Raw genomic sequence first — 115,343 nt, forward strand, 5'->3', positions numbered from 1 at the left:
ATTCTGCAACTCTAACTCACGAACGCGAGCTTCGAGTGCCAGTACCTCAGGAGATTTCTCCTCTTTCTTTTTACGTGCCATATCTTCAAGCGGTTTGGTATCCGCCTGCAAAGATACAACATTTTTTGATTTTCTGTACCGGCTTACCCAACATCTTATCGTACTTGGTTCAACATTGTAGTACTTTCCCAACTCTTCATAACTGTTGGTACCATTCAAATAAGCAGAAATAATCTCCGCTTTCTTCTCTTCTGGAATCCTTGGATTTAAAATTCTCATAAGTCTAACACATTTATTAAGTTTCTAAATGTGTCAACCTATATCAGTATAAGACACCGTTCTTGGCTACAGACCCATACACGAGGTGGCGCCCAGGGCAGTTACTATCGCCGTTGCGATACTGGCTATCATCTGTACGATGAATTTCAGCGTTTCCTTCTTACTCATAACTCACCTCCTTTCCTAGTTCATATCTGAGCCACCACTGCCAGGATTGCTGGGTTGGGTGTTGCCACCAGTGTTACCACCCTGGTTGGTGCTGCCGCTGTTGCCGCTGTCGGTGTTACCACTCTCGGGATCCTCAATGTCGCCGCTGTCGCCACTGGTTACGCGCTTCAGTACGGTGCCGTCCTCGTCAAGGCAGGTAATCTGGATGCTGGTGTTCTTCAGCTCGTCCTTCACATCCACCGAAGGGGTGAACACAATGCGACGGGTGGTAATCAGTCCGGTCTTCACCTCGTCAAGGTTCTCAACGGCCTTGGCGCGCACACCGAATCGCATGGTTCCCAGTCCGGGCACGGGCACTGAGTGGCCCTCGGTGGCCCAGGTGCGGATAACGGCGCCTGCAGCCTCCCATGCAGCCTTGATAACACCTGCGCTAATGCCCGAGTGGGTGGCTGCCTCGGTAAACACCTTCTTCTCGGCGATGGCGCTGTACAGGTCGGGGCGCATTACGAAACGCTTGGCCCCAGGGTTCTTGCCGATCTTAAGCTCTCGGCGCTGTGCAATAACTTTAATACTCATAGCTTTAGTAAAATTAAAAAATTAAAGAATTAAAAAATGTAATAATTATAGGTTTGTAAATAATTTTTAAATTTTATCATTTTACATTTTTACATTGTTCTGAGTTCGGGTTCGGGCGGGTATTAATCCTGCAGGGTGCTACGATTAAAGGTAACAATTGTTACTATTAATCTTCGCAAATCTGGGGATTAATGTCGCCCTCAAGCCTCCCTCATTTTAACGTTACAAAGGTACAGCTTTTTCATTGCGGTTCACGAATAGCTAACCTACTTTTTGGCAAAAAATCACTGCGCGCGGCGCCACCATCCGCTGTCCGCTACGCGCTACAGCGCTACAGTAGTTTTCCATCCCATCGCACACCATTATTTACTTCTATATTTATATATAAATATAGGCACTACCATTACCATCCCCCACCCCCGCACATCTAACTGTAGCACTGCAACGCGTAGCACACGTTTTTTTTCCAAAATATTTGGAAAATTGGAAATTAGTACGTATATTTGCACCATACAAAGCAATTAGTTATGAACAATAGCAAAGTTATCGACAGTATTAAGCAGGTGGCCGAAAGGGTCTTACCCAAGGGTAGTCTGTTGTATCTCTATGGGTCGCGTGCACGTGGAGACTGGCACGACGGTTCTGATTGGGATCTTCTGCTGATACTTGATAAGCCACGTCTTGAGCATGAGGATTTTAATAAGTATTCCTATCCGTTTGTTGAAATGGGATGGGATATAGGCGAGGATATTCGTCCCCATGCATATACTAAGCAAGAGTGGTTTGATGGTCCACATGCTATGTTCTATTATAATGTAGAAGAAGACAAACAAGTATTGTATGGAACTAAGTGATAACGAGAGATCAACCATCGTACGCATGGAAATGGAGAAGGCACGCAAAACTTTTGCCGATATGGAATTTTGTGCCAAAGAGCAGAAATGGGAGGCTGCTGCCAATCGCCTGTACTATGCTTTGTTTCATGCGGTATCAGCCTTACTTATCAGTGGCGGTCAGAATGTAAAAAGTCATCGTGGCATCATGTCTCTTTTCGGACAGCATTATGTTCGTACAGGACTATTTACGAGCGAAGATGGTTCACTCCTCTCTGACCTTGTGATTATGCGCGATAACGCAGACTATAACCTATTCTTTGAGGCGAACGAGGAGAAAATCACTCCCTATATTGAGCCCACAAGACTGCTGATTGATAAGATAGCAGAATTTGTTATTCCTAAAAACTCTTAATTATTGCTGCAGGTTTTGGTGGGTGCTGAGGTTTTTATTATCTTTGCAGCCGTTTGGTGACCCGTGGAACGGCGCCATAGAATGAAAATAAACTTTTTAATTATTAAAACGACATGAGAAATTTTAGTAGCATCGGTCAGTGGCCGATGGGATTGGTGTGCGACACACCCGTGCCCTACTACGAGGTAGGAGTAAGTTGCGGTTTGCCTAACGAGATGGGCCAACTGCCACCCGAGATGATTCTTTTGCCCAGCGAGATTACGCGCGGGCGCAGTGTGTTTATCGTAGATGCCGATGGCGACTCGATGACCGGCGTGGGTATTTACAGCGGCGACCAGATACTGATTGAGAGCACGCAACGGATAAACAGCGGCGAGGTGATAATGGCGAGCATCGACGGCGAGGAGCTGTTGAAAGTGTATTACGTTGACGACTGCGGGCGCTACTGGCTGTTGCCCGCCAACGATAAGTACCAGCCATGCGAACTAACGGCCGACATGAATGTGCGCATCTGCGGGCGCATGGTGTGCAACCTGAGTGCGCCGCACGTATCGGTGAAGCACTGTGGCGAGGTGGTACGCCAGTTTAAGGCCAAGCAAAAGCAGCACCAGCCCGACATATACGAGCGCCTGACCGAAGCCGTTACCCAGTGCAGCCATCTGTTCTGGGCAGCATCGGCCTGGGCAGTGGTGTATTGCGTGATGCGCGATAAATACAGTTATGACAAGCCTGTTGCCGAGTTTGAGCGTATGGCCCAGACCTTAAAGCTACCCGCTACGTTTAGGTTTGTATGTGGCGAAGGCAGTGTGCAGCGCACCATCAGTAATCATGAGTACATGCGAAAGAGTATCGACAAGTGGGAGGAGCAGGGTGCTGCCGACCGCGAACTGAAGCTGATGACGGTTTTAATTAAAGAATTAGCTTAGTTTTACCGAACCTGTTACCGAACTTCGGTAAGTATTAGTACTAAAGTTACCGAAACCTACAACACTTACCGAAAACTGTTACCGAATGCGTTCCAAGAAATTGGAGCGCATTATTTTTTGCCATACTTTTGCCACCGCAAACAAGTTGCGATGGCGAGCGTGATTCAGTTCACGAGTGATCTTTGACTTACTGACACACCAACCCGACTCGGAACGGCCGAGCGGCACACACAAACATTAATTATTAACAATTTAAATACACACACAATTATGGAAACAATGATTATTAAAACAGTAAACGACAACCAACACATGATGACTTCGCTGGAAATAGCTGAAGTAACTGGTAAGAACCACAAAGATGTACTCAAGGCCATCCGAAAAATGGAACAAGCTTGGGTGGATGTATGTGGGCGCAAATTTGCGCTGACATCGAGAACCGTGGTTCAGCCCAACGGCGGAACGCGCGAGGTACCTTGCTACCTGCTTACCAAAACCGAGTGCCTCTACATCGCCACCAAGTTTAACGACGAGGCCCGTGCCCGTCTCGTCCTCCGCTGGGAGGAACTGGAACGCGAGCGGATTATTTTTGGCACGGATGACACGGCCTTTTTAAAAAAGGACACGGCTGTTATCAATGAAAAAGAGCAGTGTCTCTCTAAAAGAGAGCCGTGTAATCCGTGCCTAAAAAGATTACCCGCATTGCAGGTTCAGAAACAGATACTGGCGATGGCGGATGAGATTGTGGGTACGGGACTGCGCATGCTGAACGAGCCCGCCGAGGATACACTCACCGCCACGCAGGTGGCCAAGACGTTTAACATGAACACCCGCGACTTTAACGCCGTGCTGGAAGACTTGAAGATACAGTACCGCGCCAACGGTCGCTGGAACCTGGCCGAACACCTGCAAGGCCGCGGCTACACCGCCGAACGTACACACGTCGACTACTCGCTGAAAGGCAAGCGCAAAGTTAAGGTGTACATGACGTGGACCATGGCCGGACTGAAGTACCTTAACAGCCAACTTGGATACCCTAACCTTTGATTAATTGAACATTGACCATTTTACTATGCAGATTACAGACACACTTTTACAGAAACTGATGGAGATGGAGGGATGCCGACTGAGCGCTTATCGCGATGAGGGCGGCGTGCCCACCATCGGCTACGGACACACACGCGGCGTGCGCATGGGCGACCGCATCAGCCCCCAACAGGCTCGCGACTGGCTGCTACAGGATGCCACCGAGGTAATGCGACAGGTGCGACGCCTGCACGTGGCGCGCACCGAGGCACAGCTCGAGGCACTCACATCGTTTGCCTTTAACGTGGGCATCGGTCGGTTGCAGCAATCATCGCTGCTACGAGCCATCCGCCAAGGCGCCAGCAAGGCAGCTATCCAGCGCCAGTTTAAACGCTGGGTGTATGCCGGCGGCCGCAAGCAAAAGGGACTGGAAGTCCGCCGCCAATGGGAGGCCGAACGTTTCTTCGCCCCCAGCTACCCCACGGATGACGAGATAATAGATAGAGTATAACTATGAGCACACACATTATTTATTTAAAGGACGGGGTGAAAATGATGCGCCCCGTAACCACCCGCGCAGAGTATATGGCCCTGCGCGGCAGTAACGAACAGCAGCAACTGATGGCCGCCATCCGCAGCGGCAACGAGACGTTGAAGCACCGGCTGGTGCAGATGAACTACAGTTGCCTGCCCAATGCCGACGGCACACTGCGCGGCAGCACCCGTATGAGCAATACCGTGGGCATGGATATCGACCACCTTAAGGTCGAAGAGATGCCCGCCGTTCGCGATCGCATCCTGGCCAAGAAGGATGAGCTGGGACTAGGGATGCTTGAGGAGAGTGCCCGCGGCTGCGGCTACCACCTGGTGTTTACCCGACGGCCACACATGTCGCAGGTAGAGAATCTGCAGTGGGCCGCCCAGCTGCTAGGCGTGGACTACGATGCCCAGGCCAAGGACATCACCCGCGTGTTCTTTACCACCGGCACCCAGCAGCTGATTTATCTGGATGATAGCATCTTCTCCTCGGAAGAGGTTTTAGGCACGGATGACACGGCCTTTTTAAAAAAGGACACGGCTGTTATCAATGAAAAAGAGCAGTGTCTCTCTAAAAGAGAGCCGTGTCGCTCGGCTTTGCCGCTTGGCTCGTCCAAGAATCCGTGCCAAGAAAAAAACTACAACGGCATGGCTTACAGCGATATCATTGCCAAGTACTGGGAGCTGTTTAATGGTGGCAAGCTGCCGGTGGTGGGCGACAGGAACGCACTCACCTTCGAGCTGGCCGTAACCCTGCGCTGCATCTGCGGCTACAGTCTGGAGGGCCTGCAAGCCATCGTGCCCAACTACTGGGCTGCACCCGATGGCACCTGCACCGATGCCGACCGCAGCGAATACCTGCACACCCTGGAAAACGCACTCAAGGAGCCCCGTCGCGGCATGCCCCTGCGCCTAAAGCAGGTGTTGCAAGCACTCAAGGAGCAGCAAGGTGTAAAGGCCTGTGGGGGTACCGTAAGCACGCCCCCACCCCTGCCCAAGCGTTTGCCGCCGCTGATAAAACTGCTAACCCGCAACGTGCCGTGGTACTACAAGCCCGCCGTGGCCAGCGCCGTGTTTCCCGCACTGGGCGCCCACCTGCACGGCGTGCAGTTCCGCTACTGGGACAACGTAGATCACGAGGCCACGTTTATGAACCTGCTGGTAGGCCGACAGAGCGTGGGCAAGGGCTCGATCAAAAAGCCCATCGAGTTTATTATGGAGGACATACGCCAACGCGACCTGTACAGCCGCCAGCGCGAGGCCGAGTGGAAACAGAAGAACCCCACGGGCAAGCAGAAGAAGGACCCGCGCCCCGCCGACATCTGCATTCAGATGCTGATAGACAACCTGACCGATGCCGTGTTTAACCAGCGCGTGGTTGATGCCCACAACAACGGCAAGCGCTTTATCTACACCATTGTAGATGAGGTAGAGGCACTGAAGAAGGTAACATCGAGCCACAAGGCCGACGAGGTGGGATTGCTGATACGCAAGGCTTTCGACAACTCGATGGCCGGTCAGGAGCGCGTAGGTGCCGACAGCGTATCGGGCATAGCGCCGCTGCGCTGGAACTTCAACGCCAGCACCACCCCGCCCAACGCGCGCAAGTTCTTTTATAAGATGGTGAACGATGGCACGGTGAGCCGACTGGACGTGGCCACCATCATCCGCCCTACCGACGATGACGACGAGGCACCCGTCTTAGGGATTTACGACGACCAGTTTGCCGCCGAACTGAAGCCCTACATCGACCGTCTGGATGCTGCCAACGGACTCATCGAATGCCCACAGGCCCGACGGCTGGCCCTTGACCTGAAGCAGGAGAATGCCGACACCGCCCGCTTGTACGAGAGCGAGGCCTACCGCGTGCTCTCGTATCGCGCCAACGTGATAGCCTGGCTTAAGGGTATGGTGCTGTATGTGGCCCATGGCTACCGGTGGGACAAGACCATAGCCGACTTTGTGCGCTGGAGCGAGCAGTACAACCTGTGGTGCAAGATGCTGTACTTTGGAACCCAGCTTGAGAAGGAGCTGAGCGATGAGCAGGAAATGCAGCGCCACTCCGGTCCGCAGAACCTGCTGGAGCTGCTGCCCGATGAGTTTACTCGCGAGCAGTATCTGCAGATGCGCCAGCAAGCCGGCCGCCCCGGCCCCGGCGACAGCACCCTACGCACCTGGCAAACCCGCGGCCACATCGCGTTAGACGAAACCAGCGGGCGATACGTTAAAATTAACAAGCAATAATTATGGAACACATTGATAACACACAAGAAACCTTTGTGGCACTGTGGCGCCTGCTGCGCCGCACACGCCGTTACTGCCGATTGCACTGCAAGCGCTTTTGCATTCGGCGCGTATTGCAACTATGGTTTGGTGGCGAGGCCACCCCCGAGTTTATCTGGCAAGTATGCCACCTTTGCAGTCAGGCAGGATGGGACCAGCTCCCACCGCCTGGCCTCTACCCGCGCCCCCATCGCGAGCTGCTGCGAGCCATCGTGGCCGTACGCACAGGCATCAGCTACTACCAGATAGACCTGCGCGCCCTCGACACCGCCTACACCATCGCCTACCCCAAAAGCACACCCCTGAATGTGAACAAAAAGAAGAAATCTTAACAAAGTGCATATTTTGTGCATAACAATTTAACATCAAAATCAACCATCCGCATTACAAAGTGTAAGTTAACCACTTATTTGTGCTTTCACATTGATTTGAGTCAAGTAACACTCGTTAACAGTTAAAATATGTTATAGAATACCCCCTTTTTAATAAAATTATTTGTTTATTTAGAGATTATACACTATTTTTGCAACCCGTAAGTGGCAAAAAAGTGCGAAATTAATAGTTTTTGCATAAAAAACCAACTGCAGTGTAAGTAGAGAGAGATAGAATTTAAAGTTATAAACATTATTAATTAACAAAAAAGAGAGAATTTATGAAACAAAGACTAACGTTGTTTTTCGTCAGCTTGTTCCTGTTTGTAGGCACAGCGCTGGCACAGACAAAAGTTACTGGTACAGTACTCTCACAGGAAGACGGACAGCCCATCATCGGTGCTGCCGTTAAAGTGGTTGGTACCAGCACTGGTATGTTGACCGACGTGAATGGTCGATTCACCGTAGCCCTGCCTGCAGGCAAGGATCAGCTGGAGATCAGCTACCTGGGCTTCGAAAGCAAGACCGTTAAGGCTAAGCCTGGTATGCGCGTATTCCTGAAGACCGACGCTCAGGTGGTTGACGAGGTTGTAGTTGTAGCTTATGGTACATCTAAGAAATCTTCGTTCACTGGTTCGGCTCAGAACGTAAATAGCGAGAAGCTGGAGCTTCGTCCTATTACAAACGTAACTAAGGGTCTTGAGGGTAACGTATCAGGTGTACAGATGACATCTGCATCTGGTCAGCCTGGTTCTGATCCCAGCATCCGCATCCGTGGTTTCGGTTCAATCAACGCCAGCTCAAGCCCTCTCTACGTAGTAGATGGTATTCCTTACGATGGTGCACTGAGCTCGCTGAACCCCGCCGATATCGAGAGCATGACCGTACTGAAGGATGCATCTGCCGGTGCTCTGTATGGTGCTCGTGGTGCCAACGGTGTTATCATGATTACTACCAAGAAGGGTAAGGAAGGTAAGGCACAGGTAACATGGCGTTCAACCGCTGGTTGGTCGAGCCGTGCGCTGCCACGCTACAGCCTGGTAAACCAGAAGGACTTTGTACAGCTCACTTACGAGGGACTGCGTAACGAGGCCATCTTCAGCAACGGTATGAGCTGGGATGAAGGTGAGGCTTATGCTCGCAGCCAGATGAGCGCTAACCTTGGTGGTGAGGCTTACAACCCATTCAAGAACTACACATGGGATCAGATCATCGATCCTTCTACAGGTCAGGTTCGTACCGACGCTCAGGCTGCTTGGAACGAGGACTGGCTCGACGCTGTAAAGCGTAACAGCGCTTTCCGTCATGAGCACCAGTTCAACGTTAACGGTGGTACCGAGAAGACCAAGTACATGATGTCGCTCGGTTACCTGAACGAGGAAGGTCTGCTGAAGACTACTGCCTTCCAGCGTTACAACGCTCGTGTAAATGTTGACTCTAAGATTACAGATTGGTTCTCAGCTAACTTGAACACCAGCCTGACTCACTCTATTTCGAACTTCAGCGACTACGATGGTACATCTACTTCTAACGTATGGTACTCAGCTCAGTTCGTATCTCCTCTGTTCCCAATGTATGTTAAGGACCTGAACGGTAACAACGTACTGGATGAGAACGGTAACCCACAGCTCGACTACGGTGACAACGCTACCAAGCGTCCCGGTTCATACAACGACTTCAACCCACTGGGTGGACTTGTTGACGATAAGGCCGAGAACAAGCGCGACGCTGCCGGTGTACGTGCAGGTATCGTTCTGGGTACTGATGATGCTAAGGCCGGTTGGCTGCAGGGCTTGAAGCTCGCTGTTAACTTCGGTCTCGACTACAACAGCCGCTACCGCATGCGCTACATGAACATGCACCACGGTAACCAGGCTACTGCCGGCGGTTTGCTGCAGAAGTACAACTACCGCACTCAGAGCTACACATTCAACCAGCTGCTTACCTGGAACCGCTCGTTCGGCAAGCACAATGTTGACTTGATGGCTGGTCACGAGTTCTACGCTTACAAGATGGAGTACCTCACAGCTGGTAAGACCAACCTGGTTGAGGGTATCTACGAGCTGGCTCCTGCTGCTAACATGTACGAGGCCGACTCTTACACTGACAACTACCGCATTAACTCATTCCTGAGCCGTGCTAACTATAACTACGACGATAAGTACTACTTCTCAGCTTCACTGCGTGCTGATGCTTCATCACGTTTCTTCAAGGAGAACTGGACTGGTACATTCTGGTCGTTAGGTGCTAACTGGCGCGTATCTAAGGAGCAGTTCATGAAGGATATCACATGGGTTGACAACCTCTCATTCAAGGTATCTTACGGTGAGCAGGGTAACGACGATATCCTGAACTCAAGCGGTAGCTCAAACTACTACCTGTGGCAGGCTCTGTACGCTCTGGGATGGAACAACGGTAACAACATCGGTGCTGTAGTTTCTACTCTGGAGACCAAGGACCTCTCTTGGGAGAAGAACAAGAACTTCAACATCGGTTTGGAGGGTGCTCTGTTCGGTAACCTGGTTCGCTTCAGCGTTGAGTACTATAACAAGAAGACCACCGACATGCTGCTGGAGTACCCAATGGCTCTGTCAACCGGTTTCTCTGGTTACAATGCTAACGTAGGTGACATGCGCAACACCGGTCTCGAGGCCGAGTTGACCGTTTCTCCTTTCCGTCGTGGCGACTTCCGTTGGGACATCACTCTGATGGGTTCTACCGTCAGCAACAAGATCCTGAAGCTTACCGAGGAGAGCCCCGAGATTGTTAGCGGTGCACGCGTTTACAAGGAGGGTCTGCCCATCCGTACCTACTACGTATCAAAGAGCGCCGGTGTTGATCCTGCTACAGGTGCACAGCTGTACTGGGCATACGAGAAGGACGAGGAAGGCAACATGAAGCCTGGTACCGAGTACATCACTTCTGACTACAGCGTTGCTAACGCTTGTAAGTACTACCTGGGCAGCCGCATCCCCGATCTGTATGGTAGCCTTTCTACCAACCTGAGCTATAAGGGTATCGACCTGTCAGTTCTTACAACCTACTCTATCGGTGGTAAGATTTACGAGAACCTGTACAGCGGAGCCATGAACATTGCTTACGCTACCGACACATGGCACACCAACTCACTGCGCCGCTGGCAGAAGCCCGGCGACATTACCGACGTTCCTCGTATCGAGATCAACGGTAAGCGTGCTTCTTATCTGGATCGCTACCTTGTTGATGCTTCTTACTTCGCTATCAAGAATATCACACTGGGTTACACTCTGCCAAAGGCTTGGATGACAAAGGCTGGTTTGAGCAACGTTCGCGTATTCGCATCGGTTGACAACCTCGCACTCTTCACACACCTGGAGGGTATGGATCCTCAGTACAACTTCTCTGGTAGTACCGACTATTCTTACGTACCTAACAAGACTTGGACAGTAGGTTTCGAAGTTAAATTCTAATCAAACATCGATTACGAACAAATATATAAATGATTGAAGATATGAAAAAGATATTCAAATATACATTCGCTGGACTGCTGGCTGGAAGCATGGTCTTGACGACCTCTTGTTCAGAAGAGCGCATCGAGACATCACCCACACAGTCTATGTCGGGTCAGGGCCTGCTGGCTAACGGTAACGCAGCTCTCGTGGCCCTGAACGGTATCTACCGTGAGATGTACACTGCCGGTTGGTCAACCAGCGGTAACACTCACCAGTGCTTTGGTATCACAGCCTACAACCTGGGTGCCGAGGTAATGGGTGAAGACCACATCATGGGTGCTTCGGGTTCAGGTTGGTTCTGGTACGACGCACTTTACAACGTAAAACAGCGTTATGCATCAAGCTCATGGCGTAGCTACGACCTGTGGTACGCTTACTACAACTGGATTGCAAACGCCAACTATATCATCGCTGCCGAGGAGACCATGGGCGGTACATCTGCCGAGGTTAACTACGCTATCGGTCAGGCTTATGCCATCCGTGCTTACAGCTACTTCATGCTGTCGCAGTGGTTCGCTCGCACCCTGAAGGGTCACGAGAGCGAGAAGTGTGTACCTATCTACACTGAGCCAACAACTCCTGAGACAACTGGTCAGCCACGTGCTACCAACGCCGAGGTTTACGCTCAGATCGACAGCGATATCAAGAAGGCTGTTGAGTTGCTGAAGGGCACCGAGCAGCAGAATAAATCTCACATCGGCTATGCTGTTGCTCTGGGTATCCAGGCACGTATCGCCTTGGTTGAGAACGACTGGCAGACAGCTTACACCGCTGCCGAGGCTGCTATTTCAGCCAGCGGTTGCAAAATTCTGGATGCTAAGAGCGCTGCTGGTATGAACGATGCAGGTGCAGCCGACGTTATGTGGGGTGCAGGCATCATCGCCGACCAGGTTGGTATGTACGCCAGCTTCTTCTCACACATGGACTTCGAGGCTGGTAAGTACGGTCAGTCTGCTCCTAAGTGCATTAACAAGGAGCTCTATGCTAAGATGAATCCTACCGACGGCCGCCGCGACTGGTGGGTAAGCGGTAAGACCAGCGCCGGACTGCTGCAGGAGAAGTTCAAGTTCACCGATGTTGCAACATGGATGGGCGACTATATCTTCATGCGTGTTGAGGAGATGTATCTGACTGCTGCCGAGGCTGCTTGCCGTTTGGGTCAGGAAGATCAGGCACGTACTATCCTTAAAACCTTCATGTCATACCGCGATACCGACTACACTTGCGATAAGACCGGTACTGCTCTGGGTGCTACATCAGCTACTGCCGACGAGACAGGTTCACTGCTCGAGGAGATCCTGATTCAGCGTCGTATCGAGCTTTGGGGTGAGGATGGCCGTATGTTCACTCTGAAGCGCCTGAAGCAGGGCTTCCGCCGTACTGCTGCTCAGGGCTGGCCTTCAGCAGCTCTGCTCTCTACTCGTCCTACCGACGATCCTGAGGCATTCATGAACGTGCTCACTATCCCACAGGCCGAGTTCGATGGAAATGTAAACATGACTCTCGAGGCCGATCAGAACCCAGAAGACGACTATAAGAAGTAAGTAACCCTCTAAAAAGTAATAATTATGAGAATTAGCAAGAAAATATTCGGAATGGCAATTGTAGCCGCCGCCCTGTTCACTTCTTGTAACAAGGACGTAGAGGGTGCTATCTACAACGGTCAGAATAACGCAGGCGTATCATTCACTGCTGCTACACTCGCAGCTGTTGAGGTGCCTGCATCAAATCCCGTATTTGAAGTAGAAATCGTACGTGGCAATACAGCTGCCGCTGCCACTGGTAGCGTAACAGCCAGTCTGAAGGCAGGTAGCACCGTTATTGGTGGTGTAACCGTATCAGACTTCAACTTTGCCGCTGGTGAGAACGCAACTACCGTTAAGGTTAACATCGATCCTCTGGAGGTTGGTGTTCAGGGTACTCTCACACTGGCACTTAGCGATGCCGACGCATCAATCGGTGCTGTAAAGACCGCTACAATCAAGGTTTCAAAGGCTTACGAGTGGGTATCACTCGGTAAGGCAACATTTGTTGACGCCTTTGTTGGGGCAACAGGTAATCCAGAGGTATTAAAAGCCGATGGCTTTGAGCGTTATCGCGTAATGGCTCCTTACGAGGAGTGGCGTGTAAGCCCAGAGGCTCAGGCCGACTCATGGACTGCCGCTTCGTCAGCTCCATTCATCGAGTTGTGGGTTGAGGACGGCCTCGTTTACTTCGATACCTTCTTCGTAGGTCTGAACTACGATGGCGATAAGAGCCAGCCTATCTTGGCTCACCATGCATCTGACTTCATGGATGGCGTAAGTAACTTCAAGTTCAGCAAGTTCCTGGATGCAAAGACCATTCAGTTGGCTCCTTACTACTACATCGATGGACTGGGCGGTTGGAACTACACTCAGAAGAACGGAATCATTACTATCACGCTGCCCTAACAGCATGAAATAATATCAAGATGCCGGACACGGGTAATCCTTGCCCGGCATCTTTTTTTATTGCCAATATTAATCAAGTAATGAAGCACTTATACCTATCTTTATTTCTGCTGATGCAGGTGGTTACTGCCAGCAGTATCCCTGCCCGTCCCGGCCAGTGGAAAATACTCACCCTTACTGATGGTACACAAGTAAAAGCCGAACTGAAAGGCGACGAATACGTGCACTATTGGATGAGCGAAAACGGTGATTGCTATAGCGAGACTACTAAGGCTGGCATCTACCAACTCACCAATCAGAGCATTCTGCTCAACAGCGCACAACAGAAACGTGCCATGCACGGAGCTAACAAAAGTCGAACCAGAGCAGTCATCGGCGGTAAGCATGAGCCCTACATCGGAAAGAAGAAAGGACTCATTATCTTAGTAGACTTCCAGAACAAGAAATTCAAAGAAGAGCATACCCCTGAGCTCTACAACGATATCCTGAACAAAGTAGGCTTCACCAGCGAGCTGGGATTCAAAGGAAGCGTAAAAGACTACTTTCTGTCACAGAGCTACGGACAGTTCGAACTCGACTTTGATGTGATCGGTCCGCTTACCATGCCTAAGACCTACGGTTACTATGGCGCTAACACCCAAGGTAACGACACCAATCCAGGACTGATGGTAGCAACAGCCTGTGAGATGGCCGATGAATTTGTTAACTATCAGGACTATGACTGGGATGGTGACGGCGAAGTAGACCAAGTATTCGTAATATTCGCAGGACTCGGTGAGGCTGCTGGCGGCGATGCCAACACCATCTGGCCACACGAGTGGCACCTGCAGTACAGCGATTATAAGAAAACGCTCACACTCGACAACATCGTTATCGACACGTATGCCTGCGGCCCCGAACTTATCCAGCGAGGCTACAACGAAAGCTCTATCGGCATAGAGGGTATCGGCACAATCTGCCATGAGTTCACACACTGCTTGGGATTACCCGACATGTACGATACCAGTGGCAGCAACTTTGGCATGTACACATGGGACCTGATGAGTAGCGGCAGTTACAACGGCAATAGTTTCTCGCCTGCTGGCTATACCAGCTACGAGCGCATGTACTGCGGTTGGAAACAGCCCATCGAACTGAAGAACGACACCGTGCTAACCGACATGAAAGCCATCGGCGATGGCGGCGACTTCTACATCATCTACAACGATGCGCACCCCGACGAGTACTACCTGCTGGAAAACCGACAGAAGACTGGCTGGGACGAGGCACTGCCCGGTAGCGGATTGCTGGTGCTGCACGTCGACTATGATGAGGAGTTATGGCACTACAATCTGGTTAACAACACCACAGCGTACGATGGTTACAACACCCACCAGCGCTGCACCATCATCCCTGCCGACAACAGTTTGATAAGCAGCGTTGAGGATGCCGCCAACGACCCGTTCCCCTACGCCGGCAACGACAGCTTAACCAACAAATCGCTGCCCCGCGCCGAGCTTTACAATCTTAATCCCGATGGTATCCACTACACCAGCAAGCCCGTAACCAACATCAAGCTTACCGACGGCGTGATATCATTCAAGTTCCAGAATCTGGTAGGCAGCGGAACCTTGGGCATCCAGTCGGTCATCAAGCCAGCTGCCACCGAACCCACCACCATCTACACCCTGGATGGTCGCAACATGGGCACCAACCCATCGGCCCTGCCCAAAGGCATCTACATCATAGGTGGCCGCAAGGTTATCAGGTAAAAACTTTCGCCAATAACAACCACTTCGCGGGGTTTGCCATCCAAAGCAACCCCGCATTTTTTGTGCCCGCCTGCTACGCGCTACAGTGCTACAGTTGAAAATGGGGCGGGATGTTACATATTGCAAAGTTTGCGCAATATGAGGCAATGGGCGTTTGAGAGGAAATGGGTACCTTTGCAGCCGATAATTAAAAAACTTAAGAATAGTAATGAGAAAACAGATAATGGCACTGGTGCTCTTGGCTGCTGGCTGGGGGCTGACAGCACAGGCACAGGAATCGCTGAGAGTTGACAACTACGTACGACAGTACAAAACCTACGTACCAAAAGAGCTGGGCAGTAAACGCCCGCTGCTGATATCGTGCCACGGCATGAACCAGGATGCAGCCTACCAGATGAATATGCTCGATATAGCATCGGTGGCCGACACAGCCAAGTTTGTGACGGTGTTTCCCGAAGGCATAGCCAAAAGCTGGGACATATCAGGCGACCGCGACATACGTTTTGTGCTGGAACTGATTAAGGAGATGCAGAAGAAATACGATATCGACAGTACCCGCGTGTATCTGTCGGGCTTCTCGATGGGCGGCATGTTTACCTACCACGCTATGAACAAGATAGCCGACCGCATTGCGGCCTTTGCTCCCATCAGCGGCTATCCCATGAACGGTGCCACGGCGCTTGAGAGCGTGCGCCCCATACCCATCATCCACACTCACGGCACCAGCGACGATGTGGTACCCTACTCCAACGTAAAGAAAAACCTTGAGGTGTGGATAACGCACAACGGCTGTAAGCAGCCCGACAAGGTTACCCGCAACTATCGCGGCACCGGACATATAACCCACCACCTGTGGAGCGAGGGCAACGATGGTGTTGAGGTGGTGCTGCTGGAGATGGCACGCAAGGGTCACTGGATATCAAACGATGTAGTAAAGACGGGCGATGAGATATGGCGATTCTGCAGTCGCTACTCGCTACCCAAGAGCAGCAACCCCACAGCAAACATCCACACCCCATCAACCACCACCAAGCCCAAACACAATGGCGTCATCTACACCCTCGATGGTCGCAACCTGGGCACCAACCCATCGGCCCTGCCCAAAGGCATCTATATCATAGGTGGCCGCAAGGTTATCAAGTAATAATGGCATCACAGTATTAACAATAATTATCTATTTATTTGCGTAACATTTTGGATTTCTGCATACTTAATATGTAGAAAATATTTAAATTTGCAGTCGAAACAAAACTGATAAAATTAACAACATGAATTTTGAATCATTAGTAGGACATATCAATCATGTGCAGGACGCGCTTCAGGCACAAGCCGCACATGCCGTAAACCTATCGCTTACTGCCCGCAACTGGCTGGTGGGGTATTATATTGTAGAATACGAGCAGCATGGTGAAGATCGTGCTAAGTATGGTGAGAAACTGCTAAAAAACCTTGCCCAGCGTCTTAACAGAAGAGGATTGGGAGAACGCCGTTTATATGAGTACAGACTCACATATCAGGTATACCCTCAACTTGGCGGTGTAGTTGCAGAATATGTAGTCAAAAACGGGCAGGATGAAATTTTGCGGTTGACGACCGCCAAATCTGAAGATAGTACGGTACTCATTGAAAAATTGCGGTCGTCAACCGCAATATCTGCAGTGCCACAAGAGGCTTGGCAAACTCCAGCAAAGTCTTTGTTTTATAAGTTATCGGCTACCCACCTCATCTATCTTTCGAATTTTAACGATGAACTAAAGCGTGCCTTTTACGAACAAGAAACAATTCGCGGTTGCTGGACAGTAACAGAGCTCGACCGCCAGGTGTCGTCGCAATACTACGAGCGCATGGGGTTATCTAAGGACAAGAAAGCACTGCAGAAACTTGCCATGAAGAACGCTCAGCAATTGGCCCCGCGTGACATTCTGCACAATCCCGTAACACTCGAATTTTTAGGCTTGGAGTCGCAGGAAGTCTATACCGAAACCAAATTGGAGTCGTACATCCTGAATCACCTACAGGCATTCCTGTTGGAGATGGGCCGAGGTTTCTGCTTCGAGGCTCGACAAAAACGCATCCTCGTTGATCAGGACTACTTTAAGGCCGACCTTATTTTCTATCATCGTATTTTGAAGTGTCACGTTATCATCGACTTAAAGATTGACCGTTTCCGACACGAGTATGCCTCGCAGCTAAACCTCTACATGAACTACTACAAGCACGAGGTTATGCAGGAAGGCGACAACCCGCCCATCGGTTTGCTACTGTGCACCGATTATGGCGAGACCACCGTACAGTATGCCACCGAGGGCCTTTCGCAGAATCTCTTCGTAAGTAAATACCGACTGCAGTTGCCATCGGAAGATGAAATACGAAAATATCTATTAGAAAGCATCTCGGAGAAGGAGTTCATGGAACTAAAGAATGCAGAATAGCCTGCTACGCGCTACAGTGCTACAGTTGAAAATAATCCCTTCGCTAACCGGTGAGGGGATTTGTTATTATTGCATATTTTGTGCATAACAATTTAATATCAAAATTCGCGTTTAACGATACAAAATGTAAGTTAAGCGCGAATTTTGGCTTTCATATTGATTTTTTGAATACCATTTGTATTAAAATGGTTAAAATATGTTAGAAAATAGCCCTCTTTTGATAAAATTATTTGCCTATTATAATAATATACAGTAATTTTGCAGGCCCGAAATGGGACCTTACGTCCAACAAAAAGGAAGAGATTGAGACTACAGGTATAACATATAATTATTAAAAAAGAGAGATTTTTATGAAACAACGACTAACGATGTTCATCGTCAGTCTGTTCCTTTTTGTGGGAGCAGCGCTGGCACAGACAAAAGTTACAGGTACAGTACTCTCACAGGAAGACGGTGAGCCCATCATCGGTGCTACCATCAAAATTGTGGGTGCAGGTACCGGTGCCATCACTGATTATGACGGACAGTTTACTGTAACCATGCCCGAAGGCAAGGACATGATTGAGATTACCTACCTGGGCTGCAAGACCGAGACCTTGAAGGCCGTTAACGGTATGCGCGTAATGATGAAGCCCGACAGCGAAACTCTTGAAGAGGTGGTAGTTGTGGCTTACGGTACTGCCAAGAAGCAGAGTATTACCGGTTCGGTATCAACCGTTGACGAGAAGGCTATCGAGAAGCGTATCGCCTCGAACGTTACCAGCGCACTCGAGGGTGCTGCCCCTGGTGTACAGGTTAACAACACCTATGGTGAACCTGGTGCCGAGCCTACCATCCGCATTCGTGGTATCGGTTCGCTCAATGGTTCTAACACCCCACTCTACGTAGTAGATGGTATTATCTACAACGGTAACATTGCCGACCTGAACCCCGAGGATATCAAGAGCATGTCGGTACTGAAGGATGCTGCATCGGCAGCCCTGTACGGTAACCGTGCATCGGCCGGTGTGGTTATCATCACCACCAAGAGCGGTGTTTCGCACGAGGGTAACTCATCAATCGACCTGAAGATTAACCATGGTTACTACAACCGTGGTATCAAGGAGTACGACCGCCTGGGTGTTAACGACTACATGGAGACATCGTGGAAGGCCATGAAGAACTGGGCTATGACCGGTTCGATGGGCTTGAGCGAGGACGAGGCTAAGGCCTACGCCAGCGCACATCTGGCTACCGACGTGATGCACCAGAACATCTGGGACCGCGCCAGCGACCAGCTGTTCGACGCTAACGGAAAGATCGTGGCCAACGTACTGGACGGCTACACCGACCTTGACTGGGAGGACAACATTGAGCGTACTGGTCAGCGTCAGGAGTACATCCTGAGCGGCAACTTCACCAACGATAAGACCAACGTTTACGCATCGCTGGGTTACCTGAACGAGAAGGGTTACATTATCAGCAGCGACTACGAGCGCTACACAGCCCGCGTAAACTCTACCTTTACACCTAACAAGTATTTTACTGCTGGTGTAAACCTGAACGGTACTATCTCAACACGCCACTTTAACGACAACGCTTCGGGAAGCGCTTACAGCAACCCATTCAGCACAGCCCGTTACATGGCGCCCATCTATCCTATCTACAGCCACAACGCCGACGGCAGCATTGCTACCGACGAGAATGGCGAGTATGTATATGATACAAAATCTGACTATCTCGACAACCGTAACATTGCTTACGAGCTGCGCAAGGATACCGACTCACGTAAGCGTAACGTACTGAACGGTACTGCTTACCTGACTCTGAACCTGCCATACGACTTCTCGGTAACCGTTAAGGGTAACCTGTCGCACCGTTCATCTACACGTCAGCGTTACAACAACCCTGAGATTGGTGATGGTGCTGCAAACGGTGGACGACTGACTAACTACAGCAACGAGTACGAGGACTACACCATGCAGGAGCTGCTGAACTGGGCTCACGAGTACGGCAACAACCACATCGATGCCATGGTAGGTCACGAGAACACTCACTATCAGACCGAGAACTTCATGGGTATGAACACCAACATGGCTGTTGACGGTATCTACGTACTGAACAACTTCCTGACCAACTCATACCTGAATGGTTACAACGACGAGTATGCTACCGAGTCGTACCTGGCTCGCGTACGTTACAACTACGATCAGCGCTACTTTGTAGATGCATCGCTGCGCCGCGATGGTTCGTCGCGTTTTGCCAGCTCAAACCGTTGGGGTAACTTCTTCTCGTTCGGTGCTACCTGGAATGCCAAGAAAGAGGAGTTCCTGCGCACTGTAAAGTGGGTTAACCAGTTGCGTGTTCGTGCCTCGTACGGTGAGGTAGGTAACGACGCTGGTGTAAACTACTATGGCTACCAGGCTCTTTACTATATCGAGAAGAACGGTGGTAACAGTGCCCTGATGAAGCAGAGCCTGAGCGCCGAGGATATCAAGTGGGAGACTGCCCAGACTGTAGATGCTGCCATCGAGGGTCGTCTGTTCGGCCGCATGAACTTCAGCATCGGCTACTTCGACAAGCGTAACAAGGACCTGCTCTTTGCTGTACGCCTGCCCCTGTCGGCCGGTTCGTTCTCGTACGGCGACTACTTCAACATGACCGTTAACAAGAACATCGGTACCATCGCCAACCGCGGTATCGAGCTTTCGATCGATGCCGACGTGCTGCAGAAGAAGGATTGGACTGTTAACGTAGGTCTCGACGCTACATTCATCAAGAACAAGATTATCAAGCTGCCTAACGGCGACAACATCCTCTCGGGTGTACACAACTACACCGAGGGCCGTTCGCTGTACGACTTCTATACATACCACTTCGAGGGTGTTGACCAGATGACCGGTCGTTCACTCTACACACTCGATCCCGAGAAGAAGGAAACTGCCGCCAAGCAGGGCGAGCTGGTTACCATCAACGGTGTTGACTACACTACCGATACAGCTTACGGCTTGCGCGACTTCCACGGCACTGCTGCTCCTACCGTTTATGGTTCGGTTCACGGCAACGTAGCTTGGAAAGACCTCTCGCTGAACGTGTTGGCTACCTACAGCCTGGGTGGTAAGACTATCGACTACACTTATCAGACACTCATGAGCACAAACGCCATGTCGAGCGGTTCAGCCCTGCACAAGGATGCCCTGAAGGCTTGGAACGGCGTGCCCGAGGGTATGACCGAGACATCGGCCAACCGCATTGATCCAAACGGCGTGCCTGCCATGGACTACAATCTGAGTTCGAAGAACAACGCTACCTGCGACCGCTGGCTCACAAGCGCCTCGTACCTGGTAATGAAGAACATCAGTCTGTCGTACAACCTGCCTAAGAAGTGGATGACCGCCATGAACGCAGGTATCAACGGCATGACACTTACCGCTGGTGTTGAGAACCTCTTTACACTGACTGCTCGCAAGGGTATGAACCCACAGTACAGCTTTACTGGTGGCTCGGACGATACCTACGTAACAGCTCGCGTTTGGAACTTCTCGCTCAATGTTAATTTCTAATTTTTAAAGGAATATCGAAGTATGAAAAAATATATTAGCAACATCATGGCAGGCTTGGTACTGGTTAGCGCTACCGCACTCACTTCGTGTGGCGCCGACTATCTGAACACCAATCCTACCGAGTCGATCTCGGCCGACGACGCTGTAGCCACAACCGAGAACGCCTACAAGGCACTGAATGGTATTGCCAAGAGCATGAGCACCCAGCAGTACGCCTGGGATCAGGGTTGTGCTGGCGAGAACCGCATCATTGCTCTTTACGAGAACTATGCCAGCCAGGACTACTTCTACAACTATTACGCACAGGGTTGGGCACCTATCATGAACCTGGCTTACTCGCTGCGTAACAACACATCGTACGATGCATACCCCTGGTACTACTACTATACACTGGTAGGACAGGCTAACACCATCATTACACGTATCGACGACGCTACTGGCGAAGAGTCGATGAAGAAGTTCGAGAAGGCTTCGGCACTCACATTCCGTGCTTACAGCTTCGAGAAGCTGCTGCACTACTATGCCCCACGCTGGCAGGACAGCAACAACGGTACTGCCAAGGGTATCTGCCTGCGACTGGATGAGTCAACAGGCGAGCTGCCACAGTCAACCATGGCTGAGTGCTATGCGCAGATCTACAAGGATCTCGACGAGGCTATCACACTGTTCCAGCAGAGCGGCATGAACCGTGGTACAAGCGAAATCTGGATTGCTAACGAGAACGTAGCACACGCTGTTTACGCACGTGCAGCCCTGGCTAAGCAGGACTATCAGACTGCACTTACCCACGCTCCTCTGGCTCGCAAGGGCTACGCCCTGATGAGCAATGCCGACTACTATGCCGGTTTCTGCAAGCCAACCAGCGAGTGGATTTTCGGTAGCTACGGCGACGCTCAGGAGAACATGTGGTACTGGAGCTACGGTACACAGTACTCTTGTAACGGTTACTACGCTAACAACACTGCCTGCGGTGCAGGTTCAATCGATATCGAGCTGACCAATCAGATCCCAGACAACGACGCTCGTAAGGGCCTGTTCCTCACACCTGACAAGTTCAAGAACTTCGACCTGAGCGATCAAACCGTTACAGATAACTACTATCTGAGCTATGGTATCATGGGATTCAGCAACGATGCCCTGTGGGACGAGGTTGACGCTTATGTTGCAAACCGTCACAACTCATCGGCTGCCAGCAATATGGAGCGCCCTTACCAGCCTGGTTACTACTACGTAGGTGGTCAGACCAAGTTCTACGTATTCGACACTCCAGGTGTAGGCTATCTGCCATTCATCCGCTCATCTGAGATGGTACTCATCGAGGCCGAGGCTAACTACTTCCTGGGTAACGAGGCTGCCGCACAGGCTGCTCTCGTAGAGCTGAATGCTTCTACAGGTCGTGATGCTAACTACACCTGCGAGAAGACAGGCGAGGATCTCTTCGACGAGATTGTAAACTACCGCCGTCTGGAGCTCTGGGGTGAGGGTTTTGGATACAGCGACTACAAGCGTTGGAACAAGGCCATCTCGCGTAAGAGCCTGGCTCAGGGTGGTAGCGCCGCAACCGCCATCGCTGTTACCGTTAACCCCGACAACGATAACTGGACATGGGCTATCCCACAGTGGGAGAGCGACTACAACGACGCTTTCAGAGATCCAACAAAGGATGCTGAGTAATACTTAGTATCTGCACCATAAAAATAAAGCGCGGGTTTGCCATCTAAGCAAACTCGCGTTTTTCTTTGCTCGCGCTACAGCGCTACAGTGCTACAGTTAGAATTCTAGCGCTTGGCCTTGAAGAAGTTCTGCATCAGCGCACGGCAGTCGTCCTCCAGCACGCCCTGAGTTACCTGGGCCTTAGGATGGAAGGCGTTGGGCGCCAGCAGGTGGTAGCCACGCTTATCGTCGGGAGCACCATACACAATACGGGGTATCTGCGCCCAGCCAATGGCACCGGCACACATGGTGCAAGGCTCTACGGTAACATACAGCGTACAATCGGTAAGATACTTGCCACCCAGCGTGTTGGCAGCGGCAGTAATGGCCTGCATCTCGGCATGGGCGGTAACATCGCACAGCGTTTCGGTAAGGTTGTGCGCACGCGACACTACCCTATCCTTACACACCACCACGGCACCAATGGGTATCTCGCCCGCCTCAAGGGCCAAATGAGCCTCGTCTAACGCCATCTGCATGTAGCGTTCGTCTTTTTTTTGTTGTTCTTCGTTAATCATGTTACAAAGGTAAATAAAATAAGGCACGAATTACGCGAATTAACACGAAATAATAAAAAAATTCGTGAAATTCGTGAAATTCGTGCCTAAAAATAACTAACTTTGCACTCAGAATATGATGGAATTTAAGATAGTGCACGTAGATGAGACCGATTCTACCAACCGTTGGATGAAGGAAAACGGCGAGGGTGTGATGGTGGTTGTGGCTGATTTTCAGACTGCTGGAAAGGGTTGCGGCTCCAACACATGGGAGAGCGAGCGGGGCCAGAACCTGCTATTTTCGGTACTTATCCACCCCCAGAAGGTATCGGCACGCACACAGTTCATCATTACCCAGATGGTATCGGTAGCACTCTGCAACACGCTACAGCGCTACATACCGCAAACACCCGAAATAAAATGGCCTAACGACATTTACGTAGGCGACAAGAAGATATGCGGCGTACTGATTGAGAACCGCCTGGAGGGGCACCGCATCAAGGACTGCGTGATAGGCATCGGACTGGACGTGAACCAAACGGAGTTTAAGAGCGATGCACCCAATCCCGTATCAATCAAACAGCTGACGGGTCGCGACACCGATCGCGACGAGCTGTTGGCAACTTTCCTCGACGAACTGCAACGCGCCATCGACAACAAGGGCATACACCAGGCGTACATGAACCGACTGTACCGCCGCGAGGGATTGCACCCGTTCGAGGCTGCCGGCAAACGCTTTATGGCCACCGTGGTTGGCACTACCGACGACGGGCGCCTGATGCTGCAGGATGCCAACGGCATAGCACACCTGTACCGGTTTAAAGAAGTAACTTTTATAATTGAAAACGATAATTGACAATTTATAATTATGGCAAGATTTAAGAGAATTCTGTTAAAGCTTTCGGGCGAGAGCCTGATGGGCAAGCAGGGCTACGGTATCGACCCTGAACGATTGAGCGACTATGCCAATCAGATTAAGGAAATAGCAGGCATGGGCGTGCAGATTGGTATCGTAATTGGTGGTGGTAACATCTTCCGTGGACTTTCGGGTTCGCAGAAGGGTTTCGACCGCGTAAAAGGCGACCAGATGGGTATGTGCGCCACAGTGATTAACTCGCTGGCACTGAGCTCGGCTCTCGGCGCTGTAGGCGTTAAGAACAAGGTACTTACCGCTATCCGCATGGAGCCTATCGGCGAGTTCTACACCAAGTGGAAGGCCATCGAGGCTATGGAGGCTGGCTATGTATGCATCTTCTCGGCTGGTACAGGTTCGCCCTACTTCACCACCGACACCGGCAGCAGCTTGCGCGGTATCGAGATTGAGGCCGACGTGATGTTGAAGGGAACCCGCGTGGACGGTATCTACACTGCCGACCCCGAGAAGGATCCTACAGCCACCAAGTTCGAGGATATCACCTACAAAGAGGTGCTGGCACGCGGACTGAAGGTGATGGACCTTACAGCTATCTGCATGTGTCAGGATAATAACCTGCCCATCTACGTATTCAACATGGACGTAGTTGGCAATCTTAAAAAGGTAATGGATGGTGAACAGATTGGTACCTTAGTGCACAACTAAGGTACTATTTAACCTCCTCGAATTCTACGTATTCGTCGTCGCCCTTCTCAAAAATCTTCTTTTCATCGGGGCGCTCGTCTACAATAGTTACACCACCACTCGTAGTTGTTGTTCTGCGGGTGGTGTTATTATTTTGCTGGCCCGAAGCACCTGCACGACCAGCACTCTGCGAGCCTGGCTTGCGACTGCTCTTGAAATAATCTTCACCAAAGGGGTTACGATCCTTCTGCTCGTTTCGGCGACCGCGACGGTACACAAAATCCTCTACATCCTCGCGCATACGTTTCATGTTGCGATACAACACGTTAATAACGATGATAGCGATAATAGCCACGGCAATAAAGCCGAACACGATAAAGGCCACAAAAGTCTTCATTAAGACCATTCTTTTTTACTTTTTAGTTAAAACTGCAATCTTAGACAGCACGATGTACCACACAATGATAAATGCAATGCCGCTAAAAACTCCAAACAGGAGCAACAGAGGAATACATGATATTACGAATATATACTTAATCTCGTTACCTTTCCATCCCCAGTGCTTGAACTTGAGGGCAAACATAGGTATCTCGGAAATCAGCAAGTAGCTGGCATAGAATACCGTCAAAAGGATAACCCACCATAGGTTGGCAGCCACGAAAGCCCCACTCTCCACAAGTCCGCAAACCAGCGATCCCCAAAACAGGGCGTTGGCAGGTGTGGGCAGGCCAATGAAGCCTAAGGCCTGACGCTCATCGAGATTGAACTTAGCCAAGCGCAAAGCTGAGAAAGCAGCCATTACAAAGGCCAAGTAAGGTATGTAGGGATGAGGAATATCGAAGGTGGTGAGATAGCTGAACACGATGGCTGATGGAGCGAAACCAAAGGTGATATCGTCGGCCAGCGAATCGAGTTCCTTACCGATGGGCGATGAAACACCCAGCAAGCGGGCACTCATGCCATCAAAGAAATCGAATACGGCTCCGATGACGATGAACAGCAGCGCCATCTGGAATTCGCTCTGAAAAGCGAAATAGGTTGCGATGCAACCCGAAATAAGGTTGCAGCAGGTTATCGTGTTAGGAATATGCTTTTTAATCATTGAACATTGAACATTGAACATTCAACATTACGCCAACTTGGCGATAACAGTCTGATCGCCGGTGGTTGGCTGGTTCATTGTAACAGTAGCCTTGGCAGTAAGTGGCAGGTACACATCTACGCGCGAACCTAACTTAATAAAGCCCAGGTGCTCGTCGATGTAGCACTCCTCGCCATCCTTGGCGTAGGTAACGATACGGCGAGCCATTGCACCAGCAATCTGGCGCACCAGAATATCCTGACCGTCGGCAGTGGTAATCATAATGTCGGCATGCTCGTTCTCCTCGCTGGCCTTGGGCAGCCAAGCCTTGTGGTAGTTGCCGTTAAAGTGCTTCACAAACTTTACCTTACCATCAACCGGATACCAGTTGGCATGCACGTTAAGCGGACTCATAAAAATAGAAATCATCAGTCGCTTATCGTGAAAATAGGTATTCTCTTCAGCCTCCTCAACTACTACGATCTTTCCGTCGGCAGGAGCCACAACCATCTTATCGGTATCGCCATTAAAATAGCGGATAGGGCAACGATAAAAGTTAAGTGCGATAAACCATGCAGTAACAAACACTGCCACAAAAATCCAGAACGGAATGGTTGTTTCCAGTCCGTACCACAGTAATGAGCCTATGCCGACAATAGCCAAGGCACTGAGCGTCAACTCGTTAGTACCCTCGCGATGTATTCTAATCTTCTTGAGTTTCTTGATTCTTTCTCCCATCAGTTACTTTCGATTGTTTCAATTCTGGGTGCAAAGGTACATCTTTTATGCGAGAATTACAAACTTTTCACGTTTTTCTTTTGGTAATCTCGAAAAATCGGCGTAACTTTGGGCCACAAAAATAAGCATTTCAAGAGAAAACGATGGAAGATTTCGTACATCTGCACGTACATACATATTACTCGATACTCGACGGACAGTCGAGCATCAAAAAGCTTGTAGACAAAGCGATCGGCGATGGCATGAAGGGTATGGCTATTACCGACCACGGCGACATGTTCGGTATTAAGGAATTTCACGACATATGCAACGGTGTAAACAAACAGCGCAAAAAAGACGGACTTGAACCATTTAAGCCCATTTTTGGTTGCGAGATGTATGTGGCACGCCGAGGCGACATGATGCTGAAAGAAGGCAAGGAAGACCTGGGTGGATACCACCTGATTGTACTGGCCAAGAACGAGCACGGCTACAAGAACCTGATTAAGCTGGTAAGTAACTCGTGGGTGGATGGTTTCTACAACCGTCCGCGTACCGACCACAAGCAGCTGGAGAAGTATCACGAGGACCTGATTGTGTGCTCGGCCTGTATCGCCGGCGAAGTGCCTGCCAAAATCCTGAAAGGCGACATCGAGGGTGCCCGCAAGGCTATAGAATGGCACAAAAACCTATGGGGCGACGACTACTATCTGGAGCTGCAGCGCCACGAGGTGACCGACCCAACGATACGTGCCAACCGCGAAACCTTCCCCCTGCAGCAGCAGGCCAACAAGGTGCTGATTGAGCTGGCCAAGGAGTACGGCGTAAAACTGGTGTGCACCAACGATAGCCACTTTGTGGACAAGGAGAACGCCGAGGCCCACGACCACCTGCTGTGTCTGGCCACGGGTAAGGACTTGGACGACCCCACCCGTATGCTGTACTCGAAGCAGGAGTGGTTCAAGACCCAGCAGGAGATGAACGACATCTTCAGCGATGTGCCCGAGGCACTGGCCAACACCGTTGAGATATTAAATAAGGTGGAGACCTACAGCTTGGATGCCGACCCGATTATGCCCTTCTTCCCTATCCCAGAGAGTTTCGGTACCGAGGAGGAATGGCGACAGAAGTTTACCGAGCAGCAGTTGTTTGAGGAGTTTACCACCGACGAGAACGGAGAGAACCCGCTCGACCCAGAAGCTGCCGAGAAGAAAATCAAGAAACTGGGCGGCTACGACAAGATATACCGTATTAAGTTCGAGGCCGACTACCTAGCCAAACTGGCCTACGAAGGAGCCGAGAAACGCTACGGCAACCCCATACCAAAGGATGTTGAGGAGCGCGTAAAATTCGAGCTGCACATTATGAAAACGATGGGTTTCCCTGGCTACTTCCTCATTGTGCAGGACTTTATTAACTCGGCCCGCGACGAGCTGGGCGTAATGGTAGGTCCCGGTCGTGGATCGGCTGCCGGTAGTGTGGTGGCCTACTGCTTGGGTATCACCAAGATCGACCCACTGAAGTACGATCTGCTGTTTGAGCGTTTCCTGAACCCCGATCGTATCTCGCTGCCTGATATCGATACCGACTTCGATGATGACGGTCGAGGCAAGGTGCTGAAATGGGTAATGGATAAGTACGGCCACGAGAACTGTGCGCACATCATCACCTACGCATCAATGGCTACCAAGAACTCTATCAAGGACGTAGCCCGTGTAGAGAATGTGCCGTTGTCCATATCAAACGCCCTATGTAAGGCCATCCCCGACCGACTACCCGAAGTAGATGGCAAAACGCCAAAGATGAACCTGACGAATGCCATCAAGGCTGTGCCCGAGCTGCAGGAGGCTGAAGCATCTACCGACCCGCACATTGCCAACACCATGAAGTATGCCAAGATGCTGGAAGGCACCGTGCGCGGTACTGGTATCCATGCCTGCGGATTCATCATCTGTCGCGACCCGATTTCAGACCACGTACCCGTATCAACGGCTGATGACCCCGATTTTAAGGGCACCAAGACCAACTGCACCCAGTACGACGGACACGTGATTGAATCGACGGGACTGATCAAGATGGACTTCCTTGGCCTGAAAACCCTGTCGGAGTTGAAGGAGGCCTGCGCTAACATCAAGCGAACACGCGGCATCGAGGTGGATCTCGACACCATCCCCATCGACGACCCCAAGACATACGAACTTTATCAGCAAGGTCGCACCATCGGTACGTTCCAGTTCGAGTCGCAAGGTATGCAGAAATACCTGCGCGAGCTGCACCCCACGGTGTTCGAAGACCTGATTGCCATGAACGCCCTGTACCGCCCAGGACCTATGGACTACATCCCCTCGTTCATCGCCCGTAAGAACGGACGCGAGGAAATCAAGTACGATATCGACTGCATGGAGAAGTACCTGAAGGATACCTATGGTATTACGGTGTATCAGGAGCAGGTGATGCTGCTGAGCCGACAGCTGGCCGACTTTACCCGAGGCGAGAGCGATGCTCTGCGTAAGGCCATGGGTAAGAAGAAAAAGGACATCGTTGACGCCATGAAGCCTAAGTTTATCGATGGCGGAAAGCGCAACGGACACGACCCGAAGATTCTGGAGAAGATCTGGGCCGACTGGGAGAAGTTCGCATCGTATGCGTTCAACAAATCGCACGCTGCCTGCTACTCGTGGGTAGCCTACCAGACGGCATACCTGAAGGCCAACTACCCTGCCGAATACATGGCTGCCATCATGAGCCGCCGCCGCGACCAGATTACCGAAATTACCAAGCTGATGGACGAGTGCAAGCAGATGGGTATAGCCACGCTGGGACCTGATGTGAACGAGTCGTACGAGAAGTTTGGTGTGAACCATCATGGTGAAATCCGTTTCGGTCTGGGTGCCATCAAGGGTATGGGCGATTCGGCTGCCCTCTCAATTATCGACGAGCGCGAGAAGAACGGTCCGTACAAGGACATCTACGACTTTGCTCAGCGCGTAAACTTCTCGGCTGTTAACCGTAAGGCCTTCGAATCACTGGCTCTGAGCGGTGGTTTCGACAGCTTCGGCATCCGTCGCGAGGATTACTTTGCCAAGAACCCCAAGGGCGAAACGTTCATTGAGATGCTGTGCCGCTACGGACAGCTGTACCAGCAGGAGCAGGCCGAAATGAAGAACTCGCTGTTCGGCATGTTTGGCGAGGGTGTGGAGATAGCTCAGCCTCAGCCACCCAAGAACGATATCCGCTGGAGCGACATCGAACGACTGAACAAGGAGCGCGAGTTGGTAGGTATCTATCTGTCGGCCCATCCGCTCGACGAATATAAGATTATTCTCGACAACCTGTGCAACACCAAATGTACAGAATTGGCAGACATCGCCAAATTGGCAGACCGCGAGGATGTGATACTGGGCGGCATTGTTACAGCCCAGAAAACAGGCTTTACCAAAACGGGCAAACCCTACGGCGTGGTTACAATCGAGGACTTCGACGGTTCGGGCGAGATATTCATGATGGGCGAGGAATGGGGCCAGCGCGCAGGTATGTTCTCAATCGGTGCTTCGGTGTATGTAACGGGTAAGGTTAAGAGCCGATTTATGTACAACGACAATGGCCCAAAAGACCTGAAAATAGGCGGTGTAGAGTTCCTGCAAACCATTAAGGAGCGCGCCATCGACCGCATTACCATCTCGCTGATGACCGACCAGGTAAACGACGAGCTGGTGAACGACCTGACGGAGCTGATAAACGAGAACCCAGGTAAGACCAAACTGTTCTTCCAGTTGCGCGACTCGAGTGGTAAGCATCACGTGCTGCTGCGTAGCAAACGCGAGGGTATCGACGTGAAGAATAAGCTCATCGATTACATTAACACTCACGACGGTTTGGCATACAGTATTAATTAATGGCACGCAATTTGCTGGTAACGAGATAGTTCACATAGTATTCACATAATTAAACAAGATTAAGATGGAAGTAACAATCACAAAAGAAAACTTTGCAGAGTTGAAGGCCGGTAACCTGCCTTTGGTAGTTGATTTCTGGGCTACTTGGTGTGGTCCCTGCCGTATGGTGGCTCCCATTATCGAAGAGTTGGCCGCTAAGTACGACGGTAAGATCGTGGTTGGCAAGTGCGACGTTGAGGACAACGAAGACCTCGCCGCCGAGTTTGGAATCCGAAACATTCCTACCATTCTGTTCTTCAAGAATGGTGAGGTTGTAGATAAACTGATTGGTGCCCAGTCGAAGGGTAAGTTCGAAGAGAAGTTCGAAGCTTTGCTGTAACTCCGACCAGCACCAAACATATCACTTAATTAGCCGACGGTAACCACACGGTTGCCGTCGGTTTTTTCTTCGATAGTAACCTTAACGGCATCCTCGGGCAGCACCTCCTCAATCAGCTCGGGCCACTCTATCAAGCACAGGCATCCACTATAGAAATAATCCTCGTAGCCCATATCGTAAACCTCCTCCAGCTTCTTAATGCGGTAGAAATCAAAGTGATAGATACTCTCACCCTCGCCCGATGTGTACTCGTTGATGATGGCGAAGGTGGGCGATGTAATCACATCATCTACACCCAAAGCCTCGCAAATGGCCTTGATAAACGTGGTTTTTCCGGCACCCATCTTGCCATAAAAGGCAAACACACGACGGTCGCCCATCTGGGCGATAAACTCTCGGGCGGCATTCCCGATCTGCTCTAAACTATTAATCTTAATCTCCATAATATATCTGTTTTTTATCTTTTCTTTCCTGTTAATGTAATCAGCGGCACAATCATCTCTTCCATCGAGATGCCTCCGTGCTGGAACGTGTCGCGATAGTACGATACATAGTAATTATAGTTGTTGGGATAGGCAAAGAACGAGTCGCCCGTGGCAAACACGTAGCTGGTCGATAGGTTGGGCTGTGGCAGCATGGCCTTGCGGGGCTCCTTGATAACCAGCAGGTTCTTATCATCGTCGTAACTCAGGTTCTTACCTAACTTGTAGCGCAGGTTGGTATTGGTGTTGCGGTCACCCACAATCTTTACGGGCTGGGTACAACGTATACTGCCGTGGTCGGTAGTCACAATCACCTTGCAATCCATCTGCGCCAGCTCGCGGAAGAAGTCGCTGATAACTGAATGGCGGAACCACGACAGGGTTATCGAGCGGTAGGCACTCTCGTTGTTGGCCAACTCGCGCACCATCTTCGATTCGGTACGGGCATGGCTCAGCATGTCGATAAAGTTAAACACCACCACATTCAGCGGATGCTTCTCTATCTGTTGCATCTGCTGCATCAGTTTGTCGGCATCGGCCTGGGTGTTTATCTTGTGATAACTGAAACTCTCCTTACGGCGATAGCGCTCCAGCTGGGTACGAATCAGCGGTTCCTCGTTCAGGTTCTTACCCTCCTCCTCATCTTCATCTACCCAGAGATCGGGGAACATTTCCTGTATCTTGTTGGGCATCAATCCGCTGAAGATGGCGTTGCGCGCATACTGTGTGGCGGTGGGCAGAATGCTGTAATACATGTCTTCGTCGATATCGAAGTAGGCACTCAGCTCGCCCGACAGCACACGCCACTGGTCGTAACGGAAGTTATCGAGCACCACCAGGAACACCTTTTCGCCTGCATTAAGCATGGGGAACACCTTGGTTTTAAATATCTCGGGCGAGAGTACTGGCTTACTAGATGAGCTAGAATTCTCTAGCCAAGCGAGATAATTCTTCTTGATAAACTTGGCAAAGCCGTTGTTGGCCTCCTCCTTCTGCATCTGCAGCATCTCGGTCATGGTGCTTTCGGTAGCACTCAACTCCAGCTCCCAGTGTACCAGGCGCTTGTACACCTGCACCCAGTCGTGCCACGTACGGCAGTCCATAATCTGCATGGCTATCTGCTGAAAGTTCTGCTGATACTGCGATTGTGTGATTTCGGTTTCGATGGCACGGCGATGGATATTCTTCTTCAGCGTAAGCAGTATCTGATTGGGGTTTACGGGCTTTATCAGATAGTCGGCAATCTTCTGCCCGATGGCCTGTTCCATAATATTCTCCTCCTCGCTCTTGGTAACCATCACCACAGTGATCGAGGGATTAATCTCCTTGAGTTTGCGCAGGGTTTCAAGTCCGCTGATACCAGGCATCTGCTCATCCAGCAGTACCAGGTCGAAGTTGCGCTGACGGCACAGATCGAGGGCATCGGTACCGTTGCTAACGGTCACGATTTCATAGCCTTTCTTCTCGAGGAACATGATGTGTGCCCTCAGTTGCTCAATCTCGTCGTCTACCCAAAGTAGTAATCCGTTTGTCATATATCTATCTGTTGTTTACCAAAAATCATCATCAAAATCCAGCACCTTCTGCTGCTTTTTCTGCGTGGCAGGTGCGGGTTGTTCGGCGGGCTTGGCTGGCAGCTCGTCTTCGATATCGGGCGCATCTACTGCCTCGGGGTTTATCAGCAGATTATCCTTACTAACCTGCATGGGTGCCAGCTCGCGCTCGTAAAACTGCTGGTACTCGTCGTAGGTGTACTGGGTACCCAGCAGGGGCAGATTCTGCTCGCTAACAATCAGGCGCATGGTGCGAGCCGTGTAGCGTCGCAGGGTTTCGTTGTCGTACAGCATACGGGCGTACTGCAGGGCCTCGTCGTAACTCAGGAATCCGCTTACTATCATACGATTCAGCTCGCCGTTCTGGTCTATCTGTATCTCGAAGTTGCGCACCAGGAAGTTGGTAAAGTTATAGCGTGCCAACTCGAACAGCAGCTGATTCTGGTTTACCGAATCGGGCTGATACACCAGCATAAACAGGTAGTGCGAAGTACGTTCGGTGCTCAGGGTATCGGTGGTGGCCGAATCGCGCTTCAGCACAATGTCGCGCTGGGTCCACACATCGCCGATATCAAACTTACCGCCACGCAGCTTACGGCCATCCTGCACACCTTTAATAATCATACCTGCCAGCGGACTCACCTCGCTGTCGGGGTACTTTTCTACCACCTTGTTCAACTGCTCCAGACAAGCATCGCCGTCGCCCTCGTTCAGCAGACTCAAACCGCTGATAAACACAAATTTATCGCGGTGGACGCCCTGGGCAAAGCGGGTGGCAGATAGCTGGGTGTTATGCTTTACTGCCTCAAAGTCATCGTGCTTAAAGGCATCGTAAGTGGCAGCATAGAGCGAATCTTCCATCTGCTCGCCAAAGCGGGCATTCTCGGCATAGTACGGGTCGGCTATCAGCAAGGTGTATTCGTTATCGGGGTAGTCGTCCTTTAGGCGGGCTAAGCACTCGGCAGCCTCAGCCGTGCGACCTTGACGCGAGTAAAGCAGCCACAAGTGATACCATGCCTCGGGGTTATGCTCGTAGTCGGGATAATCGGTAGTCAGCCTGCGCAGGTAACGCTCGCTGGTATTCAGGCGCTCCATCTTATCCTTCAGGATAATGCCTGCATGTAACAAGCCATCCTTGATGATATCGTGACAGGCGGCTTGCTGCTCCTCGGTAAATGGGATTTGCGCCAGATAGTAGGCACGGTTATGGGGATCGAGGGCGGTACTATCGATGGGGGCAGCGGATTTGGTGCTGTCATTCGTCACGATTGTCATGTCATCGCCAGCAGACAGACTATCGTTAGCCGCTTCGCCCGATGGCTGGCGAAGAACGGTTTGGTTACTACGACGCCAGTTGTCGATGTTTTCGCGCTTGCCCCATTCGCGCTGGAAGGTGGCCTTACCCTGACTCACAGCCGTTGGGTTATAGAAATACCATGCGCCACCTGCTTGCTGTTGACTACCAGAAGCCTGAGGCACAGCGCGTTGTGATGTAGGCTGAAAATTCAGCTCACTTCCGTTTTGCTGTGTATTTGCATTATTTTCCAGCTCCGAATCGCGTGCCTCTTTTTCCTTTTTCTTCAGTTCGGCTATCACGCGGTCGATGGCTTGCAGGCGCTCTTTCTCGCCCATCCTGGCCAGCTGCAAGAGCGAATCCTGCAAAAGTACAGCCTCGGTATAGGGCACCAACTCGTCGAGCACCTTTGAACGGCGCGAGAGTTCGTCGTAATCCTTGCGGTCCTTATCCAGCAGTCCGATTGCCTCGCCATAGCAGCGCTGGGCATCGGCAAATTTTTCCTGTTCCCAATACAGATTGCCAAGGGTAAGCAGCAGCACACCTTTCTCGATACCGTTGCGAGTAGATTTCAGGTTACCCTTCTCATAAGCACCAATGGCCTGCAAGGTATCGCCCTGGGCCAGATAGATGTTACCGATGGCATAGTACACCTGGTCGAGATACTCGGCATTGTTATCGTTGGCGGCCATACGCTTCAGCTTACCTATCATCTGCTTGCCGTTGTTCTTTGCCAGCACTTCGGTCTGCGCTATGCGGGCGTTAAACTGCAACTCGTAAGGCGGACTACAGCGTATCACTCGGGCAAAGGCTTTGTAAGCCTCCTCCTGATTGCCCATCAGGTTCTGTATCTGTCCCATCAGGTACCACTCGCGGGCACGCTGGGTCTTGCGACGCTCATGCTTGATGGCCTTACGCAGATAGGGCACAGCCTTGGGGTAATCGACCACGCTGATGTAGTAGTTGGCGTAGGTGTAATCCCAATCCTTAACTGCACGGAAATCCATCGAGTCGCGACTCATGTTACGAATCACGTCCTCGGCATCGTAACGCCAGCCCAACATGGTGTAGCTTTTAGCCAGCCACGCACGGGCCAGTCCGCTGCGTGCAGGATCGCCCAGGTACAGACGTGCCATATACGAAAAAGTGGCGGCAGCCTCTTCAAACTGTCCCATCTGGAACTGTGCCTTACCTAGCATCAGCCAAGCCTTCCACAGGAATGGGTTCTGCTCGCGCCCTTTCACCTTAATAGTGTGCCGCTGAATGGCTTTCTCCATTTTCTCAACCGTTCGCTCGTAGTGCGATTTGCCTATGTCGCGACTCAGTTTGTTGCCAACGGGGTAAAGCGGCAACAGCTCGGTAAAGTTATCCTTGTGGCCCTTCTCTTTCTCCAAATTACCATCCAGAAAGGCCATATGACCGTTATAATAGGTGTTATAGCGGGCGTTGAAGGCGTGCCAGAAACGGCTCTTGGCGGTGTTTTTGTTTTGCGCAAAGCCCATGGTTGCCACCAATGCGACAACCAACACCAAGCCCATATATCGCCTCCATCGTATCACTATTCACTAATCACTATTCACTAATACTCTTCTGTTTCTTCTCCTCAAGCAGGCAGTGTATCTTGCACGAGCCCTCGTCGGCGGCTGTGCAGGTAGAGCAGTCGTGACCTTGCTCAATCACATCCTCGCTCTTATCAAACCAGTTGGCCACCAAGGCTATCAGGCCCAGCACCAACAACATGCCTATACATACTAATGCAAACGTCATCGTCTATAAATAATTTTGTGTTAGTTTAATCCTCAATGTTGAATCCTACCAGCTTCAGGTCGTCCCAGAACTTAGGGTACGACTTGGTAACTACCTGCGGATTATTGATAATCAGGCCCTGCTGGCGCAAAGCATAAGGCGCAAAGGCCAATGCCATGCGATGGTCTTCGTAAGTGTCGATACCAGCCTGCAGGTCGGGTTCGCAACGCTCGCCATCCCAGTACAGCTCGCTGTCGTTAGCATCGTGAATCACGTAGCCCAACTTCAGCATCTCTTTCTTCAGAGCAGCAATACGGTCGGTCTCCTTGATTTTCAGGGTTGAGAGCCCCTTGAAGTGGAAGGGGATATCGAGTGCGGCACAGGTAACCACAAAGGTCTGCGCCAGGTCGGGGGCATTCACAAAGTCGTACTCCAACTTGCCCACGCCACGACCGTTCTTCTTCAGTGTCACCATCTGCGGGATACCCTTTTTCTGGGTTTCGAAGGTGGTCTTCACACCCAGCAGGCTGAAAATATAGCGGGTGGATGAATCGCCCTGCATCGAGCCATCCATCAGTCCCGTCAGCTTAACTTCGGCATCGCGATCCTTGCTCAGCGCCACCATCTCATACCAGTAGCTGGCACCGCTCCAGTCGCTCTCAATATAGTAATCGCGACTCTTGTAAGGCTTGTGGGCCACGGTAATCGTATCGGCTGAACTCCATTTGGCTTCGGCACCAAACTCGCCCATCATCCACAGCGTAAGGTCGATGTAAGGGCGCGAGATGATATCGCCTGTAAGCTGCAGCGTAAGTCCATCCTCCAGCATCGGACCAATCATGAGCAGGGCCGAAATGTACTGCGAGCTCACGTTGCCAGGGATAGAAAGTTCGCCACCTTGCAGCTTATTGCCAGTGATTCGTAGGGGTGGGAATCCCTCCTGCCCCACATACTCTATCTGTGCACCCAACTTGCGCAGGGCATCAACCAGGATAGCTATGGGGCGGTGCTGCATGCGCTCGGTACCAGTAATCACATGGGTGCCGCGCATCACGCTCAGGTAGGCCGTCATAAATCGCATGGCGGTACCGGCAGCTTTGATATTAATTTCGTCGGGCATGTATCGCAGCGCCTCGATAATCACCTCGGTATCGTCGCAATCACTCAGGTTCTGAGGCAGATTACGACCTCCGCTAAGGGCATAGATAATGAGCGCACGGTTGGATATGCTTTTTGATGCTGGCAACTGGATGGTCTGAGCCAAACGTTCAGGTGCCGTAAGTTTATATTGCTTCATTTCTTGTATATGTCGTTCTAATTGCATGCAAAGATACGCATTTTCGGGCACTAAGCGCTCATTTTTACACATTTTATTACTATTATCCTCTTAATGTGTGTTAATCCTTGTGCGGTTTCGTAATCTTTTTGTACTTTTGCACCCACGAACAAAACAATTTAAAATAGTATGAACTACATTAAAACTACTCTACTGGCAGCCATCATTGGCCTCATGCCTATCGTACCAGCTAACGCACAAAGTGACAAGGTACTGAAAGAAAAGAATCCCGAGTTTTTCAAAACCGAAGAAGCTCGCCGTATCGGCGACCAGCTACTGATTTGGCAGCGCAACACGGGCGGCTGGCCCAAGAACGTCGACATGGTGACACCACTCTCCAACCAGCAGCGCGAGGTGATCATCAAGGATAAGCAGGTGACCGACGACTCGACAATCGACAACGGTGCTACCACCATGCAGATGAACTTCCTGGCGCGATTGTATCAGCAGACCAAGGATGAGCACTATCGCGAGGCTTTCAAGAAGGGTGTAAACTACATTCTGGATGGACAGTACGAAAACGGCGGATGGCCACAGTTCTGGCCAACCCAGCGCGACTATCAGGTGCAGATAACCTACAACGACGATGCTATTGTGAATATTCTGACCATGATGCGCGACATACTGAATGGTAAAGAGCAGTATGCCGGATTAAGCGACGAGAAGCTGAACGCACAGATCGAAAAGTCGTTTAAGAAAGGTATTGAATGCATTCTGAACACGCAGATAAAGGTTGACGACACGCTGACCGTTTGGTGCCAGCAGCACGACCGCAAGACACTCTACCCTACTTATGCCCGCGCCTACGAGCTGCCATCATACTGCTCGATGGAGAGTGCCGGCATCGTACGATTCCTGATGAGCCTGCCCCACCCCGACGAGCGAGTACGCCGCTCGATCAACAGCGCTATGGCTTGGTTTGAGAAGAATAAGATTACAGGCTACCGACTTGTGAAGATTGGTAAGAAGGGGGAACCAGGAGCCGACACCCGACTGGTACCCGACCCCAAAGCCGGTCCACTATGGGCACGATTCTACGACTTGCTAAACTGCCAGCCGTTTGTATGCGACCGCGATGGCATGCCCCGCAAGCACCTTTCGGACATCGGCCCAGAGCGCCGCAATGGCTACAGCTGGTACAACGACCGCCCAGCAACGCTGTATGAAAAGTACGAAAAATGGAAAAATAAGTGGGAAAACAAGAAAAAGTAACCAAAAAATTTGGTTAGTTCAAAAAAACCACGTACCTTTGCACCCGCATTCGGCGATAACGGCTGGGTGCAAGTCGAAAACGGATCGGGATTTAGCGCAGTTGGTAGCGCACACGTCTGGGGGGCGCGAGGTCGCTGGTTCGAGTCCAGTAATCCCGACAGAAAGAAAGACGGAAGTAACTGATAATCAGCTACTTCCGTTTTATTTAATCACCTTTTTAATCACTTTTTGGTTGCTTTTGTATTTCACGCAAATGATTATCCTCATTTCACGCAAATCCATTACCAGACCATTATTTTGCCTTTTTTTTCCTTAATTCAATACATTACTCACTTTTTTTGTGTATCTTTGTAGCCGTAATAAGTAACAATCATATATGGCTAACAAGAATCTCAATGCAGCGAAAGAGGCAAAGAAGGATGAGTTCTACACCCAGCTGGAGGACATCAACAATGAACTGCGTCATTACCGTGAGCATTTCAGTGGTAAGACGGTATTGTGTAACTGCGATGACCCACGTATATCGAACTTCTTCACATACTTTGCCTACAATTTCGAGTTCCTGGGCTTGAAGCGACTTATCACGACATGTTATAAGAACCAGGATATGGACCTGTTCAGTCAGAACAAAAGCGAGCAAGCCATTTATCTTATCTACGATGGCGACAAGAACGGCAACAACATTCCAGACCCAGAAGAGATAGGCATTCATCCACTTAAAGGAGATGGAGATTTTCGTAGTCGTGAGTGTATCGAACTTCTAAAACAGGCAGACATTGTGGTAACGAATCCACCATTCTCACTCTTCCGTGAGTATGTGGCACAGCTGATGGAATATGACAAGAAGTTCTTAATTATTGGAAATCAAAACGCTGTGACGTATAGAGAGGTATTTCCTCTAATTATGGAGAATAAGATTTGGCTGGGTTATAAATCTGGAGATATGGCATTTAAAGTTCCAGCGGATTCAGAGCCACGAGCCATAAGATACTGGCAAGATGAAACAGGTCAGAAGTGGCGTAGTATGGGTAACATCTGTTGGTTCACAAACCTGGATATTGAAAAACGTCATGAAGACTTAATCCTCTATAAAAACTATAGCTGTGAAGAGTATCCTCAATATGACAATTACAAGGCGATTGAGGTTAGCAAGACTTCAGAAATACCAGGTGATTATGATGGCGTTATGGGTGTCCCTATAACTTTCCTGGATAAATATAATCCAGAACAGTTTGAAATTATTGGAGCTACTGAGAATGAAGCTACAGATAAAGTGAAGGCTTTAAGAATACCTGGTTTCATTAAATATGATAGACCATATATTAATGGTATAAGAAAGTATGCAAGAATCCTCATTCGCAAAAAGAAATAGATATGGAAATTAAACTTCAATCAATTCAAGTGCGTGACCTGGTTGCGGGTTATGTTAATGATGTCAATAAAGGTGTGTGGGGCTATGGCAGTAGACTTGACATCAGACCTCCGTATCAGCGTGAGTTTCGATATGAATTAAAACAAAAACAGGCAGTTATAAATACTATTCTTAAAGGATTTCCACTCAATATTATGTATTGGAGTGTGGTTGGTGATGGCAGATACGAAATGATAGATGGTCAGCAGCGAACATTAAGTATATGTGAGTATCGTTACCATGACTTCCATATCGTTGACCCAGAACGTGGTACGCTGTATTTCGGTTCGTTAACTGATGAAGAAAAGGAACGCTTCTTAGATTATGAACTATCGGTTTACATTTGTACTGGCACTGATAAAGAAAAATTAGACTGGTTCCGTGTTATTAATATTGCTGGTGAACGTTTGCTTGACCAGGAACTCCTCAATGCCATTTATGTTGGTCCATTTATAAGTGATGCACGTAGTCACTTCTCTAAAAATGGATGCCCTGCTTATAAGATAGCAAGTGATTTGCTCAATGGTAACGCTATAGAACAGGCTTATTTGTCAACCGTATTGCACTGGGCTGCTCGTCGAGATGGAATTAAAGATGTAAGCGAATATATGTCGCTGCATCAATACGATGCCAATGCCAACCAGCTATGGGCTTACTTTTCGGCTGTAGTGACATGGGTTCGTTCTACGTTTATCAAGTATCGTAAGGAGATGAAGGGACTGGATTGGGGCATGCTTTATGATACTTACCATGAACAGATATACGATACCGCCGAGCTTGAACAACGAATTCACGACTTGATGGAGGATGACGAGATAATGAAGAAGTCTGGTATCTATAGCTATGTTCTCAGTGGCGATTTGCGTGACCTCTCGTTTAGAACCTTCGACAAGAAACAGAAGCGTGAAGCCTACGAACGACAAGGTGGTATCTGTCCTCTTTGTGGTGGGCACTTTGAACTGGAAGAAATGGAAGGTGACCACATAACCCCATGGAAAGAAGGTGGCGTTACAACCGCAGAAAACTGCCAGATGTTATGTAAGGATTGTAACAGAAAGAAGGGGGCAAAATAGCATTCTAATCATCGAATTCAACTGGGGTAATGGATATAGAGGAAAAGATAGCCGCAAAGATAGAACAGTTACTGATTCTGGGTGAGATAGACCCTTCTACAATTGAGGACATTGAAGAGAAGGTAGGTATCAAGCTGAATCTTTCCAATGAGCAACTGACAATGGCAATGGCAGTCTTTAAAAATCGGCAAGATTATCGTAATATAAAATAAGGTGCGCTAATGGCACACCTTACAAACCTATTTCTTTTGAGAATTCTGCTTTGACACGTTGAACAGTGCTCATGCCACGACCTGTTAACTTCGCCGTTATTCTTATGCTGTAGCCTTTACGTAAGTAGCTAATAACGTCTCTGTATTCTTCCAGTTTCTTCTCCTTGGGCTTTCTATACCCCTTATTGCCAAACAAACCGCCATTGGCTTTGTACAAAGCCCTGCCAGTCTGGAGTCTGTAGACAATTTGGTCACGCTCTATGCTCCCAAGCTCGGATAGAAGTGTGCATATAATACTTGCTATAGGATTAACCTTACCATCCTCCTGGAGTGTGTAAAGTCCAAGGTTATGGATGTAGACTGATACTTTTGCTTCATGCAGCATTTCCAGTGACTTTAACACCTGTAGAGTGGACCTTCCCAGTCTGGTGAGTTCATGGATAGCAAGTATCGATACTTCGTGTTCTACACAGTAATTGAGGCAATCCATCAAAACCTGGCGTTGTTCATTCTTCTTTGCACCAGAGATATGCTCTTCATAAGTACCCTTGATAGCATAACCATTGGATTCACAGAATTTCTTCAAGTCCTCAACTTGTCTGGTTGTACTCTGTCTATCACCTTCCGATGAAACTCGGCAATATAAGCAACATGTTTTCTTCATTTCCTAACTCGTTTACGTTTAACTAGTGTATTCTAATCAGTCAAAGATTGTAATGGTTACGATTTTACATCATATTCAATTCACTTTTGATATTGTTTAGAATACGTTTTCTTTTGGTTACATAAAGATGAATCATCCTACTCCTAGAATACCTTAACAAGTGATTCCCATCTGAAGCTTTTCCAGGCAGAAGCCTCGCAATCCCAGATAGCTGTAGTAGCATAGAATTCACGAGTTATGCCTCTTCCGTTGATGTGACGGCTGCATAATGCAGGATTAGTAGTTGCAAACATTTCTCTCATACTGCCATCCTTCTTTTGGAAGATGAAGTGTGCCACGCCGTTAGCTAACTTCTGCTTCAACTGCTCTATAAGCATAGCCTTTGCAATTCCCATTTCAAGAGAACCTGTGCGCTGTGCAATAACATTGGCTCTTGTGACTGTCATGTCCTTAACTGCGATTGTTGAAATAATGGTCTGTGTCATATCTGTATCTCCTATTAATTTATTTTTGAACTTCTGATTACTTATGCTGCCTGATTGATAATATTCATCAACTCTGCTTCTTTAGCCAGGAAGCTTTCCTTGTTGCATCTGTTGTGAACTAACTGGTATTTAGCAATCCAGAGGTCTCTAAGAGCCTTGATAATAGCTGCATTATTTATTGTAGCAACTAACTCGACGAATGTTCTCATTTCATTATAAGCATTACCGTATGCAGGATTTGTGTAATTTGCCATGCACCAGTACCAGTCATGTCTATTCATTACCTGGAGTGCTGTCTCTATTATGTTTGTCGTCGTTGCCATATCTTTTACAATTGTTTTGTTTGATACTGCAAAGATATTGCAAATATTCAACATTTGCAAATATTTGACGTTAATTAAAGTTAAGTTTGTGGCAAATGTTCAACTTTTGCAAGAAAATAGTTATCTTTGCACCAAAAACAGAATTATGAAGAAGGAAAGAACTGTTATTCATGTACAGTTTTTGGCTACGGGGGAGCACCATTACTTCGGTAGTGTAGCTAACGTATACGAGTTTTTCTCCAGTGAACAGATAGGCATAGGCTATCCTTCACTACGAAACTATGGCTTGTCCCAGGAACATCCATACGAAAACAAAAAAGTCATAATAAGAAAAGGAAAATTGCTGTCTAAGCTATCGAAGGTCAGTAATGACAAACAGGAAGAATGAGCCTTAGATATGGTTTTCACTCCATTTGTTTCAGCCACTTTCTAACGCAGCTCTCACTCTGCCCTACAATTCTGGCAATCTCTCGTTTAGCTACGCCGTCATGGTATAATGCCAGTATCTTTTCCTTTTTACTATCCTTAGACATATTCCAGTAGTCTGTTTGGTTAACCACATCTATTACTGGTTTTAGTTTTGGATTAGGGACTTTCTGATTATCCAAAAACCGAATGGTAGTATCCTCTTTGCATCCTCTATACCAAACAAACCACCCGTACTGAATCATGTTTCCTCCTGCATACCTCGCAAACTCGCCGTTCATCGCAATTGTAATACGCCTGGTGAACAGGTACAGCTTTGTAGGAGGACAGAAGTAGAATTTTGTGATGTAGATGACAGGAAAGAGCATAGCGACTTTGTTACGGCACAGGTCTAACGCCCTCATCAACATCGGTATTGTATGTGTGTATGGAACATTGGTGACTATATCACATTCGCCACGAAGACCTTCAATCAAAGTGTTGTTGGTATCCAGAAAATCAATACCTGGAGTGCCATAACCATAGTCGAAGAGGTCAGTGGATGTCACCTCATAGCCTTTCTTTTCCAGCACTTTTGATATGTATCCATCGCCACAGCAAGGTTCTAGAATTCTGTGGTGAAACCTCTCTGCCTTCAGCAATAGGGTTGTCGCTGCAGGAGACGTGGCATAGTAGTCTTGCTGCTGTTTGTTCTCCTTGTCGCTGGGGTTGTGACCTATTAAGAATTTCGTTTTGTCATTCATGCTGCAAAGATAACATTTTCCATTGAAACGCCCAAATATTTATTAAAATATGTGCGCACAGTGCGCATTGTCATTTCTCATATTTGAAGAAGAAATACACGCAAGAATCCCTTTTATATTGACCATGAAACAACATAAAATCCCCATAAATAGGCATTTCTAAACACGTAGAGGCTGTTTTGATATAACTACCAAGCGTGGAGGCTTAGAGTTAAAACGAGGCTTGTGGTGTCGCCGTTTCTATCAGAAATTAACATCCTCGACGTAGGTGATACCCGTCTGCAAATACTCCAGTTCTGCTGTAGTAAGTTCGCTGTGGTGCTCTATTAGCCAGGCAATGAATTTGTGCTTCAGCATTACCTTCTTGGCTTTGTTTTTCTCACCCTCGTATCTCGTGACCAGGGCTTCATACTTAGGTCTAATATCGTGGTCTGAAATCATAGTTGTAATTTCTGGATTTCTTCTCTTATTATTCTGGTTAGACACTCCATCAGCTCTGGCGACTTCAGAAACTCGCCCATCGATAACGGTGAAGCCTGCTGGTTCACTTTCAATGCTTGTCTAACCCTCTCCTGGTATTGGAGGTGTGATTTAGATTGCTTCAAGCGGGTCTCCAAACTATGGTGCCGCCCAGCCATCGGGTTCAAAATTCCCTTGTGGCTTGGTCTTGTTGGTGTTGCGTTAGTGTTGTTGTCCATATTTTTATGTGAATTTGTAGTGAAAGTAATTCTCTTCTTATAATAAATATTGTTGATTCCAGAAAACAAAAGAATAGTTGTGTATAAAATTTGTTTTTCTCGTTTTTTTTATATATCTTTGCATAAATCGGTGTTAATCTATTGATAATCTAATAGGTCATATTACTATTTATATGTGATGGACTTGCAACCCATCTTCTACAATGGGAGGGTTCCTCGAACACCTTTCATCCCTCCCGTTGTTTTTTATGGACTAAAAGGTGTTTGAAGAGGAAATAATGAAAATAATGAAAGGTGGAATATGGATTTACTACTTAGTACAAAGCCGTACCAGGTAAAGCCTACTGGTACAGAGATTGAAAATATGAGGTTTCATGAAGTGAATTTAGATGTGCTTGAGTTTGCTGAAAGAATCAAAGAAGGGTACTCGTTTACTGCAATGATGAAGGATAATTGGAGAAGTTTGGCTAACTTTGAGTTTACAGAGTTGTTGGTGTACGATATAGACCACTCCGATGTGCCTATGGATGTATACCTACAGAACTTGATAATCAAACCGACAGTTAGCTATACCTCGCCCAGTAATACTGAAGGTGATTACAGGTATCGTCTCGTCTATCTCCTGGATAAACCAATACTTGATGTCAACAGCTATTACAGATATAACAGGTCTTTTGAAGACCAGATGAAGTTGACACATGTGGATTCACACTCTTACGAGGTTGAACACTATTGGAATGGTAGTTATAACTGTTCAACGGCTATCAGTGATACAGTGCTCTCTCTGGATGATATTGTCGTCAATGAGGGGTATAACAGACCTCATAGTAAAAGTGCAAACCAAACAAATATAGGGGATGATAGGCATATTAGTTTGAGTTGCACTTTCATCAAGGACTTCTACAGGATGCGAAGGATAGACTTCATTGAAAAGTATAAGAACGAATTCGTGAATTTGGAGCATACACCACTTGACTATGATGACGATATGCCAATGGTTAAATACCCAGACAATTACTTCGAAGTATGGAGACCCTGGCAAACTGTTAATGGAGAAACCAGGAAGATTGCCGATGGTGAAGGGAGACGCAAGACACTGTACGAAAATGGCATAACCAGGAGGAAAATCAAGCCAGACCTTACGTTTGAGAACCTGCTATATAACTTGACCTGGGAGTTCGAGTATTACTACATCAATAACGGCAATGTAATAGACAAGAAGACATTATTCAATATTGCTAAGACAGTCATGAAGGAAGACATCTACGAGAGTAATCTAGGTAAGCCAAGGTACAAGTCATTCGTCAATAGCAAATTCGGTGCAAAGCATGGTCTGACTAAGAAACAGGTGATGGGTATTGTTAATAACAAGAAACAGCACATTGGAGAATTCTACGACACCTCTCTAAGCGACGATGAAAACATTAAGGTTATGAATGAATATGGTCTCTCCGTCAAGAAGAGAACATTGCAAAACTGGAAGAAGGAAAATGGCTTAACCAGACCATACAAAAGGAGAGCATAGTACGAGTTGCAGGCATTCTGAGGACTTCGGGGCGTATGGATGATATGTTTGTATTCCGACGACTTTGATGCCCTCAGATGCATTGAGAATGGCTGTGACGTGGTATCGTATGTACCAGTGACTTTGTCATCATGGAGGGGTCCAGAAATACAGATAAAATTTCCCCAGAATTTTTTTACGCAACTGTTCTGTGAAATGGTGAATCGATAATTCACAGAATTGTTAGAGGTTACATAGCATACCCCATATCAAGTGCCCCCTATGGTATCACAAGTTTCTTTTCTTGATTTTGTGACTGACTGCATATTCCAGCCAGTCTTTTTCTTTTATTAGATACTTGTCCTTCTTTCCTGTAATCTCTTCTGTTTCCAGATTTCCATTTCTAATAGCGTGACGGATTGCTGAGGCTGTAAGATTCCACTCAGCTTCAATCTCTCGCACGTAGTAGGTTCGTTCTGTCTCGGAATACTTGTCCCACTTTCCATTATCCTGGGCTATATCCTTCTGGGCATCCCGTGCTATGTGTTCAAGCTGCTTGGATATTATCTCAAAATCCTTCTTCATTGCTAAGATAAATTCTTTGTCGTAGAAACTATTGTCTAAACCAGAAAGAGCACCATAGAATGCACGATTAATGTCTGTAACTCCAAGCTTCTTGCCTGGATTTGCTTTATGATACATAAAGTAATCTCTGAAAAACGCCGTTAAGTCAGAATCGGCGTAGGTTTTGTTTTCATTGTCTGCCATAATAATGTGATTTTAAATTTCAATTTTCTTTGTTGCCTCCTGCACCTCGGGAGCGAATTTTTCGACGTAAATATCCATCGTGGATAATTTTGTATGACCAGACATATTCATGACCTGGTACGCCGACACGCCCTTAGAAATCAAAGATGATATAAATGTTCTACGTGCTGTGTGTGCAGATATTTTCTCTCTTCTCATAACCTTACCTTCATCAATCCTTCCTAAAACAAACCTGTTCGCAGAAATCTCGTCTTCGTACAGTCCCTCGTTTTCCAGCATCTCCTTTAGAATTCTGTTAAACGCTTGGTTGGAATAGTGTCTGAACTTGTAGTTGTATTTCTTGGCTATTTCCTGTGCCTTAGCAGTGAGTTTGAACTCGATTTCTACCTTAGTTTTATGTGATATGTATGAAAGGTTGTAAGAGCCGTCTCGCTGTTTAAGAAAATTTTTATCATCAAGGAGTAGTAAATCAGAAAAGCGTAGTCCAGTTTGACATAAAAAAACAAAGTAGTTCCTAACGGTGTCATGGGCTGGATTCTTCAGCTCCCGATAATATAACTCCTTTACTTCGTCCAGAGACAAAACGATAACTTTAGTATTACTATGATAAGTAATTCGGTTATTCATTATTAGGCTGTGTATAGCCTCATCACCATAATATGCTTTAATGAATGCAGCTAGGTTCTCCAAGCGTTTATTGATAGTCTTGTTGTTCATATCACCCTTGCATCTGTATTTGTGCTCTTCAGAGTCGATATGTTCTACTGCTAACCACTCTTTAAAGTCATCCAGGAACTCTTCAGTGATGTCACTACGATAATACTGCCTCTTAGTATCATACTCGTAATCCTCTAATGCGTTGGCTGATGAGATATAATCCTTCATGGTAGGATGTAGTTTCCTGGTTTCACCGTTCTTTAAATCCTCTGTATGCTTCTGTTGGTTCTTAATTTCGTTGTATTTCCGAAAGTCTGGTAGGAGTGCGCCGTCAGTGGCTTCAGAAATATCGTTGTTGGCTTGTGGCTTATTGAGATAGTCCTCTATAACCTCGTTATTCAGAACTTTATCTGGAGCATCATAGAGAATTCTACCAATGGCATTGTCAATCCTCTCCTCCAGTTCATCCATCTGTTTGTTAAGACTCTCGTGGTTCTGTTCTGTATAGGTATCTTTAACCCTCAAATTCCTGGTAAGAAATTTCTGGTCAATCTTACAGAGCTTGTATCTGACGACACCGCTTTTTCGCTTGAAGTAGGCAACCACCTTACCTTGAAAGTATTTTCTTGTTACATGTTTTAGTGCCATGTTACTATCTATCAATTTGCTTAATCACCATTTTAATCACCATTTCGTGTACAAATATACAAAAACAGATTATTTGACGCAAATAGTTTGACGCAAATTAACAATATAACATACTGATTTATAGTTATTTAAACTACAAGTCATTTTCTCCAGTAAACACGAAATAGAGTCCAGTAATCCCGACACAAAGAGCGAGAGAATCGAAAGATTCCCTCGCTTTTTTGTTTTGTATTCCTTTCGCGATTAGTACTTCTTGTTGTTATCAATCAGGAAGTGGAAGTTCTCACCATCCACGGGGATATCAAGAATCAGGTACTGCGTATGAACGGATTTAATAGCAATAAAGCCCTCGTGCTCCTCGCCATCAAAGATGGTGTTGGCCCGCCAATAGCCTTCGCTAATACGTGCTTTCTCAAGCTGACGAGCATCTTCGGCATCCTGTATGCGACGATCGCGACGTACATCATTCCAGTATTCGGTTCGCTTATCATTTGTACCAATACTCTCTACGCCAGCCACAACCAACTCGCCAATAAAATCACTCCACCACATCGTTTTGGTTCGCTTCTTACTATACTTCTCAGGGGTGTAAACCACCAGCTCATCTTTGTCGAAACCTAAGGTATCGCCCTTAGCTAAGAAGCGCTCTGTACGATAGCGAACCGACTTCGAGTTAATGCCAGGGATAGCATAGGCATATGCCTTAATCTTCTTAGGTTCGAACACAAAGTCGTGACCACTCTCGTTGATAACAGTAATGTTTGGTTCAAAGATGCCGCCCTCGGTTGGATCCACCACCACATGTATACCATTGTGCGTGCAATAAAACACATGGTGATCGTTCTTAACGAAAGTCTTGTACTCCTTCGTATCCTGCTCGGCCATAGCGCCTACACATACAAATGCCATTAATAGGCTTGAAATCAGTTTCTTCATAATTAATGTTAGTATTTAATTTGTAATTTTGCTGCAAAGGTAATCATTGTTTGGCAAAAAGATACAAGAAATCCCCTACCCGATGGTAGGGGAATCCCTATATTTTTTTAACGACGGCCCATGCCTGTGAATCGTCCCATTCCAAAGCGTACTGGCATCTCGTACTTTGTTCTTACGGGTTTGCCATCAACCTTTCCAGGCTTCCACTTTTTGGGCATTTCAGTCAGCACACGGATTGCTTCATCCTGAAACAGCTTACCAAAGTGCTGCTTCAGTTCCTCCACAGTCATCCCAAGCTTTTCGGCCTTTTTCTTCGCATCGAAGAATTGCAGGGTCGTATTTACAGGTGTGATATTGCTTAGTGAACCATCTTTTTCTACGATAAAAGTGGTAAGCACCTTAGCATCTACCATCTCTTTCTCAGCCTCTTGGGGATATCTGATGTTGTTGAGCAGATACTGTACTACAGAGCCCATACCACTTTTATACTTAGGCAGTGTGCCCACCTTAAACAACTGCTCTGGCTCATAATAAGTTGTATCATTATCCAAAGCCTGTGCCTTAGCTCCCACCATCATCATAGCGAGAGCGGCTGTAATAATTAGTTTATTCATACAATATGTTTTTTAAGTTCTCACTTTTTGTTTCGGTCCAGTTTTTAATTATCTGAAAACCGTCGACAAAGATAATACATTCCCTCAACCCCACCAAATATTTCGCCAAAAACTTGCAGTTATTTTTGAATAGTTTTTACACACAGTAAGCGATCTATGCGATTGCAGTAATGTTTCTGCCAGATAATCGCAAACAATCTGCCAGATAGCTTACGGCTCGTTTTTTGCTACCTCGCGAGGAAAATTTTGTTCCCTCACGAGGGAATTAATTTTTCTATTAATAAGCGATTTGTAGCGTTTGAACGGGCTAAACGACACGTTTACGGGGCGCAAATAATACGCTTGCGAAAGTTATTTACAACCATCAACACCATCGCGGTTGGGTAGAGTACAACGAGGAGTTGAAAATCTACGTCAAAACCCAGACGTATTACGAAAAACATGCGGCGTGAACCGCATGTTTTTTTATTGCCATACCACGTGACAATCGCGACCGCTCGCCCGAAGAGCGCTCGCTACCAGAGGGACGCGAGAAATGACAGTGGCATTTTCTGCACGCCCTTACTTCACCAGATCTTTAAAGAAGAAGAAAAATATGGCGGCTGCTATAACGGTTTTGTTTTTGGTGCCCTCGATGTAGCCAATGGAACTGTAGTTCGAGGCTTTAACGTTGCCGTTCTGGAAGTAGCCCAGGGCGCTGTAGTTCGAGGCCTTAATGGTGCTGCCGTCAAAATAGCCGATGGTGCTATAGTTATTGGCCTTAACAGTACCGTTCTTATCAACATAACCGATGGTGCTGAAGTTTGAGGCTTTAACGGTGCCATCGGGCTCTATGTAGCCAATGGTGCTGTAGTTTGAGGCTTTAACGGTTTTGCCATCGATATAACCCAACGTGCTATAGTTGTTGGCCTTGATGGTAACCCTCTGACTGGCAAACTCCTTCTTCTCGGCCTCCTGGCGGGCGGCACGTTCCTCCTTCTCTTTGGCAGCACGGGCCTTAGCCTCTTCGGCACGCTTAACCTCGGCCTTCTTCCAGCCCTGAACCTGATTCTTTGATATCAGCGCACCATGGAAGATATAGGCTACCAGCAGCGGACTAACATGGCCCTCGAGCTGTCCGAAATCGGTACCATAGCACGAGGCACGCAGCTTGGTAACGCTACCTATCACCTCGCCATCCATCGATACCTCGTTGGTCTTGGTATCAAGCTTAATCGTACCCAGGTTAGGACTCTCGATGGTGCCATCGTTGCTGATAGAGCCCTTGGGGGTACCGTTCAAGCTGGTAAACTTACCTGTGGCAGGGTCGAGGATGTACTTAACCTTCTGGCCGGCAAACTCGCCCTCATCGTAAGTCTGATTAAAAGTAATCTCGAGTTTAACGGGGTCCCATGCGCCGATGGGGGTGTCACCCCATTTGATAGTGATAGGCTGGCCGCTCTCGGCTGCCTGCGGAATGGTGGGTGTGATGGCTGCAGCGGCCTTAAGAACAGAGTCTCTACGCTGCTGTGCGGCATCCTGCGCCTTCTCCTGCTTGGTTTTAATACCTGCGGCTTTGCGCGCCTTGTTAAGCAGTCCGCCCCACTGAGCTTGAGCTGGCGTGCTGCATGCAAACATGGCCACTAAGGCCAGTGCAATGAATGAAGTTTTACGGTTCATAAGTAAATAATAATAGTAATGGGTTATAGATTAAATAAAAAAATTAATAGCACTTGATGCGATACATAAAGCCCAGCTCAATGCGGTTGGAGTGCTTGCCGCCAAGGGCCGACTCGTTGCTGTAGTTGACGTTCTGTCCCTGATAGGCCAGGAACACACGCAAATCCTGCGTTTTATCGGGATAGTACTCAATAGCGCCTGCCCATCCGATGCTTTTGCGATAGTTCTTATAGCGCTCAACCTGCTGCATCGAGGCTGTTTCGTAAGTACCCTTCAGCATCAGGTTCCACTGGGGAGCAAACTGCCAGTTAAGCTTTGATATCCAAGTATGGTAATGCACTTTTCCACAATGAAGATTCATTGGTTCATAGGGCTGATATACCAAATTATTGATAGGATAACCATACTCATAGTAATATATCCGGGGCTGAAATCTGTCAGCCAAATCTTCGGTGGCGATACCCAAACGATCCAGATCGTCGAACTCGGCCATATAATCCACATACCACTGCAGCTGTGGCAGATTAAGCTTCTGACCCAGGGTAATCATACGCGAGTACTTGCCCTTTGCCTCCTTCTGAATACCCCATGCCCAGCGTGTTTGCAGCTGATTATCGAAGAAACTGCCATTCCAGTTGGCAATAAACGTGAGCGGATGGTTGGCCCGCTCAAGGAGGCGGTAATCACCATTATCGATAACCACTATCGCATCGGCACCATAGTAATCCTCGAGCGAGCCATTGTGGGCATCGCTCGCCATCAGCGCAAACTCCTGCGTTGGCACAGGTTTCAGCGAGAGTGTTACACCGGTTTGGAATATCTCCATGTGATCGAGCATATCAGAGTACTGATACACAAACATCGGGTTGGCATCGTACTCGTAACCGCCCCAAATCTGACTCATTTTTCCTGCCATCAGCGTTACCTTATCGCTGAAGCTATAGCCCACCATCGCAATATCGGTGGCTTTCGAGAAATTATCAGAGCCCTGCGCATCGTTCCTGCGGTTTAAGCGGTGGCGCAAGCGATAAAACAACTTATCGGTAAGGTTACCCTTCAGTTCCAGGCGCAACTCCTTGTTAGCAAAGCGGGTTTGCCACGAGCTGCCTGTGGCCTCGCGAGCCTGGGCGCTGGCGGCATAGTTAATGTAAACATCCAGCATATCGTGCTTCTTCTCAACCTTTGCCAGGCGCTCCATCAGGCTCTGGTAGTCGCCATCCTCACCACCCATACCGGTGTTTCCGCCTTGTGCGTGGCCCGCTAAGGCCACGCATAACAAGGCAAATGATAATAGTGCTTTGTTCATGATATATCGTAATAGTTATTCATTGATGTTCAAATCCCATTGATTCCGAACGGCATTGCTACCCACGGTAACCATCAGGGTAGCCTTGCCCTGAGTCTGGATAGAATCGAGTGGCACAACCACCTCGCCCACCTGCTGGATGGTGTCGAGCGGCACATCGCCATTAGCCACCAAGCCGCCAGCCAGCACCTTACCCGACTCGTCGGCCAGATAATAGCTGGTACGCACACCCTGCAGATTGCCATACATGGCGTTATACACATAAACGGGCACACGAAGCGTATCGGTAGCAGCTACCGATTGTGGGAGTTTGGCCAAAGGCACGATGGCACGACAGAACTGGTTAAACTGGCGCAAGGGTGCCTTATCGGTATCGTCCCAACGTCCATGCAGCACACCACTGAAATCGTTCTGGCGATCGCAGATGCCCGTCAGCAGGTAATGAACGCTATCGCCACTAAGCAGCACACGCTCAATACCTTGTTTGTAAGCCTGCATATCAGGACCTGCAACGACGCACTGATTAAGCGTAACAGGGGCAAGCACACGATCGTTATACACATAGGTATCCTGCCCCAGCGTTACCAGCACCAACGACGGATGATGGCCGTAAGTATCCGTCAGGCGGTTCATATCAGCCACACTGGTTGCCTCAGGCTGCAGATACATACCCACCTTATCGGCCGCCTTAAAAGCAGCATCGGGCGGGCAATAGCCACGAAAACGCACGTGGTTTAGTCCGTAGTCGCTCAAGCGTTGCATGATATGCATCCACGTAGCCTCGTCCATCGGCATGCGGCCCCAGAGGGGGAAATAATCATCCATCACGCAGCCACGCAGATAAACAGGATGGCGGTTCAGGTACAGCTTACCATCTACCACCCCCGCCTCGCGCATACCAAAGGTGTACTCCTGATAATCGGCACCAACACCCAGAGCCAGGCGGAAAACGTTTGGATGGAACTCGTCCCACAGGCGATTATCATCCATCACCAGCGCATCGTACTTCATGTAGCTTCCACGCACCTCGCGCTCATCTACAAAAAACTTAGCGGTATCAACACCCTCGCGCTGAATCATCGTCTGCACATCGTAAAAGCCGAAATCGGGCGACTGCCCGCTTAGGGAGAGCTCTATACCCACCGTACCCATAAAGGGGCGCGGATGCGTACGTACCTTATTAATATATAAACGACGTGGTTGCGAACGCAGTTCGATGTTACCCATCACGCCGTGGGCATCGTGCCCAGCCACGCTCACCTCGATGGTATTGCGCTGCCCAGCTACAATATGTTCGGTAATATCTAACTGATGGGGATAATTAACCAAGGTATCACTGCCTGCCTCTACCCCGTTAACCTTAACGGCAGTAGCGCCTAACGGACGTTCGAGGAAAAGCACCACCCGGCACTTATCCCATTTCTGTGGTACATACACACTCTGGCGATACACGGCACCACTGTCGGCATACGCAGGTTGGAGCAACCTGACCACATCCTGCGCCGCGGCCTGTAAAGCAAGCACCAAGAACGCTATGGTAGATATAATCTGTTTCATGGGCGCAAATATACGGCTTTTTTCTGTACCAACAAAGAAAATACAAAGAAAAAAGGCAATTAGACTTGAAATCTAACTGCCTTCTTTGTAGCGGGACCCAGGATTGAACTGGGGACCTCATGATTATGAATCATGCGCTCTAACCAGCTGAGCTATCCCGCCATATTGCTGATTTGCGGGTGCAAAGGTACACATTTTTTTGGAACCACCAAAATTTTTCGGCAAAAAGTTTTGTATTTCACAGAAAATTTGTAATTTTGCCGCATAAAACAAGACTAAAATCAGTAATTCTAACCCAAAAACATATGGGAAAGCAGAAAATAGACATCGAATATCCACTGGCCACAACTTCGCCAGCAATCATCTGGGAACAGATTAGTAGCGCTCACGGTTTGGAGCGCTGGTTTGCCGACCACGTGAACGAAGAAGATGGAGTTTTTACCTTTACCTGGGGAGAGCCTTGGACAGAACAGGATGTGCGACAGGCACACATAGTTGACGCTATCAAGCACGACCACATTCGTTTAAAATGGGACTACGAGGACGAGGATGACGACGAATCATACTGGGAAATGAGCATACAGAAGAGCGACCTGACCCACAATCTGAACCTGGTGATTACAGATTTTGCCGACGATGACGATGTGGATGGACTGAAAATTCTGTGGGAGAGCTGCCTCGACCGTCTGCACCGTGCCAGCGGACTGTGAAAAAGTGAAAAAGATAAAAATATTATAAATAAGGTGTGATTCTTAATTTTTATTTGTAATTTTGCAGCCAAAATTGCAAAATAGCAAATGTTTCGAATCAAGAAGCTAGATATATTTATAGCCAAGCAATTCGGCTTACTGTTCGTAGGAACGTTCTTCATCTGCCAGTTTGTGTTGATGATGCAGTTCCTGTGGCGCTACGTCGATGAGCTGATTGGTAAAGGTCTTTCGCTTGAGGTGATGGCCCAGTTCTTCTGGTACATGGGCTTAATGCTGATGCCTCAGGCATTCCCCCTGGCCATACTGTTGTCGTCACTCATTGCCTTTGGTAACTTAGGCGAGAGCTCGGAGCTTACAGCCATCAAGGCTGCAGGCATATCGCTCATGCAGGCATTCCGCTCGCTCATCATCATATCGGTGCTGATGGCAGGCATTTCGTTCTACTTCCAGAATGTGGTAGGTCCACGAGCCAATCAGGACTTCTACCGCTTGCTGTTGGGTATGAAGCAGAAGAGTCCTGAGCTCGAAATCCCCGAGGGTGTGTTCTACGACGGCATTCCAGGCTCGAACATCTACGTACAGAAGAAAGACCTGAACACAGGTATGCTGTACGGTATTATGATTTACCGCATGACAGGCAGCTACGAGGATCAGGCCATTATCCTGGCCGACTCGGGTATGATGCAGAGTACAGCCGAGAAGAAACACCTGCTGCTTACGCTGTATAACGGTGTGTGGAACGAGAACATGCGCTCGCAGGACCTGGCAGGTACTGCCGATGTACCCTACCGCCGCGAGACTTTTGTTACCAAGCGCATCGTGCTCGACTTTGACAACAACTTCAGCATGGCCGATATCAACGATATTGCCGGCGATGCCCGTGCCAAGAGCTTAGGAAAGATTATGCACGATAAGGACTCGCTGCAGGAGTTTAACGACAGCGTGGGCCGATCGTACTACGAAGATGCCAAGCGGTTCTACTTCAGAGCCAACGAGGTATCGGCCAGCGACTCTGTGAAGATATCAAAGCTGGTAGCCGAGAACAACACATCGCTCGACTCGATGTTCACGAAACTGAACGACGGCAAGAAGAAATCGGTTCTGCAGACAGCTATCAACAGTGCTCAGTCGTGCGCCACCGACCTGGAGATGAAAGGCGCCTATGCCAACAGTCTGCATCGCTACTTCCGCACACACCAGATTCAGGCCATCCTCAAGTTCACGCTGGCGCTCACCTGTATTATCTTCTTCTTTATCGGAGCTCCATTGGGCGCCATCATCCGCAAGGGTGGATTGGGCGTACCAGTCATCATATCGGTACTGGTATTCATTGTATACTACATCCTGGATAGTACCGGACAGAAGATGGCACGCGACGACCAGTGGACCGTGTGGTACGGTATGACGATATCAACCGTGGTGCTGACACCTATCGCCTGCTTCTTTACCTACAAGGCTAATAACGATTCGGTGGTATTCAACGTCGACATGTACAAGCAGGTGTTTATGCGCATTCTGGGATTGCGCACCCATCGCCACATCTATCGCAAGGAGGTGATTATCGAGGATCCTATCTACGCACTCGACTCGTACCACCTGCTGCAGATCAGCGAGCAGATCAAGCAGTACAGCGAGGAGCACAAGCTGCTGCATCTGCCCAACCCCATCCACGTATTCTTCCGTCCTGGCGACGACCAGACCATCGAGAAGATTGTGGGTCAGCTGGAAGATGTTATCGACGACTTGGCCAACACCAAGGACGCACAGATATTGGGCTACCTGAACCACTACCCCGTAGTGGCCACCCATGCCCACACCCGTCCGTTCCGCCGCAAGTGGCTCAACATTATTTCGGGTTTGATTCTGCCATTAGGCATATTCTTCTACTGTCGCATGTGCCGTTTCCGACTGCGTTTGCGTAAGGATCTGAACCGCATTCTCGAAACCAACCAGTGGATACTTGAGCGCGTGGCCGTATATGCGGCACCAGCCCCAAAAACCATGGAAGATTTGGAGAACATGCCATTTGTAGCCGAACTGGTGCGTGATTTTGAGAAAAAAGAACATAAGGATTAACTACTATATATATAAATAAGGTGTAAGAAAATGGAAGAGATGAAGTTGAACAGCATAGAAGAGGCCGTAAAGGACTTTGAGCAGGGCGAGTTCGTAATTGTAGTGGATGATGAAGACCGCGAGAACGAGGGCGACCTGATTATCGCTGCCGAGAAGATTACAGCAGAGAAAGTGAACTTCATGTTGAAACATGCACGTGGCGTGCTCTGCGCTCCCATCACCATTGAGCGATGCAAGGAGCTCGACCTGCCACATCAGGTGCAGGACAACACCTCGGTTCTGGGCACACCCTTTACCGTTACAGTCGACAAGCTGGAGGGTTGCACCACAGGTGTAAGTGCCCACGACCGTGCAGAAACCATCAAGGCACTGGCCGACCCAACATCGAAGGCCGAGACATTCGGACGCCCAGGACATGTAAATCCTCTTTACGCCCAGGACAACGGTGTGCTGCGTCGTAGCGGACATACCGAAGCCGCCATCGACCTTTGTCGTATGGCAGGACTCTACCCTGCAGGCGCACTGATGGAGATCATGAACGAGGATGGCACCATGGCCCGTATGCCCGAGCTCATGACCTTTGCCAAACAGTGGAATCTGAAGATTATCAGCATTAAAGATATGATTGCCTACCGCCTGAAGAAGGAATCGCTGATTGAGGTAGGCGAAGAGGTGGACATGCCAACCGACTACGGACACTTCCGCCTGATTCCCTTCCGTCAGAAGAGCAACGGCCTGGAGCACATGGCGCTGATCAAGGGCGAATGGAAGGAAGACGAGCCTATCCTGGTACGCGTACACTCATCGTGCATGACTGGCGACATCCTGGGCAGCAAGCGCTGCGACTGTGGCGAGCAGCTGCACAAGGCCATGCAGGCCATCGAGAAAGAGGGCAAGGGTGTGGTTATCTACATGCAGCAGGAAGGTCGAGGAATCGGATTGATGAACAAGATTGCCGCCTACAAGCTTCAGGAAGAGGGGCTCGACACCGTAGATGCCAACTTGCACTTAGGCTTTAAGCCCGACGAGCGCGACTATGGTTGCGGCGCCCAGATGCTGCGCCACATCGGCGTACACAAGATGCGCTTGCTTACCAACAACCCCGTAAAACGCGTGGGTCTGGAGGCATACGGCCTTGAGATTATCGAGAACGTGCCCATCGAAGTAACTCCCAACCAGTACAATCTGCGTTATCTGGAGACCAAGAAGAACCGTATGGGACATACGCTCCACCTGAAATAACCCACAATTTGTCGCAATTTCAACCTAGAAAAGTGAAAAAGTGGCACATTTATTTCGTATTCAAAAATAAAATGCGTAATTTTGCACAAAATTTTTAATCATATGGCACAATTATCTAATCGTCTGCAGCGTCTGGCTCCATCGGCCACGCTGGCAATGTCTCAGAAAAGCTCCGAAATGAAGGCGCAAGGTATCGATGTTATTAACATGAGTGTTGGAGAACCCGACTTCAATACCCCCGACGCTATTAAGGAAGCTGCAAAGAAGGCAATAGACGACAACTTTTCACGTTACTCACCAGTACCTGGTTATCCCGATCTGCGCAAGGCTATCGTAGCTAAGCTTAAGAACGAGAACCAGCTCGACTATACTGTAAACGAGATTCTGGTAAGCAACGGTGCCAAGCAGAGCGTGTGCAACGCTGTAATGGCTCTGGTTAACGACGGCGAAGAGGTGATCATCCCTACCCCATACTGGGTAAGCTATCCCCAGATGGTACTGCTGGCTGGTGGTACACCAAAGTTCGTAGAGGCCGGTTTCGACCAGAACTTCAAGATGACTCCCGAGCAGCTCGAGGCAGCCATCACACCCAAAACACGCATGATTATCCTCTGCTCGCCCAGCAACCCTACAGGCAGCGTGTACAGCAAGGCTGAACTGAAGGCACTGGCAGATGTCATCCTGAAGCACGACGACCTGTTTGTGCTGGCAGATGAAATCTACGAGCATATCAACTATATCGGCAAGCACGAGAGTATCGCCCAGTTCCCTGGCATGAAGGAGCGCGCCATCATCGTAAACGGTGTATCAAAGGCGTATGCCATGACAGGATGGCGTATTGGCTACATTGCCGCCCCAGAATGGATTGTAAAGGGCTGTAACAAGCTGCAGGGCCAGTATACCAGTGGTCCATGCTCAGTAAGCCAGAAGGCCGCTGAGTTTGCTTACGTAGCCGACCAGCAGTGCGTAGAGGATATGCGACAGGCATTTGAGCGACGTCGTAACCTCATCGTTAAGCTGGCTAAAGACATCCCAGGTCTGGAGGTAAACGTGCCCGAGGGTGCCTTCTATCTGTTCCCCAAGTGCAGCAGTTTCTTTGGCAAGAGCGATGGCGAGACAACCATCAAAAACTCTACCGATTTTGCTATGTATTTGTTGGAAAAAGGTCACGTAGCAACCGTTGGTGGTGATGCGTTTGGAGACCCTGAATGCTTCAGAATGAGCTATGCATTGAGCGATGAAAACATCGTAGAAGCAATGAAGCGCATCAAAGAAGTGGTAGCAAAACTAAAATAAATCGGAATTTCATAGTTAAAATGTATTAATTAGGCTTGTATTCCGCTTTATTTTGCTACTTTTGCGAGGTGAAACAAATCTTTATTTATTTATAATAACTAAAAAATTAATTATTTTATGGCAACAACAACAAAGGCTGCAGCCCCAGCCAAAAAGAATTCGGGCTTTCCAGGTATTAAGGCTGCATGGATTATTCTCGTAGTTTGTGCATGTGCTGGTTATGGTGTATGGTACTTCGTAATGGGTGACCCCAACAACTTCGTTGGTGGTGATCGCAGCGGTCATCCTGCAAACCTGCTGGGTACTGTATATAAGGGAGGTTTCGTAGTAGGTCTGATCCTGACTCTTCTCTTCACCGTTATCTGCCTTGGTATCGAGCGTTTCTTCGCTATCAAGAGCGCTTCTGGTAAGATCAACCTTGCTAAGTTCACTGCTCAGGTTAAGGAGCTCATCAAGGCTCAGAAGTTCGACGAGGCTGACAAGCTTTGCGACAAGATGCAGGGTTCTGTAGCTAACGTAGTTAAGGCTTCTATCGCCGCTTATAAGGACGTTGAGGGTAACGACACTCTGAAGAAGGCTGCTAAGGTTGCAAAGATCCAGCAGGCTCACGAGGAGGCTACTCAGCTTGAGATGCCTACTCTGCAGATGAACCTCCCAATGGTTGCTACCATCGTATCTCTGGGTACTCTGACCGCTCTGTTCGGTACCGTACTTGGTATGATCGGATCATTCCAGGCTCTGTCTGCTGGTGGTGGTGCTGACTCTATGGCTCTGTCTGCAGGTATTTCTGAGGCTCTGGTTAACACAGCTTCTGGTATCTTGACATCATGGGTAGCTACCGTAGTTTACAACTTCTTCTCTAACAAGATCGACAAGCTGACATACGCTCTCGATGAGATTGGTTACACAATCGCCGCTACATACGATTCTAACCACAACGAGGCTTAATTTTTTACCATTCATTTATTAACGCATTAAAGCATTTAGAGAATGGCAAAAATTAAGATACAGAAAAAAGACATCTGGATTGACATGACGCCAATGTCAGACGTGATGACGCTGCTTCTGTGTTTCTTTATGTTGACTTCAACATTCTTGACACCAGAACCAGTTCAAGTCACAGCGCCTAATTCTGTGTCTGAGGTTAAGATACCAGAGCAGGATGTGCTCAACATTCTGGTAACTCCAGAGGGACGCATCTACTGTGGTACCGAAAACAAGAATAACATGCAGGCCATGTTGGAGACCATGACAGACAAGTTTGGTATCCAGCTGAACGCCAACCAGATCAAGCACTTCCGCGAGGATGCTATGGTTGGAGCTCCAATGGCTCAGCTTGGTAACTATCTGAACCTCGATACAGAAAAGATGGGTGAGGCAATCCAGAAGCTCGGTCTGCCGCTTGATAGTATCAACGGTGGTAAGAGCGAATTCCAGGAGTGGGTGGCAGCAGCCCGCGAGGCTAACCCCGACATCAAACTCGCCATCAAGTGCGATTCTAAGACTCCTTATGCTTCTATTAAGAAGTTGATGTCAGAGCTCCAGGATATGAGCGAGAACCGTTTCCAGCTGATCACGAATCTCGATGTTAAACGTTTAAACGACTAGTAGTATTATGGCAAAAAAGAATCTATCAAAGCAGAAAAAGATGGATACCCGCGTGAACTTCACGCCAATGGTAGACATGATGATGCTTCTTATCACCTTCTTCATGCTGTGTACTACACTGGCTAAGCCGCAGGCTATGCAGCTTACCATGCCGTCAAACGACGACACCAAGCAGATGAACGAAGAGGATAAGCAGGTAACAAAGGCTTCTCACACTATCACACTCTATCTGGGTGCTAACGATAAGGTTTGGTATGTAGCTGGTCTGCCCAACTACGACGATCCTTCATGCGTAAAGCCAACCAGCTATGGTAAGGATGGTATCGAGAAAGTTCTTAACGAGCACACTACTGAAGAGGGTGTTAACCCTGTAGCCAAGATTAAGATGGCTAAGAAAGAGCTCGATGCTAAGAAGAATGAGTACAACTCAAAGATGACCGACGAGCAGTATCAGGAGGCTCTGAAGAAGCTGAAGAAGGGTGAACTGCCCTCAGGCGAGAAGGTGCCTACTATGACCGTCATCATCCGTCCTCTCAACTCAGCTACCTATGAAAATATGGTTGCTGCGCTCGACGAGATGCTCATTAGCAATATTGATAAGTATGTGATTGACAATGTCGACAAGATGAGTGACGACGATAAGGCTCTCATCGAGAAGGCTGGCGTCAAGTAACCCCTAAAATGTAGAATAGACTATGGCAAAAATAGATCTTATTGACAACAGCTGGGTCGACCTCGTATTCGAAGGTAAGAACCAGGCATACGGAGCTTATCAATTGCGCAAGAGCACAGGTACACGTAACCTGAAGGCACTGATCACTATGTTCGTTGGTTTTGCTATCATCGCAGCCATCGTCATCGCTAAGGTGTCTTTCGATAATTACATGGCCGCTCGTAACGCTGCTATCGAAACCGACGTAGAGCTCGCCAGTCTGGCTGAGAAGAAGGAGGCTAAGGTAGAGCGCAAAGATGAGCCCGAAGTTGAGAAAATTGAGGTAGAGAAGGTAAAGAGCTCAGTAGCCTTCACCGTTCCTGAGATTAAGAAAGACTCTGAGGTTAAGGAAGACCAGGAGATGAAGTCACAGGAAGAACTTCAGGAAACTAACACTGCAATCGGTGCATTCGATGTAAAGGGTGACGACGATGCAGCTGGTGAGGTACTGAAGGTTAAGGAAACTATCGCAGAACCCGAGCCACCAAAGGTTGAAGAGACCAAGGTATTCGACGTGGTAGAGGAGATGCCTCAGTTCCCTGGTGGTAGCTCAGCTCTGTTCGAGTATCTGTCTAAGAATATCAAGTATCCAGTAGTAGCCGAGGAGAACGGTGTACAGGGTCGTGTAGTTGTAACCTTCGTTGTAGAGCGTGATGGTTCTATCACCGACGTTAAGGTTGTAAAGAGCGTTGACCCCTCACTCGACAAGGAGGCACAGCGCGTTGTTAAGTCAATGCCACACTGGATTCCTGGTAAGCAGAACGGTAGCGCAGTACGTGTAAAGTACACCGTACCTGTAACATTCCGCCTGCAGTAATGCTCAACAAAATTTGAAATGAACGCATTCAACAAAATATATCATTTAGTTGGATTAACACTGATATTAGGCTTGTTCCCTGGATGTGGGAACAAGCCTAATCCTGAAAAGGAGCAAGCATATCAGAAGGCAGCCAGCATACTGACGGCCGACGAAAGTTTCTTCCCCATCATCGATGAGGAACTCTATTATTTTACTAATCAGACTCTCGACTCTATCACACCCGTTTACATCAACGAGCAGGATGCAGTTAAGAAGCTGATGAAACAGGAAACATGGCTGGCATTCACCACACGCGACTTTACCAAGAAAGAGCGTCAGGACCTGATTGCCCAGAAGTTCCTGCCAAGAGCCATCCCCGTTGCTTACGACGGACTGGCCATTATCGTAAACAACTCGAACCCCGACTCATGCATTACCATTAAGGATTTTGCACGTATCCTGAAAGGCGAGATTACCAAGTGGGACGAGATTTACCCACAGAACAAGCTGGGAATCATCGATGTGGTATTCGACAATCCACTCTCGAGCACCGTTCGCTGGTGTGTTGACTCTATCCTTGGTGGCAAACAGTTTAAGGCCCCCAACATTGGAGCTGCCAAAACAAGTGCTGCCGTTATCGACTATGTTGAGAACCACCCCAACTCACTGGGTATTATCGGTTCGAACTGGCTGAACGACAAGCGCGACACCACCAACGTTACCTTTAAGAAGAATATAACAGTGATGGGCGTTTCAAAGCTCGACTCGGCAACGAAGCATAACAGCTGGAAGCCCTATCAGTACTATTTATATAATGGCAACTATCCCCTGCGCCGCACTATCTACGCTCTGCTGAACGATACCCGCAACGGTGTACCAAGCAGCTTTACCCACTTTGTACAGCTACCCAAGGGACAAAAGATTATTCTGCGCTACGGATTACTGCCACGCACAGCTAATATGAACGTTAGAGATGTAATAGTAAACAATAAATAATTTAAACCAAATTCTAATCAAAACGTCATAAAAGAGAGAACAGTAAACAGAATGTAGAACTTAAAAACAGAAATTATGAAAGCAATTAAATATCTAGTTATGGGTGCGTTGCTGACAGGTTTCAGCGCCACCGCTAATGCACAGGAAGCAGAGCTCAATGCAGCTCTCGACGGTATTAAGTCAAAGGCTCCCAATGTAGCCGAGTTAGCAAAAGCTGCCTACAAGAAGAACAAGAAGGACGCTGCTGCGCTGATCAAAATCGGTCAGGCCTTCTATGCTCAGAAGGACACAGCTAATGCCCGCTTGTTTGCCAACTACGCTAACGAAGCTGGTAAGCCTAAGTATCAGTTCGCTCCTGCCTATCTGCTGTTAGGCGACATCGAGTCGGCTTACGGAACAGATGGTGGTAAGGCTGCAGGTTACTACAACCAGGCTATCACTTTCGACCCAAAGAATCCTGAGGGTTACAAGAAGTGGGCTATGGTATATCGTAAGATCAGTCCAAGTCAGGCTGCCAAGAAGCTGCAGGAAATGAAGGCTCAGTGCCCCAACGAGGATGTTGACGCTATCACAGCTCACATCTACATGCTGGCTGGTGATGAGAAGCAGGCATACGAGAACTATGCAAAGGCTAACATCGGCAAGCTGGATAAGCTGGGACTGAACGAGTTTGTACGTGCCAGCTACTTCACTGGTCACTTCCAGGATGCACTCCGTGCTGCCGAGGCAGGAATCAAGCTCGAGCCACGTAACCCAACATTCAACCGTTTGGCTATGTTCTCAAACTACGAGCTGAAGAACTACGATGCAGCTAAGGCTTACATCCACAAGTACTTCTTCGAGACCGACAGTGCCAAGGTATCTGAGTACGACCACTTCTACACAGCTCTGATTTATCAGGCTCTGGAGGATAAGGCTAACATGTATGCTCACTACGACGAGGCTCTGAAGCTGGTTAACGATCAGTCGATGATTAAGCGCTGGGCTATCCTGAAGAGCGTATCTGACTCATATCTGAAGGACAAGGAGTTCGACAATGCCATCAAGTACTACGATCAGTACCTGGCATGCAAGCCCGATGTAAACTCTGACGATATGGAAGGTGTTGCAAAGATCTACTCTAAGTACGCTGACGAGGACGAGGCTCGCAAGGCTGAATTCATCAAGAAGGCTATTGCTGCATACCACGCTATGGCTGAGAAGTTCCCTGTACAGAGCACATACGCTGCTTACCAGTGCGCTACAATGAACAACAAGCTGGATAAGAACGGTGAGAAGGGTCTTGCTAAGCCCGACTACCAGAAGGTTGTAGAGCTGCTCGAGTCTAAGGCTGATCGCACTAAGGGCGAGGATATCATGCTGAAGTACAGCTTACACTACCTGATGTCGAATGCATTCCTGTATGGCAAGAACAAGGCTTTGGCTAAGGAGTATGCAAACAAAATTCTGGCAATCGACCCAGAGTATCCTGCTGCTAAGCAGATTCGTGATCTGAAGTAATTCTAGCACTACAATACAAAGAAAGAGGTGTTCAGCAATGGACATCTCTTTTTTTGTGATTATTTTCCAAGTTAGAAAATGGTGTTTTCTAAGTTAGAAAACATCGGTTTCCAATAAAGAAAACAGGTATTTCCTTATTGGAAACACCTGCTATACTTTCAATATGTCCTATCTTATTAGGGAAGGCTGATAGCCTCAGAGGGACAAACAGAAGCACAAGTACCACACTCTGTGCAGAGATCGGGGTTGATAGAATACTTCTCACCCTCAGAAATAGCCTCTACTGGGCACTCACCCTGACATGTACCGCAAGCGATGCAGTCGTCACCAATTACATATGCCATAATTCTTAATCAATTAAATTGTTAATACTGTTAATACTCACTTTTAATGATGCAAAGGTACGATAAAATTTTGTTCATACCAAACTTTAGGTAGAAAATTTAAGTAATTTATACACTGTCGAAATAAGATTTTATATAATAAGATGACCATTTTTGCGTTATTATATATGTATGAGACTCAGAATTCTATCCATCATAGCAGCACTCTGCATCGCCACAAGTTGTGTAGCCCAACGACGATACGTGATACAGCACAAGCCATATATCGACTTGCGCCCTATGCACTTTGGCATAGCAGTAGGTATGAACCTGCAAGATATTGAGTTTAAAACCGATGCTCCAATCGTGTGCGATGCCGATCGCTGGAATACCGGCTTCTCGGTAGGTGTACTGGCCGACATGCGCCTGTCCGACAATCTGAACCTGCGCATTGTGCCCACCATGCACTTTGGCGCCAAGCACCTGACCTTACTCAAGTTGGATGAGACAGACACCCATGGCAATCCAAGAACCGAAACACAGGACCTGAAGAATACCTATCTTTCGGTACCCATCGACCTGAAGTTCTCGGCCCAGCGATGGAACAACATCCGCCCTTACATACTAGCAGGCGTTAACGGTATGGTGAATCTAACCAACAAAAGTCAGGAGATAGTACAACTGCAGCGTACCGACCTGATGCTGGAGGTTGGCTTGGGATGCGATCTGTATCTGCCATTCTTCAAACTGGCACCAGAGTTAAAGTTCTGCTATGGCTTAGGTAACAGAATCGACAAAAGTCACGTGGCCGATATCAAGGACGACTATAAAAAAACGTATGCCAACTCTATCAAGAGCGGGCATACGAAGATGATTGTATTAACGTTCTACTTTGAATAAGCTTACTTCTCGAACGTAAGCACCATTTTACCGATAAACACGCCATGCTTACCGTTCTGGTCGTCAGGAATCTGCTTGCCAGTCTTATCAGGTGCGTACTCCAATGTAGGCATGTAAGTGTGGGTATGTCCACCCAGCACCAAGTCGAGTCCCTGTACCTCACTCATGAACTTATGATCGGGATACTCAGAAATCGCCCAGCCTAAGTGTGAGAGACAGATAACCACATCGCACTTCTCGCGACGGCGCAGGATATCGATATACTTCTTCGATGTCTCAATAGGATCGAGGAACTTTACGCCTTCGCAGTTCTTATTAGCCACCAGTCCCTTCATAGGAGCACCCAGGGCATATACGCCAATCTTCAGGCCATTACGCTTCAGGGTGATATAATCCTTTACCAAGCCTTCGCAAGGTGTACCTGTAAAGTCGTAGTTCGAACAAACCACAGGGAAATTAGCCATACGGAACAACTTAGCCATATTCTCCAATCCAAAATCAAACTCATGATTACCGATGGTAACAGCATCGTAACCCATCTGATTCATCAAGCCAATCTCAACCTCGCCCTTGAAGAGAGTATAGAAGCCAGAGCCCTGCGAGAAATCACCTGAGTCGAAGAACAGCAGATCAGGATGCTGACGACGCTCTTCCTTAATCATATTAATACGACGTATAAAGCCACCGCGACCAGCCAGATCCTTATTTTCAAGATTCTCGTTAAGCGGCATGATGCACGAGTGGGTATCGTTGGTATGCAGCACTACAAGCTGCTTCTTGGTTTTAGCGCTGGCTGAAACAACAGCCAGGAGCGCAACCATTATAATAAGATGAAATTTACGCATAGCTTACTGGATTTTAATACGTCCTTCAACTTTAGAATCTACTTCTACACCGCGAGCCTCGTGATCCTTGAAATAGTTCATAATCAGGAATCGGGTGTTATTACTCTTTGCTTCGGGTGCGATAATATCCCTACCCTCTTTAAGTACAGGCATACCATCGTTACCCTCAATCAAGTAATTGATAGTGGCAATACGATAATCGGCCTTAGGATCAATTTCCTTGCCATGCAGCTTACCCGACAGCAATTTTCCATCCTCAGTGGCTACAATCTCTACACCATGACTTACACCCTCGCCACCACGATGGGCAATCTGGGCATACAGCGTAAGAACCTGCTCGCCTGTAAGTGTAATAAAGCAAATCTTGTTCTCGAAAGGTGCCACATCAAGCACATCGCCATAGGTTACCTTACCCTTTGTCAGGTCGGCACGGATACCACCCATATTGTAAATACCCAATACAGGATCCTCGCCATAATCCTTACCCGACCATACCAGAATATCGGCCAGGAGATTAGAGAGATTACTCTCAGGACGTGTGGCATGCATGTTGCGAGCCACGGTACCTACAATGGGGCCCATAATACTGTCGTTTACATGCTTGTAAGGCTCAAGAAACTTCACAGCAGCCTCATCAGGATTCTGATCGTAGCGATTGTCTACAATCACACGAGTGCGCTCAATACCAGTAAGTTGGAATTGTTTTGGTGCACACGAAACCAATAATAAAGAGGCTAATGAAGCATAAAAAATATGTCTTTTATCCATCTCAACTTAATTTAATGGTGCAAAAATACAAAAAATATCCGAAATATTTCTTTGATTCCAAAAAAAGTTGTACCTTTGCACCCGCTTTTCGGCGTAATCGCTGGCAGGAAGTAACGAGAGGCCTGTTATGTTGCGTTGGAACGATACAACAATTTTATTAGTTATAAAGTACAATGGATTTAATTAAAGTTGCTGAAGAAGCATTTGCAACCGGCAAGAAGTTCCCAGAGTTCAAGGCTGGTGACACAATCACTGTCGCTTACAAAATTATCGAGGGTTCAAAGGAGCGTATCCAGCTCTATCGTGGTGTAGTAATTAAGATTGCTGGTCACGGTGACAAGAAGCGCTTCACTGTACGTAAGATGTCAGGCACCGTTGGTGTAGAGCGTATCTTCCCAATCGAGTCTCCCAACATTGAGAGCATCGAGGTTAACAAGGTAGGTAAGGTTCGCCGCGCTAAGCTTTACTATCTGCGCAAGCTCACTGGTAAGGCTGCTCGTATTAAGGAGAAGCGCCACAACGTTGGTGAATAAAAAAGAAAAAGAGGCTGCACTAAGTGTGCGAGCCTCTTTTTTTATTCCCCATGCAGGGCGTGCTGAAAATCATCCCAACTCTGAAATCCTGCTAACAACGCCAAACGGTCGAGTGTTTTCTTATCAGGTTTCTTCAGAATCTCCTTCTCTACTGCCTCCAGCAGCTTTCGAAGCGCCAATCGTTTCTTCTCCATGTTAATAATTTAAGTTTGGTGCAAAATTACAAAATTATTTTGTACCTTTGCACACAGAAATAAAAAAAATATCGCAAAAATGAAAGAATTAGCACTCAAGTACGGATGTAATCCCAATCAGAAGCCCTCGCGCATTTTCATGACCGAGGGTGAGCTACCCATCGAAGTCATCAACGGTCGTCCTGGATATATCAACTTCCTCGACGCTTTCAATGCCTGGCAGCTTGTTAAAGAGCTGAAGGCTGCTACCGGTCTGCCCGCAGCAGCTTCGTTCAAGCACGTAAGCCCTGCCGGTGCCGCAGTTGGTCTGCCTCTGAGCGACACACTGAAGAAGATCTACTTTGTAGATGACGTGAAGGACCTTGATGAGAGCCCCATCGCTTGTGCTTATGCACGTGCCCGTGGTGCCGACCGCATGTCGAGCTATGGCGACTTTGTAGCTCTGAGCGACACCTGCGATGCTACCACCGCCAAACTGCTGAAGCGTGAGGTTAGCGATGGCGTGATTGCTCCTGATTTTACACCTGAGGCTATCGAGATACTGAAAGATAAGCGTAAGGGAACCTACAACGTAATTAAGATTGATCCTAACTACGTACCCGAGCCTATCGAGCGCAAGCAGGTATTCGGCATTACCTTCGAGCAGGGCCGTAACGAGATTAAGCTCGACGACGACGCACTGTTCGAGAACATGCCCACACAGAACAAGACCTTTACAGCCGAAGCTAAGCGCGACCTGATTATCGCCCTCATCACCCTGAAGTACACTCAGAGTAACTCTGTTTGCTATGTAAAGGATGGTCAGGCCATTGGTATCGGTGCTGGTCAGCAGAGCCGTATCCACTGTACCCGTCTGGCTGGTAACAAGGCTGATATCTGGTGGTTGCGCCAGCATCCAAAAGTTATGAACCTTCCTTTCATCGACAATATCCGTCGTGCTGATCGCGATAACACCATCGACGTTTATATCTCAGAGGATCACGACGATGTACTGCGCGAGGGTACTTGGCAGCAGTTCTTCAAGGAGAAGCCCGAGGTGCTGACGATGGAAGAAAAGAAGGCTTGGATTGCTCAGAACACCAAGGTAGCTCTGGGTAGCGACGCTTTCTTCCCCTTTGGCGACAATATCGAGCGTGCTCATAAGAGCGGCGTAGAGTTTATTGCTCAGGCTGGTGGCTCAGTGCGCGACGACAATGTAATTGAGACTTGCGATAAGTATGGCATCGCAATGGCATTTACTGGCGTTCGTCTGTTCCACCATTAATCTAGTTAACCTAGATTATCTAGAACCCCTAGTTAAATAATTATGGACGATTTTCAGAACATTCTTGAGAACGGCATCAACTTCGGACGTGGAGGTGACAAGCCGAAAGACGATGGCAAGGTAAAAACCAAGGCCAAAAAGAAAAAGTATATCACTGGTGCTCATGGTAGTGGCTCTGCAAGGCAGAAAGCCAAATACCGTGAGCAACGGGCAAACAGACATAAGAAATAACACTCTTATAAAAAGGAACTAATGAAACTACTAAAACTACTATTCGCAGCTACCCTACCACTTCTGAGCACGAGTAATACTTTTGCTCAGAAGTACGTAGGTGGCGATATCTCCATGCTACCCAAATACGAAGAGGCTGGCGTGGCATATAAAGACCAATCAGGTAATACAGTAACTGATGTGCTGGCATTCTTTAAGCAAGAAGGCCTAAACGCTATGCGTGTGCGCTTGTTTGTCGACCCGAGCAAGGACAACGACAAGGCCGTATGCCAGGACCTGGAGTATGTAAAAGCCTTAGGCAAGCGCATTAAAGACGCAGGCTTAAAACTGTTGCTCGACTTTCACTATAGCGACACCTGGGCTGATCCTGGCAAACAGTGGACACCCGATGCGTGGAAATCGCTTTCTGATGAGCAACTGAACACCAAGATTTACGAGTACACCAAGGATTGCTTGGAGCAGTTGACAGCCGCAGGGGCAACACCCGACTTTATCCAAACAGGCAATGAAATCTCGTTTGGCATGCTATGGGGCACCAAAGCTGTAGCTGATGGCAATAGCACCAATCGCTGCTATATCAATTCCCCCGCAGCTAACTGGGCACGCTTTATCGCCTTACTAAAACAGGCTGGCAAGGCTTGTCGCGAGGTATGTCCCGAGGCTAGAATCATTATCCATAGCGAACGTACACCTGATACCGATGTGCTTGCAGATTTCTTCGACCGTATGAAGACAGCCTCGCTCGATTTTGATATCATTGGCCTGAGCTACTACCCCGCCTATCATGGCGATCTGAACCAACTCGAAGCGGCCATCACAACCTTGGAGGACAAGAATTATGATAAGGATATCATGGTGGTAGAAACTGGCTACAGCTATGCATGGCCATTATCCGAAACCACATTTGATTATACTGCCACATACGAATACAGCGAAGAAGGCCAGCAACAGTTTACTGCCGACCTTGTGAGCCAGCTGAACAAGCACGAATCAGTAAAGGGCCTGTTCTGGTGGTGGATGGAAGATAACGGAGAAAAAGGTGTTACTGATGGTTGGTGGAACGCAGCCTTATACAATCACAAAACAGGACAACCCTACGCAGCCTTCTATGAGCTGAAGAACTTTGCCAACAGCAGTACCGGCATACAAGGTGTTAAGAATGGTAGATGCAAGGATTGTGCATGGTATTCGATGGATGGGAGGCGACTATCCAGCACGCCATCCAAAAGCGGTATATACATCAAGGATAAACAAAAAGTAGCTTTTCGCAAATAGAAAAGCTACTTTCTGTTTTTATGCTTTAGAAGTTCAACTCCTTACCTCGATAGAACTCTAGCAAGGCTTGCTGATAGAGATTCTCGTAACGGGCCTGAACCAGATCCGACTCTGATTTCATATAATTGTTCTTAGCCTCGTTAAACTCTGTGATGGTAGCTTTACCATTCTCGTACTTAGCCTGTACCAATTCAAAGGCATCCTTCGAACTCTTAACAGCCTCAGCAGAGCTCTGAGTCTTGGTCTGCGCATTCAGGGCATTATAGTACACCTGCTGAATCTCCTTATACAGGGTTTTCTTGGTATTATCGAGCTGCAGTTGCTGATTAGCCTGATCTACACGTGCACTACGAATGCGATTTCGAGTAGAGAAACGATTAAAGATAGGCACACTCAGATTCAAGCCGATATACTGACTGAAGTTGTTCTCCAACTGCTTACCCAAGCCATCCGACTTGAGACCCGAAGTGGTGTAATAGTTAGTACCCACTCCGCCACTCAGCGAGAGTGTGGGATAGTAACCTGCCTGAGCAATCTTAATGCTATGAGCAGCACCCTTCAGTTTTAACTGCTGCGAGAGAATCTCAGGCTTGATACCAAGCGCCTCTGCATAAATTTCATCAGGGGTTACCAGATGTTCTGGAGATACTAGATTTTCTAGTTCTTCTGACGAGGGGCGAACTACAGCAAAGCCCTCAGGTGTATCAAGTTCCAGCAGTTGAGTAAGTGTCAGGACTGCCAAACGCATATTGTTATCAGCCTGAGTAGCAGTCAGCTTACTGTTGGCAAGAGTAGCTTTCTGCTGAGAGAGTTCAACACCACTGGCCTTACCATTATCAACAAAAGCCTGAAGTCGAGCCACCTGAGCAGAGTCGATGGCTATCTGGCGATGAGCCACATCAGCCATCTCCATATCGTACAGAATCTGCACATAAGCCTGAGCCACCTGCATGCGGATATCGTTCTTAGCCTTCTCCAGATCAGCTGTAGCTGCTTCGAGATTCAGCTGATTCAGCTTAATCTGATTGGGAATCTCGAAACCTGTGAACAATGGCATACTAGCACCCAACTGCAGCGATGTGCTACTGGTATTCTTGTTGGTATAGGTATTATCCATTGTCAAACCACGTCCGAACGAGAAGTTCTGACTTACACTACCGCTCAAATCTGGCAAACGCGAGTTCTTGGCAGTAGAGAGTTGAATTTCCTGCTGGCGGCACTGGTTCTGCTGCTGCTTAATGCCGATGTTATGCTCCACAGCATATTCGCAGCATTCACGCAAGCCCCATGCCTTCGACTGGGCTAACCCATCTAGAGAAACTAGAACAGCTAGCATTACTAGAAATAAAGTCTTTTTCATAATCGCTTACTTTTCTTTATCGTCTGCAATAATCTCTGGGCCACGAACCTTATCCTTGGTTGTAACGCCCTTCTTAATCTCGATGTTCACACCGTCAGAGAGCCCTGTCTCCACATAGGTACGATCGTAGGTCTTGTTCTTGCCTGCGCCCTTGATGACATAAACAAAGGTGCTGTCGCCACTGAACTCGATGGCACTTTCGGGTACAGTCAGAACCTTATCGGCCTTAGCCAGCACAATCTCAGCATTGGCACTGTAACCTGCACGAATCTTACCACCCTCGCTAAGCTTTACAGCGGCCTTAATCTCAAACTGGTTAGTACCATTGCTCTCAACGGCCTTTGGCGATACGTACTCCAAGGCAGCATCAAACTTCAAGTCCTGCAGGGCACCGATAGTAATCTTCATGTTCATGCCGTTTACCAGCTGTCCAACCTCGGTCTCATCGATGTTACCACGGAAAATCAGGTCGTTCATATTTGCAACGGTGGCAATGGTGGTACCATCGTTGAAGGTATTCGAGAGGATTACTGAGTTACCTACCTTTACAGGGATATCCAGAATCACACCACTGATAGTAGAACGGATAAGGGTAGAAGAAGCTTTGGCATTCGACTTTGACACACCATCGCGCACCACCTCGAGTGCATCCTGTGCAGCAATCTTCTCGTGCTTGGCCTGACTCAGGCTCATCTTAACCTTATCAAACTCATCGGCACTCACCAGCTTCTGGTTAAAGAGGTTCTGCTCGCGCTCGAAATCGGTCTGAGCCTGCTTCAGGTTGATCTCAGCCAGACGTACACGCATCTCAGCACTCGACAGCTGTGCCATATCGGGTATTACCTTTACCTTAGCAATCACATCGCCAGCGTTTACATAGTCGCCAGGCTCCTTCAGCAGTTCGCTGATGATACCAGAGATCTGAGGCTTGATGTTAACCTCGTTACGAGGCTCGATCTTACCTGTGATAATGGTGGTTTTCTGGATGCTGTCGAGTTTTGGGGTGAACTCGTTGTAAACCACTTCCTTGGGTTGGCTCTTCTGCCACAGGAACACGAATGTTCCGATGAAAATCAGCGCTACGATAGCGGCGATAATCAGTTTGCTGTACTTTTTCATATTTTTATAGTTTTTATTTTGTTTCTAATTAATTACTCATCTCGCATGGCATCAACAGGTTTAATGCTCATGGCTCTGGCTGCTGGGGCTAAGCCTGCCAGCACACCCAGCGTACTCACAACTACGGCACAGAATATTGCTGTCCAGAATCCTACCTGGAAGTGGGTCTGTATGATGCCATCCTCGGTATTTGCCATCTCCAGCATCTGCAGTATCATTACCGCGAACAGGATGCCACTCATACCCGCCACTAAGGTTAGCACAATACTCTCTGAAATAATCTGCGAGAGGATCATCTTGGGGGTGGCACCTATGGCGCGGCGGATACCAATCTCGGTGGTACGCTCCTTAACGGTTACCATCATAATGTTCGACACACCGATTGCACCAGCCAACAGGGTTCCTAAACCTACCAACCAAATCAGGATGTTTACGCCCTTAAACACATTACTAATCATCTGGAACATCAGCTCGGTATTAAACATGCCCACACCTTGTTCGTCGGTAGGATCGATATAATGGGCTCGAGCCACAGTTTCGCGCATACGGTCGGTAATCTTACTCATCAGCACGCCAGGGCGACCAACGGCAGCAATCATATCAACCGAGTTTCCGCGATTATAGGCAGCCTGCATTAGGGTAAGTGGCATGGTTATGCGCTCCTCGGCACGACCACCTAACGAAATACCACCCGATCGATAATCAACACCTACCACCTCGTAGTAAGTAGAATCAACACGGATTTTCTTGCCGCAGGGGTCGCCACCTTCCTTAAACAGTTCCTTATATATCTTTTTACCAATCACACACACCTTGCGCTGCTCGCGTACATCCATATCGTTTATGTAACGTCCGAAATACATCTTAGGTGTTTCAATCTTGGTCATCTCAGGTAGCGTACCTTGTATTCTGGGTGTAGTCTTCTGGTCGCCATAGTAGGCGGTCGAACCACGTCCCATCAGTACTGGTGCCACAGCATCCAGTTCAGGCACCTGCTGCTTCAGGCGTTCTACATCCTTGTAATCCATATACCAGCTACGTCCCTTTTTAAAGCCTTTATAGGGCTTCGTAGTTTCCGATGCTCCCATCAGCACGGTGTTCTGCGCAAAGCCTTCGAAGTTGTTATACAGCATCTCCTTCATGCCTTGTCCGCCTCCCATCAATGCTACGAGCATAAACACGCCCCAGAACACACCGAATCCGGTGAGGAACGAACGCGACTTATTGCGAGTCAGCGTATCGATGATTTCTCTGTAACTATCTATATCTATTCTCATAATTATCTAGTATTTCTAGTGATTCTAGTATGTCTAGTCGGCGCGAAGCGCTTCAATAGGACGAATACGGCTTGCTTTATAGGCAGGGATGAGTCCTGCGATAGTACCAGCTATCACCATCACCAGCGTGGCCTCGATACATACATCCAGTCCTACTGTAGGATCAACAAACAGGGTTATCTTCTCCACACCCAGGTCGGTCACCTCGTGACCCAGTGTGGCATCCATATACTCGTTGGCAAATATGCCGAACAACATACCTAAGTAACCAAAGATGGTAGTGATAATCACACTCTCGATAATAATCAGTCGCAATATGCTCCAGGGCTTGGCACCAATGGCCTTGCGGATGCCGAACTCGTGGGTACGCTCCTTAACGGTGATGAGCATGATGTTTGATACGCCCACGATACCACTTAGCAGTGTGAACAGTCCTATTACCCAGAGGAAAGTATGGATGATGTCGATACCAGTATTCATTTGCAGGCTCTGTGTATAGTTGTTCCATATCCAGATGGCACGCTTATCGTCGGGATGAGCCTGATGTGCACCATTCAAACGTCTGCGATAGCCCTTTTCAAAGTCATCGTTTGCCTTATCGGTTTCCAGCCCGTGGAAGGTAAACTCAATGCTACCTATGCTGGGTGTATTGGCACCATAGATGCTCTTGATGGTAGTGTACGACGAAAAAGAGTTACCCCACCCCTCGTTGTTACCTTTATAGATGCCAACTACCTTAAACTGGATATCACCCACCTTCACATTCTTACCAAGCAGTGTCTTGTAATCCTTGGGCTCCAGCTCTTTAGCGTGACTATCGGCAAGCACCAGTACCTTACGACGCTCCTTCACGTCGATATCGTTGATGAATCGTCCACAAATCAGATGTGTTTTTACAATCTGGGTATGAACAGGCGTAACGCCTGCTATCTGAATACTCTTATAATTCTCGCCGTTGGTTACTATGGCGGTGGTATAATAACAGGTTCCCACTTCGTCGACATTCTCAGTAAACTCAGTTTCTGTAGCTTCCATATCGTGCCTGTTCAGCTGAATGTAACGCCCCTCCTTCATTCCCTTATAGGGCATCGTGGTGCGTCCCCCATCCACCTCCATCGAATTGGTCAGGTAGTCGCTGTTCATCTTCATAGTGGCATTAATGAGGCCGTTTCCAGCTCCAAGCAGCACGATGATCATAAAGATGCCCCACGCCACAGCAAATCCTGTGAGCGTAGTACGCAGCTTATTGCGCCGTGCCGTTTGCCATATTTCTGTTAGTATATCATGCATAATATTCTAGTTTTTCTAGCATATCAAGTATTCCTAGCTTATTTCATTAAACCTCCGCTACCGAATGGCGATGCGTTATGGTCGAGGTTTTCCTCGATATTTCCGATAATGCCATCCTTAATGTGAACTATCTTATTAGTCTCATTAGCCACACCGCTCTCGTGAGTTACCACAACGATGGTCATGCCATCCTCCTGATTCAGCTTCTTCAGCAACTGCATCACCTCCACAGATGTCTTCGAATCCAATGCACCCGTAGGCTCATCGGCCAGGATAATCTGTGGACGGGTGATGAGTGCTCTGGCTATTGCCACACGCTGTTTCTGTCCTCCCGACAGTTCGTTGGGGTAATGTTCGGCCCAATCGGCCAAGCCCAGCTTATCCAGATACTCCATCGCCATCTGGTGACGCTTTTTCCTGGATACCCCCTGATAGAATAATGGCAACTCAACGTTTTCCACGGCGGTCTTGAAAGAGATGAGATTAAAGCTCTGGAAAATAAAACCTATCATCTTGTTGCGATACTCAGCGGCCTTACGCTCTGAGAGGTTCCAGATGGGAGTTCCGGCGAGCTCGTAGCTCCCACTGTCGTAGTTATCCAGAATACCTAAGATATTCAGCAGTGTACTCTTACCTGAGCCCGAAGCACCCATGATGCTGACGAACTCACCCTTTTCAATATCGAGCGAGATACCCTTCAGCACATGTAGTGGCTGGGCACCCTGATAGGTTTTGTTGATGTCTTTTAAATGTATCATTGTTATTTTTACCTTAGTTGATTTTTACAGTTTGACGTAGCTTACTCGCCAAAAGTTGCATCATACGCATTTTTAACATCCTCTAACGTGATGCCTAACAGCTGCATCTGACGGAACAGCTCTGGCAGTCGTTCTTTCATAAACTCCTGCTTGCGCGCCTTCAGAATCTGATTCTTTGCACCTGGTGTTACAAAGTAACCCAGTCCACGCTTGTTGTAGATGATTTCCTCGCGAGCCAACTGTTCGTAGGCTTTTACAGCGGTATTAGTGTTCACCTCGAGCAACACGGCATACTCACGTACGCTGGGGATGCGATCATCGTCTTTATATACACCCGAGAGAATCTCCTCGCAAAGGCGATCGGCCATCTGAATGTAAATCGGTTTATCATTTGTAAAAGTCATAATTCATCCACTTATTAGTAATTAACTCAAATCCTTTGAAGATACGGAACGATGCCCAATAATTTACTACAGAGAAAACGGCACAGAATGCTATAAGTACATAGGTCATAGTGCCAACACTTTCATCCATCACGCCTGCTACATAATAAGTATGGAACATGTATCCGCCATGATGACGCATAAACCATACAAATGCTGTAATACCTGCCACCAGCACAACGCTGCTAACAACAAATGCATACTTGCGGAACAGTGTACCACCAAGGGTGTAGAAAGAGTGCACCCAAGTAAGACCGCAAACCAGTAATGCCCAACCTGCCATACGATAGCCCAAAGTGTGATGCGCAGCTATGCCATCAAACTTCATGTGCTCTATAAGTTCTGTGAAAACGAACGAATTCCACGAATCACCATAGAACAGGGCACGGAACACTACACGCAGCGTATCGCCTACGATAAACGACAGGTGCATCATCACGAATCCTGATACGGTAGCAAAAACGGTTGCTGCCAAAAACTTCTCAAGATTGGTAGCTGGCAGCATCAGGAATGCCTGGCGACGTGGTTTCTTATCCAGCTCAACAAACAGGTTGCAAATACCTACCACTACACCTATTATAATGTAAACCACAAAGAATCCACCCAAAATGCCTGTAGTATGAGTCTCCTGTGGCGTGGTAGTTTGTATCATAGCGCGCACCATCAACTCGCCCATAGCAACACCCAGTGTGAGTCCCAAGGTCCACATCAGCAATGAGCGGAAGTTTACGCTAATCATCCAGCGCAGAGCCTTTCCAAATCTATTAATATCGAAACTATTCATAACCTTCAAATGTTTACAAATTTACCAATGTTCTGAGTTCTGCAAAAGATCTTGTACGACAGCCAGTAGTTAACAATACCCCAAATACCGTAAACTGCATCAGAGATATAAAGCAGCGTAATAGCATCACCGTGAATCATATCAAACTGATTTTCGTAAGAAATAGGGAACAACCATGTTTGTACCATCGACAAGAAGATGAGCACCAATAAGGTGAGAATCCACGAGTACTTGTGCGAACGGAAGAAGGTGGCACCAAGGGCGAAACACGACTGAAACCAAAGAAACAAAATAATCAGGGCATTAATAACCGTAACCTTCTTTGAGCCAATGGCTTCCCAATTAACTGTGAAAGGATTTAAGCGACCGAACAGAGCGCCTGTTACAAACTGCGGATTGTTACCTATCAGCCAGTTAAAAACATACTGCACCAAGTCGGCACCAAAGTAAGCTACAACTATAACACCCATTACAAATATCCAAGTGGCGTAGCGCATCAGGTACTTCTCGAAATTCGAGGCTGGCAACAGCAGCAAGGCCTGTCTGTCGTACTTGCCCTTCATACTGTTGAACATCATCGATGGTCCCACTGCTATCTGAAAGAAAAACAGCATTACCACAAGCACACAACAAGGCTTATAGCCTGTATCAGCACCTTTCAGCCAGTAAAAGCTGGTGGTAAAAAACAGGAACAGCAGCGTAAGCAGCACAAACATCTGGAGCAGCGTGCGCATGTAGAAGCTCTTGTCGTTAGTGAGCGACCAGCGAGCCACCTTAGCAAACCTATGTATATCAAACTGTATCATAACCAAATTATGCTTCTTATGTTCCTTTTATCTAAATCTTACCCTCGTTGACTGCATTAAACAGCAACTCCAAATTAACCTGAGTTTCAGCACTATCCTCCTTGCGTGGTGCAATCACGGCATTACCCTGCAGCGAAGGCTCGGCATAGAGCACATCGTCCATCTCGGCAGGCGTACGATACTCAAAGGTAAACTTCTCCTGGATATCAGCCACACTGGCATTCAGCAACAGCTTCTGTGGCGAGAGAATCAGGATATGATCCAACAGCGATTCCACATCGTGCACCTGATGGGTTGAGATAATCAGCGTGCGATCGCCAGTCATATACTGGGTAACCACCTTACGGAACTGACTCTTCGAAGGAATATCCAGTCCGTTGGTAGGCTCGTCCATCAGCAGCACACGAGTGTTTGTAGCCAAGGCAAAGGCCATAAACACCTTTTTCTTCTGTCCCATCGACAGGGCGTTCAGCTTCAGGTCGGTGGTCAGTTCAAAATCCTTCAAACAGCCCTCCAGTACGGTGGTGCTGAACAAAGGATAGAATGGACGGTTGATTTTTACATACTCATCGAGAGACATAGCAGGCAGGTCGAACTCCTCAGGCACGATAAAGATATCCTGCAGCGTTTCAGGGCGACGCAGTTTGGTCTCGATACCATCAAAGCTAACAGAACCCTTCTTGGGGCGCAGCAGTCCAGCAATCAGGTAAAGCAGTGTGCTCTTACCTGTACCGTTCTTACCCAACAAACCATAAATATTGTCCTGCTTCAGTTCCAGACTGAAATCATCGAATACCAGGTTCTTACCACCTGCGTACTTAAAACTGATGTTGTTTACCTCGATCATAATTCTATCTATTTTTAATGTTCAATGCTAAGTGTTATAGTGTACCACCTTAATAGTACACTGCAAAAGTAGAATAAAAAACAATACGCTCCAAGCTTTTATGCAAAAATCTTCAATCTGTTAACACTATTTAGCACCCCACCCCTCGCGCGTACATAAATTATAAGCAGCGAGATAGTACGGCACTATCTATGAGATATCCGTAACTTATCTGGTAGATATCCGGCACTTATCTGCCCACGAAGTTACGGTTACTATTAATGGTAGCGATTGCTACATTTAATGGTAGCAATTTTTCCCATTAAGGGTAACAATAGTAGCACAATGCAACACTGTAACATACGACAGGAGAGAGAAAAAATATGGTCAAGATAGAACAAGTAATAGCTTATAAGATTATTTATATATTATAATATATAAATAATTAATATATAATAATATTATTATAATAATAGATATTATACAACCATGACCAAACTTTTTTTCGTTCCTGTCGTAAAATTAGCGTTAAACTCTTGGTAGATTGAAATATTTTTTGTACCTTTGCAGTGTAATCTTAAAAGACTGAATAATGACAAAAGAGACTAACTTAAATGACCGTTCAATCATCGAACGACAGATGCTATTCGCAGGTAAAGAAATCGAGAAGCTGATGGATGTATATCCCTGCTTACGCGAGGTGTGCAAGGGCCTTAAAACCGAGGCCTTCCCTGCAGCCATGTTTGCATCGTCGGCCTTCCTAGGCACATTAATGACGCGTTGTACCTATCGCTTTTACCATCGCCCTCAGGAGTTGCGTCGCCTTAACTATAGCGTATTCATCATTGGTGACCCTGGTTCAGGAAAATCGTTTGTAACCAATCTCTACGAACTTTTAGCCGGGCCTATCTGCAAAGTATCGAAGGAGGGGCAGAATGCCGAGAATCGCTATCGTCGCAAATACAAGGAGTGGCTGGACAACGGACAGAAAGGCGATGGCCCCCAGAAGCCCCAGGTAATTATCCGTACCCACCCTGCCCGCACATCCAACAAAGTGTTTATCGAAGACATGAAGCATGCCGTTGAGATGGTGGATGGCCAGGAGATGCACCTGCACATGCTCTCGTTCGACACAGAGCTCGACAATGCCATCAATCAGCAGGGCGAGGCATGGAGCAACAAAACCTATCTGGAGTTAAAGGCTTTCCACAACGAGGAGGATGGACAGTTCTTCTCGAACTACGACTCAGAGCTTTGCAACTTCAATGTGTATTGGAACTTTGTTTATACAGGCACACCCCGCGCCCTGAAAAACAAGGTGAATGCCAACAACGTAGGCAACGGATTCTCCACCCGTTTAGCAGCCATTCCCATGCCCTCAACCCACTTCGAGATGCTGAAACGTGAGGAGTTGGAAGATGCGAACGTAGAGCCTGAGGAGCACAAAACCCTGCGCATGTGGGCCGAACGATTAGACACCACCCATGGCGAGCTACCCATTAGCAAACTGGTAGAAAGCACCTACGAATGGGCCAAGGAGCACATGGAAGAAGCCGAGGAGGAGCAGTCGAAAACCGACGAACTGTTGCTTAAGCGTGTACCCTACTATGGCATCGCCGTAAGCGTACCTTTCATTATGATGCGCCATTGGGACGAGTGGCAGCAGCACCACACACTCACCCTCGACGATACCGACCTGTACTTATGCCGTTTGGCTATGAATATCCAGTTCGCATGCCAGCGCCATTTCTTTGGCAAATACTGGGATTACTACTTTATGCAGCAGGCCAACTGCATTAGCTACCCCACCCGCAAGCGCCACACCAAACTGATGCGTTCGCGTTATAGTGTTCTACCAGATGAATTCAGCGTGTTCACCATTCAGGCACTGCTCGGCATCCCCCAGCGCAGTGCCGAGAAGATGATAGAGCGCTGGCTCAGCGATGGCTACATCAAACGCATAGAACCCGGCAGGTACCAAAAGCTGTATCTGGAACTCACATAATTGCTTATTACAATTAAACTTTCTACCACTTACAACATCTAATATTTACAGCATTATCTAACAATTACAACTATATCAAACAAACAGTGAAATGAAAAGGCTTTTAACTTTAACCATCGCGGCGATGATGGGGGCAAGTGTGTTTGCCCAGGTTAAGTATCCGTATCTGGATACAAAGTTATCAAACAAAGAGCGCGTTGAAAACTTGCTGAGTCTGCTCACACCCGAGGAGAAGGTGGGACTGATGATGAACAAGTCGATCTCGATCGACCGTCTGGGCATCCCCAGCTACAACTGGTGGAGCGAGGCTTGTCATGGTGTGCGTCAGGATGGCTATACGGTTTATCCACAGCCTATCGGTATGGCTGCCGCCTTTAATGCACAGCTTTTCTACGATGTGTTCTCGCAGGTATCAGACGAGGCACGTGCCAACTGGAACCGCACCGACCACAACGATCCCAAACTGTTTAACGTGCCCATGGGTGTTACCTACTATCCTGGTAACCCAGAGCTTACATTCTGGTGTCCGAATGTAAATATCTTCCGCGACCCACGTTGGGGACGTGGCCAGGAAACCTGTGGTGAGGACCCCTATCTGAATGCCGTATTAGGTGTACAGACCGTGCTGGGTATGCAGGGCAACAACGACAAATACTTCAAGACCCACGCCTGTGCCAAGCACTATGCCGTACATAGCGGACCAGAGCCCCTGCGCCACTCTATGAACGTAGAGCCAACCAACCGCGACCTTTGGGAAACTTACCTGCCAGCCTTTAAGGCACTGGTAAAGAAGGGCAATGTGCGCGAGGTGATGTGCGCCTACCAGCGTTTCGAGGGTAAGCCCTGCTGCACCAGCGACCGTTTGTTGATTGATATTCTGCGTAACAAGTGGGGCTACGACGCCATCGTACTGACCGACTGCGACGCTATCAACAACTTCTTTAATCGTGGACAACACGAAACCCATAAGGATGGACTCTCTGCATCTGTTGATGCTGTGCTGAATGGTACCGACCTGGAGTGCGGTAAGGTATTCATGTCGCTGGTTGAGGGACTGAAGAAAGGTCTTATCAAGGAGAGCGATCTCGACGACCACCTGCGTAAGACCCTGATGGGCCGCTTTGAGCTGGGTATGTTCGACCCTGCCGATATGCTGCCTTGGGCCAAACTGGGTGCCGATGTGATTAGCAGCGAGAAGAACGATGCGATGGCTGTTCAGGCCGCACGCGAATCGATGGTACTGCTGGAGAACAAGGCTGGCATCCTGCCACTCTCAAAGAGCATCAAGACACTGGCTGTGCTTGGTCCTAATGCCGACGATGTGAACATGCTGAACGGTAACTATGGTGGCACACCTACCGCCGCCCACCAGCACTCACTGCTCTCAGGTATCAAGGCTGCAGTGCCCGGCGCTAAGATTATCTACAACAAGGCCTGCGAGCTGAACGACGAATATACCACTATCCACCACCTGCAGGACTTTAACGATGGCAAGGGAGTGAAGGTGGAGTTCTGGAATAATCGTGAACTCGAAGGCGAACCCGCCAAGACTGATTACTACAACGAGCTTAACTTCTCGACCTTTGGCGCCTGGGGATTTGCCCAGGGCGTGAATCGCGACACCCTCAGTGTTCGCATCAGCGGTAAGTACACATCTACCTTTACTGGCGAGATGAAGTACACCCTGACCACCGACAACGGCTACGTGCTGAAGGTGAATGGCGAAGTAGTAGAAGAGGCTCAAGGTGGTGGTCGTCGTGGTTTCTTCGGATTTGGCCGTAAGCCCCAGTACAAGTCGTTCCCTGTCGAGGCTGGCAAGACCTACGATGTAGTGATTGAGTACAAGCACGGTAACGGACAGTTTGCCATGCTGCGTGGCGATATCTGCGAGCGCAACCTTGTTGACTTTACCGACCTGGCCAACCAGGTGAAGGAGGCTGATGCTATCGTAATTATCGGTGGTATCTCGGCCCAGATGGAAGGCGAAGGTGGCGACAAGCAGGACATCGAACTGCCAAAAGTTCAGCAGATGTTAGTAAAGGCTATGCATAAGACTGGTAAGCCTGTTATCTTTGTAAACTGCTCTGGTTCAGCCATTGCCTTTGGTAGTGTTGAGGGCGAGTACGATGCGCTGTTACAGGCCTGGTACGCTGGTCAGGGTGGAGCCAAGGCTTTGGCCGAGGTACTGTTTGGCGATTACAACCCTGGTGGAAAACTGCCAGTAACCTTCTATCGCTCTAACAACGATCTGCCCGACTTCCTCGACTACTCGATGAAGAATCGCACCTATCGTTACTTTACAGGTGTGCCTCAGTATGCATTCGGCTACGGTCTGAGCTACACCACTTTTAATGTAGGCGATGCCAAGATTTCAGCCAAACAGATGAAGAAGAATGGTAAGGTAACCCTGACCGTGCCTGTAACCAACACTGGCAAGCGCGAGGGAACTGAGACTGTTCAGGTATATGTAAAGCGCCTCGACGATGCAGGCGCACCAATCAAGGCCCTGAAGGGTTTCCAGAAGTTGAACCTGAAGGCAGGTGAGACACAGAAGGCCACCATCACACTGGACGGCGAAGCATTCGAGTACTACGACGAGATGATCGACGAACTGGCCACAAAGGCAGGTCGCTATCAGATTCTTTACGGCACCTCATCAATGGATAAGGACCTGAAAACCATCGATTTTGTAGTTAAGTAATCAGCGGGTATCAGCACCCCACATCATTTTTTCACGAAGGGTGTTGAAATAGCGATGATCTGAACGCTTAACAACCTTGATATCAAAGGGGGCACGACGGAGCACAATCCTCGTGCCTTCTTTGCATTTCTCCGATCGGCCGTCGATTGCCACCAGGAAGTTATGCGAGCGACTCTCTACATCCAGTTCGATAACAGACGAATCGGCCAGCACAATGGGGCGCACATTCAGCGAGTGAGGCGCAACAGCCGTCATCGAGAACACCTTGGTACCTGGCACAATGATTGGTCCGCCATTAGAGAGCGAGTAAGCCGTTGAACCAGTAGGTGTAGAAATCACCAGTCCATCAGCCTGATAGGTATTAAGATACTGTCCGTTAACACTGGCACGTATCGAAATCATCGATGCCGTATCGCGTTTCAGGATGGCTACATCGTTCAGGGCATAGCTGCACTCGCCCAGAGGCGCACCATCAGCCTCAACCTGTATCAGCGCACGACTCTCAACGGCATAATCATCGTTATACAATGCACGCAAGCAGTGCTCGATATCATCAGGACTGATATCGGCCAGGAAGCCCAATCGGCCCATATTTACGCCTAAGATGGGGATATTCTTCTTGCCCACACGGCAAGCCGCCTTCAGGAATGTACCATCGCCACCCATCGAAATCACAAAGTCGGCATCAAAGTTATTGTCAGAGAATACCTTAGTAGCCTTCACGTCCAAGCGCTGATGATCCTTCAGGAAGTAATAGTACTCCATGTCTACGTAGAGCTCTGCGCCATAGTTGGCAATCGTCGAGAGCACCTTCTGGATACTGGCCGATTTGCGGGCCTGATAAATATTGCCCAATAGGGCAAACCTGAGTTTTCGATGTTCCATTCTTGTATCTTTTGGGTGCAAAGATATAAAAATTCGTGCAATTCGTGTAATTCGTGCCAAAAAATTTGTATCTTTGCCGTCAGAATAACAAATTATCGTTAATATTATGGCAAAAGTTTATGTTTTCCTAGCAGAAGGTTTCGAGGATGTAGAGGCCTTGATTCCTATAGACGTATTACGTCGCGGAGGTGTTGATGTAACCACCGTTAGCATCTCTGAGTTTCCTTTGGTAACATCGGCTCACGGTGTGAATATCGAGGCCGACATCCTGTTTGAGCAGGGCGAGTTCGATAATGCCGACCTGCTGATGCTGCCAGGCGGCATGCCAGGCGCCAGCAACCTGTTTAACCACGCAGGTTTGCGCGATGCCCTGATGGCACAGTTCCAGGCCGGCAAGAAGATATCAGCCATCTGTGCAGCCCCAGGCGTAGTGCTCGCCCCACTGGGTATCCTTGAGGGTAAGCAGGCCACTTGCTATCCCGGCTTTGAGAAAGCTTTAGCCGAGAATGGCGCCAGCTATACAGGCAATCTGGTAACCGTTGATGGCAACGTAACCACTGCCGAGGGTCCTGCAGCAGCTTTCCCATACGCTTACGAGCTGCTCGGACAGTTGGTTGACAAGCAGACTGCCGACCAGATTGCCGAGGGTATGCGCTTTAAACATTTAATGCAGAAATAATGGATTATATTATCATAGTAGCAGGCGGTAAGGGCTTGCGCATGGGATCGGATATCCCTAAGCAGTTCCTGCCCATTGGTGGCAAGCCCGTACTGATGCGCACACTGGAGCGATTCCGCGAGTACTCTAAGGACATCCATATTATTCTGGTATTACCCGAAGCCCAGCAGGCCTATTGGCACGAGCTGTGCCAGGAGTACCATTTCGACGTGGAGTACACCTTGGCTAATGGCGGCCAGACACGTTTCCACTCCGTACAGAACGGACTGGCCAAGGTGCCCGATGATGCCATCGGCGTGGTAGGTGTGCACGATGGTGTGCGCCCCTTCCCCAGCATTGAGGTGATTCGTAATTGCTATACGACAGCAAGAGAAAAAAAAGCTGTCATCCCAGTCATCCCCGTTGTCGAGACCGTTCGCCATCTTGAAGGCGACCAATCCAAAACGGTACCTCGCGATGCCTATCGACTGGTGCAGACACCTCAGACCTTCGACATACAACTGCTGAAGGCAGCCAACCGCCAGCCCTATAACGATGGCTTTACTGATGATGCCTCGGTAGTTGAAGCATTCGGCTACAACATCACCTTGGTTGAAGGCAACCGCGAAAACATCAAGATTACCACTCCCTACGATTTAAAAATCGCAGAGGTTCTTATATAATGGACATACTCAATCAGGATATCAAATACCTACCTGGCGTGGGACCAAACCGTAAGAAGATGCTGAGCAACGAGCTTGGCATTGAGAGTTATGGCGACCTGCTGGAATACTACCCCTACAAATACGTCGACCGCTCGAAGGTGTACACCATCCACGAGCTTACGGGCGATATGCCGTTTGTACAGGTGGTAGGTCATATCCTGAGTTTCGAGACCTTTGCTATGGGGCCACGTAAGGAGCGCGTAGTGGCACACTTTACCGATGGCACAGGCATCTGTGACCTTACCTGGTTTAATGGCGGCAAATACGCCAAGCAGAATTATAAGATAGGTACCCAGTATCTGGTGTTTGGCAAACCCACTGTGTTTAATAACCGCATCAACTTCACCCATCCCGACTTGGATGATGCTTCTAAGGTTGATCTCACAGCGATGGGACTTCAGCCCTATTACAACACCACCGAGAAGATGAAGAAGAGCGGATTGAACTCGCGTGCCATCGAACGCCTCACCAAGACGCTCATCGAGAAACTTCCGCCCCAGCCCGAAACCATCCCCGATTTTATCTACCAGCCCTTACATCTGGTAGAGCGTGACTTCGCCCTGCGCACGGTACACTATCCCCAGAACGCCAAGGACTTGGAGCGTGCCCGATTGCGTTTGAAGTTTGAGGAGCTGTTTTTTATACAACTTAATATATTAAGGTACGCGAGCGATCAGCGTCGCAAGTTCCGTGGGTATGTATTCCCCACCATAGGCGATGTGTTCAACACCTTCTACAGTCAATACCTGCCCTTCCCACTCACAGGCGCCCAGAAGCGTGTGATTAAGGAGATACGCAAGGATATGGGTTCTGGCCGCCAGATGAACCGTCTGTTACAGGGCGATGTAGGTAGCGGTAAAACACTTGTGGCACTGATGTCGATGCTGATAGCCATCGATAACGGCTATCAGGCCTGCATCATGGCCCCAACCGAAATCCTGGCCGAGCAGCATCTGCAAACCATCATGGGATTCCTTAAGGACATGAACCTGCGCGTGGCCCTGCTTACCGGCATGGTAAAGGGCAAGCGTCGTGAGGAGGTGCTCGAAGGTCTGTTGGATGGCACCATCAACATTCTGGTGGGCACCCACGCCGTCATCGAGGATACTGTGCAGTTTGCCCGATTAGGCTTTGTGGTGGTAGATGAGCAGCACCGCTTTGGTGTGGCCCAGCGTGCCAAGCTTTGGAGCAAAAGCACTAACCCGCCCCATGTGTTAGTGATGACAGCCACCCCTATCCCACGCACCTTAGCCATGACGCTGTATGGCGACCTCGACGTGAGCATTATCGACGAATTGCCTCCTGGTCGTAAACCTGTACAAACCACACATGTGTTCGATTCACGCATGACATCGCTCTACGATGGCATCCGTCGTCAGATTAACGAAGGGCGCCAGGTGTACATCGTGTTTCCCTTGATTGAAGAGAGTGCCAAGAGCGACCTGAAGAACCTTGAAGATGGCTTTGAGGTACTACGTGAAGCCTTCCCCGAATTCCGTTTGAGTAAAGTGCACGGACGCATGAAACCTAAGGACAAAGAGGAGGAGATGCAACGCTTTGTACGTGGTGAAACACAGATACTTGTGGCAACAACTGTTATCGAGGTAGGTGTGAATGTTCCTAACGCCTCGGTCATGGTTATTCTCGAGGCCCAGCGCTTCGGACTGGCCCAGTTGCACCAGCTCCGCGGTCGTGTGGGACGAGGTGCCGACCAGTCGTATTGTATCCTCGTTACCCCCTTCAAACTGAGCGAAGACACCCGTAAGCGTATCGACATTATGTGCGATACCAACGATGGTTTCCGTATAGCCGAAGCCGACCTGAAACTCCGAGGTCCTGGCGACCTGGAAGGCACCCAGCAAAGTGGTATGGCTTTCGATTTAAAGATTGCTGACATAGCCCGCGATGGACAGATAGTACAGATGGCCCGCGACGAGGCGCAAAAGATTATTGACGAGGACCCAGAATGTAACTCTGAGAAATTCAGCATGTTATGGAACCGACTGCGCCAATTACGTAAAACAAATATTAATTGGGCGGCTATATCCTAAAACTATGTTAACTTACGCTGTTATCGCGCACGTAGTTTAAAAAAAATTACTACCTTTGCAGCAGAAATCTTTTTCTATTGCAAACCATTATGAAGAAATTGTTTATATTTGCCCTAATGTTGATGCTTTCTATGAGCGATCTCGCTCTTGGAAAGGTTAACCCTGACCAGGCTCCAGATGAGAGTGAGGAGGAGATTGGCAACTTCGACTTCATTTATGGAACTCAGGACGATTTGAACGAGGCTTTCGAGAAGACCGAAATGCTGATGAGCGAGGCTTTCTCGCACATGGGTGCCCGTTACCGCTCAGGTGGTAAAGGCCCAAGCGCATTCGACTGCTCTGGTTTTACCAGCTACGTTTACAAGCAGCAAACCGATTTGTTTATCGGTGCTTCATCAAGAGATCAGTATGCACGCAATATCCCCATCACCCGCGATGAGTTGCAGAGTGGCGACTTGGTATTCTTTACCAGTCCACGTTCTGGTCGAGGTGTTGGTCATGTAGGTATCGTGGTTGATGTAGATCCCATCAGCAACACCTTTACCTTCATTCATGCCAGTACCAATAACGGTATTACTATCAACAGTTCTACCGACTCGGGTTACGCCCGTCGTTACATCGGTGCACGTAGAGTGCAGCAGTAAACGGAAATCGACACATTTAGCCATATTAACCTGAAAAAACAACAAAATATCGGCGAAAGTGTTAAAAGTGAACAAAAAACACCAATATATTTCCGTTTTTCATGCATTATTAGTACCTTTGCACCGGATTTTTTAATTTGATATTAACTCAACTAAGGATATGAACATTAAAAGCTTTAAGAAAATAGCTGTTTTGGCATTCTCAGTTTTTGTTGCAGCCCCCGCGTCTGCACAGGATCTGTTGGCTAAGCAGGCACCAGTCGATCGCAAGATGAAGGCAGTCGACTCGATGGTTCTCAAGCGAATCATTGAGCAGGAGGAGAAGTACAACCCCTCAGCCGACCTCTACGAAGACTGGAACAATGTATATGCCCACCGCGAAACAGTACTCCCCGACTCATTCCGTATCGACCTGAGAGGTTTCCACATGCCTACCGATAGCCGTGTGCTCACCTCAAACTTTGGCGCACGCTGGGGACGTCAGCACAAGGGCCTCGACATCAAAGTATATATTGGTGATACCATCCGCGCCGCCTTCAGCGGTAAGATCCGTATCGTAAAATATGAGCCAAAGGGTTATGGTAAGTACGTAGTTATCCGCCACCACAATGGTTTGGAGACTATCTACGGTCACATGTCAAAGCACCTGGTAGTTGAGAATCAGGAGGTAAAGGCTGGTGATCCTATCGGATTGGGTGGTAATACTGGTCGTAGTACTGGTTCACACCTGCACTTTGAGACACGTCTTTGCGGTGTAGCCCTGAACCCAGCTCTGCTGTTCGACTTCCGCAATCAGGATGTTGTAGGCGATTTCTACATGTTCCGTCGCAACAAGTATGCTGCCGAGTCGGCTATGGCCACTCGTCTGCGTGGTGTTGGTGGTGTAACCGCTGGCGACAACGATCAGGACGACGAGCTCGAGATTGCAACAGCCCCACGTACATCATCTAATGTACACTTCCACAAGGTTAAGAAGGGCGATACCCTGCAGGCCATTGCACGCAAGCACCACACCACGATTGCTAAGCTCTGCGAGCTGAACCACATCGGCAAGAACATCCGCTTGCGCCCAGGACAAATTTTGAAATACAACTAAAAAAATATCAAGAATCCCGTCAAGTTGACGGGATTTTTTTTGGTATATTGATCACTTATTTGTATATTTGCGCCATAAACTTAAAACAAAAGCGTATGTACGACAAGGAAAGAGGGCTTTACATAGCCCACTGCTCTAACGGAGCACTGAGTATTACAGGTAAGATGGCCAATCGTCATGGTTTGATTGCAGGTGCCACTGGTACAGGTAAAACCGTAACCCTGCAGGTGATGGCCGAGACCTTCTGTCAGGCAGGCATACCCTGTTTCATGGCTGATATGAAGGGTGACCTCTCAGGTATCTCGCAGGCTGGTAAGCTGAGTGGTTTTATCGAGAAGCGCATGCCTGAATTTGGCATCGAGAATCCTGAGTTCCAGAGTTGTCCTGTACGCTTCTTCGATGTGTTTGGCGAGCAAGGTCATCCCATGCGTGCCACCATCTCGCAGATGGGTCCACAGTTGCTTAGTCGTTTGCTCGACCTGAACGAAACGCAGGACGGCGTACTGAACATCGTGTTCCGCATTGCCGATGAACGCGGGCTGTTGATTCTCGACCTGAAGGACCTGCGCGCTATGCTCGACTATGTATCACAGCATGCCAAGGAGTACACCACTAAATATGGTAATATCTCAACAGCCTCGGTAGGTGCCATCCAGCGAGCCTTGTTGCAGTTGGAGAACCAAGGCGCCAACCAGTTCTTTGGCGAGCCCTCGTTCGACATCTTCGACCTGATGCAGACCGAAGGTGGCAAGGGTATCATGAATGTGCTGGCAGCAGATAAGCTGATGATGCAACCCAAGCTGTACTCTACATTCCTGTTATGGCTTTTGAGCGAACTCTACTCTACCCTCCCCGAGGTAGGCGACATGCCGCTGCCTAAGTTGGTGTTCTTCTTCGACGAGGCACACATGCTGTTCGACGGCACATCAAAGGCATTGCTCGATAAGATTGAGCAGGTTATCCGTTTGATTCGTTCAAAGGGCGTGGGTATCTACTTCATTACCCAAAGTCCTACCGATATCCCCGAAAATATCCTCGGACAGTTAGGCAACCGTGTACAGCACGCCCTGCGTGCTTACACACCAAAAGACCAGAAGGCTGTAAAAACAGCTGCCGATACCTTCCGTCCTAACCCAGCATTTAAGACCGACGAGGCCATCATGAATCTGGAGACAGGCGAGGCGCTTGTTAGTTTCCTCGACGAGAAAGGTGCACCCAGCATTGTGGAGCGTGCCAAGATTCTGTTCCCGCTCTCACAGATTGGTGCCATCACCGAGGGTCAGCGTCTCGACATCATCAAGCAAAGTCGTATCTATGGTAAGTACGACACACTTGTGGATCGTGAGAGTGCCTTTGAGGTACTGATGGCCGAAGCTGATCGCGCCCTGCAGGAACAGGAGCAGACCGAGGTTGAGTTACCTCAGCCCGAAGCTAAAGCCGAGAAAAAGAAGTCGGGTATACTGGCAAAGGTAGGCAAGGCCATTCTGACCGCTATCACCTCTACCCTGGCAGCTATGTTAGGCACCTACGTAAGCGATAAGGTTACGGGTAAGAAGACAAAGAGTCGTACCTCGGCAAAAGGACGCGTAGTGAAGAACGCCACCAGTGCCGCCACACGAACGATTACCAAAGAACTCACTAGAGACATCCTTGGTAACCTCATTAAGTAATTAAAGATTCTCGCAAATAGTATAAGTATACCGCTGTCGCTCGACGGTGGTATATTTATATCTGGTAGTATCGATAAGCGATTTCACATCGTGGGTAATGCCAGTGCCGATGAGCTTGGCGGTGGCCTCTTTCATGGTCCAAAGACGAATGAAAACGGCTTCGGCGTTGGCAGATGCAGTAATGTCTGTCAGTTCGGCATCGTTCATGGTGTAACGGGCCAAGCTATCCTTAAACTCGCGGATACACTCCACATCTATGCCAACGGGCTTATCGCTGATAACACAGATGGCAGCCTCCTTGCAATGACTTAAATTAAAAAATATCTCTGGATGGCCCACGATACTAGGCTTGCCATGCTCGTTGTACTCAAAGATAGGGTTATCCGTTATGTCATATTCCTTACGCAAGCCTTCCTTCAGTAACTGGTAAGCTAGCACGCACAAGCGCTGACCCTGTTCGTGTTTAAACTTCAGGGCCTGCTCTCTGCGCTGCTCCGAAATCTCAGCCAGCGCCGCCTGCAGATCAAAATCCCATATCTTCTCGCTTACAAGAGTAACCATAACTATCAACTGTCAACTATTCGAGTCCTATCTCAGGTGTGGGGATTTTGCGGTTGGGATTCTCCTTGGCACCTAAGGTAATCAGTTCCTGGGCCTTCTGGGTTACACTCTGACGACCAGTAATCAGCTTGTTATTAGTGTTGTCGTAAGCCTTCTGCACAGCCTCAATCTTTGTGCCCAGGTCGTTATAGCGCTGCACAAAGTCGCCTAAGCGGTCCAACAACTGCTCAGCCAAGCCGAACACCTTCTCCTGGTTCTCGGCCTGCTGGTTCTGAACCCAAGCGATGTGTATCATGTGCAGAATGCCCAACAGGTTCTGCTCGCCTGTTACAAACACCTTCTTTTCGAATGCCTCGCGCCACAACGTGGGGTCGTTGGCCAATGCCAACTGCAGCGACGACTCGAAGGGCACGAACATAATCACGAAATCAACCACGTCGCGACCGTTCTTTACGTATTTCGAGTAATCCTTACGTGCCAACTCGTTTACATGCTGGCGCACACTCTTGATGTGATCCTGCAGGAAACGCTCCTTATCTTCGGGTGTCTCGGCATTCACGTATTTCTCATAGGCTACCAACGATACCTTCGAGTCGATAATGGCATCCTGGCCTTGCGGGTAATGCAGAATCACATCGGGCTGCATCTCGCGACCTGTCTCATCATGCTTCATGGGGCGTCCGAGTTCATCGCGCAAACGGGCCTGCACCTCGTAGTGGATACCCTCCGTCAGGCCCTGACTGTTCAGCAGGTCGCCCAGAATAATCTCGCCCATGTTACCACTCACCTTGTTATCGCGTCGCAACACGTTCGTCAGACTCTCGGCTTTCTCGCCCAACTGCTGCGTCTGCTGCATCATCATCAGCATCTGTTCGCGGAACGAGGCCGAATGGGCAGCACTCTCCTTCTGGTTATCGCTGATGGCCTTCTGCATGTTGGCGATGGCATCCTTCAGCGGTTGGGTAATGCCCGATATCGTTTCGGTGTTCGACTGCTTCAGTTTCTGCGCACTCTGCTCCAACAACTGCTGCGCCATATTCTTAAAGCGCTCCTCATGACGCTGTGTTTCCTCAGTCATCTGCTGGTGCAGCAACTGCAACTCACGTGTCTGAGATTCTGCCTTGGCATGTAAGACTCTGTTCTCTGCCTCAAGATACTGCACCCTACTGGTTTTCTCGGCCAGCTGTTCGCTCTTCATCTTTAGCTCCATATCAGTCTTACCACCCTCTATACGCAGGGTGTCCATCTTACGATCCATGAGCAGATAAAGCACCACAGCACCTACTGCTATACCTATTAATATATATACTACTATCATAACTGTTTGTTTAATTTGCTGCAAAGATAATAAAAAAAAGGCACGTATTGGGCTAATTAACACGAATTATTAAATAGTATGATACTAAAGCTGCTTTAGTGTTAGGGTTAAAACCCTTTAGTATAAGGGAAAAGCTGCTTTTGTATAAGAAAAAAGGGTATTTATAGCTAAGATGTAGCTTTTACACCTCTATATTTCGTCCACTCTTTTTTGATTTATCAAAAATATTAATAGACTGGTTTTCAGCTACTTAACATTTTTAACCAACTATATCCGTCCACTTTTCGCACTATGTAATCCGATACGAGCCATAAAATTATATAATTTTGCAGCGAAAATCCTAACAAAGGGTATATTCTAACTTAACATTAACATTTAATAAAACCAAAGTATGAAGAAAAGCAGGTTAATGATGATGCTGTTGGCACTTATGGTGACAATGACATCTTGGGCCCAGGGAATCTCGGGCACTGTGTTTGACGATCAGGGCGAGACCGTTATCGGTGCTTCGGTCGTTGAAAAAGGTAATCCTCAGAATGGTACTATTACCGACTTTAATGGTAACTTTACCATTAAGGTTAACGAGGGCGCTACTATCGTAGTAAGTTACATTGGTTATGTAACACAAGAACTAAAAGCAACCAGCAACATGCGCGTGGTGCTGAAAGAAGATGCACAGACTCTGCAGGACGTAGTTGTTATCGGCTATGGTGTGCAGAAGAAGAGCGTGGTAACAGCCTCAATCGCCAAGGTTAGCTCGGATGATCTGGAGGGTAAGACACGTCTGCGTGCCGATGATGCCCTGAAAGGTCTGGCTGCTGGTGTAAACGTTACATCGGCCAACGGACAGCCTGGTTCACAGTCGATGATTCGCGTGCGCGGTACAGGTACTATTAATGATACCAACCCGCTGTACATTATCGATGGCATGCCTACCGACCAGTACGGTCTGGAGAGCGTTAACCCTTACGATATCGAGAGTATCGAGGTTCTGAAGGATGCTGCATCAGGTGCCATCTACGGTGCACGCGCAGCCAACGGTGTTATCCTGGTTACCACCAAGAAGGGTAAGATGGGTAAGGCCCAGATTAACTATAACTTCAGCTACGGTTGGCAGAGCGCCTGGAAACATCGCGATGTAACCAGTGCTACCGACTATGCCATCCTGCAGAACGAGAAATACGTAAACGGCGGACAGGCTCCTCTGTATGCCGATCCTTATAACCTGACCGATGCCAACGGTAATAAGATTACCGGTTTTGGTACCGATTGGCAGGAACTGCTGTTTAACGATAACGCCCCTGTAGTACAGCACGACGTATCGGTTAGCGGTGCTACCGAGAAAGTGAACTACTACCTGTCGCTGGGTTACTACACTCAGGATGGTATCGTGGGTGGTAACTACGGCCGCTCTAACTACGACCGTTTGACCATCAACTCAAACAACCAGTTCAACTTGTTCGACGACTCAAAGGAGCGCAACTTCCTGAATAAACTGGACATCAGCGCTAACCTTTCATATATGCGTACACATAGCACAGGTATCGACACCAACTCTACATGGGGTTCGCCCCTGGGTTCGGCCCTGTACCTGGCTCCCACACTGCCCGTAACACTCACTGGTGCTGTGGCTCAGGATATGATTGACCGTTACAGCGCTTACGACCTTTATCGCGACGAGAACGGCAATCCTTATACTATTCCCAACTACGTAGGTAGCTATCAGGAGCAGAACAACCCCATCGCCATGATGCAGGGTAACCCCAGCCGCGGCTGGAGCCATAAGTTCAGACCTAAGTTTGCTATCGACCTGCAGATCTGGGACAACCTGAAGTACCACTTCACCTGGAGTGCCGAGCAGAGTTTCTGGGGCAGCGAGGGTGCTACCGTATCAAAGTACTACCTCTCAGGTAACAACAACAGCGACCACACATCGGCTTCAGCCGAGAAGGCCGACGCTACACAGTGGCAGGTTGAGAACACGCTGACTTACGACAAAGAGTTTGGCAAGCACTCTATCGGTGTAGTACTGGGTCAGAGCGCCCTGAAGTACAAGGGTAGCTACGTAGGTGCATCGCACTGGAACCTGATTAACGTAAACAAGCCTTACGTTGACTATACCACTGGTGGTAGCATTGAGACCACTACCGATGCCGACGGCCACATTACAGGCGTTAAGAGTCTGGTTAGCGGTTGGGCTGGTCCTAACGTAGAGCATCACCTGGCTTCGCTCTTTGCCCGTTTGAGCTACAACTACGACGAGAAGTACATGTTCCAGGGCACCATCCGCCGCGATGGTTCAAGCCGCTTCGGATCAAACAACAAATATGGTGTGTTCCCCTCATTCTCTATCGGTTGGAACATCATGAACGAGGACTTCATGAAGAACACCAGCGACTGGCTCAGCAACCTGAAGTTCCGCGCCAGCTGGGGTAAGAACGGTAACGAGAACATCGGTGACTTCCGCTATACCGTGCTCACCACCACTGGTGGCACCAGCAACTACTACTTTGGCCGTCAGGGCGTGATGAATTACGGTTCGAAGGCCAACGGACTGGCTAACGAGAACCTGAAGTGGGAGGAGAGTGAGCAGACCGACCTGGGTATCGACCTGGGCCTGTGGAACAACAAGCTTACATTTACTGTTGACTACTATATCAAGAAAACCAACGGTATGCTGATGACCATGCCTATCCCAAGCTACGTAGGTGAAACCAAGCCTATCGGTAACGTGGGTGACATGGAGAATAAGGGTATCGAGTTTGAGCTGGGTTACAAGTTCAACATTGCCGATGCACACTTTGCCATTAAGGCCAACGCATCGCACCTGAAGAACACTCTGAAGAACCTAGGTAACGACACTGGTTTCCTGAACTACGGTATCAGTCAGTTCAGCGATGGTGGCACACGTGCCGAGAACGGTCAGCCTTTCCCATACTTCTATGGTTACAAGACAGCTGGTGTACTGCAGAACCAGGCCGAGGCTGATGCTTACAATGCAAAGAATCATGCTTCATCAGTTCCTGGCGACCTGATCTTCGTGGATGTAAACGGCGATGGCTACATTACCAGCGACGACCGCACCAAGATTGGTAAGCCAACACCCGACTGGACTTACGGTTTGAACCTGAATGCCGATTGGAAGGGCTTCGACTTCAACATCTTCTTCCAGGGCGTTTATGGTGCCGACATCTTCGACGCTACCTGGCGCCAGGATATCGCATCGGGTAACTACCCAACTTGGGTGCTGCAGCGCTGGACCGGCGAGGGCACATCAAACAAGATTCCTATGCTGAAGCTTGGCGACAGCAAGAACTGGGTGGTTAGCGACATCTACGTACAGGACGGCAGCTACCTGCGCCTGAAGAACATCTCACTGGGTTATACACTGCCTAAGCAGCTTACCAAGCGTGTAAACATCGAGCGATTCCGCGTGTATGTTCGCGCCGAGAACCTGTTTACCTGGACTAAGTACTGGGGATTCGATCCTGAGATCGGTTCTGGCAGCACATCAATGGGTGTTGACTACGGTGTATATCCACAGGCACGCATCTTTACTGTAGGTTGCAACCTCTCGCTTTAATTGAAAATTGATAATTGAAAATTGATAATTAAGAGATAATAATTATGAATACGAAGATATATAAAACACTGTTCGCTGGAGTAGTAGCCGTATCGCTGACTGCTTGTAACGACAGTTTCCTGGAGGTAGAGAACCCCACTGGTGAGCCTCTGGAAGAATATTACATGACCGATGCCCATCTGAGCGAGGCCTGCACTTCGGCCTATGCCCCACTGCACTGGCCCGACTGGGACGGAACAGCCTATAACGACCTGACTTGCGACGCCGAGATTATGGGCGACGACTTCTGGGTAGGTGGTTCGAGCATCAGCGACAACCAGCACTGGCACAAGCTCTTCAACTTTGAGGGCGACGGCAACAACACCCTGGGTACCCTTTGGGGCGACTTCTACAGTGGTATCAAGCGTTGCAACGACGTGATCAAGTACTGCTCATGGGGTGGCGGCAGCGAGGCCAACCGCAAGAGCTATGAGATGCAGGCTCGTCTGCTCCGCGTGTACTATTATAATATTCTGTGGCACTACTACGGCAACGTTCCTTTCTATCTTGAGAACCTGAGCGAGCCTTACACTGCCCCTCAGATGACAGCCGACGAGATTTACAACCAGCTGCTGCCTGAGCTCGAGGATATCATTGCCTCAAATGTACTGCCCATGCGCTGGGATGCCTCTAACGAGGGTCGCGTAAGCCAGGCTATGGCCTACATGCTCTACGCCGAGATGGTGATGTATCAGAACGACTCTGCACGCTATCCTACTGCTCTGAGCTACATGAAGCAGATTATCGGCGACAGCAACTATAAGCTGAACCCCGACTTCAAGGATCTGTTTGATGAGAGCGGTGAGATGTGCGCTGAGAGCATCTTCGAGATCACCTACGACGACGACAACGCACAGCGCGACTGGGGCACCTCAATGTCCGCTGGTGGTACTGTGTTCCCCACACTCTGCTCACCTAACGGTTGGGCCGGTGGCGAAGGCTGGGACGGCGGTAACGATGGTTGGGGCTTCCTGCCTATGCGACTCGAGGCTTACAACATGTATGCTGAAAACGACAAGCGTCGCGACGTGACCTGCTGGGATGTTCGTGGCTACACATACACCGAGCGTTATCAGGACACTCACATCTGGCACGGTAAGTATCGTCCACAGAGTGCCAACAATCAGGACTGCCCAACATCAAAGAACCTGAACTACAACAATAACAAGCGTATCTATCGCTATGCCGAGACCCTGCTGAACGCAGCTGAGCTGCTGTTGCAGACTGGCGGAAGCGCTGCCGAGGCTACAGGTTATGTAAACGAGGTTCGTGAGCGTGCCGGACTGGCTGCACTGAGCAATGTGACCATCGACGACATCCTGAACGAGCGTCACCTGGAGTTCTGCGGTGAGGGTAAGCGCTACTTCGACCTGGTTCGTGCCGAGGGCATCAGCGGTGCCACCGAGAAGGCCAGCCTGAAGCTCGTGCCCGATGCCTACGGCTATCGCACCAACACCTGGACACCAAGCAAGAAGCACATTCCTCTCTCTCAGAGCGAGCTCGATGCTGACCCAACACTGGTGCAGAACAACTACTAAAATGTAAAAATGCAAAAATGTAAAAAATATAAGATTATGAAGAATCTGTTTAAATATACAATGGGAGCGCTGGTAGCAGGCACGTTGATGACCGCCTGCTCGCCCGACAGCTTCGACGGCGCTGACCCCAACGGCATTCCCTCGGTAAGCGGTGTTGATTTCAGCATCAACGTTGACCAGGAAACCAACCAGATGATTGCCAACTACACCCCACAGCCAGGCACATACCCCATCTGGATTATCAACGGCAACACCTACTCTACACTGCAGGAGGTGGGATTCCAGAATCCTGAGGCCGGCACCTATACTATCGACATGAAATTGGGCAACCGCAATGGTTTCAGTCAGGGTGTCATCAGCAAGACATTCACTTTCAACGAGACTAAGATTGACTACTCTGCCGATTTCCGTCGTATCTGCGACAAGGAGTGGCGTATAGCTAACAAGGAGCAGGGACACCTGGGCTGCGGCCCTGCCGGAACAGCTGCCACCGAATGGTGGAGTGCTGCTCCCAACGATAAGAAGGACTTTGGTGTTTACGACGACCGCATCACCTTTACAGCCACCACACGCAAGGGCGGTAGCTATACCTACAATGCTGGTGCCGACGGTAACACCTATGTGAATAAGGGCGTAACCAAATGGAACACCCAGAACGACAATGCCGACGTAGATGTAGCTGTGGGCAACCAGACATCAAGCTGGAGCTTCGAGATCTACGACTGGGAGGATGCCGAGGGCAACGTGACCAAGCAGACCTACATCCAGCTGGCCGACAACACCGCATTCCCCTACATCTCGAGCGACGCTCAGTACGAGAATCCTAAGTTCCGTATCGAGACCCTCACAGCCACCAAGCTTGTGCTGGTTTACGACGCTCCTGATCGCGGTATTGCATGGCGCTACATCCTGACAAGCGCTCCTGATGAGCGCCTCGTTGAGGAGCAGGGATTCGATGCCAACAGCGACTTCAACCTCTGGAAGGGCATCACTCCTAACGCCACATTCTACTTCAACCCAGGTTGGGGCACAGAGCGCACTGGCGAGATGGAAGCTGGCTACACTGGTGGAAACAACGACTACACCGTGACAGTTCCCGATGCTTGCTCAGACCGCTGGCAGGCTCAGTTCCACCTCCACACCGACCTGAATCTGAAGGCTGGAACCAACTACGACTTCTCTGTTATCTTCAATGCTGATAAGGATATCGACGGTGTGACTGTTAAGCTCACCGACGAGGCAGATGCCGATGCTATCATCGACGTAGCCGACGTGAACCTCAAGGCTGGTCAGGACATCGTATTCTGGCAGAGCGACATAGCAGGTAAGGACCTTTCTAAGGTGAAGTTGGTATTCGACTTCGGTCATGCTACCGGTGCTACCAAGATCAACGTAAGCAACGTGGTTATCAAGGATCACGCTAACGACGATGGTACCATCGTTTCAGGTGGTGGCGAAGAGGGCGAGAAGCCTGTGATGGATTGGAACTATGAGAGCGGCGCCAACCTTTGGAAGGCTGTTGACGATGGTACAGTAGCCAGCGAGTTCGCTTACTGGTTTGCTGATGACAGCTGGACACAGATTACAAGCCCAGAATGTACACACAGCGGCGACACTTACGAGCTCACCATGCCTGATGGTATCGGTGGCAGCCAGTGGCAGGGCCAGTTCCATATCGACACCAAGCTTACTGCAAGTGCATCAAAGGCCTATAATTTCTACTGTGTATTAGAGGCCGACAACGACTGCGCTGGTGTTACCTTCAAGCTCACCGATGGTGGCGACAGCAACTTCCTGCTCGAGGAGCGTATCCCTGTTAAGGCCGACGAGCCACTCATCGTGAAGCGCGAGGGCCTGACACTGAAGGATGGCGCTGATGCCGACCAGCTGCGCATGTTCTTCGACTTTGGTGGTACACCTGCTGGCACTCATGTGAAGATCAGCAAGATTTATCTCGAAGAAGCTGTAGTTCTGAACTACGACGATGCCAGCAACCTGTGGAAGGGTGTTGACGATGGTTCAGTAAAGAGCACATTCGCCTACTGGTTCGCCAACGACGCTTGGACAGAGCTGGCCAACCAGCCTGTAGCTACTCGCAACGGCGACACTGTTGAGCTCACTCTCCCAGAAGGAATGGGTGGCAGCCAGTGGCAGGGTCAGTTCCATATCGACACCGACCTGACAGCCAAGGCCAACAAGGAGTATCACTTCCAGGTGGTAGTAACAGCTGATGCCGACTGCCCAGGAGTAACTATCAAGCTCACCGACAGCGGCGATAGCAACTTCTTCTGCGAGGGTCGTCACGACATCAAAGCCGACGAGCCATACACATTCACACTGAAGAATGCTACATTGAAGGATGGTGCCGACGCATCGGCAATCCGCCTGTTCTTCGACTTCGGAGGATCAACACCTGGTACAAAGGTGAAGATTAGTAAGATTGTCTTTAAGGAGGCATAACAAATAAAAAAATTGAATAATTAATGAAACGTTACATGTTTAACACTCTATTGCTCGCGCTCACCGCAGTCTTTACTGGCTGCGGTGGGGGTAGCGATGACCCACAGCCCGCTGCTCCAACGATCACCGTATCGCAGGAGAGCATCAATGCACCTGCCGAAGGAGGCAGCTACACAATTAACGTTACCACCACTGGAAAAGAGTGGGGTGTTTATGCCGATGGCGACTTCGTGAAGGCCACGGCTCAGTATGCAAACAATGCGGTGGCTGTGACCATCGACGAGAACCCTAATACCACGGAGCGTACAGGTAACGTCATCATTATGTCGGGTACTGCCCGTAAGAACATCACAGTGACTCAGGCCGCTGCTGCAAAGCCTGCCTACAACGCCCCCGATGGCTACACACTGGTTTGGCAAGACGAGTTCGAAGGCACCAGCAATCAGCTGAATGCCGACGACTGGACCCACGAGGTGAAAAACTCTGGCTGGGTGAACCACGAACTGCAGAACTATGTGAACCAAAAAACGCCAGAGGGCCAGTTGGTGACCGAGGTTAAGAACGGCACCCTGCGCATCACCGCACGCAAAGAGAACGGCAAGATCTACTCTGGTCGTGTGTATGCCAAGGTAAAAGAGGGCTGGACCTACGGCTATATCGAGGCCAGCATCAAACTGCCAAAGGGCAAGGGCACATGGCCTGCCTTCTGGATGATGCCAGTGAACTTCAAGTCGTGGCCTGCTGATGGCGAGATTGATATCATGGAAGAGGTGGGCTATCACCCCAACTACGTATCATCAAGTCTGCATGCCAATGCACACGTACACTCTAACAACACCCAGGTGACCCACGAGATGAAATGCGATGGTGCCGAAGGCGAATTCCACACCTACGCTATCCTGTGGACAGCCAAGAACATCACCACCTATGTGGATGGTAAGGTTCAGCTGAGCTACGACAACCGTGGACTGGGTCGCGACGACTGGCCCTACGATGATCCGTTCTACGTGATCCTCAACCTGGCTTGGGGTGGCGATTGGGGTGGCGCTCAAGGCGTTGACGAGAGTGCATTGCCAGCCACCATGGAAGTAGATTACGTGCGTGTATTCCAGAAGAAATAATGAACTTGAAAATAATACTCTCAACTTTGTTGTTTATTGCTGCGGCCAGTCCTGCGCTGGCCCAGCAATATCAACAGTTAACCGATGTACCAACGGTGTATATCGAGACGGAGAACGGTCAGAACATCACCAGTAAGGAAGAGTACATCATGTGTACCTTTACGATGGTGGATGGCGACAACACGCTCCGACTCGAGAACACACAGATAAGAGGACGAGGCAACTCATCGTGGTGGAACTCTGACAAGAAACCCTACCGAGTTAAGTTCGACACAAAGCAAACACTGTTAGGTGAGGACTTTGCGAAAGCCAAAAGTTGGACCTTGCTGGCCAATCACGGCGACAAGACCATGATTCGCAATGCCCTGACTTATCAACTCGGACGTTTCATCGGCATGAAGTTCTGCCCCGCTGCCAAGTTCATCGATCTTTATCTTAATGGCATATACCGCGGAACCTACCAGATTAGCGACCAGGTGCAGGTGCACAAAAAGCGCGTTGAGGTAGATGAGGACAACGGTTGGCTGCTGGAGGTGGCCAACGAGAACTCGCGCGAGGAGCCCTACATCACATCCACCCGCTACGGCATCATGTACAACATCAAGAATCCTGATGACGAGCTGCTCACCATGGATAAGCGCATCGCCATCGGACAGTGGCTGGAGGCATTCGAGAAAGCAGTGGCCAGCGATGACTACCGCGACCCCGAGAAAGGTTATCGCGCCTATATCGATGAGACCGATTTTATTAACTGGTACGTAGGCGCTGAGCTCACGGGCAACATCGATGCACTTTACAGCATCTACATGTACAAGGAGGCCGACGAACAGAAGATGCACTTCGGACCGCTGTGGGACCTTGACCTGGGCTACGACAATAGCTCGGAAAAGAGTCTGCTGCGACAGATGGAGGCCTACTTAGGCTTGTGGAACCGCCCGTTCGAGAAGATACTGCAGCGCCTGTGGCAGGACCCTTGGTTTGCACAGGCATGCAACGACCGCCTGAACGCACTGGTAGAAGCCGGACTGCAGCAGCACCTGATAGCATCTATCGACAGTTTGCGTGGTGCCATCTGGCAACCCCAGGCACAGAACTTCAAGGTGTGGCCCATCAACCAGCAGGTGTACAGCTGGGAGAAGCACAGCTATCACAACACCTACGATGGCTACATCAACGACCTGAAGGCGTTTATCAACACCCACATACCCTACCTGCAGGAGGCCTTTGCACAGAAGCTGGCCACCAGCGGTATCGGCGCCACCAAAACAAGCAACGAGCGCCCCGACGGCGCCATCTACGACTTGCAAGGCCGCCGTATCAACAAGATTAACAACAAAGGAATATATATCCAGAACAGACAAAAAATAGCAAAACAATGAAGAAAGCATTCGTTTATCTCTTTGCGCTCTTGCTGATGGCCTGCAACGTGGGCAAGCAGAACAATGCCAATGGGTTCGTCACCATCAACGGCCACGACCTCATCAAGCCCAACGGTGAGAAACTCCTGATTCAGGGCACCAACCTGGGCAACTGGTTGAACCCCGAGGGTTACATGTTTGGTTTCGGACGTACCAACTCGGCGTGGATGATCGACCTGATGATGAAGGAGGCCGTGGGTCCCGACGCCACTGCCGAGTTCTGGCAGCAGTTCAAGGATAACTACGTGACACGTAAGGATATCGACTTCATTGCCAATCAGGGTGCCAACACCATTCGTCTACCTTTCAACTACAAGCTGTTCTGCGACGAGGATTACATGGGACAGACAGGCAAGAAGGATGGCTACGCACGCATCGACTCGGTCATCACCTGGTGCAAGGCCAACAACCTGTATCTGATTCTGGATATGCACGACTGTCCAGGCGGACAGACGGGCGATAACATCGACGACGGACACGGTTATCCCTGGTTGTTCGAAAGTGAGAAGTGCCAACAGCAGTTCTGCAATATCTGGCGCGAGATAGCCTATCGCTATCGCAGCGAGACCACCATTCTGGGCTACGAACTGATGAACGAGCCCATCGCTCACTATTTTGCCAACAAGGACTCGCTCTACCAATTGTTGCAGCCGGTATATAAAAAGGCGGTAGAGGGCATCCGACAGGTAGATAAAAACCACATCATCCTGCTGGGCGGTGCCCACTGGAACAGCTTTTTCTGGATGCTGAACGACAGCACCTACGACGATAAGCTGATGTACACCTGCCACCGTTACGGCGGTCCTGCCACCAAAGAGGCCATCACCCACTACATCAATTTCCGCGACTCCATCAACCGTCCGATGTATATGGGCGAGTTCGGTCACAACACCATGGAGTGGCAGCGCGACTTTGTGAAGGTGCTGAAGGAGAACAACATCGGTTACACCTTCTGGCCTTATAAAAAGGTAGATGAGTCGTGCATGATGGGCATCAAGCGCCCCGAGGGTTGGGATAGCATCGTGGTGAAATATGCCGAGACATCACGCAACACCTATCAAGAATGGCGCGAGGCACGCCCCAATCAGGCTCAGTTCCGCCAGCTGCTCAAGCAGTTTGCCGAGAACTGTCGCATCGAGAACTGCAAACCACAGGCGGAGTATATCCAAAGCATGGGGATGGTGAAATTGAAAAAACAAAAAGGTGAGAAGGTGAGAAAATGAACAATAAAACTAATTATAGAATGAAGAAATTTATCATGTCAGCACTACTGATTGGCGCTACTGCAGCGGCACAGGCTCAAAGCACACCTGTGTATCTCGACGAAAGTAAACCCATCGAGCAGCGCATCGACGACGCACTCAGTCGAATGACACTCGAGGAGAAGATTGCCGTGATTCACGCGCAGTCAAAGTTTTCAAGCCCTGGTGTAAAACGTCTGGGATTCCCCGACCTGTGGACCGACGACGGTCCTCACGGTGTGCGTCCCGATGTACTGTGGGACGAGTGGGAACAGGCCGGTCAGACCAACGACTCGTGCGTGGCCTTCCCTGCCCTCACCTGCCTGGCTGCAACTTGGAACCCACAGCTGGCCCGATTGTACGGCGAGAGTCTGGGCGAGGAGGCACTGTATCGCAACAAGAACGTGATGCTGGGCCCTGGCGTGAACATCTATCGCACCCCACTGGGTGGTCGTAATTTCGAGTATATGGGCGAAGACCCCTGGCTGGCCTCGCGTATGGTAGTGCCTTACGTGCAGGGCTTGCAGTCGAAGGGTGTGGCTGCGTGTGTCAAGCACTATGCCCTGAACAACGATGAGGAGTACCGCCATCAGGTAAACGTGATTGTGAGCGACCGTGCGCTGCACGAGATCTATCTGCCTGCCTTCAAGGCTGCTGTGCAGGAGGGTGGCGCCTGGAGCATTATGGGTGCCTACAACCTGTACCAGAACCAGCACAACTGTCACAACGCCACCATGCTGAACAAGATTCTGAAGAAGGACTGGGGCTTTGATGGTGTGGTGATTAGCGACTGGGGCGGCTGCCACGATACCGAGGAGGCTATCAAGAACGGCCTGGATCTGGAGTTTGGTTCGTGGACTGACGGCTTGACGATGGGTGCCACCAACGCTTACGATAACTACTACATGGCCCTGCCTTACAAGAAACTGATTAAGGAGGGCAAATATACCACCAAGGAGCTCGACGAGAAGGTTCGCCGCGTGCTGCGCCTGTTCTATCGCACCACGATGAACCGCCACAAGCCCTACGGATTCCTGTGCTCCGAGAGTCACTATGCCGCTGCGCTTAAGATTGCACAGGAGGGTATTGTGCTGCTGAAAAATGATAAAATTAAAGAATTAAAAAATGAACCCCTTTTGCCGCTCAACCTGCAGAAGATGAAGCGCATCCTCGTTGTAGGCGAGAATGCCATCAAGATGATGACCGTGGGCGGTGGTTCTTCGTCGCTCAAGGCCCAGAAGGAGATTCTGCCGCTGGATGGCATCAAGGCCCGCTTTGCTGATGCCGAGGTGGATTACGCCCGTGGCTACGTGGGCGATACCGTTCAGAGCTACAACGGCGTAACCGTAGGTCGCTCGCTGTACGAAACGCGCAGCCAGACCGAGTTGACTGCCGAGGCTGTTGAGAAGGCCAAGCAGGCCGATGCTGTGATTTTTATTGGCGGACTGAACAAGAGCGACCATCAGGATTGCGAGGGTCACGACCGCAAGAGTTACGACCTGCCTTACGCCCAGAACGAGGTGATCGAGGCCATCCTGAAGGTAAACCCACGCTTGGTATATGTAAACATCTCGGGTAACGGTGCTGCCCTACCCTGGATTAACAAGGTACCCGCTGTAGTGCAGGCCTGGTTTATCGGTTCCGAGGCTGGCGAGGCCATCGCCTCGGTACTGGCTGGCGACGTAAACCCATCGGGCAAGCTGCCATTCACCTGGTACGCATCGCTCGGTCAGTGCGGCGCTCATGCCACAGGCAGCTACCCCGGCAACTGGCGCGAGGATTATAAGATTATCGACGAGGAGTACAAAGAGGGCATCTACGTGGGTTACCGTTATACCGACCGCAAGGGATTGAAGCCCCTCTTCGCATTCGGTCACGGCTTGAGCTACACCACCTTCAAGGTTGGTAAGGCTACCGCCGATACCCAGGAGCTTACAGCCGAGGGAAAAATTTCCCTCGTCATACCCGTAACCAATACCGGCAAGGTGGCTGGTAGCGAAACGGTGCAGCTGTACATTGCCGCCAAGCAGAGCAAGGTTGATCGCCCTGTCAAGGAGCTCAAGGCCTTCCAGAAGGTGTATCTGCAGCCAGGCGAAACCCGCAACGTAACACTTACCATCGGTGCCGATGCCGTAAGCTATTACGACGAGACTGCCAACGGCTGGTGCGCCGAGCCAGGCACTTACGAGGCCCTGATTGGTACAGCCTCCGACAAGCTCCCAACCAAGTACACATTCAAACTGAAATAGATTCATGCGTTATTTTTAAATATTTAGGTACACATATAGTTGATATTAGTTAGTAATTAGTAGTTCCAAAATGATTGTTTTACCAGGATTAACACAAAAAGGAGCCGGCAGCAATGCTGGCTCCTTTGCTAATTAACTAACACAAAATTATCAAATAAAAGAGGGATCCAATACTCTCACAGTATCAAATCCCCCACGCAAACTTCAATAAATCGCAATTTGCGATTTTCAAACAACCAAAAAAAGAATTGTTTGATTTATCGATTATCGGATGAACAGCAGTTCTCTGTACTTAGGCAGTGGCCACAGAGCATCGTCGACAATCAGTTCGAGCTTATCGATCTGATAACGGATCTCATCGAGTTTGGGCTCTACCTTATCATGATAAGCGATAGCCTTCTCATGCTCGTCCTCGATCTTGTTGGCCAGCTTGCGAGCGTTAACCAACTCCTCAACACCCTTCTCGATGGCAGATGTGCGCTCGGCAATCTCCTCGATAATCTTCAGGTTACGGGCATTCAGTTTCTCGGCCTTGTCAACGGGGAATACAGCCACCATATTCTCTACATTCTTCAGCAGCTGGCTCTGATAGCTGGTAGCCACAGGAATGATGTGGTTCATGCTCAGGTCGCCCAGTACGCGAGCCTCAATCTGAATCTTCTTGGTGTAGGTCTCCCACTTCACCTCGTTACGTGCCTCAAGCTCCTTCTTGGTCATTACACCCAGGCTCTCGAACATCTTAACGCTGGCGTCGTCGAGGTAACGCTCAAAGATCTTTGGACAGCTCTTCTCAACGTCCAGACCGCGCTTCTCGGCCTCGATCACCCACTCGTCTGAGTAGCCGTTGCCGTCGAAACGGATAGGCTTACAGGTCTTGATATCCTCGCGGAGCACGTCGATGATAGCGTGGAACTTAGCGCTGTGCTCAGTACCGGCCAGCTTCTTCTCGAACTCAGGAATGCGAGCATCAACACGCTTCTTAAAGTCAACCAGAGCCTCGGCTACGGCACTGTTCAGGGCAATCATGGCGCTGGCGCAGTTAGCCTCACTACCTACGGCACGGAACTCAAAGCGGTTACCGGTAAAGGCGAATGGTGATGTACGGTTACGGTCGGTGTTATCGATGAGCAGCTCAGGAATCTCGGGGATATCCATCTTCATACCCTGCTTGCCAGCCATAGCGAGGAAGTCCTTATCGGCACTCTCGATGTGGTCGAGCAGCTCAGAAACCTGCTTACCGAGGAACGAAGATACGATAGCTGGGGGAGCCTCGTTAGCGCCCAGACGGTGAGCGTTGGTAGCACTCATGATGCTGGCCTTGAGCAGGCCGTTGTGCTTGTAAACACCCATCAGGGTCTCAACAATAAAGGTAGCAAAGCGCAGGTTGGCCTCGGGAGTCTTGCCAGGAGCGTGCAGCAGAACGCCGTTGTCGGTGCTCAAGCTCCAGTTGTTGTGCTTACCCGAACCGTTGATGCCAGCGAATGGTTTTTCGTGCAGCAGCACGCGGAAACCGTGCTTACGGGCAACACGCTTCATAACCGACATCAGCAGCATATTGTGGTCAACAGCCAGGTTAGTTTCTTCAAAGATTGGTGCCAGCTCAAACTGGTTAGGTGCTACCTCGTTATGACGGGTCTTGCAAGGAACGCCGAGTTCCAGAGCCTGAATCTCAAGGTCGCGCATAAAGGCAGCCACACGCTCGGGGATTGAACCGAAGTAGTGGTCGTCCATCTGCTGGTTCTTAGCAGAGTCGTGTCCCATCAGGGTACGACCGGTAAGCAGCAGGTCGGGGCGCGCAGCATACAGTCCCTCATCTACCAGGAAGTACTCCTGTTCCCATCCGAGGTTTGAGGTTACTTTCTTAACAGCGGGATCAAAGTAATGGCAAACATCAGTAGCAGCCACGTTGACTGCATGAAGAGCGCGCAGCAGAGGAGCCTTATAGTCAAGGGCCTCACCGCTATAACTGATAAATACTGTGGGGATACAAAGCGTATCGTCTATAATAAATACTGGAGATGTGGGATCCCATGCAGAATAACCACGTGCCTCGAATGTAGAACGGATGCCACCAGAGGGGAATGAAGAAGCATCAGGCTCCTGCTGAACGAGCAGCTTTCCGCTGAACTCTTCAACCATACCGCCCTTACCATCGTGCTCGATAAACGAGTCGTGCTTCTCGGCAGTACCTTCGGTCAGGGGCTGGAACCAGTGAGTATAGTGAGTTACGCCATTCTCGGTAGCCCACTGCTTGATACCAGCAGCTACAGCGTCGGCAACAGTACGATCCAAACGTGCGCCATTATCAATTACGTCGACCATTTTCTCGTACACGTCCTTTGGCAGGTACTTGTACATTTTCTCACGATTAAAGACCTTCTTGCCAAAATATTCGCAAGGTCTCTCACTTGGTGCTTTTACGTCGAGTGGCTTCTTCTTAAAAGCCTCGCCGACAACCTGAAATCTTAATGCTTCCATAATTACTGTTTATGTTGTTATACAATTTGCTTACACTTTGCTATGATTTCGATGCAAAGGTACTACAAATTGAAAGTAAATTACCTATTTTATCGACACTTTTTATCTTGTTTTTACTCCAAAATTACAAATTGTAAGTTCTGTGTATGTATTTTCTTACAGATTGTAATCAAAATGCAGGGTTTAGCTAATACCTTTATAAAGCTATTTCGCCATCACACACAAACTCGGCGGGACCAGTCATGTACACGTGATTGTCCTGCTCGCTCCACTCAATGGTAAGCGTACCGCCATCCATCGCAATCTGCGATGTGCGACCGGCCTTACCTGTAAGTACGGCGGCCACAGCGGTGGCGCAGGCGCCAGTACCGCAAGCCTGGGTGATACCACTGCCACGCTCCCACACACGGGTGCGGATGCTGCCGTCAGCCTCAACACGGGCAAACTCGATGTTGCAACGCTGGGGGAATGCGGGATGATATTCGAGTGCGGGGCCTGCTTCGCCTACCTGATTCACATCTTCGGTAAATATCACATAGTGGGGATTACCCATCGATACGAATGTGCCATGACCAGGGGTACGTGATGTCAGGAACTGCGACTCGTTTTCGAGCACAGGCTCGCCCATATCCACGGTTACGCTCTCTACAATACCACCGGTTACGTGCAGACTGAGCACCTTTACACCCGAGAGGGTAAGCAGGCGAATCTCGGTCTGGTCGGTCATACCGCGCTCGTAAAGGTACTTACCAATACAGCGACTGGCATTACCGCACATCATGGCCTCGCTACCGTCGGCATTAAAAATGCGCATGGTAAAATCAGCCTCGGGCACGGTCGACTTGCCGATGAGCACCAGTCCGTCGGAACCGACGCCCTTGTGGCGGTGGCTCCACTTGATGGAGGCCGCCTCAGGGTCGGGGATATTGTACTGCGTGGTGTCAACGTAGATGTAGTCGTTACCACAGCCGTGCATCTTGGTGAAATGTATCTTGCTCATGCTAATTATTACATTTTTCCATTTAGGAATGCGTTCACCTTCTGGGCTGTCTGGCGGCCGCTGGCCATAGCGCGCACTACAAGAGAGGCGCCATTGGCCGCATCGCCACAAACAAACACATTATTACCATAAGCGGGATGCTCTGGCTTCAAGAATCCCATGGCCAACAATACCAGTTCAGCTTTTATAATCTCGGGCTTGCCCTTCTCAACCATGATGGGGCGACCGCCTTCGGGATTTGGTTTCCAATCTATCTCCTGTACCTTTACGCCAGTCAGCTTACCGTCCTTACCCAGAAACTCCAGGGTGTTGATGTTCCAACGGCGGGTGCATCCCTCCTCATGACTCGAGGTCGTCTTGAGGGTGCGAGGCCACTCTGGCCAGGGGTTCTGTGGGTCTTCGGGACCTTCAACGGGCTTAGGCATAATCTCAATCTGGGTAACGCTCTTACAACCCTGACGATGGGCTGTACCAATGCAGTCGCTACCTGTATCACCACCACCTATTACCAGCACGTCCTTGCCTTTGGCTGTTACGCGCTCGTCCTTACTGAACTCCATGCCTGCCAGCACGCGGTTCTGCTGCGACAGCATGTCGAGAGCAAAGTGTACGCCCTTGAGTTCGCGGCCAGGGGCCTTCAGATCTCTAGCAGTAGGGGTGCCGGTAGATATTACTACAGCATCAAATGGCTTATCTAGCCCGGCTAGAGCCTCTAGCCCAGCCAGATTTTCCAAGTTAACGGCTGCGCCGTACTTGAACTCGATGCCTTCGGCCTCGAGCAGGGCAATACGACGGTCGATAACGGCCTTGTTCAGTTTAAAGTTAGGGATACCGTAGCGCAGCAATCCGCCTGCAGCTTCGTTTTTCTCAAACACGGTAACGGTATATCCCATGTGGTTCAGGTCGTTGGCGGCAGCCAGTCCGGCAGGACCGGCACCAATCACAGCCACCTTCTTGCCGTTGCGAGCGATATCGGTCTTAGGCACGATAAAGCCCTCCTGGTACGCCATCTCGGTGATGGCGCACTCATCCTCGCGGTTGGTGGTTGGCTCGTGGTTAAAGCGGTTCAGCACACAAGCCTTCTCGCACAGCGCAGGACAGATACGACCTGTGAACTCGGGGAAGGGGTTGGTGGTATTCAGCAACTGGTAGGCCAACTCAAAGTCGCCTTTGTACAGGGCGTCGTTCCACTCGGGTGCCTTGTTACCCAGCGGACAGGCCCAGTGGCAGAAGGGCACGCCGCAATCCATACAGCGGCTGGCCTGCAGTTTGCGTTCGCGAGTGCTGAGCGTCTGCTCTACCTCGCCAAAATCGTGGATTCTATCGTGAATCGGACGGTAACCCGCCTCCTGGCGGTGTATCTCTAAAAATGCTTTTGGATTTCCCATTTTTTCATTAAAGATTAAACATTAAACATTAATGATTAATAGTCGCGCTGGATGTCGGCAATCTTCTCGTGCAGGCGCGCCATCTTCTCTTCTTCGAGCACGCGTTTGTACTCGATAGGTACAACCTGGATAAAGTCCTCGATGTAGCGGTGCCAGTCGTCGAGCATACGTCCTGCCAGGGCCGAGCCCGTGTGCAGATAATGCTCGCGAATCAGCTCAAGCAGTTCCTTGCGGCTTACGCTGTCCTCAACCAGCGAGAGTTCAACCATATCCATGTTGCAGAAGTAGTCGAATGTGTGATCGGGGTCGTAAACATAGGCCACACCACCACTCATACCGGCGGCAAAGTTTCGGCCTGTCTTACCCAGCACTACCACACGTCCGCCAGTCATGTACTCGCAGCAGTGGTCGCCAGCACCTTCAATCACAGCGATGGCACCCGAGTTACGCACTCCGAAGCGCTCGCCTACCTTACCATTTATATAGAGTTCGCCCGATGTAGCACCGTAAAGTCCGGTGTTACCTGCGATAATATTTTCTTCAGCCTTGAAGTCGTCGCTCCTGCGGGCAGGAGGCAGAATAGAGATACGACCGCCTGAAAGACCCTTACCGAAGTAGTCGTTGGTCTCACCCTCGAGGCGCAAATCCAGTCCCTTCACGGCAAAGGCACCGAAACTCTGACCAGCCGAGCCCTTGAACTTAATCTTGATAGTTCCGTCGGGCAGTCCTTCCTCGCCGTACTTCTTGGCAATCACACCACTCAGCATGGTACCCACGGCGCGGTCGGTATTCTTGATGGCATAGTCGAGTGTTACCTCTTCCTGGTTCTCGATGGCCTTCTGTGCAGCCTTAATCATCTCCTCGTCCTTCACGCCGGTAACCTTGGTGTAAGCACCGCGATCCCAGTACAGAGCCTTGTCGGTTGCAGGCTTGTGCAGCAAGCGTGCAAAGTCGATGGTCTTCTGCTTGTCGGTAGCGTTCTCGGTGTTCACCTCGATTAACTCGGTGTGTCCGATAATCTCTTTCAGACTCTTCACGCCGATTTCGCTCAGGTATTCGCGAACCTGCTCGGCCAGGAAGGTAAAGAAGTTAACCACGTACTCGGCTCTACCCTCAAAGTGCTTGCGCAGCTCGGGGTTCTGGGTAGCCACACCCATGGGGCAGGTATTGGTGTTACACTTACGCATCATTACGCAGCCCAGTACAATCAGGGGCAGTGTTCCGAACGAGAACTCGTCGGCACCAAGCATCGCCATGATAATCACGTCCTTGGCAGTCTTCAGCTGTCCGTCGGTCTGCAGGCGCACCTGGTTACGCAGGCCGTTCATCACCAGTGTCTGCTGGGTCTCGGCCAGTCCGATCTCAGGACTGATACCTGCAAATCGCATACTTGATGCAGGGCTGGCACCAGTACCACCCTCGGCACCCGAAATCACAATCAGGTCGGCCTTGGCCTTAGCCACACCAGCGGCAATGGTACCTACACCGCTCTCGGCCACCAGCTTTACGCTTACGGCAGCTGTGGGGTTGATATTCTTCAGGTCGAAGATAAGCTGTGCCAGGTCCTCGATACTGTAGATATCGTGATGAGGTGGAGGCGAGATGAGCGAGATACCGGGGATGGCGTTACGCGTCTTGGCGATAATCTCGTTAACCTTAAAGCCAGGCAGCTGTCCGCCCTCACCAGGTTTTGCTCCTTGTGCCACCTTAATCTGTATCTCCTCGGCATTCACCAGGTACTCGGCGGTTACACCGAAACGTCCACTGGCAATCTGCTTGGTCTTCGAGCTCAGGCTTACACCGTCAACCTCCGAGTGGTAGCGGGCGTTGTCCTCACCACCCTCACCGGTGTTACTGCGGGCGCCCAGCTTGTTCATGGCCAGTGCCAGTGCCTCGTGGGCCTCGATGCTCAGGGCACCGAAACTCATGGCACCTGTAACAAAATGCTTCACAATGCTCTCAACGCTTTCAACCTCGTCGATTGGGGTTGGCTTTGCAGCCTTCTTGAATCCGAAGAAGTCGCGGATAAAGATGGGGCTCTCTTTCTCGTCAACCAGCTTCGACCACTGCTTGAACTTTTCGTAGTTACCCTGACGGGTAGCCAACTGCAGCTTGGCAATCGTCTCGGGGTTCCAGGCATGCTTGATACCATCCTTGCGCCAAGCAAACTGGCCCTGGTTCTGCAGCAGTGTCTGCTCCTTGGCAGTCTCGTGAAGCGCAATAGCATCGCGGGCAATCTCCTTCAGGCCCACACCACCAATGGTGCTCACCTCGGTACCGAAGTAGCGGCGCAGCAGATCCTCGCTCAGTCCGATGCTCTCAAAGATCTTGGCACCGCGGTAGCTGCGGATGGTGCTGATACCCATCTT

The 115,343-nt window shown here is 49.1% G+C and carries 99 protein-coding genes and 2 tRNA genes (1 of these 101 running past the window's edge); 56 read left to right on the forward strand and 45 right to left on the reverse strand.

All coding sequences use genetic code 11. From position 1 onward, the window contains the following. From T500_RS16895 to T500_RS15330, 3 genes are all read right to left on the reverse strand, one after another. The coding region (locus T500_RS16895) for a transposase (RefSeq protein WP_155267462.1) at positions 1-279 on the reverse strand (279 nt) is incomplete at its 3' end. Positions 280-345: 66 nt separating this feature from the next. Further along, positions 346-447, reverse strand: coding sequence for a smalltalk protein (locus T500_RS16900; protein WP_155267463.1), 102 nt, complete (start codon positions 445-447; stop codon positions 346-348). Positions 448-462: 15 nt separating this feature from the next. After that, a complete protein-coding gene (locus tag T500_RS15330; RefSeq protein WP_051611924.1) occupies positions 463-1,023 on the reverse strand; it encodes a DNA-binding protein in 561 nt (186 codons plus the stop codon). 563 nt (positions 1,024-1,586) lie between these two features. Here T500_RS15330 and T500_RS0106490 point away from each other — a divergent pair. From T500_RS0106490 to T500_RS0106560, 15 genes are all read left to right on the forward strand, one after another. Beyond that, complete coding sequence (locus tag T500_RS0106490; protein ID WP_170857883.1) at positions 1,587-1,877, forward strand: nucleotidyltransferase domain-containing protein; 291 nt, start codon at positions 1,587-1,589, stop codon at positions 1,875-1,877. Then, positions 1,864-2,271, forward strand: coding sequence for a HEPN domain-containing protein (locus tag T500_RS0106495; RefSeq protein ID WP_013063025.1), 408 nt, complete (start codon positions 1,864-1,866; stop codon positions 2,269-2,271). The genes T500_RS0106490 and T500_RS0106495 overlap by 14 nt, the downstream gene beginning before the upstream one ends. A 113-nt stretch (positions 2,272-2,384) precedes the next feature. After that, the gene (locus T500_RS0106500) at positions 2,385-3,197 is read left to right on the forward strand and encodes a LexA family protein (RefSeq protein WP_080694813.1); all 813 of its coding nucleotides are present in this window, start codon (positions 2,385-2,387) and stop codon (positions 3,195-3,197) included. Between the two features lie 270 nt (positions 3,198-3,467). After that, a complete protein-coding gene (locus T500_RS16340) occupies positions 3,468-4,244 on the forward strand; it encodes a Rha family transcriptional regulator (RefSeq protein WP_051611925.1) in 777 nt (258 codons plus the stop codon). Between the two features lie 25 nt (positions 4,245-4,269). Further along, positions 4,270-4,734: a lysozyme gene (locus tag T500_RS15340; protein ID WP_051611926.1), complete on the forward strand. Its 465-nt coding sequence runs from the start codon at positions 4,270-4,272 to the stop codon at positions 4,732-4,734. Positions 4,735-4,736: 2 nt separating this feature from the next. Beyond that, entirely contained in the window at positions 4,737-7,004 is a 2,268-nt protein-coding gene (locus T500_RS15345) for a hypothetical protein (protein WP_230580865.1), read from the forward strand. 2 nt (positions 7,005-7,006) lie between these two features. Continuing rightward, positions 7,007-7,375 (forward strand): hypothetical protein, encoded by a 369-nt coding sequence (locus tag T500_RS0106520; protein ID WP_028907439.1) that lies wholly within the window; start codon positions 7,007-7,009, stop codon positions 7,373-7,375. A 320-nt stretch (positions 7,376-7,695) separates the two neighbouring features. Next, on the forward strand, positions 7,696-10,863 hold the full coding sequence (locus tag T500_RS0106525; protein ID WP_036908683.1) for a SusC/RagA family TonB-linked outer membrane protein: 3,168 nt from the start codon (positions 7,696-7,698) through the stop codon (positions 10,861-10,863). A gap of 41 nt (positions 10,864-10,904) precedes the next feature. Then, positions 10,905-12,449, forward strand: coding sequence for a RagB/SusD family nutrient uptake outer membrane protein (locus T500_RS0106530; RefSeq protein ID WP_028907441.1), 1,545 nt, complete (start codon positions 10,905-10,907; stop codon positions 12,447-12,449). A 51-nt stretch (positions 12,450-12,500) separates the two neighbouring features. Further along, positions 12,501-13,337, forward strand: coding sequence for a hypothetical protein (locus T500_RS0106535; RefSeq protein WP_051611927.1), 837 nt, complete (start codon positions 12,501-12,503; stop codon positions 13,335-13,337). Positions 13,338-13,417: 80 nt separating this feature from the next. Then, positions 13,418-15,088 carry a M6 family metalloprotease domain-containing protein gene (locus T500_RS0106540; RefSeq protein ID WP_028907443.1) on the forward strand — a complete coding sequence of 557 codons (1,671 nt, stop codon included), beginning with the start codon at positions 13,418-13,420 and terminating at the stop codon, positions 15,086-15,088. Between the two features lie 208 nt (positions 15,089-15,296). Next, the gene (locus tag T500_RS15350; protein ID WP_051611928.1) at positions 15,297-16,232 is read left to right on the forward strand and encodes an alpha/beta hydrolase family esterase; all 936 of its coding nucleotides are present in this window, start codon (positions 15,297-15,299) and stop codon (positions 16,230-16,232) included. Between the two features lie 124 nt (positions 16,233-16,356). Then, on the forward strand, positions 16,357-17,520 hold the full coding sequence (locus T500_RS0106550; protein WP_028907444.1) for a YhcG family protein: 1,164 nt from the start codon (positions 16,357-16,359) through the stop codon (positions 17,518-17,520). Positions 17,521-17,870: 350 nt separating this feature from the next. Next, on the forward strand, positions 17,871-21,062 hold the full coding sequence (locus T500_RS0106555; RefSeq protein ID WP_028907445.1) for a SusC/RagA family TonB-linked outer membrane protein: 3,192 nt from the start codon (positions 17,871-17,873) through the stop codon (positions 21,060-21,062). Positions 21,063-21,083: 21 nt separating this feature from the next. Next, positions 21,084-22,736: a RagB/SusD family nutrient uptake outer membrane protein gene (locus tag T500_RS0106560; protein ID WP_028907446.1), complete on the forward strand. Its 1,653-nt coding sequence runs from the start codon at positions 21,084-21,086 to the stop codon at positions 22,734-22,736. A 104-nt stretch (positions 22,737-22,840) separates the two neighbouring features. Here T500_RS0106560 and T500_RS0106565 read toward each other — a convergent pair whose 3' ends face one another. Continuing rightward, positions 22,841-23,293, reverse strand: coding sequence for a nucleoside deaminase (locus tag T500_RS0106565; RefSeq protein WP_028907447.1), 453 nt, complete (start codon positions 23,291-23,293; stop codon positions 22,841-22,843). Between the two features lie 115 nt (positions 23,294-23,408). Here T500_RS0106565 and T500_RS0106570 point away from each other — a divergent pair, with 115 nt between their 5' ends. Both T500_RS0106570 and pyrH read left to right on the forward strand, forming a co-directional pair. Further along, the gene (locus tag T500_RS0106570) at positions 23,409-24,128 is read left to right on the forward strand and encodes a biotin--[acetyl-CoA-carboxylase] ligase (RefSeq protein WP_028907448.1); all 720 of its coding nucleotides are present in this window, start codon (positions 23,409-23,411) and stop codon (positions 24,126-24,128) included. A gap of 12 nt (positions 24,129-24,140) precedes the next feature. Beyond that, positions 24,141-24,851, forward strand: coding sequence for a UMP kinase (gene pyrH, locus T500_RS0106575; RefSeq protein ID WP_013065609.1), 711 nt, complete (start codon positions 24,141-24,143; stop codon positions 24,849-24,851). A gap of 4 nt (positions 24,852-24,855) precedes the next feature. On the opposite strand, the gene T500_RS0106580 is transcribed toward pyrH, so the two are convergent. The 3 genes from T500_RS0106580 to T500_RS0106590 are packed head-to-tail and all read right to left on the reverse strand — an operon-like array spanning position 24,856 to position 26,649. Beyond that, positions 24,856-25,227 (reverse strand): DUF4834 family protein, encoded by a 372-nt coding sequence (locus tag T500_RS0106580; RefSeq protein WP_028907449.1) that lies wholly within the window; start codon positions 25,225-25,227, stop codon positions 24,856-24,858. Positions 25,228-25,242: 15 nt separating this feature from the next. Further along, positions 25,243-25,932 (reverse strand): CDP-diacylglycerol--serine O-phosphatidyltransferase, encoded by a 690-nt coding sequence (gene pssA / locus T500_RS0106585; protein WP_036908686.1) that lies wholly within the window; start codon positions 25,930-25,932, stop codon positions 25,243-25,245. Between the two features lie 27 nt (positions 25,933-25,959). Then, positions 25,960-26,649 (reverse strand): phosphatidylserine decarboxylase family protein, encoded by a 690-nt coding sequence (locus tag T500_RS0106590; RefSeq protein WP_028907451.1) that lies wholly within the window; start codon positions 26,647-26,649, stop codon positions 25,960-25,962. Positions 26,650-26,792: 143 nt separating this feature from the next. Between T500_RS0106590 and dnaE the strand changes: the two genes are divergently transcribed. Both dnaE and trxA read left to right on the forward strand, forming a co-directional pair. Then, positions 26,793-30,524 (forward strand): DNA polymerase III subunit alpha, encoded by a 3,732-nt coding sequence (gene dnaE / locus T500_RS0106595; RefSeq protein ID WP_028907452.1) that lies wholly within the window; start codon positions 26,793-26,795, stop codon positions 30,522-30,524. Between the two features lie 64 nt (positions 30,525-30,588). Continuing rightward, complete coding sequence (trxA, locus tag T500_RS0106600; protein ID WP_013065318.1) at positions 30,589-30,903, forward strand: thioredoxin; 315 nt, start codon at positions 30,589-30,591, stop codon at positions 30,901-30,903. A 29-nt stretch (positions 30,904-30,932) separates the two neighbouring features. Here trxA and tsaE read toward each other — a convergent pair whose 3' ends face one another. Genes tsaE through T500_RS0106625 form a run of 5 tightly spaced genes read right to left on the reverse strand, consistent with a single transcriptional unit; the run spans position 30,933 to position 37,275 of the window. Further along, entirely contained in the window at positions 30,933-31,346 is a 414-nt protein-coding gene (gene tsaE, locus T500_RS0106605) for a tRNA (adenosine(37)-N6)-threonylcarbamoyltransferase complex ATPase subunit type 1 TsaE (RefSeq protein WP_028907453.1), read from the reverse strand. Positions 31,347-31,360: 14 nt separating this feature from the next. Next, positions 31,361-32,920 (reverse strand): bifunctional response regulator/alkaline phosphatase family protein, encoded by a 1,560-nt coding sequence (locus T500_RS0106610; RefSeq protein ID WP_028907454.1) that lies wholly within the window; start codon positions 32,918-32,920, stop codon positions 31,361-31,363. A 15-nt stretch (positions 32,921-32,935) separates the two neighbouring features. After that, the gene (locus tag T500_RS0106615; RefSeq protein ID WP_230580866.1) at positions 32,936-35,791 is read right to left on the reverse strand and encodes a tetratricopeptide repeat protein; all 2,856 of its coding nucleotides are present in this window, start codon (positions 35,789-35,791) and stop codon (positions 32,936-32,938) included. Positions 35,792-35,804: 13 nt separating this feature from the next. Further along, positions 35,805-35,999 carry a hypothetical protein gene (locus T500_RS16905; protein WP_139294869.1) on the reverse strand — a complete coding sequence of 65 codons (195 nt, stop codon included), beginning with the start codon at positions 35,997-35,999 and terminating at the stop codon, positions 35,805-35,807. A gap of 25 nt (positions 36,000-36,024) precedes the next feature. Next, positions 36,025-37,275 carry a 3-phosphoshikimate 1-carboxyvinyltransferase gene (locus tag T500_RS0106625; protein WP_028907456.1) on the reverse strand — a complete coding sequence of 417 codons (1,251 nt, stop codon included), beginning with the start codon at positions 37,273-37,275 and terminating at the stop codon, positions 36,025-36,027. A gap of 168 nt (positions 37,276-37,443) precedes the next feature. Here T500_RS0106625 and pelA point away from each other — a divergent pair, with 168 nt between their 5' ends. The 5 genes from pelA to T500_RS0106650 all read left to right on the forward strand — a co-directional run bounded on the left by pelA (position 37,444) and on the right by T500_RS0106650 (position 41,222). Continuing rightward, positions 37,444-38,526 (forward strand): pectate lyase, encoded by a 1,083-nt coding sequence (gene pelA, locus T500_RS0106630; RefSeq protein WP_028907457.1) that lies wholly within the window; start codon positions 37,444-37,446, stop codon positions 38,524-38,526. Between the two features lie 85 nt (positions 38,527-38,611). After that, positions 38,612-38,684 (forward strand) — tRNA-Pro (locus T500_RS0106635). A gap of 218 nt (positions 38,685-38,902) precedes the next feature. Beyond that, positions 38,903-39,898: an adenine-specific methyltransferase EcoRI family protein gene (locus tag T500_RS15355; RefSeq protein ID WP_036908690.1), complete on the forward strand. Its 996-nt coding sequence runs from the start codon at positions 38,903-38,905 to the stop codon at positions 39,896-39,898. Between the two features lie 2 nt (positions 39,899-39,900). Further along, complete coding sequence (locus T500_RS0106645; RefSeq protein WP_028907458.1) at positions 39,901-41,010, forward strand: HNH endonuclease family protein; 1,110 nt, start codon at positions 39,901-39,903, stop codon at positions 41,008-41,010. Positions 41,011-41,039: 29 nt separating this feature from the next. Further along, on the forward strand, positions 41,040-41,222 hold the full coding sequence (locus T500_RS0106650) for a hypothetical protein (protein ID WP_028907459.1): 183 nt from the start codon (positions 41,040-41,042) through the stop codon (positions 41,220-41,222). A gap of 19 nt (positions 41,223-41,241) precedes the next feature. On the opposite strand, the gene T500_RS0106655 is transcribed toward T500_RS0106650, so the two are convergent. The 3 genes from T500_RS0106655 to T500_RS0106665 form a co-directional block, all read right to left on the reverse strand. Beyond that, on the reverse strand, positions 41,242-41,886 hold the full coding sequence (locus T500_RS0106655; RefSeq protein ID WP_028907460.1) for a recombinase family protein: 645 nt from the start codon (positions 41,884-41,886) through the stop codon (positions 41,242-41,244). Between the two features lie 143 nt (positions 41,887-42,029). Continuing rightward, positions 42,030-42,332 carry an SH3 beta-barrel fold-containing protein gene (locus tag T500_RS0106660; RefSeq protein WP_196243482.1) on the reverse strand — a complete coding sequence of 101 codons (303 nt, stop codon included), beginning with the start codon at positions 42,330-42,332 and terminating at the stop codon, positions 42,030-42,032. Positions 42,333-42,412: 80 nt separating this feature from the next. Continuing rightward, positions 42,413-42,694, reverse strand: a complete 282-nt coding sequence (locus tag T500_RS0106665) for a hypothetical protein (RefSeq protein ID WP_028907462.1) — start codon at positions 42,692-42,694, stop codon at positions 42,413-42,415. 145 nt (positions 42,695-42,839) lie between these two features. Between T500_RS0106665 and T500_RS0106670 the strand changes: the two genes are divergently transcribed. Beyond that, positions 42,840-43,082: a hypothetical protein gene (locus tag T500_RS0106670; RefSeq protein WP_028907463.1), complete on the forward strand. Its 243-nt coding sequence runs from the start codon at positions 42,840-42,842 to the stop codon at positions 43,080-43,082. A 16-nt stretch (positions 43,083-43,098) separates the two neighbouring features. On the opposite strand, the gene T500_RS16345 is transcribed toward T500_RS0106670, so the two are convergent. Both T500_RS16345 and T500_RS0106680 read right to left on the reverse strand, forming a co-directional pair. Continuing rightward, entirely contained in the window at positions 43,099-43,863 is a 765-nt protein-coding gene (locus T500_RS16345; RefSeq protein ID WP_028907464.1) for a hypothetical protein, read from the reverse strand. Between the two features lie 243 nt (positions 43,864-44,106). Next, on the reverse strand, positions 44,107-44,304 hold the full coding sequence (locus T500_RS0106680; RefSeq protein WP_028907465.1) for a hypothetical protein: 198 nt from the start codon (positions 44,302-44,304) through the stop codon (positions 44,107-44,109). Between the two features lie 558 nt (positions 44,305-44,862). Here T500_RS0106680 and T500_RS0106690 point away from each other — a divergent pair. Next, positions 44,863-46,086: a hypothetical protein gene (locus T500_RS0106690; RefSeq protein WP_028907467.1), complete on the forward strand. Its 1,224-nt coding sequence runs from the start codon at positions 44,863-44,865 to the stop codon at positions 46,084-46,086. A gap of 267 nt (positions 46,087-46,353) precedes the next feature. Here T500_RS0106690 and T500_RS0106695 read toward each other — a convergent pair whose 3' ends face one another. The 8 genes from T500_RS0106695 to T500_RS0106730 form a co-directional block, all read right to left on the reverse strand. Next, entirely contained in the window at positions 46,354-46,833 is a 480-nt protein-coding gene (locus T500_RS0106695) for a hypothetical protein (protein ID WP_028907468.1), read from the reverse strand. A 12-nt stretch (positions 46,834-46,845) separates the two neighbouring features. Then, positions 46,846-48,138, reverse strand: coding sequence for a tyrosine-type recombinase/integrase (locus T500_RS0106700; RefSeq protein ID WP_028907469.1), 1,293 nt, complete (start codon positions 48,136-48,138; stop codon positions 46,846-46,848). Between the two features lie 243 nt (positions 48,139-48,381). Further along, a complete protein-coding gene (locus T500_RS0106705; protein ID WP_028907470.1) occupies positions 48,382-49,074 on the reverse strand; it encodes a hypothetical protein in 693 nt (230 codons plus the stop codon). 107 nt (positions 49,075-49,181) lie between these two features. Beyond that, positions 49,182-49,688 (reverse strand): hypothetical protein, encoded by a 507-nt coding sequence (locus T500_RS15365; RefSeq protein ID WP_139294870.1) that lies wholly within the window; start codon positions 49,686-49,688, stop codon positions 49,182-49,184. 561 nt (positions 49,689-50,249) lie between these two features. Then, the gene (locus T500_RS16350; RefSeq protein WP_051611932.1) at positions 50,250-51,347 is read right to left on the reverse strand and encodes a 5-fold beta-flower protein; all 1,098 of its coding nucleotides are present in this window, start codon (positions 51,345-51,347) and stop codon (positions 50,250-50,252) included. 43 nt (positions 51,348-51,390) lie between these two features. Next, a complete protein-coding gene (locus tag T500_RS0106720; RefSeq protein WP_028907471.1) occupies positions 51,391-52,653 on the reverse strand; it encodes a porin in 1,263 nt (420 codons plus the stop codon). A gap of 15 nt (positions 52,654-52,668) precedes the next feature. Next, complete coding sequence (locus T500_RS0106725; protein ID WP_028907472.1) at positions 52,669-54,210, reverse strand: hypothetical protein; 1,542 nt, start codon at positions 54,208-54,210, stop codon at positions 52,669-52,671. 88 nt (positions 54,211-54,298) lie between these two features. Continuing rightward, positions 54,299-54,372, reverse strand: a tRNA-Met gene (locus tag T500_RS0106730). A 143-nt stretch (positions 54,373-54,515) separates the two neighbouring features. On the opposite strand from T500_RS0106730, the gene T500_RS0106735 reads away from it, so the two are divergent. The 10 genes from T500_RS0106735 to T500_RS0106780 all read left to right on the forward strand — a co-directional run bounded on the left by T500_RS0106735 (position 54,516) and on the right by T500_RS0106780 (position 65,149). Continuing rightward, on the forward strand, positions 54,516-54,920 hold the full coding sequence (locus T500_RS0106735; RefSeq protein WP_028907473.1) for an START-like domain-containing protein: 405 nt from the start codon (positions 54,516-54,518) through the stop codon (positions 54,918-54,920). Between the two features lie 87 nt (positions 54,921-55,007). Beyond that, on the forward strand, positions 55,008-56,996 hold the full coding sequence (locus T500_RS15375) for an LptF/LptG family permease (protein ID WP_036908697.1): 1,989 nt from the start codon (positions 55,008-55,010) through the stop codon (positions 56,994-56,996). Positions 56,997-57,026: 30 nt separating this feature from the next. After that, the gene (locus T500_RS0106745; protein ID WP_028907474.1) at positions 57,027-58,238 is read left to right on the forward strand and encodes a bifunctional 3,4-dihydroxy-2-butanone-4-phosphate synthase/GTP cyclohydrolase II; all 1,212 of its coding nucleotides are present in this window, start codon (positions 57,027-57,029) and stop codon (positions 58,236-58,238) included. A gap of 102 nt (positions 58,239-58,340) precedes the next feature. Then, positions 58,341-59,534, forward strand: coding sequence for a pyridoxal phosphate-dependent aminotransferase (locus T500_RS0106750; RefSeq protein ID WP_028907475.1), 1,194 nt, complete (start codon positions 58,341-58,343; stop codon positions 59,532-59,534). Between the two features lie 117 nt (positions 59,535-59,651). Then, entirely contained in the window at positions 59,652-60,482 is an 831-nt protein-coding gene (locus tag T500_RS0106755) for a MotA/TolQ/ExbB proton channel family protein (protein ID WP_028907476.1), read from the forward strand. Positions 60,483-60,524: 42 nt separating this feature from the next. After that, a complete protein-coding gene (locus T500_RS0106760) occupies positions 60,525-61,142 on the forward strand; it encodes an ExbD/TolR family protein (RefSeq protein ID WP_028907477.1) in 618 nt (205 codons plus the stop codon). 7 nt (positions 61,143-61,149) lie between these two features. After that, entirely contained in the window at positions 61,150-61,815 is a 666-nt protein-coding gene (locus tag T500_RS0106765; protein WP_013064302.1) for an ExbD/TolR family protein, read from the forward strand. Between the two features lie 22 nt (positions 61,816-61,837). Further along, positions 61,838-62,671 (forward strand): energy transducer TonB, encoded by an 834-nt coding sequence (locus T500_RS0106770; protein ID WP_028907478.1) that lies wholly within the window; start codon positions 61,838-61,840, stop codon positions 62,669-62,671. Positions 62,672-62,689: 18 nt separating this feature from the next. After that, positions 62,690-63,649: a PstS family phosphate ABC transporter substrate-binding protein gene (locus T500_RS0106775; RefSeq protein WP_028907479.1), complete on the forward strand. Its 960-nt coding sequence runs from the start codon at positions 62,690-62,692 to the stop codon at positions 63,647-63,649. A 75-nt stretch (positions 63,650-63,724) separates the two neighbouring features. Then, positions 63,725-65,149, forward strand: a complete 1,425-nt coding sequence (locus T500_RS0106780) for a tetratricopeptide repeat protein (RefSeq protein ID WP_155267465.1) — start codon at positions 63,725-63,727, stop codon at positions 65,147-65,149. Between the two features lie 176 nt (positions 65,150-65,325). On the opposite strand, the gene T500_RS15380 is transcribed toward T500_RS0106780, so the two are convergent. Then, positions 65,326-65,493: a 4Fe-4S binding protein gene (locus tag T500_RS15380; protein ID WP_013065171.1), complete on the reverse strand. Its 168-nt coding sequence runs from the start codon at positions 65,491-65,493 to the stop codon at positions 65,326-65,328. Positions 65,494-65,664: 171 nt separating this feature from the next. Between T500_RS15380 and T500_RS0106785 the strand changes: the two genes are divergently transcribed. After that, complete coding sequence (locus tag T500_RS0106785; protein WP_028907481.1) at positions 65,665-66,372, forward strand: porin family protein; 708 nt, start codon at positions 65,665-65,667, stop codon at positions 66,370-66,372. 2 nt (positions 66,373-66,374) lie between these two features. On the opposite strand, the gene T500_RS0106790 is transcribed toward T500_RS0106785, so the two are convergent. Continuing rightward, complete coding sequence (locus T500_RS0106790; RefSeq protein WP_028907482.1) at positions 66,375-67,217, reverse strand: bifunctional metallophosphatase/5'-nucleotidase; 843 nt, start codon at positions 67,215-67,217, stop codon at positions 66,375-66,377. A 3-nt stretch (positions 67,218-67,220) separates the two neighbouring features. Continuing rightward, a complete protein-coding gene (locus tag T500_RS0106795; protein ID WP_028907483.1) occupies positions 67,221-67,985 on the reverse strand; it encodes a 5'-nucleotidase C-terminal domain-containing protein in 765 nt (254 codons plus the stop codon). 173 nt (positions 67,986-68,158) lie between these two features. Between T500_RS0106795 and rplS the strand changes: the two genes are divergently transcribed. Next, positions 68,159-68,518, forward strand: a complete 360-nt coding sequence (rplS, locus tag T500_RS0106800; protein WP_028907484.1) for a 50S ribosomal protein L19 — start codon at positions 68,159-68,161, stop codon at positions 68,516-68,518. A 41-nt stretch (positions 68,519-68,559) separates the two neighbouring features. Here rplS and T500_RS16910 read toward each other — a convergent pair whose 3' ends face one another. Beyond that, positions 68,560-68,712, reverse strand: coding sequence for a hypothetical protein (locus T500_RS16910; RefSeq protein ID WP_155267466.1), 153 nt, complete (start codon positions 68,710-68,712; stop codon positions 68,560-68,562). A 70-nt stretch (positions 68,713-68,782) separates the two neighbouring features. On the opposite strand from T500_RS16910, the gene T500_RS0106810 reads away from it, so the two are divergent. The 3 genes from T500_RS0106810 to T500_RS0106820 are packed head-to-tail and all read left to right on the forward strand — an operon-like array spanning position 68,783 to position 71,482. Then, on the forward strand, positions 68,783-69,976 hold the full coding sequence (locus T500_RS0106810; RefSeq protein WP_262502940.1) for a phosphoribosylaminoimidazolecarboxamide formyltransferase: 1,194 nt from the start codon (positions 68,783-68,785) through the stop codon (positions 69,974-69,976). Positions 69,977-70,018: 42 nt separating this feature from the next. After that, entirely contained in the window at positions 70,019-70,207 is a 189-nt protein-coding gene (locus T500_RS0106815; RefSeq protein ID WP_013064993.1) for a hypothetical protein, read from the forward strand. Between the two features lie 21 nt (positions 70,208-70,228). Then, positions 70,229-71,482 (forward strand): glycosyl hydrolase 53 family protein, encoded by a 1,254-nt coding sequence (locus T500_RS0106820; RefSeq protein WP_028907486.1) that lies wholly within the window; start codon positions 70,229-70,231, stop codon positions 71,480-71,482. Positions 71,483-71,507: 25 nt separating this feature from the next. Here the strand turns inward: T500_RS0106820 and T500_RS0106825 are convergent, their stop codons facing one another. The 9 genes from T500_RS0106825 to T500_RS0106865 are packed head-to-tail and all read right to left on the reverse strand — an operon-like array spanning position 71,508 to position 80,166. Next, positions 71,508-72,842: a TolC family protein gene (locus T500_RS0106825; protein ID WP_028907487.1), complete on the reverse strand. Its 1,335-nt coding sequence runs from the start codon at positions 72,840-72,842 to the stop codon at positions 71,508-71,510. Between the two features lie 6 nt (positions 72,843-72,848). Then, entirely contained in the window at positions 72,849-73,961 is a 1,113-nt protein-coding gene (locus T500_RS0106830; protein ID WP_028907488.1) for an efflux RND transporter periplasmic adaptor subunit, read from the reverse strand. A gap of 32 nt (positions 73,962-73,993) precedes the next feature. Next, positions 73,994-75,238: an ABC transporter permease gene (locus T500_RS0106835; protein ID WP_028907489.1), complete on the reverse strand. Its 1,245-nt coding sequence runs from the start codon at positions 75,236-75,238 to the stop codon at positions 73,994-73,996. Positions 75,239-75,271: 33 nt separating this feature from the next. After that, complete coding sequence (locus T500_RS0106840; protein WP_028907490.1) at positions 75,272-76,528, reverse strand: ABC transporter permease; 1,257 nt, start codon at positions 76,526-76,528, stop codon at positions 75,272-75,274. A 38-nt stretch (positions 76,529-76,566) separates the two neighbouring features. After that, positions 76,567-77,286, reverse strand: a complete 720-nt coding sequence (locus T500_RS0106845; protein WP_028907491.1) for an ABC transporter ATP-binding protein — start codon at positions 77,284-77,286, stop codon at positions 76,567-76,569. A gap of 41 nt (positions 77,287-77,327) precedes the next feature. Continuing rightward, positions 77,328-77,690 (reverse strand): GntR family transcriptional regulator, encoded by a 363-nt coding sequence (locus tag T500_RS0106850; protein ID WP_028907492.1) that lies wholly within the window; start codon positions 77,688-77,690, stop codon positions 77,328-77,330. After that, positions 77,674-78,513: a hypothetical protein gene (locus T500_RS0106855; protein WP_155267467.1), complete on the reverse strand. Its 840-nt coding sequence runs from the start codon at positions 78,511-78,513 to the stop codon at positions 77,674-77,676. The genes T500_RS0106850 and T500_RS0106855 overlap by 17 nt, the downstream gene beginning before the upstream one ends. 5 nt (positions 78,514-78,518) lie before the next feature. Then, the gene (locus T500_RS0106860) at positions 78,519-79,319 is read right to left on the reverse strand and encodes a hypothetical protein (RefSeq protein ID WP_028907494.1); all 801 of its coding nucleotides are present in this window, start codon (positions 79,317-79,319) and stop codon (positions 78,519-78,521) included. Positions 79,320-79,350: 31 nt separating this feature from the next. Then, positions 79,351-80,166 carry an ATP-binding cassette domain-containing protein gene (locus tag T500_RS0106865; RefSeq protein WP_028907495.1) on the reverse strand — a complete coding sequence of 272 codons (816 nt, stop codon included), beginning with the start codon at positions 80,164-80,166 and terminating at the stop codon, positions 79,351-79,353. A 571-nt stretch (positions 80,167-80,737) separates the two neighbouring features. On the opposite strand from T500_RS0106865, the gene T500_RS0106870 reads away from it, so the two are divergent. Then, positions 80,738-82,150, forward strand: a complete 1,413-nt coding sequence (locus tag T500_RS0106870; RefSeq protein WP_028907496.1) for a DUF3987 domain-containing protein — start codon at positions 80,738-80,740, stop codon at positions 82,148-82,150. Between the two features lie 91 nt (positions 82,151-82,241). Further along, complete coding sequence (locus T500_RS0106875; protein WP_028907497.1) at positions 82,242-84,851, forward strand: glycoside hydrolase family 3 C-terminal domain-containing protein; 2,610 nt, start codon at positions 82,242-82,244, stop codon at positions 84,849-84,851. Here the strand turns inward: T500_RS0106875 and T500_RS0106880 are convergent, their stop codons facing one another. Then, entirely contained in the window at positions 84,852-85,736 is an 885-nt protein-coding gene (locus tag T500_RS0106880) for an NAD kinase (RefSeq protein ID WP_028907498.1), read from the reverse strand. A gap of 106 nt (positions 85,737-85,842) precedes the next feature. Between T500_RS0106880 and T500_RS0106885 the strand changes: the two genes are divergently transcribed. The 6 genes from T500_RS0106885 (at position 85,843) to T500_RS0106910 (ending at position 92,580) form a co-directional block, all read left to right on the forward strand. Beyond that, the gene (locus tag T500_RS0106885) at positions 85,843-86,415 is read left to right on the forward strand and encodes a DJ-1 family glyoxalase III (RefSeq protein ID WP_028907499.1); all 573 of its coding nucleotides are present in this window, start codon (positions 85,843-85,845) and stop codon (positions 86,413-86,415) included. Next, positions 86,415-87,077, forward strand: coding sequence for a 2-C-methyl-D-erythritol 4-phosphate cytidylyltransferase (locus T500_RS0106890; RefSeq protein ID WP_028907500.1), 663 nt, complete (start codon positions 86,415-86,417; stop codon positions 87,075-87,077). The genes T500_RS0106885 and T500_RS0106890 overlap by 1 nt, the downstream gene beginning before the upstream one ends. Next, positions 87,077-89,170: an ATP-dependent DNA helicase RecG gene (gene recG / locus T500_RS0106895; RefSeq protein ID WP_028907501.1), complete on the forward strand. Its 2,094-nt coding sequence runs from the start codon at positions 87,077-87,079 to the stop codon at positions 89,168-89,170. The genes T500_RS0106890 and recG overlap by 1 nt, the downstream gene beginning before the upstream one ends. A gap of 89 nt (positions 89,171-89,259) precedes the next feature. Then, complete coding sequence (locus T500_RS15385) at positions 89,260-89,814, forward strand: C40 family peptidase (RefSeq protein WP_051611934.1); 555 nt, start codon at positions 89,260-89,262, stop codon at positions 89,812-89,814. Positions 89,815-89,974: 160 nt separating this feature from the next. Beyond that, on the forward strand, positions 89,975-90,910 hold the full coding sequence (locus T500_RS0106905; RefSeq protein ID WP_028907503.1) for a M23 family metallopeptidase: 936 nt from the start codon (positions 89,975-89,977) through the stop codon (positions 90,908-90,910). A 95-nt stretch (positions 90,911-91,005) separates the two neighbouring features. Then, on the forward strand, positions 91,006-92,580 hold the full coding sequence (locus T500_RS0106910) for a helicase HerA-like domain-containing protein (protein ID WP_028907504.1): 1,575 nt from the start codon (positions 91,006-91,008) through the stop codon (positions 92,578-92,580). On the opposite strand, the gene T500_RS16355 is transcribed toward T500_RS0106910, so the two are convergent. Together T500_RS16355 and rmuC are read right to left on the reverse strand one after the other, a co-directional pair. Beyond that, complete coding sequence (locus T500_RS16355; protein ID WP_028907505.1) at positions 92,581-93,141, reverse strand: 4'-phosphopantetheinyl transferase family protein; 561 nt, start codon at positions 93,139-93,141, stop codon at positions 92,581-92,583. A gap of 16 nt (positions 93,142-93,157) precedes the next feature. Beyond that, positions 93,158-94,459 (reverse strand): DNA recombination protein RmuC, encoded by a 1,302-nt coding sequence (gene rmuC / locus T500_RS0106920; RefSeq protein ID WP_028907506.1) that lies wholly within the window; start codon positions 94,457-94,459, stop codon positions 93,158-93,160. A 391-nt stretch (positions 94,460-94,850) separates the two neighbouring features. On the opposite strand from rmuC, the gene T500_RS0106925 reads away from it, so the two are divergent. Genes T500_RS0106925 through T500_RS0106955 form a run of 7 tightly spaced genes read left to right on the forward strand, consistent with a single transcriptional unit; the run spans position 94,851 to position 108,108 of the window. After that, a complete protein-coding gene (locus T500_RS0106925) occupies positions 94,851-98,042 on the forward strand; it encodes a SusC/RagA family TonB-linked outer membrane protein (RefSeq protein ID WP_028907507.1) in 3,192 nt (1,063 codons plus the stop codon). Positions 98,043-98,086: 44 nt separating this feature from the next. Then, positions 98,087-99,619, forward strand: coding sequence for a RagB/SusD family nutrient uptake outer membrane protein (locus T500_RS0106930; RefSeq protein WP_036908703.1), 1,533 nt, complete (start codon positions 98,087-98,089; stop codon positions 99,617-99,619). A gap of 36 nt (positions 99,620-99,655) precedes the next feature. Beyond that, a complete protein-coding gene (locus T500_RS16360) occupies positions 99,656-102,079 on the forward strand; it encodes a hypothetical protein (protein ID WP_155267468.1) in 2,424 nt (807 codons plus the stop codon). Positions 102,080-102,102: 23 nt separating this feature from the next. Beyond that, positions 102,103-103,200, forward strand: coding sequence for a family 16 glycosylhydrolase (locus T500_RS0106940; protein WP_028907509.1), 1,098 nt, complete (start codon positions 102,103-102,105; stop codon positions 103,198-103,200). Further along, positions 103,200-104,579, forward strand: a complete 1,380-nt coding sequence (locus T500_RS0106945; protein WP_028907510.1) for a CotH kinase family protein — start codon at positions 103,200-103,202, stop codon at positions 104,577-104,579. Before T500_RS0106940 ends, T500_RS0106945 begins: the two co-directional genes overlap by 1 nt. Next, positions 104,576-105,841: a glycoside hydrolase family 5 protein gene (locus T500_RS15400; protein WP_051611936.1), complete on the forward strand. Its 1,266-nt coding sequence runs from the start codon at positions 104,576-104,578 to the stop codon at positions 105,839-105,841. The genes T500_RS0106945 and T500_RS15400 overlap by 4 nt, the downstream gene beginning before the upstream one ends. Before the next feature lie 20 nt (positions 105,842-105,861). Then, complete coding sequence (locus T500_RS0106955; RefSeq protein ID WP_028907511.1) at positions 105,862-108,108, forward strand: glycoside hydrolase family 3 C-terminal domain-containing protein; 2,247 nt, start codon at positions 105,862-105,864, stop codon at positions 108,106-108,108. Between the two features lie 264 nt (positions 108,109-108,372). Here the strand turns inward: T500_RS0106955 and T500_RS0106960 are convergent, their stop codons facing one another. From T500_RS0106960 to gltB, 4 genes are all read right to left on the reverse strand, one after another. After that, positions 108,373-110,586 (reverse strand): glutamine synthetase III, encoded by a 2,214-nt coding sequence (locus T500_RS0106960; RefSeq protein WP_028907512.1) that lies wholly within the window; start codon positions 110,584-110,586, stop codon positions 108,373-108,375. Positions 110,587-110,782: 196 nt separating this feature from the next. Further along, positions 110,783-111,586 (reverse strand): diaminopimelate epimerase, encoded by an 804-nt coding sequence (dapF, locus tag T500_RS0106965; RefSeq protein WP_028907513.1) that lies wholly within the window; start codon positions 111,584-111,586, stop codon positions 110,783-110,785. An 8-nt stretch (positions 111,587-111,594) separates the two neighbouring features. Then, positions 111,595-112,974: a glutamate synthase subunit beta gene (locus tag T500_RS0106970; protein ID WP_028907514.1), complete on the reverse strand. Its 1,380-nt coding sequence runs from the start codon at positions 112,972-112,974 to the stop codon at positions 111,595-111,597. Between the two features lie 35 nt (positions 112,975-113,009). After that, positions 113,010-115,343 carry the 3' portion of a glutamate synthase large subunit gene (gltB, locus tag T500_RS0106975; RefSeq protein ID WP_028907515.1) on the reverse strand. The gene runs 2,160 nt beyond the window's last position, so the window shows 2,334 of its 4,494 coding nt (coding positions 2,161-4,494); its start codon lies off the right edge, out of view; the stop codon is at positions 113,010-113,012.

It is taken from the genome of Xylanibacter ruminicola Ga6B6, from assembly GCF_000687715.1.
GTDB classification, from domain to species: Bacteria; Bacteroidota; Bacteroidia; order Bacteroidales; family Bacteroidaceae; genus Prevotella; species Prevotella ruminicola_B.

What these genes read in the sequence shown, in the direction of transcription:
- T500_RS0106625 (WP_028907456.1), bottom strand. Translation starts at nt 37,275, where the DNA reads ATGAAGCAATATAAACTTACGGCACCTGAACGTTTGGCTCAGACCATC.
- T500_RS0106770 (WP_028907478.1), top strand. Translation starts at nt 61,838, where the DNA reads ATGGCAAAAATAGATCTTATTGACAACAGCTGGGTCGACCTCGTATTC.
- T500_RS0106860 (WP_028907494.1), bottom strand. Translation starts at nt 79,319, where the DNA reads ATGATACAGTTTGATATACATAGGTTTGCTAAGGTGGCTCGCTGGTCG.
- T500_RS16905 (WP_139294869.1), bottom strand. Translation starts at nt 35,999, where the DNA reads ATGACGTTTGCATTAGTATGTATAGGCATGTTGTTGGTGCTGGGCCTG.
- T500_RS0106795 (WP_028907483.1), bottom strand. Translation starts at nt 67,985, where the DNA reads ATGGATAAAAGACATATTTTTTATGCTTCATTAGCCTCTTTATTATTG.
- T500_RS0106690 (WP_028907467.1), top strand. Translation starts at nt 44,863, where the DNA reads ATGGATTTACTACTTAGTACAAAGCCGTACCAGGTAAAGCCTACTGGT.
- T500_RS15330 (WP_051611924.1), bottom strand. Translation starts at nt 1,023, where the DNA reads ATGAGTATTAAAGTTATTGCACAGCGCCGAGAGCTTAAGATCGGCAAG.
- T500_RS16350 (WP_051611932.1), bottom strand. Translation starts at nt 51,347, where the DNA reads ATGAACCGTAAAACTTCATTCATTGCACTGGCCTTAGTGGCCATGTTT.
- T500_RS16345 (WP_028907464.1), bottom strand. Translation starts at nt 43,863, where the DNA reads ATGAATGACAAAACGAAATTCTTAATAGGTCACAACCCCAGCGACAAG.
- T500_RS0106650 (WP_028907459.1), top strand. Translation starts at nt 41,040, where the DNA reads ATGGATATAGAGGAAAAGATAGCCGCAAAGATAGAACAGTTACTGATT.
- T500_RS15345 (WP_230580865.1), top strand. Translation starts at nt 4,737, where the DNA reads ATGAGCACACACATTATTTATTTAAAGGACGGGGTGAAAATGATGCGC.
- T500_RS15385 (WP_051611934.1), top strand. Translation starts at nt 89,260, where the DNA reads ATGAAGAAATTGTTTATATTTGCCCTAATGTTGATGCTTTCTATGAGC.
- T500_RS15350 (WP_051611928.1), top strand. Translation starts at nt 15,297, where the DNA reads ATGAGAAAACAGATAATGGCACTGGTGCTCTTGGCTGCTGGCTGGGGG.
- T500_RS0106540 (WP_028907443.1), top strand. Translation starts at nt 13,418, where the DNA reads ATGAAGCACTTATACCTATCTTTATTTCTGCTGATGCAGGTGGTTACT.
- T500_RS0106885 (WP_028907499.1), top strand. Translation starts at nt 85,843, where the DNA reads ATGGCAAAAGTTTATGTTTTCCTAGCAGAAGGTTTCGAGGATGTAGAG.
- T500_RS0106720 (WP_028907471.1), bottom strand. Translation starts at nt 52,653, where the DNA reads ATGAACAAAGCACTATTATCATTTGCCTTGTTATGCGTGGCCTTAGCG.
- T500_RS0106550 (WP_028907444.1), top strand. Translation starts at nt 16,357, where the DNA reads ATGAATTTTGAATCATTAGTAGGACATATCAATCATGTGCAGGACGCG.
- T500_RS0106680 (WP_028907465.1), bottom strand. Translation starts at nt 44,304, where the DNA reads ATGATTTCAGACCACGATATTAGACCTAAGTATGAAGCCCTGGTCACG.
- T500_RS0106835 (WP_028907489.1), bottom strand. Translation starts at nt 75,238, where the DNA reads ATGAGAATAGATATAGATAGTTACAGAGAAATCATCGATACGCTGACT.
- rmuC (WP_028907506.1), bottom strand. Translation starts at nt 94,459, where the DNA reads ATGATAGTAGTATATATATTAATAGGTATAGCAGTAGGTGCTGTGGTG.
- T500_RS0106850 (WP_028907492.1), bottom strand. Translation starts at nt 77,690, where the DNA reads ATGACTTTTACAAATGATAAACCGATTTACATTCAGATGGCCGATCGC.
- T500_RS0106890 (WP_028907500.1), top strand. Translation starts at nt 86,415, where the DNA reads ATGGATTATATTATCATAGTAGCAGGCGGTAAGGGCTTGCGCATGGGA.
- T500_RS0106565 (WP_028907447.1), bottom strand. Translation starts at nt 23,293, where the DNA reads ATGATTAACGAAGAACAACAAAAAAAAGACGAACGCTACATGCAGATG.
- T500_RS0106775 (WP_028907479.1), top strand. Translation starts at nt 62,690, where the DNA reads ATGAACGCATTCAACAAAATATATCATTTAGTTGGATTAACACTGATA.
- recG (WP_028907501.1), top strand. Translation starts at nt 87,077, where the DNA reads ATGGACATACTCAATCAGGATATCAAATACCTACCTGGCGTGGGACCA.
- T500_RS0106665 (WP_028907462.1), bottom strand. Translation starts at nt 42,694, where the DNA reads ATGGCAACGACGACAAACATAATAGAGACAGCACTCCAGGTAATGAAT.
- T500_RS0106495 (WP_013063025.1), top strand. Translation starts at nt 1,864, where the DNA reads ATGGAACTAAGTGATAACGAGAGATCAACCATCGTACGCATGGAAATG.
- T500_RS16360 (WP_155267468.1), top strand. Translation starts at nt 99,656, where the DNA reads ATGAAGAATCTGTTTAAATATACAATGGGAGCGCTGGTAGCAGGCACG.
- T500_RS0106705 (WP_028907470.1), bottom strand. Translation starts at nt 49,074, where the DNA reads ATGAAGAAACTGATTTCAAGCCTATTAATGGCATTTGTATGTGTAGGC.
- T500_RS0106870 (WP_028907496.1), top strand. Translation starts at nt 80,738, where the DNA reads ATGACAAAAGAGACTAACTTAAATGACCGTTCAATCATCGAACGACAG.
- T500_RS0106570 (WP_028907448.1), top strand. Translation starts at nt 23,409, where the DNA reads ATGATGGAATTTAAGATAGTGCACGTAGATGAGACCGATTCTACCAAC.
- T500_RS0106865 (WP_028907495.1), bottom strand. Translation starts at nt 80,166, where the DNA reads ATGATCGAGGTAAACAACATCAGTTTTAAGTACGCAGGTGGTAAGAAC.
- T500_RS0106930 (WP_036908703.1), top strand. Translation starts at nt 98,087, where the DNA reads ATGAATACGAAGATATATAAAACACTGTTCGCTGGAGTAGTAGCCGTA.
- T500_RS0106610 (WP_028907454.1), bottom strand. Translation starts at nt 32,920, where the DNA reads ATGACAAACGGATTACTACTTTGGGTAGACGACGAGATTGAGCAACTG.
- T500_RS0106555 (WP_028907445.1), top strand. Translation starts at nt 17,871, where the DNA reads ATGAAACAACGACTAACGATGTTCATCGTCAGTCTGTTCCTTTTTGTG.
- T500_RS15400 (WP_051611936.1), top strand. Translation starts at nt 104,576, where the DNA reads ATGAAGAAAGCATTCGTTTATCTCTTTGCGCTCTTGCTGATGGCCTGC.
- T500_RS0106855 (WP_155267467.1), bottom strand. Translation starts at nt 78,513, where the DNA reads ATGAATAGTTTCGATATTAATAGATTTGGAAAGGCTCTGCGCTGGATG.
- T500_RS0106955 (WP_028907511.1), top strand. Translation starts at nt 105,862, where the DNA reads ATGAAGAAATTTATCATGTCAGCACTACTGATTGGCGCTACTGCAGCG.
- trxA (WP_013065318.1), top strand. Translation starts at nt 30,589, where the DNA reads ATGGAAGTAACAATCACAAAAGAAAACTTTGCAGAGTTGAAGGCCGGT.
- T500_RS0106970 (WP_028907514.1), bottom strand. Translation starts at nt 112,974, where the DNA reads ATGGGAAATCCAAAAGCATTTTTAGAGATACACCGCCAGGAGGCGGGT.
- T500_RS0106880 (WP_028907498.1), bottom strand. Translation starts at nt 85,736, where the DNA reads ATGGAACATCGAAAACTCAGGTTTGCCCTATTGGGCAATATTTATCAG.
- T500_RS0106820 (WP_028907486.1), top strand. Translation starts at nt 70,229, where the DNA reads ATGAAACTACTAAAACTACTATTCGCAGCTACCCTACCACTTCTGAGC.
- T500_RS0106840 (WP_028907490.1), bottom strand. Translation starts at nt 76,528, where the DNA reads ATGCATGATATACTAACAGAAATATGGCAAACGGCACGGCGCAATAAG.
- T500_RS0106725 (WP_028907472.1), bottom strand. Translation starts at nt 54,210, where the DNA reads ATGAAACAGATTATATCTACCATAGCGTTCTTGGTGCTTGCTTTACAG.
- T500_RS0106825 (WP_028907487.1), bottom strand. Translation starts at nt 72,842, where the DNA reads ATGAAAAAGACTTTATTTCTAGTAATGCTAGCTGTTCTAGTTTCTCTA.
- T500_RS0106580 (WP_028907449.1), bottom strand. Translation starts at nt 25,227, where the DNA reads ATGAAGACTTTTGTGGCCTTTATCGTGTTCGGCTTTATTGCCGTGGCT.
- T500_RS16340 (WP_051611925.1), top strand. Translation starts at nt 3,468, where the DNA reads ATGGAAACAATGATTATTAAAACAGTAAACGACAACCAACACATGATG.
- T500_RS0106945 (WP_028907510.1), top strand. Translation starts at nt 103,200, where the DNA reads ATGAACTTGAAAATAATACTCTCAACTTTGTTGTTTATTGCTGCGGCC.
- pelA (WP_028907457.1), top strand. Translation starts at nt 37,444, where the DNA reads ATGAACTACATTAAAACTACTCTACTGGCAGCCATCATTGGCCTCATG.
- T500_RS0106765 (WP_013064302.1), top strand. Translation starts at nt 61,150, where the DNA reads ATGGCAAAAAAGAATCTATCAAAGCAGAAAAAGATGGATACCCGCGTG.
- T500_RS16910 (WP_155267466.1), bottom strand. Translation starts at nt 68,712, where the DNA reads ATGGAGAAGAAACGATTGGCGCTTCGAAAGCTGCTGGAGGCAGTAGAG.
- T500_RS15355 (WP_036908690.1), top strand. Translation starts at nt 38,903, where the DNA reads ATGGCTAACAAGAATCTCAATGCAGCGAAAGAGGCAAAGAAGGATGAG.
- T500_RS15380 (WP_013065171.1), bottom strand. Translation starts at nt 65,493, where the DNA reads ATGGCATATGTAATTGGTGACGACTGCATCGCTTGCGGTACATGTCAG.
- dnaE (WP_028907452.1), top strand. Translation starts at nt 26,793, where the DNA reads ATGGAAGATTTCGTACATCTGCACGTACATACATATTACTCGATACTC.
- T500_RS0106910 (WP_028907504.1), top strand. Translation starts at nt 91,006, where the DNA reads ATGTACGACAAGGAAAGAGGGCTTTACATAGCCCACTGCTCTAACGGA.
- T500_RS0106645 (WP_028907458.1), top strand. Translation starts at nt 39,901, where the DNA reads ATGGAAATTAAACTTCAATCAATTCAAGTGCGTGACCTGGTTGCGGGT.
- T500_RS0106735 (WP_028907473.1), top strand. Translation starts at nt 54,516, where the DNA reads ATGGGAAAGCAGAAAATAGACATCGAATATCCACTGGCCACAACTTCG.
- T500_RS0106750 (WP_028907475.1), top strand. Translation starts at nt 58,341, where the DNA reads ATGGCACAATTATCTAATCGTCTGCAGCGTCTGGCTCCATCGGCCACG.
- T500_RS0106695 (WP_028907468.1), bottom strand. Translation starts at nt 46,833, where the DNA reads ATGGCAGACAATGAAAACAAAACCTACGCCGATTCTGACTTAACGGCG.
- T500_RS16900 (WP_155267463.1), bottom strand. Translation starts at nt 447, where the DNA reads ATGAGTAAGAAGGAAACGCTGAAATTCATCGTACAGATGATAGCCAGT.
- T500_RS0106700 (WP_028907469.1), bottom strand. Translation starts at nt 48,138, where the DNA reads ATGGCACTAAAACATGTAACAAGAAAATACTTTCAAGGTAAGGTGGTT.
- T500_RS16355 (WP_028907505.1), bottom strand. Translation starts at nt 93,141, where the DNA reads ATGGTTACTCTTGTAAGCGAGAAGATATGGGATTTTGATCTGCAGGCG.
- T500_RS0106815 (WP_013064993.1), top strand. Translation starts at nt 70,019, where the DNA reads ATGGACGATTTTCAGAACATTCTTGAGAACGGCATCAACTTCGGACGT.
- T500_RS0106525 (WP_036908683.1), top strand. Translation starts at nt 7,696, where the DNA reads ATGAAACAAAGACTAACGTTGTTTTTCGTCAGCTTGTTCCTGTTTGTA.
- T500_RS0106755 (WP_028907476.1), top strand. Translation starts at nt 59,652, where the DNA reads ATGGCAACAACAACAAAGGCTGCAGCCCCAGCCAAAAAGAATTCGGGC.
- T500_RS0106500 (WP_080694813.1), top strand. Translation starts at nt 2,385, where the DNA reads ATGAGAAATTTTAGTAGCATCGGTCAGTGGCCGATGGGATTGGTGTGC.
- T500_RS15340 (WP_051611926.1), top strand. Translation starts at nt 4,270, where the DNA reads ATGCAGATTACAGACACACTTTTACAGAAACTGATGGAGATGGAGGGA.
- T500_RS0106530 (WP_028907441.1), top strand. Translation starts at nt 10,905, where the DNA reads ATGAAAAAGATATTCAAATATACATTCGCTGGACTGCTGGCTGGAAGC.
- T500_RS0106780 (WP_155267465.1), top strand. Translation starts at nt 63,725, where the DNA reads ATGAAAGCAATTAAATATCTAGTTATGGGTGCGTTGCTGACAGGTTTC.
- T500_RS15375 (WP_036908697.1), top strand. Translation starts at nt 55,008, where the DNA reads ATGTTTCGAATCAAGAAGCTAGATATATTTATAGCCAAGCAATTCGGC.
- rplS (WP_028907484.1), top strand. Translation starts at nt 68,159, where the DNA reads ATGGATTTAATTAAAGTTGCTGAAGAAGCATTTGCAACCGGCAAGAAG.
- T500_RS0106655 (WP_028907460.1), bottom strand. Translation starts at nt 41,886, where the DNA reads ATGAAGAAAACATGTTGCTTATATTGCCGAGTTTCATCGGAAGGTGAT.
- T500_RS0106905 (WP_028907503.1), top strand. Translation starts at nt 89,975, where the DNA reads ATGAACATTAAAAGCTTTAAGAAAATAGCTGTTTTGGCATTCTCAGTT.
- pyrH (WP_013065609.1), top strand. Translation starts at nt 24,141, where the DNA reads ATGGCAAGATTTAAGAGAATTCTGTTAAAGCTTTCGGGCGAGAGCCTG.
- T500_RS0106560 (WP_028907446.1), top strand. Translation starts at nt 21,084, where the DNA reads ATGAAAAAATATATTAGCAACATCATGGCAGGCTTGGTACTGGTTAGC.
- T500_RS0106960 (WP_028907512.1), bottom strand. Translation starts at nt 110,586, where the DNA reads ATGGAAGCATTAAGATTTCAGGTTGTCGGCGAGGCTTTTAAGAAGAAG.
- T500_RS0106670 (WP_028907463.1), top strand. Translation starts at nt 42,840, where the DNA reads ATGAAGAAGGAAAGAACTGTTATTCATGTACAGTTTTTGGCTACGGGG.
- T500_RS0106925 (WP_028907507.1), top strand. Translation starts at nt 94,851, where the DNA reads ATGAAGAAAAGCAGGTTAATGATGATGCTGTTGGCACTTATGGTGACA.
- T500_RS0106790 (WP_028907482.1), bottom strand. Translation starts at nt 67,217, where the DNA reads ATGCGTAAATTTCATCTTATTATAATGGTTGCGCTCCTGGCTGTTGTT.
- T500_RS0106940 (WP_028907509.1), top strand. Translation starts at nt 102,103, where the DNA reads ATGAAACGTTACATGTTTAACACTCTATTGCTCGCGCTCACCGCAGTC.
- T500_RS15365 (WP_139294870.1), bottom strand. Translation starts at nt 49,688, where the DNA reads ATGAATAAACTAATTATTACAGCCGCTCTCGCTATGATGATGGTGGGA.
- T500_RS0106785 (WP_028907481.1), top strand. Translation starts at nt 65,665, where the DNA reads ATGAGACTCAGAATTCTATCCATCATAGCAGCACTCTGCATCGCCACA.
- dapF (WP_028907513.1), bottom strand. Translation starts at nt 111,586, where the DNA reads ATGAGCAAGATACATTTCACCAAGATGCACGGCTGTGGTAACGACTAC.
- pssA (WP_036908686.1), bottom strand. Translation starts at nt 25,932, where the DNA reads ATGATTAAAAAGCATATTCCTAACACGATAACCTGCTGCAACCTTATT.
- T500_RS0106535 (WP_051611927.1), top strand. Translation starts at nt 12,501, where the DNA reads ATGGCAATTGTAGCCGCCGCCCTGTTCACTTCTTGTAACAAGGACGTA.
- T500_RS0106520 (WP_028907439.1), top strand. Translation starts at nt 7,007, where the DNA reads ATGGAACACATTGATAACACACAAGAAACCTTTGTGGCACTGTGGCGC.
- T500_RS0106660 (WP_196243482.1), bottom strand. Translation starts at nt 42,332, where the DNA reads ATGACAGTCACAAGAGCCAATGTTATTGCACAGCGCACAGGTTCTCTT.
- T500_RS0106745 (WP_028907474.1), top strand. Translation starts at nt 57,027, where the DNA reads ATGGAAGAGATGAAGTTGAACAGCATAGAAGAGGCCGTAAAGGACTTT.
- T500_RS0106830 (WP_028907488.1), bottom strand. Translation starts at nt 73,961, where the DNA reads ATGAAAAAGTACAGCAAACTGATTATCGCCGCTATCGTAGCGCTGATT.
- tsaE (WP_028907453.1), bottom strand. Translation starts at nt 31,346, where the DNA reads ATGGAGATTAAGATTAATAGTTTAGAGCAGATCGGGAATGCCGCCCGA.
- T500_RS0106845 (WP_028907491.1), bottom strand. Translation starts at nt 77,286, where the DNA reads ATGATACATTTAAAAGACATCAACAAAACCTATCAGGGTGCCCAGCCA.
- T500_RS0106760 (WP_028907477.1), top strand. Translation starts at nt 60,525, where the DNA reads ATGGCAAAAATTAAGATACAGAAAAAAGACATCTGGATTGACATGACG.
- T500_RS0106590 (WP_028907451.1), bottom strand. Translation starts at nt 26,649, where the DNA reads ATGGGAGAAAGAATCAAGAAACTCAAGAAGATTAGAATACATCGCGAG.
- T500_RS0106875 (WP_028907497.1), top strand. Translation starts at nt 82,242, where the DNA reads ATGAAAAGGCTTTTAACTTTAACCATCGCGGCGATGATGGGGGCAAGT.